This window comes from Devosia sp. (assembly GCF_028290625.1).
Lineage (GTDB): Bacteria > Pseudomonadota > Alphaproteobacteria > Rhizobiales > Devosiaceae > Devosia.
In genome coordinates this window covers 112,874-228,216 of sequence record NZ_JAQGJM010000034.1, presented here as the reverse complement: position 1 = coordinate 228,216, position 115,343 = coordinate 112,874, and the positions used below count along the sequence as shown (strand labels likewise).

Annotated in this window: 105 protein-coding genes and 1 pseudogene (2 of these 106 running past the window's edge); 58 read left to right on the top strand and 48 right to left on the bottom strand. The window is 63.0% G+C overall.

Annotated elements, in window-relative coordinates; all coding sequences use genetic code 11:
- Together JWR51_RS19180 and JWR51_RS19175 are read right to left on the bottom strand one after the other, a co-directional pair.
- On the bottom strand, window positions 1-125 hold the 5' portion of the coding sequence (locus tag JWR51_RS19180) for a hypothetical protein (protein ID WP_299751282.1). Its footprint begins 10 nt before the window's first position; the window shows 125 of its 135 coding nt (coding positions 1-125); the start codon lies at window positions 123-125; the stop codon falls past the left edge of the window.
- Window positions 126-133: 8 nt separating this feature from the next.
- Window positions 134-772: an MATE family efflux transporter gene (locus tag JWR51_RS19175; protein ID WP_299751279.1), complete on the bottom strand. Its 639-nt coding sequence runs from the start codon at window positions 770-772 to the stop codon at window positions 134-136.
- A gap of 203 nt (window positions 773-975) precedes the next feature.
- Here JWR51_RS19175 and JWR51_RS19170 point away from each other — a divergent pair, with 203 nt between their 5' ends.
- On the top strand, window positions 976-1,197 hold the full coding sequence (locus tag JWR51_RS19170; RefSeq protein ID WP_299751276.1) for a hypothetical protein: 222 nt from the start codon (window positions 976-978) through the stop codon (window positions 1,195-1,197).
- 177 nt (window positions 1,198-1,374) lie between these two features.
- On the opposite strand, the gene JWR51_RS19165 is transcribed toward JWR51_RS19170, so the two are convergent.
- Window positions 1,375-2,112, bottom strand: coding sequence for a DUF2807 domain-containing protein (locus JWR51_RS19165; RefSeq protein ID WP_299751273.1), 738 nt, complete (start codon window positions 2,110-2,112; stop codon window positions 1,375-1,377).
- 101 nt (window positions 2,113-2,213) lie between these two features.
- Between JWR51_RS19165 and JWR51_RS19160 the strand changes: the two genes are divergently transcribed.
- On the top strand, window positions 2,214-2,441 hold the full coding sequence (locus tag JWR51_RS19160; RefSeq protein WP_299751270.1) for a hypothetical protein: 228 nt from the start codon (window positions 2,214-2,216) through the stop codon (window positions 2,439-2,441).
- 577 nt (window positions 2,442-3,018) lie between these two features.
- Window positions 3,019-4,224: a hypothetical protein gene (locus JWR51_RS19155; RefSeq protein ID WP_299751267.1), complete on the top strand. Its 1,206-nt coding sequence runs from the start codon at window positions 3,019-3,021 to the stop codon at window positions 4,222-4,224.
- 465 nt (window positions 4,225-4,689) lie between these two features.
- Here the strand turns inward: JWR51_RS19155 and JWR51_RS19150 are convergent, their stop codons facing one another.
- Entirely contained in the window at window positions 4,690-5,895 is a 1,206-nt protein-coding gene (locus JWR51_RS19150; RefSeq protein ID WP_299751264.1) for a hypothetical protein, read from the bottom strand.
- 526 nt (window positions 5,896-6,421) lie between these two features.
- Here JWR51_RS19150 and JWR51_RS19145 point away from each other — a divergent pair.
- Window positions 6,422-6,568: a hypothetical protein gene (locus JWR51_RS19145; protein WP_299751261.1), complete on the top strand. Its 147-nt coding sequence runs from the start codon at window positions 6,422-6,424 to the stop codon at window positions 6,566-6,568.
- Between the two features lie 195 nt (window positions 6,569-6,763).
- On the opposite strand, the gene JWR51_RS19140 is transcribed toward JWR51_RS19145, so the two are convergent.
- Window positions 6,764-8,179: a hypothetical protein gene (locus tag JWR51_RS19140; RefSeq protein WP_299751258.1), complete on the bottom strand. Its 1,416-nt coding sequence runs from the start codon at window positions 8,177-8,179 to the stop codon at window positions 6,764-6,766.
- A 573-nt stretch (window positions 8,180-8,752) separates the two neighbouring features.
- Here JWR51_RS19140 and JWR51_RS19135 point away from each other — a divergent pair.
- The 17 genes from JWR51_RS19135 (at window position 8,753) to ugpC (ending at window position 26,916) form a co-directional block, all read left to right on the top strand.
- Window positions 8,753-9,133, top strand: a complete 381-nt coding sequence (locus JWR51_RS19135; RefSeq protein WP_299751255.1) for a hypothetical protein — start codon at window positions 8,753-8,755, stop codon at window positions 9,131-9,133.
- Window positions 9,134-9,189: 56 nt separating this feature from the next.
- Window positions 9,190-11,115, top strand: a complete 1,926-nt coding sequence (locus JWR51_RS19130) for an ABC transporter substrate-binding protein (RefSeq protein ID WP_299751252.1) — start codon at window positions 9,190-9,192, stop codon at window positions 11,113-11,115.
- Window positions 11,116-11,233: 118 nt separating this feature from the next.
- On the top strand, window positions 11,234-12,202 hold the full coding sequence (locus JWR51_RS19125; RefSeq protein WP_299751249.1) for a hypothetical protein: 969 nt from the start codon (window positions 11,234-11,236) through the stop codon (window positions 12,200-12,202).
- Window positions 12,203-12,211: 9 nt separating this feature from the next.
- Window positions 12,212-13,195, top strand: a complete 984-nt coding sequence (locus JWR51_RS19120; RefSeq protein ID WP_299751246.1) for an ABC transporter permease — start codon at window positions 12,212-12,214, stop codon at window positions 13,193-13,195.
- A gap of 41 nt (window positions 13,196-13,236) precedes the next feature.
- On the top strand, window positions 13,237-14,346 hold the full coding sequence (locus JWR51_RS19115) for an ABC transporter permease (protein WP_299751312.1): 1,110 nt from the start codon (window positions 13,237-13,239) through the stop codon (window positions 14,344-14,346).
- Between the two features lie 63 nt (window positions 14,347-14,409).
- Window positions 14,410-15,447, top strand: a complete 1,038-nt coding sequence (locus JWR51_RS19110; RefSeq protein ID WP_299751243.1) for an ABC transporter ATP-binding protein — start codon at window positions 14,410-14,412, stop codon at window positions 15,445-15,447.
- Window positions 15,444-16,496: an oligopeptide/dipeptide ABC transporter ATP-binding protein gene (locus tag JWR51_RS19105; RefSeq protein WP_299751240.1), complete on the top strand. Its 1,053-nt coding sequence runs from the start codon at window positions 15,444-15,446 to the stop codon at window positions 16,494-16,496. The genes JWR51_RS19110 and JWR51_RS19105 overlap by 4 nt, the downstream gene beginning before the upstream one ends.
- A 20-nt stretch (window positions 16,497-16,516) precedes the next feature.
- Entirely contained in the window at window positions 16,517-17,680 is a 1,164-nt protein-coding gene (locus JWR51_RS19100) for a mandelate racemase/muconate lactonizing enzyme family protein (protein ID WP_299751238.1), read from the top strand.
- An 80-nt stretch (window positions 17,681-17,760) separates the two neighbouring features.
- Window positions 17,761-18,486 (top strand): GntR family transcriptional regulator, encoded by a 726-nt coding sequence (locus tag JWR51_RS19095; protein ID WP_299751235.1) that lies wholly within the window; start codon window positions 17,761-17,763, stop codon window positions 18,484-18,486.
- A 96-nt stretch (window positions 18,487-18,582) separates the two neighbouring features.
- Window positions 18,583-19,065: a transcription elongation factor GreA gene (greA, locus tag JWR51_RS19090; protein ID WP_299751233.1), complete on the top strand. Its 483-nt coding sequence runs from the start codon at window positions 18,583-18,585 to the stop codon at window positions 19,063-19,065.
- A gap of 174 nt (window positions 19,066-19,239) precedes the next feature.
- Window positions 19,240-20,559 (top strand): ABC transporter substrate-binding protein, encoded by a 1,320-nt coding sequence (locus tag JWR51_RS19085; RefSeq protein ID WP_299751230.1) that lies wholly within the window; start codon window positions 19,240-19,242, stop codon window positions 20,557-20,559.
- Window positions 20,560-20,653: 94 nt separating this feature from the next.
- Window positions 20,654-21,625 (top strand): sugar ABC transporter permease, encoded by a 972-nt coding sequence (locus tag JWR51_RS19080; RefSeq protein WP_299751227.1) that lies wholly within the window; start codon window positions 20,654-20,656, stop codon window positions 21,623-21,625.
- A gap of 4 nt (window positions 21,626-21,629) precedes the next feature.
- A complete protein-coding gene (locus JWR51_RS19075; RefSeq protein WP_299751224.1) occupies window positions 21,630-22,490 on the top strand; it encodes a carbohydrate ABC transporter permease in 861 nt (286 codons plus the stop codon).
- A gap of 3 nt (window positions 22,491-22,493) precedes the next feature.
- A complete protein-coding gene (locus JWR51_RS19070) occupies window positions 22,494-23,960 on the top strand; it encodes a hypothetical protein (protein WP_299751221.1) in 1,467 nt (488 codons plus the stop codon).
- Between the two features lie 38 nt (window positions 23,961-23,998).
- A complete protein-coding gene (locus JWR51_RS19065) occupies window positions 23,999-24,874 on the top strand; it encodes an aldo/keto reductase (RefSeq protein WP_299751218.1) in 876 nt (291 codons plus the stop codon).
- Window positions 24,871-25,839 carry an amidohydrolase family protein gene (locus JWR51_RS19060; RefSeq protein WP_299751215.1) on the top strand — a complete coding sequence of 323 codons (969 nt, stop codon included), beginning with the start codon at window positions 24,871-24,873 and terminating at the stop codon, window positions 25,837-25,839. The genes JWR51_RS19065 and JWR51_RS19060 overlap by 4 nt, the downstream gene beginning before the upstream one ends.
- A 9-nt stretch (window positions 25,840-25,848) precedes the next feature.
- Window positions 25,849-26,916, top strand: coding sequence for a sn-glycerol-3-phosphate ABC transporter ATP-binding protein UgpC (ugpC, locus tag JWR51_RS19055; RefSeq protein WP_299751212.1), 1,068 nt, complete (start codon window positions 25,849-25,851; stop codon window positions 26,914-26,916).
- A 131-nt stretch (window positions 26,917-27,047) separates the two neighbouring features.
- Here ugpC and JWR51_RS19050 read toward each other — a convergent pair whose 3' ends face one another.
- On the bottom strand, window positions 27,048-29,237 hold the full coding sequence (locus JWR51_RS19050) for an alpha-amylase family protein (protein WP_299751210.1): 2,190 nt from the start codon (window positions 29,235-29,237) through the stop codon (window positions 27,048-27,050).
- Window positions 29,238-29,508: 271 nt separating this feature from the next.
- Between JWR51_RS19050 and JWR51_RS19045 the strand changes: the two genes are divergently transcribed.
- The 5 genes from JWR51_RS19045 to JWR51_RS19025 all read left to right on the top strand — a co-directional run bounded on the left by JWR51_RS19045 (window position 29,509) and on the right by JWR51_RS19025 (window position 37,535).
- Window positions 29,509-31,125: an ABC transporter substrate-binding protein gene (locus tag JWR51_RS19045; protein ID WP_299751207.1), complete on the top strand. Its 1,617-nt coding sequence runs from the start codon at window positions 29,509-29,511 to the stop codon at window positions 31,123-31,125.
- 74 nt (window positions 31,126-31,199) lie between these two features.
- Entirely contained in the window at window positions 31,200-33,782 is a 2,583-nt protein-coding gene (locus JWR51_RS19040) for a hypothetical protein (RefSeq protein ID WP_299751204.1), read from the top strand.
- Between the two features lie 47 nt (window positions 33,783-33,829).
- Window positions 33,830-34,768: an ABC transporter permease gene (locus JWR51_RS19035; RefSeq protein WP_299751201.1), complete on the top strand. Its 939-nt coding sequence runs from the start codon at window positions 33,830-33,832 to the stop codon at window positions 34,766-34,768.
- Window positions 34,765-35,646, top strand: a complete 882-nt coding sequence (locus JWR51_RS19030; protein ID WP_299751198.1) for an ABC transporter permease — start codon at window positions 34,765-34,767, stop codon at window positions 35,644-35,646. The genes JWR51_RS19035 and JWR51_RS19030 overlap by 4 nt, the downstream gene beginning before the upstream one ends.
- 20 nt (window positions 35,647-35,666) lie before the next feature.
- Entirely contained in the window at window positions 35,667-37,535 is a 1,869-nt protein-coding gene (locus tag JWR51_RS19025; protein ID WP_299751195.1) for an ABC transporter ATP-binding protein, read from the top strand.
- On the opposite strand, the gene JWR51_RS19020 is transcribed toward JWR51_RS19025, so the two are convergent.
- Complete coding sequence (locus JWR51_RS19020) at window positions 37,532-38,647, bottom strand: LacI family DNA-binding transcriptional regulator (RefSeq protein WP_299751193.1); 1,116 nt, start codon at window positions 38,645-38,647, stop codon at window positions 37,532-37,534. The genes JWR51_RS19025 and JWR51_RS19020 overlap by 4 nt on opposite strands.
- 295 nt (window positions 38,648-38,942) lie before the next feature.
- Between JWR51_RS19020 and JWR51_RS19015 the strand changes: the two genes are divergently transcribed.
- From JWR51_RS19015 to JWR51_RS19005, 3 genes are all read left to right on the top strand, one after another.
- Complete coding sequence (locus JWR51_RS19015) at window positions 38,943-39,737, top strand: IclR family transcriptional regulator (RefSeq protein WP_299751190.1); 795 nt, start codon at window positions 38,943-38,945, stop codon at window positions 39,735-39,737.
- 98 nt (window positions 39,738-39,835) lie between these two features.
- Window positions 39,836-42,001, top strand: a complete 2,166-nt coding sequence (locus tag JWR51_RS19010; RefSeq protein WP_299751187.1) for a malate synthase G — start codon at window positions 39,836-39,838, stop codon at window positions 41,999-42,001.
- A 20-nt stretch (window positions 42,002-42,021) separates the two neighbouring features.
- Window positions 42,022-42,447, top strand: a complete 426-nt coding sequence (locus JWR51_RS19005; RefSeq protein ID WP_299751184.1) for a heme-binding protein — start codon at window positions 42,022-42,024, stop codon at window positions 42,445-42,447.
- Between the two features lie 36 nt (window positions 42,448-42,483).
- Here JWR51_RS19005 and JWR51_RS19000 read toward each other — a convergent pair whose 3' ends face one another.
- The 4 genes from JWR51_RS19000 to JWR51_RS18985 all read right to left on the bottom strand — a co-directional run bounded on the left by JWR51_RS19000 (window position 42,484) and on the right by JWR51_RS18985 (window position 47,669).
- The gene (locus JWR51_RS19000; RefSeq protein ID WP_299751181.1) at window positions 42,484-45,030 is read right to left on the bottom strand and encodes an FtsX-like permease family protein; all 2,547 of its coding nucleotides are present in this window, start codon (window positions 45,028-45,030) and stop codon (window positions 42,484-42,486) included.
- Complete coding sequence (locus JWR51_RS18995) at window positions 45,030-45,737, bottom strand: ABC transporter ATP-binding protein (RefSeq protein ID WP_299751178.1); 708 nt, start codon at window positions 45,735-45,737, stop codon at window positions 45,030-45,032. The genes JWR51_RS19000 and JWR51_RS18995 overlap by 1 nt, the downstream gene beginning before the upstream one ends.
- A gap of 78 nt (window positions 45,738-45,815) precedes the next feature.
- Window positions 45,816-46,337, bottom strand: coding sequence for a heme-binding beta-barrel domain-containing protein (locus tag JWR51_RS18990; protein ID WP_299751175.1), 522 nt, complete (start codon window positions 46,335-46,337; stop codon window positions 45,816-45,818).
- Window positions 46,338-46,688: 351 nt separating this feature from the next.
- A complete protein-coding gene (locus JWR51_RS18985; protein ID WP_299751172.1) occupies window positions 46,689-47,669 on the bottom strand; it encodes an LLM class flavin-dependent oxidoreductase in 981 nt (326 codons plus the stop codon).
- Window positions 47,670-47,868: 199 nt separating this feature from the next.
- On the opposite strand from JWR51_RS18985, the gene JWR51_RS18980 reads away from it, so the two are divergent.
- On the top strand, window positions 47,869-49,497 hold the full coding sequence (locus JWR51_RS18980) for an MFS transporter (protein WP_299751170.1): 1,629 nt from the start codon (window positions 47,869-47,871) through the stop codon (window positions 49,495-49,497).
- Window positions 49,498-49,643: 146 nt separating this feature from the next.
- Here the strand turns inward: JWR51_RS18980 and JWR51_RS18975 are convergent, their stop codons facing one another.
- The 15 genes from JWR51_RS18975 to JWR51_RS18905 form a co-directional block, all read right to left on the bottom strand.
- Entirely contained in the window at window positions 49,644-50,363 is a 720-nt protein-coding gene (locus tag JWR51_RS18975; RefSeq protein WP_299751167.1) for an ABC transporter ATP-binding protein, read from the bottom strand.
- Window positions 50,360-51,208, bottom strand: coding sequence for an ABC transporter ATP-binding protein (locus JWR51_RS18970; protein WP_299751164.1), 849 nt, complete (start codon window positions 51,206-51,208; stop codon window positions 50,360-50,362). Before JWR51_RS18970 ends, JWR51_RS18975 begins: the two co-directional genes overlap by 4 nt.
- Window positions 51,205-52,107, bottom strand: a complete 903-nt coding sequence (locus tag JWR51_RS18965) for an ABC transporter permease (protein WP_299751161.1) — start codon at window positions 52,105-52,107, stop codon at window positions 51,205-51,207. Before JWR51_RS18965 ends, JWR51_RS18970 begins: the two co-directional genes overlap by 4 nt.
- Before the next feature lie 197 nt (window positions 52,108-52,304).
- Window positions 52,305-53,339: an ABC transporter permease gene (locus tag JWR51_RS18960; RefSeq protein ID WP_299751158.1), complete on the bottom strand. Its 1,035-nt coding sequence runs from the start codon at window positions 53,337-53,339 to the stop codon at window positions 52,305-52,307.
- A 189-nt stretch (window positions 53,340-53,528) separates the two neighbouring features.
- The gene (locus JWR51_RS18955; protein ID WP_299751155.1) at window positions 53,529-55,139 is read right to left on the bottom strand and encodes an ABC transporter substrate-binding protein; all 1,611 of its coding nucleotides are present in this window, start codon (window positions 55,137-55,139) and stop codon (window positions 53,529-53,531) included.
- A gap of 62 nt (window positions 55,140-55,201) precedes the next feature.
- On the bottom strand, window positions 55,202-55,696 hold the full coding sequence (locus JWR51_RS18950) for a hypothetical protein (RefSeq protein ID WP_299751152.1): 495 nt from the start codon (window positions 55,694-55,696) through the stop codon (window positions 55,202-55,204).
- Complete coding sequence (locus tag JWR51_RS18945) at window positions 55,693-56,241, bottom strand: cupin domain-containing protein (protein ID WP_299751149.1); 549 nt, start codon at window positions 56,239-56,241, stop codon at window positions 55,693-55,695. Before JWR51_RS18945 ends, JWR51_RS18950 begins: the two co-directional genes overlap by 4 nt.
- A gap of 130 nt (window positions 56,242-56,371) precedes the next feature.
- Window positions 56,372-57,340 carry an NAD-dependent epimerase/dehydratase family protein gene (locus tag JWR51_RS18940; protein ID WP_299751146.1) on the bottom strand — a complete coding sequence of 323 codons (969 nt, stop codon included), beginning with the start codon at window positions 57,338-57,340 and terminating at the stop codon, window positions 56,372-56,374.
- Between the two features lie 62 nt (window positions 57,341-57,402).
- A complete protein-coding gene (locus JWR51_RS18935; RefSeq protein WP_299751143.1) occupies window positions 57,403-58,983 on the bottom strand; it encodes a peptide ABC transporter substrate-binding protein in 1,581 nt (526 codons plus the stop codon).
- Between the two features lie 55 nt (window positions 58,984-59,038).
- Window positions 59,039-60,043, bottom strand: coding sequence for an ABC transporter ATP-binding protein (locus JWR51_RS18930; RefSeq protein ID WP_299751140.1), 1,005 nt, complete (start codon window positions 60,041-60,043; stop codon window positions 59,039-59,041).
- Between the two features lie 167 nt (window positions 60,044-60,210).
- Window positions 60,211-61,209 carry an ABC transporter ATP-binding protein gene (locus tag JWR51_RS18925; protein ID WP_299751136.1) on the bottom strand — a complete coding sequence of 333 codons (999 nt, stop codon included), beginning with the start codon at window positions 61,207-61,209 and terminating at the stop codon, window positions 60,211-60,213.
- On the bottom strand, window positions 61,206-62,387 hold the full coding sequence (locus JWR51_RS18920) for an ABC transporter permease (RefSeq protein WP_299751134.1): 1,182 nt from the start codon (window positions 62,385-62,387) through the stop codon (window positions 61,206-61,208). Before JWR51_RS18920 ends, JWR51_RS18925 begins: the two co-directional genes overlap by 4 nt.
- Window positions 62,384-63,313, bottom strand: coding sequence for an ABC transporter permease (locus tag JWR51_RS18915; RefSeq protein ID WP_299751131.1), 930 nt, complete (start codon window positions 63,311-63,313; stop codon window positions 62,384-62,386). The genes JWR51_RS18920 and JWR51_RS18915 overlap by 4 nt, the downstream gene beginning before the upstream one ends.
- A gap of 141 nt (window positions 63,314-63,454) precedes the next feature.
- Window positions 63,455-63,952 carry a GAF domain-containing protein gene (locus JWR51_RS18910; protein WP_299751128.1) on the bottom strand — a complete coding sequence of 166 codons (498 nt, stop codon included), beginning with the start codon at window positions 63,950-63,952 and terminating at the stop codon, window positions 63,455-63,457.
- Between the two features lie 62 nt (window positions 63,953-64,014).
- Window positions 64,015-65,622: a GGDEF domain-containing protein gene (locus JWR51_RS18905; RefSeq protein ID WP_299751125.1), complete on the bottom strand. Its 1,608-nt coding sequence runs from the start codon at window positions 65,620-65,622 to the stop codon at window positions 64,015-64,017.
- A gap of 183 nt (window positions 65,623-65,805) precedes the next feature.
- Between JWR51_RS18905 and JWR51_RS18900 the strand changes: the two genes are divergently transcribed.
- Window positions 65,806-66,771 (top strand): nucleoside hydrolase, encoded by a 966-nt coding sequence (locus JWR51_RS18900; protein WP_299751122.1) that lies wholly within the window; start codon window positions 65,806-65,808, stop codon window positions 66,769-66,771.
- Window positions 66,772-66,937: 166 nt separating this feature from the next.
- Here JWR51_RS18900 and cobM read toward each other — a convergent pair whose 3' ends face one another.
- The 10 genes from cobM to JWR51_RS18850 form a co-directional block, all read right to left on the bottom strand.
- Window positions 66,938-67,693: a precorrin-4 C(11)-methyltransferase gene (gene cobM, locus JWR51_RS18895; RefSeq protein ID WP_299751120.1), complete on the bottom strand. Its 756-nt coding sequence runs from the start codon at window positions 67,691-67,693 to the stop codon at window positions 66,938-66,940.
- Entirely contained in the window at window positions 67,690-68,895 is a 1,206-nt protein-coding gene (gene cbiE / locus JWR51_RS18890; RefSeq protein ID WP_299751117.1) for a precorrin-6y C5,15-methyltransferase (decarboxylating) subunit CbiE, read from the bottom strand. Before cbiE ends, cobM begins: the two co-directional genes overlap by 4 nt.
- Entirely contained in the window at window positions 68,892-69,653 is a 762-nt protein-coding gene (locus JWR51_RS18885) for a precorrin-3B C(17)-methyltransferase (RefSeq protein ID WP_299751115.1), read from the bottom strand. Before JWR51_RS18885 ends, cbiE begins: the two co-directional genes overlap by 4 nt.
- A complete protein-coding gene (locus JWR51_RS18880) occupies window positions 69,650-70,372 on the bottom strand; it encodes a precorrin-2 C(20)-methyltransferase (protein ID WP_299751112.1) in 723 nt (240 codons plus the stop codon). The genes JWR51_RS18885 and JWR51_RS18880 overlap by 4 nt, the downstream gene beginning before the upstream one ends.
- Entirely contained in the window at window positions 70,369-71,001 is a 633-nt protein-coding gene (locus JWR51_RS18875; RefSeq protein WP_299751110.1) for a precorrin-8X methylmutase, read from the bottom strand. The genes JWR51_RS18880 and JWR51_RS18875 overlap by 4 nt, the downstream gene beginning before the upstream one ends.
- Window positions 70,998-72,350, bottom strand: a complete 1,353-nt coding sequence (cobG, locus tag JWR51_RS18870; RefSeq protein WP_299751107.1) for a precorrin-3B synthase — start codon at window positions 72,348-72,350, stop codon at window positions 70,998-71,000. Before cobG ends, JWR51_RS18875 begins: the two co-directional genes overlap by 4 nt.
- Before the next feature lie 66 nt (window positions 72,351-72,416).
- Window positions 72,417-73,166 (bottom strand): precorrin-6A synthase (deacetylating), encoded by a 750-nt coding sequence (cobF, locus tag JWR51_RS18865; RefSeq protein WP_299751104.1) that lies wholly within the window; start codon window positions 73,164-73,166, stop codon window positions 72,417-72,419.
- A gap of 5 nt (window positions 73,167-73,171) precedes the next feature.
- Window positions 73,172-73,642, bottom strand: coding sequence for an SRPBCC family protein (locus JWR51_RS18860; RefSeq protein WP_299751101.1), 471 nt, complete (start codon window positions 73,640-73,642; stop codon window positions 73,172-73,174).
- Window positions 73,639-73,995 carry a metalloregulator ArsR/SmtB family transcription factor gene (locus JWR51_RS18855; RefSeq protein ID WP_299751098.1) on the bottom strand — a complete coding sequence of 119 codons (357 nt, stop codon included), beginning with the start codon at window positions 73,993-73,995 and terminating at the stop codon, window positions 73,639-73,641. The genes JWR51_RS18860 and JWR51_RS18855 overlap by 4 nt, the downstream gene beginning before the upstream one ends.
- 30 nt (window positions 73,996-74,025) lie before the next feature.
- Window positions 74,026-75,039, bottom strand: a complete 1,014-nt coding sequence (locus JWR51_RS18850; protein ID WP_299751096.1) for a cation diffusion facilitator family transporter — start codon at window positions 75,037-75,039, stop codon at window positions 74,026-74,028.
- Window positions 75,040-75,202: 163 nt separating this feature from the next.
- Between JWR51_RS18850 and JWR51_RS18845 the strand changes: the two genes are divergently transcribed.
- The gene (locus JWR51_RS18845) at window positions 75,203-75,559 is read left to right on the top strand and encodes a DUF305 domain-containing protein (RefSeq protein WP_299751093.1); all 357 of its coding nucleotides are present in this window, start codon (window positions 75,203-75,205) and stop codon (window positions 75,557-75,559) included.
- A 139-nt stretch (window positions 75,560-75,698) separates the two neighbouring features.
- Here the strand turns inward: JWR51_RS18845 and JWR51_RS18840 are convergent, their stop codons facing one another.
- Entirely contained in the window at window positions 75,699-76,727 is a 1,029-nt protein-coding gene (locus JWR51_RS18840; protein ID WP_299751090.1) for a LacI family DNA-binding transcriptional regulator, read from the bottom strand.
- 221 nt (window positions 76,728-76,948) lie between these two features.
- Here JWR51_RS18840 and JWR51_RS18835 point away from each other — a divergent pair, with 221 nt between their 5' ends.
- Genes JWR51_RS18835 through JWR51_RS18825 form a run of 3 tightly spaced genes read left to right on the top strand, consistent with a single transcriptional unit; the run spans window position 76,949 to window position 80,476 of the window.
- Window positions 76,949-78,490, top strand: a complete 1,542-nt coding sequence (locus JWR51_RS18835) for a sugar ABC transporter ATP-binding protein (RefSeq protein WP_299751087.1) — start codon at window positions 76,949-76,951, stop codon at window positions 78,488-78,490.
- Window positions 78,471-79,475 (top strand): ABC transporter permease, encoded by a 1,005-nt coding sequence (locus JWR51_RS18830; RefSeq protein ID WP_299751084.1) that lies wholly within the window; start codon window positions 78,471-78,473, stop codon window positions 79,473-79,475. The genes JWR51_RS18835 and JWR51_RS18830 overlap by 20 nt, the downstream gene beginning before the upstream one ends.
- A gap of 50 nt (window positions 79,476-79,525) precedes the next feature.
- Window positions 79,526-80,476: a substrate-binding domain-containing protein gene (locus tag JWR51_RS18825; protein WP_299751082.1), complete on the top strand. Its 951-nt coding sequence runs from the start codon at window positions 79,526-79,528 to the stop codon at window positions 80,474-80,476.
- Between the two features lie 212 nt (window positions 80,477-80,688).
- On the opposite strand, the gene JWR51_RS18820 is transcribed toward JWR51_RS18825, so the two are convergent.
- Genes JWR51_RS18820 through JWR51_RS18810 form a run of 3 tightly spaced genes read right to left on the bottom strand, consistent with a single transcriptional unit; the run spans window position 80,689 to window position 83,559 of the window.
- Entirely contained in the window at window positions 80,689-80,889 is a 201-nt protein-coding gene (locus JWR51_RS18820; protein ID WP_299751079.1) for a heavy-metal-associated domain-containing protein, read from the bottom strand.
- A gap of 1 nt (window position 80,890) precedes the next feature.
- Window positions 80,891-81,301, bottom strand: a complete 411-nt coding sequence (cueR, locus tag JWR51_RS18815) for a Cu(I)-responsive transcriptional regulator (protein ID WP_299751076.1) — start codon at window positions 81,299-81,301, stop codon at window positions 80,891-80,893.
- Entirely contained in the window at window positions 81,298-83,559 is a 2,262-nt protein-coding gene (locus tag JWR51_RS18810; protein WP_299751073.1) for a heavy metal translocating P-type ATPase, read from the bottom strand. The genes cueR and JWR51_RS18810 overlap by 4 nt, the downstream gene beginning before the upstream one ends.
- Before the next feature lie 195 nt (window positions 83,560-83,754).
- On the opposite strand from JWR51_RS18810, the gene JWR51_RS18805 reads away from it, so the two are divergent.
- Window positions 83,755-83,895, top strand: a complete 141-nt coding sequence (locus JWR51_RS18805) for a DUF1127 domain-containing protein (RefSeq protein ID WP_299751070.1) — start codon at window positions 83,755-83,757, stop codon at window positions 83,893-83,895.
- 204 nt (window positions 83,896-84,099) lie between these two features.
- Window positions 84,100-84,246 carry a DUF1127 domain-containing protein gene (locus JWR51_RS18800; RefSeq protein ID WP_299751067.1) on the top strand — a complete coding sequence of 49 codons (147 nt, stop codon included), beginning with the start codon at window positions 84,100-84,102 and terminating at the stop codon, window positions 84,244-84,246.
- Window positions 84,247-84,325: 79 nt separating this feature from the next.
- Here JWR51_RS18800 and ybaK read toward each other — a convergent pair whose 3' ends face one another.
- Both ybaK and JWR51_RS18790 read right to left on the bottom strand, forming a co-directional pair.
- Window positions 84,326-84,799 carry a Cys-tRNA(Pro) deacylase gene (gene ybaK / locus JWR51_RS18795; protein ID WP_299751064.1) on the bottom strand — a complete coding sequence of 158 codons (474 nt, stop codon included), beginning with the start codon at window positions 84,797-84,799 and terminating at the stop codon, window positions 84,326-84,328.
- A gap of 44 nt (window positions 84,800-84,843) precedes the next feature.
- A complete protein-coding gene (locus JWR51_RS18790; RefSeq protein WP_299751061.1) occupies window positions 84,844-85,026 on the bottom strand; it encodes a hypothetical protein in 183 nt (60 codons plus the stop codon).
- Between the two features lie 127 nt (window positions 85,027-85,153).
- Here JWR51_RS18790 and JWR51_RS18785 point away from each other — a divergent pair, with 127 nt between their 5' ends.
- Window positions 85,154-86,053, top strand: a complete 900-nt coding sequence (locus JWR51_RS18785; protein ID WP_299751058.1) for a LysR substrate-binding domain-containing protein — start codon at window positions 85,154-85,156, stop codon at window positions 86,051-86,053.
- Here the strand turns inward: JWR51_RS18785 and JWR51_RS18780 are convergent, their stop codons facing one another.
- Window positions 86,054-86,932 (bottom strand): LysR family transcriptional regulator, encoded by an 879-nt coding sequence (locus JWR51_RS18780; protein ID WP_299751055.1) that lies wholly within the window; start codon window positions 86,930-86,932, stop codon window positions 86,054-86,056. It lies immediately after the preceding gene.
- Between the two features lie 95 nt (window positions 86,933-87,027).
- Here JWR51_RS18780 and JWR51_RS18775 point away from each other — a divergent pair.
- Window positions 87,028-88,521, top strand: a pseudogene (locus JWR51_RS18775) (CoA-acylating methylmalonate-semialdehyde dehydrogenase); the annotation flags it as partial.
- 222 nt (window positions 88,522-88,743) lie between these two features.
- Here the strand turns inward: JWR51_RS18775 and rhaI are convergent.
- Both rhaI and JWR51_RS18765 read right to left on the bottom strand, forming a co-directional pair.
- Window positions 88,744-90,033: an L-rhamnose catabolism isomerase gene (gene rhaI / locus JWR51_RS18770; RefSeq protein WP_299751052.1), complete on the bottom strand. Its 1,290-nt coding sequence runs from the start codon at window positions 90,031-90,033 to the stop codon at window positions 88,744-88,746.
- A 163-nt stretch (window positions 90,034-90,196) separates the two neighbouring features.
- Window positions 90,197-92,296, bottom strand: a complete 2,100-nt coding sequence (locus JWR51_RS18765; protein ID WP_299751049.1) for a bifunctional rhamnulose-1-phosphate aldolase/short-chain dehydrogenase — start codon at window positions 92,294-92,296, stop codon at window positions 90,197-90,199.
- 180 nt (window positions 92,297-92,476) lie between these two features.
- Here JWR51_RS18765 and JWR51_RS18760 point away from each other — a divergent pair, with 180 nt between their 5' ends.
- From JWR51_RS18760 to JWR51_RS18740, 5 genes are all read left to right on the top strand, one after another.
- Window positions 92,477-93,280, top strand: coding sequence for a DeoR/GlpR family DNA-binding transcription regulator (locus JWR51_RS18760; RefSeq protein ID WP_299751046.1), 804 nt, complete (start codon window positions 92,477-92,479; stop codon window positions 93,278-93,280).
- Between the two features lie 40 nt (window positions 93,281-93,320).
- Window positions 93,321-94,307, top strand: a complete 987-nt coding sequence (rhaS, locus tag JWR51_RS18755; RefSeq protein ID WP_299751043.1) for a rhamnose ABC transporter substrate-binding protein — start codon at window positions 93,321-93,323, stop codon at window positions 94,305-94,307.
- A gap of 162 nt (window positions 94,308-94,469) precedes the next feature.
- Window positions 94,470-95,975, top strand: a complete 1,506-nt coding sequence (locus tag JWR51_RS18750; RefSeq protein ID WP_299751041.1) for a sugar ABC transporter ATP-binding protein — start codon at window positions 94,470-94,472, stop codon at window positions 95,973-95,975.
- On the top strand, window positions 95,972-96,943 hold the full coding sequence (locus tag JWR51_RS18745) for an ABC transporter permease (RefSeq protein WP_299751039.1): 972 nt from the start codon (window positions 95,972-95,974) through the stop codon (window positions 96,941-96,943). Before JWR51_RS18750 ends, JWR51_RS18745 begins: the two co-directional genes overlap by 4 nt.
- 154 nt (window positions 96,944-97,097) lie before the next feature.
- A complete protein-coding gene (locus JWR51_RS18740; protein ID WP_299751036.1) occupies window positions 97,098-98,099 on the top strand; it encodes an ABC transporter permease in 1,002 nt (333 codons plus the stop codon).
- A 154-nt stretch (window positions 98,100-98,253) separates the two neighbouring features.
- Here the strand turns inward: JWR51_RS18740 and JWR51_RS18735 are convergent, their stop codons facing one another.
- Together JWR51_RS18735 and JWR51_RS18730 are read right to left on the bottom strand one after the other, a co-directional pair.
- Window positions 98,254-99,525: a DUF3422 domain-containing protein gene (locus JWR51_RS18735; RefSeq protein WP_299751033.1), complete on the bottom strand. Its 1,272-nt coding sequence runs from the start codon at window positions 99,523-99,525 to the stop codon at window positions 98,254-98,256.
- Between the two features lie 110 nt (window positions 99,526-99,635).
- The gene (locus tag JWR51_RS18730; protein ID WP_299751031.1) at window positions 99,636-100,754 is read right to left on the bottom strand and encodes a LysR family transcriptional regulator; all 1,119 of its coding nucleotides are present in this window, start codon (window positions 100,752-100,754) and stop codon (window positions 99,636-99,638) included.
- 105 nt (window positions 100,755-100,859) lie between these two features.
- Here JWR51_RS18730 and JWR51_RS18725 point away from each other — a divergent pair, with 105 nt between their 5' ends.
- From JWR51_RS18725 to JWR51_RS18670, 12 genes are all read left to right on the top strand, one after another.
- A complete protein-coding gene (locus tag JWR51_RS18725) occupies window positions 100,860-102,419 on the top strand; it encodes an aromatic amino acid ammonia-lyase (protein ID WP_299751028.1) in 1,560 nt (519 codons plus the stop codon).
- A gap of 82 nt (window positions 102,420-102,501) precedes the next feature.
- The gene (locus JWR51_RS18720; protein WP_299751025.1) at window positions 102,502-103,422 is read left to right on the top strand and encodes an ABC transporter substrate-binding protein; all 921 of its coding nucleotides are present in this window, start codon (window positions 102,502-102,504) and stop codon (window positions 103,420-103,422) included.
- Window positions 103,423-103,595: 173 nt separating this feature from the next.
- Complete coding sequence (locus JWR51_RS18715) at window positions 103,596-104,783, top strand: ABC transporter permease (protein ID WP_299751022.1); 1,188 nt, start codon at window positions 103,596-103,598, stop codon at window positions 104,781-104,783.
- Window positions 104,780-105,715: an ABC transporter ATP-binding protein gene (locus JWR51_RS18710; protein WP_299751019.1), complete on the top strand. Its 936-nt coding sequence runs from the start codon at window positions 104,780-104,782 to the stop codon at window positions 105,713-105,715. The genes JWR51_RS18715 and JWR51_RS18710 overlap by 4 nt, the downstream gene beginning before the upstream one ends.
- Complete coding sequence (locus tag JWR51_RS18705; RefSeq protein ID WP_299751016.1) at window positions 105,712-106,464, top strand: ABC transporter permease; 753 nt, start codon at window positions 105,712-105,714, stop codon at window positions 106,462-106,464. The genes JWR51_RS18710 and JWR51_RS18705 overlap by 4 nt, the downstream gene beginning before the upstream one ends.
- A gap of 165 nt (window positions 106,465-106,629) precedes the next feature.
- Window positions 106,630-107,991 carry an amidohydrolase family protein gene (locus tag JWR51_RS18700; RefSeq protein ID WP_299751013.1) on the top strand — a complete coding sequence of 454 codons (1,362 nt, stop codon included), beginning with the start codon at window positions 106,630-106,632 and terminating at the stop codon, window positions 107,989-107,991.
- Window positions 107,988-109,241 carry a Zn-dependent hydrolase gene (locus JWR51_RS18695; RefSeq protein WP_299751010.1) on the top strand — a complete coding sequence of 418 codons (1,254 nt, stop codon included), beginning with the start codon at window positions 107,988-107,990 and terminating at the stop codon, window positions 109,239-109,241. Before JWR51_RS18700 ends, JWR51_RS18695 begins: the two co-directional genes overlap by 4 nt.
- A gap of 1 nt (window position 109,242) precedes the next feature.
- Window positions 109,243-110,343, top strand: a complete 1,101-nt coding sequence (locus JWR51_RS18690; protein WP_299751007.1) for a DUF917 domain-containing protein — start codon at window positions 109,243-109,245, stop codon at window positions 110,341-110,343.
- Window positions 110,344-110,676 (top strand): TfoX/Sxy family protein, encoded by a 333-nt coding sequence (locus JWR51_RS18685; RefSeq protein WP_299751004.1) that lies wholly within the window; start codon window positions 110,344-110,346, stop codon window positions 110,674-110,676. It abuts the gene before it with no gap.
- A 184-nt stretch (window positions 110,677-110,860) separates the two neighbouring features.
- Window positions 110,861-112,522: a urocanate hydratase gene (locus JWR51_RS18680; RefSeq protein WP_299751001.1), complete on the top strand. Its 1,662-nt coding sequence runs from the start codon at window positions 110,861-110,863 to the stop codon at window positions 112,520-112,522.
- A 181-nt stretch (window positions 112,523-112,703) separates the two neighbouring features.
- Entirely contained in the window at window positions 112,704-112,940 is a 237-nt protein-coding gene (locus JWR51_RS18675) for a type II toxin-antitoxin system Phd/YefM family antitoxin (RefSeq protein WP_299750998.1), read from the top strand.
- Between the two features lie 42 nt (window positions 112,941-112,982).
- Complete coding sequence (locus JWR51_RS18670; protein WP_299750995.1) at window positions 112,983-113,393, top strand: type II toxin-antitoxin system VapC family toxin; 411 nt, start codon at window positions 112,983-112,985, stop codon at window positions 113,391-113,393.
- Here the strand turns inward: JWR51_RS18670 and JWR51_RS18665 are convergent.
- Complete coding sequence (locus tag JWR51_RS18665; protein ID WP_299750992.1) at window positions 113,390-114,247, bottom strand: NAD(P)-dependent oxidoreductase; 858 nt, start codon at window positions 114,245-114,247, stop codon at window positions 113,390-113,392. The genes JWR51_RS18670 and JWR51_RS18665 overlap by 4 nt on opposite strands.
- A gap of 220 nt (window positions 114,248-114,467) precedes the next feature.
- Between JWR51_RS18665 and JWR51_RS18660 the strand changes: the two genes are divergently transcribed.
- Together JWR51_RS18660 and JWR51_RS18655 are read left to right on the top strand one after the other, a co-directional pair.
- Window positions 114,468-114,893 carry a hypothetical protein gene (locus tag JWR51_RS18660; RefSeq protein ID WP_299750989.1) on the top strand — a complete coding sequence of 142 codons (426 nt, stop codon included), beginning with the start codon at window positions 114,468-114,470 and terminating at the stop codon, window positions 114,891-114,893.
- Window positions 114,894-115,016: 123 nt separating this feature from the next.
- On the top strand, window positions 115,017-115,343 hold the 5' portion of the coding sequence (locus JWR51_RS18655) for a hypothetical protein (RefSeq protein WP_299750986.1). It continues 15 nt past the right edge of the window; the window shows 327 of its 342 coding nt (coding positions 1-327); the start codon lies at window positions 115,017-115,019; its stop codon lies beyond the right edge, outside the window.

Sequence of the window (115,343 nt, the reverse complement as noted above, 5' to 3'; positions counted from 1 at the left end):
TTGAACAGTCCCCAGGCCATGCCACGCGAATACCGCGCCAGGATCGCGGTGGTGACGAGCAGCAGCATCGCATCGGCAATCGGCGCCGCCAGCCAGATGCCGCTTTCTCCTAGTACCAGCGGCAAGGCGAAGGTCAGCGGAATGGCAAATAGGTAGGTGCGAGCCAGCGACAGCAGCGCCGAACGCTTGGCATCCCGGCCCAGACGATCAGACCGTAGTTGAATGCCATGTTGGCGAACGTGACCAGCAGGCCGGTGATGGCGAGGAAGCCGACGCGGCCTTCGCTGCGCAACGCGTCCGAGTGCAGCAGCAACAGGAACCCGATCGGCGTGGTGTAGATCGAGATGCTGATGAACAGATGGCCCATTTCGGCCAGCGATTGCGACCCGCCGGTTATCTGCACCACCAGCGGCCAGCCGAAGGCGGCAAACACCGCGATGAGGACAGCGCTGATGCCAAGCGCCAAGCCATGCGCGCCGGCAAAGACGCGCCTTGCCTCATCGAGCCGGCCGGCGCCGATCTGGCGGGCCAGAATGCTGGTCATGCCGGTAGAGACCATTGTGGCGAGCGCGATCAACAGCATCGAAACGGGAAATACCAGCGTCACCGCCGTCAGCGCGTCCGGCCCGACAAAGGCGCCGAGGAAGATAGCATCGACGACCGTGAGCAGGCCGTTGACGCTGGTCAGCAGCACAATGGGCAGCGCGGTCTTGAGAAAGGTTTGGGGGATCGGGTCCCGTAGATAGGGATTGGCGGGCGTGGCGGTTTGCATCGGTCATCTCCTGCGATGACCATACCCTGGCCGAGGAGCCGGCCCCGGTCCTGAGCGCACTCTGAAGGTTTTCCGATACGCCAGATTCTGCCATTCGTCACCTTCAGAAATCCTTCAGAACCGCCTCAGGACTGAAACCGTGTTCGGCTGTCTATTCCGATCAACGCTGGCCAATCGACCGGCACACTGAAGGGAATATCAGCATGAGCAGATTTGGCGCCTTGGCTTTCGCATCGACCGCCGCCCGCACCTTTAACCGGCCCGGCAGCGACGGACGCTCCGTCATGGGGCAGTACATCGTCGCGCAAATTTCCGACGACCATCGGGCCTGGAGCGAACCGCATCCAGCTGATGCTTCGGCGGATAGCTGCATCGAGCGGTTGCGGGTAGCGGGCGCCAGGAATGCCAGTGCCCGTCCACGATAGGGACGTGTCGGAGCCATGCGAGCCCGGAGACCGATGTCTCTGGGCATTTTCTTGTCCGGTCATGTGGCAGCCCAAAAGAAATCGGCCCGAACATTGCTGTCCGGGCCTTATCGCTGGCATCGGGATATGTGGCAGTCATTGCCGCGGTTCGCGCAGTGCGAGCTAACGCGCGATGGTTCAGTTCAGCACGGTGATATCGCCGCCGCTGTCCTCGTCGTCATCGACATGAACCGGATGCCCGGCCAGCACCACATCAGCGCCACTGAAGGCGATCGCGTTGACGTCGCCGCTGGCGAACAACAGCGCCGATGCGGAACTGGTCGCTTCAATATCCAGATCGGTACATTCAAACCCGCGGGCACCAACACTGGCACTGCTCGACAACTGATAGGTGGCATTGACGCAGGTCCCCGAGAGCCTGACAGCGGCCGAGCTTGATGCCTTGATCAGGGCGCTGGTGGCGTCGATGCCGACGATATCAACGCTGGCGGCACTAGCAGCTTCGATCTCGACCAGATTGCCGGTCATGCCCTGAACCTGCACGGCCGACGCCGAACCAGCGGTGATCTTGTGCAATGCCGGCACGGTGGCGGTAACGACGACCGTGTGATCGCGGAAAGAGACGAAATCCCAGAAGTCGCGCTGCATCCAGGCGTAGAGGCGGTCGCCGCGCACTTCCAGGCGGAGATCGTCGAGATCAGCCTGGTTGGCGGCGTCCACGGCGATAGACTGGGCACTGCCGACCGCGAACTTGACGGTCAGTTCGGTGGAGATCTCGGCCTCGGTGAAAGACGGCAGATCGAAAGAGCGGGCCGGTGCGGCGGCTGCCGGCACGGCAATCACCACTGCGACGGCGGTCGCGGCGAGAATGGCGCTGCAACCGGCGGCGAGGGCAAGCTTGGTAGCGGGAGTCATTGGAAATCCTTGAACGAGAGGGCACGCACTGCGGCGGCGTTGTCCCGATCTAGCTCGAACCCATCGCCGAACTCCTGAGCGCCTTCTGAAGGATTTCTGATTTGAACCGTGGGTTGGATGCCCTGATATTCCCCACCATCCGCTCTCCCGCTCCGATGCGCGGCGATGACGCCCAACCATCCAACGGCGAACTCGGCGCCTCGACCGGCATGCCCTCGATTGTCGTCCCATCCGACTGGACCGACGACACCCTGCCAATGCCCCTATCGCGCGAATGCTTCGGCCGCGCCTGGGACGAACAGCAACTGATCAGCCTTGCCTACGAGTAGACCACCAATCACCGCCGAGCGACAGTATTATGGAATAGATAGTCGCTTTTGGCACCCAAAATGTGCCTCTACCCGCTACGTTTGCAAGTCGTCGAACGACGGCTTTTCTTATCGGCTGGTGCAAAAGCTGCCAGTCAGCATCCCACCCGGTGCAGCCCGTCCGTAAACCGACCCAATTCCTGCCTATAAAGCAAGCTGCTTGAAGCTTGAAGTGGCCATTCTGATTGGAAACGTTCAGCGCTCGCTGCGGAATTGAACGTCCATATTGTCTCTATCCCAGTCTGCTCTGGAGGCGCAGAACAGGTGCGCGCGGACACCAGACCCAAGCGGAACATCCAGCGTTCTAGCGGTGACATACACCGCCTTTCCGTCCTCCTCCGCGGGAACAGGAGTGCCCCATGTCTTGCAGGTCCAGCTTTGCCCGAGCCGGCATTCAGCCCGCATTCACACGATGAGCGTGATGAGGTGAGCAACACCGCACCGGAACCGCCCCATGTCCAATCGTACTGCTCTCGACGCTCTCCTGCCGGCTACGGCATCACGCACGGTCCTCCCTGTTGCCCTCGCAGCCGCCCTGATGGCTCTCGTCTCGGTGCCAGCTTTTGCCCAGTTGCTGACCCCTGCCGAGGCGATAACTTATACCGGCACACTTGGCGGGCAGACCATTGTCCTCGAGCTGTCCGACCCCAGCGTTGGCCCGCTGGTCGGTCGCTACAGCTATCTAAACAAGGGCGCTGATATTCCGCTGCATCCACTCAGCGAGAGCCCGTCCGAGACCGTGCTTGCAGAGGAAGTGCCGTGCACGCCCGCGCTCTGCCAGCGGCCTGACGGCAACCTGGTGGTGGACCCGCCGGTTGGGGGGCAATTTAGACTGCACTATTCCGAGGACCACGCAAAACTGAGTGGCACCTGGCGCGCTTCGGCTTCTGCCCCTGTCGAGCTGCCCGTAGAATTGACCCGTTTCGGCGAACGCGCCTTTGACCAGGACGGACCCTTCTATCTTTCTTTTCTCTGGATGAACTATGGCAAGCAGATCACGCCAGAAACGTCGCCCTACGATTATGCCAAGATGCAGGTCGCGCTCACCGAAGGCCCATTGAAGACACTATACGGCGCCACCTATCGCGAGGTGATCGACCCGCGCACCAAGTTCGCCTTTCCGCGGATCGTCTCGCTTCCTGGTGGCGGCGATGTCGCGCCGATCAATGCTGTGCTCGACCAAAATCGCTGGGCCACCAACTTCGCCGGCTTTGACTGCCTGAGTAAGGATTATCTCAGCGCGGTTTGGTTGCCTCCCCCGTTCGGGACTGCCGGGAATTCGCTGGGCGGGATCGATCATGACAAGATCTCGATCGACTATCTCAGCGATACGGTCATCTCCATCCACCAAGCAGGCATCGGCTCCTGCGTCGGGGACCCGTACAACTTTGTAGATTACCAGACCTATGACGTCCGCGCCGGCCGCGTCCTCGATCCCAGCCAGATTTTCAAGCACTGGGACGCGACTAGCAACCGCGCCACCGCCCCCTTGATAGATTGGGTCATCGCGGTTTATCACGCGGCACACGCTGATGATCCCAAAGCTGACGTCTCCTGCGTCAACCACGACCGACTGGCCGATGGGCTCAAGGTCAGCTTTGCAGAGCATGACATCGTGGTCTTCCAGGTCGTCTCTATTGGCGCCGTCTCCTGCATGGGACCTATCATTGCCGGGCCATTAGCAGATATTAAGGACCTGCTGACCGCCAAAGCCGTCGACTACTTTCCGTCGCTGGGATCATGAAGAGCGATGATTTTGCCGCACATGTCCGTCCCGGTACGTATGGTCGGCAGACGGGCTCTAGGCAGAAAGCTGATTGCGATGGACTTGAGCCGTCCCCATTTAGTGGGCGTCCGTTTCCGAACGTTCGGCCCTATAAGCGGGCCGTCAGCGACCGACCCCATTCGTGCCGTTCAACTTGCTGCCGCCGATCTCGAAAGCCGGGCGGATGATGTTCATTGTCGAACGCTGCCGCGCGGTAGCGCAGTTGACGTGATCACTGCAAAGCGTCGAAAGCAGCCCATGTGGTGGGGGCTTTATGAAGTGAAATTTGGCGATTGGCTTGGTGAGCTGCAGTTTGCATAGGGCTGATAGGCAGTGCCTTCGGACGTTCTACAGGCGCATCCGACGCTGCTTCTGGCGCTATTGCGGGGGGAGAAGGGTCCCAGATACGGAGGGCTTGCTTTAACCACCGTTCGGCGTTCCCGTTCACTTAACTGGAACCGTTGGGGTCGGGAGCGCAGCATCGTATTGCCAGAAGGTCGGAAGCGGCGGCTCATAGGCGAACCGGCCATCCTGCATGGCCAGGGAGGCTACGTCGTAATCTGCGACATCTCGAAGCCCGACTTCAAGGAATAACTTGTTCCTTTGTTCTTTGAGCGGCTGGTTGAGCCAGTCCTTAATTGAGATCACATAACTCGCGTCGCTGCATGACGTGGACTGCCCGTACAGCCGTTCATCCCGCATTACATGAGTTTCGCAGAGCGCATCCAGTGGAGTCCATATCGGACTGTAGTTTGCCTGCTTCTTGAAGTCCTCGTAAGTTGTCTTCCAGAACTCTATGTCCTCGGAGGTAAATTCTTTTTCCTCCATATACCTTACGATGACCTCTGGGGTTATTTCTACATTCTCTCCCTTAAGGAGAACGTCTCTCAAGCGCGGCAGCCAATCTTCAATCACCACCGGGGACACGCCCTCGCCCTCAAGCTTGAACCGGGTTGCGGTCAGGTAGGCATCCACCCGTTGTCCCGGATCGTTGAGTGGTGGACCTACGACGGGGGTGCGCTGCCCTCTCCAGCGCTCAAACTCGGCTTTGTCCCTCCGGGTGCGATAGTAGTCGTAGGCCTCGGCGCTCGCGTCGATTGCAGCCTGATATGTCACCGGATCGAAAACGAAGACTACCTGTCCTTCCCCTCCCGCCCCGAGCGCTCCTCGAACCGCGTTCACCCAGTCGGAAAACGCGCCTTTTTGCGTAATGCCATCGTCCATATCCGCATCGGCCAGTGCCTGACCGCCCACCAGATCCAGCGGGCTGTGCTCCGCGGGTCGGTCGAGGCTGGTGCCAGTGAAGATGCCCGTCAGGGTATTGATGGCATTGTTTCTTTCGGCCGAGGCGAAGACGCCCTCTGTGACGGTCATGGACAAGAAATAGAGGTCCTTCGCCCGCAGGAGATCGCCGAAGGCCTGCTCTTCCGGAGATCCCAGGATACCCTGGTCCAACTGGCGATAGAATGCCGCTCGCGCATCGGCAAGTTCCTGGCTGGCCAGCACTTTATCCTGCGCCGCTTCGCTGACTTGACCAATGGCGTCAACAATATCACCCAGCGGGCTTTGTGAAATGTACACCTCGGAAGTGAAGGGTTCGGCATTTCCTTGGCTGATAAGCGAAAAAGCGCTGAACGTGGCGATGGCCACGCATATAGGGATTCCTGTAAGGCGCATGAAGCTCCTCCGAAGGGCTCGTCGACTTTGTTCATGTCACTGCCAAGCAGTCTAAATTTAGCCTATCATCCCGTCGATACTTACTTCGGCTGAGCTCTGTCGGACGGGCGCAGGCCCACAACGTCAGTTTTCCCCGAAGGCAAGCCGAAGGCGGACAGGCGGCTTCTCACCCCAAAGTGGCCCATCCGGAATCGGCACTCATTACGGTTAGTCGAGCAGACGCTCGAGTTATCAAAAGCGCACGGCCTCGAGACGGGAACGACAAGAAGTCGTTCCCGTCTCCAGACATATGGCACCAGCCGATCGGTTCGGTAGTCCGCGAAGTAGATTTTCTCGGTTGGGACGCCGTCGACATCCCTTGAATGCACGGCGACCGACCGGCATTCGCGTCTTGAGCGCTAGCGATCGACGGTGTCGCAATCCATGACCCCGCGTGCGCCCAACTGGCCGGACGCTTCGAAACGCCGCGCATGGTTACTCCGTTCAAAAGATAGATCGATTGCTGGAACTGCTGGTCAGCCTGCGTCACATCATGGCGGGGGAAGATGCGGCCGGGCGCATCAGCTTGGCCGGCAGGGTTGCCCTCATGTTGTTCCCGGTTCTCTTGGGAACTGCGGTCGCCGGCCATTCGCAAACCGGTGTGTGAAGGTCTATGACGGATTGGTCCATGGAGCCGATGAGCGTGTGTCACGCCCCCGTTTCGACGATCGTCTGTAGCGTATCGCATCGCGGCACGCCTAGGCGCTGGGGCTCAACACGCCGTCAGCCACCGCGCTGAACTCGCGGATGCGGGCCAGTGGGAGGACACGTGGGCTGGTCGTGACGATCGGAAACCTGGTGATCACGAACGGCTCCACCCGGTCCAGGCCAAGATGGTCCCTGAGGAGCTGCGCTCGCCAGCGCTCCTTGGCGATCGCCTTTGATAGTAGCGTTCCAGCGTCTGGTTGGTCCGGACAAATCGCGCCGGGTTCAGATCGATCCACGACGGATCCACCAAATTATTCTTACACTGGACGTTGAAGATCACGCCGCCACGCGTGGCGATGACGTCGAACTCCTTGCGGTCAATGCGCTTGACCGGCTGCACCGCGAAGCCCTGCCTGGCCAGCTCGTCCTTAACGCGTTGCTCGAAGATGAAGCCCGAGCGGATCTGAAACCGGCGGCTGCGGTAAAGACAGACGTTCTTGAAGTTGTAGAGGAAGCGACTGAGCAACGTGACAGTGCCGCGGAGCTCCCCGCCGACGGTAACGAAGGCAGGGTAGCTGTTCAGCGGCTCGACAAACGTCTTGCTCGAGGCGACCAGCGCTTGCCGGTGCGCTGTGGAAACGCCGTGACTGTCCGCCAGCGCCGAGAGTTCGGCGGGCGACAGGGTCACCCAGAAATCGTCTTCCGCACGGTACGAGAGTTCGCGGACCAGCGTCGCGGGGCCAGCGAATGCCGTCTTGTCGAGCTTGAACTCAGCAAAGGCCGCCTCGGTCAGGGCCACGCCGTTGCGCAGCTCCGCCGCACTGAACACCCGGTCGGGCCGCAGTGGCTCGAGCCCAATCGGTCGGGCATCGGCAGCCACCTCGATGATCGGCACCCTCTCGGCCTCGAGGAACATGTCGTCGAGCGTCGCGTAACTGTGCGAGGCGGTGAAACCGCGCGGGTCGAGAAAAAGAGCGAAATCGTCGTGGAGCTCGCTGACTGCCCGTTGCTGCAGCAAACCGGTCAACGTGGTGCCGCTTACCTCGGCTTGCGGCAGCATCCAGGTCAAAGCGTTGACGTTGGTCATTAGGATCGTTCCCCTGCAGGCTACCGGCAGGAGGTAGAGCAGGCTCACTAGATGTCGTCGCCGGGATTGCAGGTAGCCGACAGCGTGCCCCACGGTCGAGAGACCGATCGCCGCCGCCGGGAGTCCGTGCATAGTGAAGCTGAATTGCATCGCCGAGAGCTGGACAAGCAACCTGGCCTGACGCTGTGCGAAGGCGCTGCCATAAAGGTAACCGAGATGGTGTAAGATGAATTTCAGCTGGCGTGGCGCGATAGTCCCGTCGCGGAGGCTCAGTCCAAACAGCGCCAGTTCAAGCACGCTGTCGTCCAGTTCGCCGGGAAGGTTGATCAACTCCTCAATGGCGCGGAGGGTCTCGAGCCAGGCGCCGACAGCCGCCAACGGCCCGAACGGCGCCAACGCGTTTCTGATGCCGCTTGCGTGCTGGTCGAGCTGACTTTCGATCAGGTCGCGAGCATCCTGTCCGGTCAGCTTGGTTGACGTCATTTCGGTGTCATCTGCCATTCCGTGCGGCGCTGCAACGGCCCGATGCACTTCGGCGGATCAAACATCAGCCCGACGGGCAGGCCTCCCTGCAACGGCCCAGGCTGTCAAAGCAAAAGCCCCGGAGGTCCGGGGCTTTGTTCGTTAGGCCTATGGCTGAGCTAACTTTTGGCTTGCTATGAGGCAGCTTTTAGCGGGCATATGACCGATCAATGCGAGTGGCGATAACAACGCGGATGTTTTCTGATCGGCATTGTCTCTCTGCAATTCTCGCATACTCTGCAGGTTAGGGACACCTGGATGCAGGCCGAGTGGTCGGTGAGAAAATTCCAATAACGATCCTGCTCGATTGCACGAACAAGCTGATACTTCCTGGCCGCCATTGATTCAATCAACAACTCCGTCGGGGCCGTCATTGTGAGCACCGCAATTGATCTACCATCTTCATCGCTCAATGGAATTCTTTGGCACCTATGAACGGTTGAGTGGACATTGCTAACCAACAGAGAAACCTGAAGAAAATTTGGCGTCGCGGTCTTACCCGGGCGGGACAAGAAATCGCCTGCCAGGCCCTGAGTGCCGGGGCTGGCGCTTGCGCTTGATGGCTTTCGTGTAACACATGCCCAGCGCTGCATCACCCGCCTGGTAAGCCATGGCTGTCGGTTCCAATCTCGTGCGCCGCGGCGCCGCCTTACCACCGGACAGATGCATGCGCAGTCGGCCTGCGCCTTTCGTCTAAGGCTCGTCAATGGCGCAACCAGTGTCGCACCCCAGATGTTGACCTGCTCGAAAAAATCTGGCGGCAGATTTTTCATAAAAACACTGTTATTTCAGGTAGATAAAGTCATTTTAGCTCTGGATGAATTCCAGGGCCTTTCTGGCGATCTGGATTGGATTTATACATATTACACAATTATTGACATCGCCCGGACGCTTGTGCAAACATCCTTGAGCTAGCAGATGCCCCAAACCACAACAAAATGGCGGGTGCTCTAGTCCTGAGGAGACAATCCATGAATGTTCGCTTTCTGCCCCGCCCCCGGCGGGGACGGATGGTCGCGCTCGGCCTGTTCACGGCGGCGTCACTGTTCCTACCGACCTATGTTTTTGCCCAGTCCGCCAAGGCGGAGGCGCCCATGCTGGACCCGCTGGTCGCCGCCGGCACCTTGCCCCCGGTTGCCGAGCGCGTTGGCGAAGAGCCGCTGGTGATTACGCCGCTCGGCGATGCTCGTACCTATGGCGGCAGTCTGCGCGTGCCGCTCAGCGGCGCCAGCGACGGCTCGCATATGCGCAAGTTCCTCGGCTACGAGGGCGGTCTCGTGAGTTGGGATGTGATGGCGCAGAACGTCGTTCCCAATGTCGCCAAGAGCTGGGACGTCTCGCCGGACGGCACGACGTACACCTTCCATCTCCGCAAGGGCATGAAATGGTCCGACGGGGAGCCTTTCACCTCGGCCGACATCCTGTTCTGGTACGAAGACGTCTCGCAAAATCCTGATATCCTGCCCGAATTGCGCACCGACGCCTTCATGAAGGGCGGCAAGGTCGTCGCTCCAGACCCGGAAACCGTGCAATTCGTCTTCGAGCAGCCCAACGCCATGCTGCTCTACACGTTGGCCACGACCGGCCCCGACTGGGTGACCAATTTCCCGGCCCACTACCTCAAGCAGTTTCTGCCCAAGTATAATCCCGATGCGGACACGCAGGCCAAGGCCGAGGGCCTGGGTGGCTGGCCGGCCAAGTTCGAAAACATGGCGTTCTTCTACCAGAACCCGGAAAAGCCGACGATTTTCCCCTGGCAGGTCGTCCGCCCGATGACCGACCCGCAGCAGGTGACTTTCACCCGCAACCCCTATTTCTGGAAGGTCGATACCGACGGCAACCAGCTTCCCTATATGGATGGTGTCGATAACGAAGTCATCGGCGACTATGAGGTGATGCTGCTCAAGACCCTGAACGGCGAATTCGACTGGATCGGGCGTTACGTCAACACGCTCGAGAACAAGCCGGTGCTGGTCGAGGGTGAAGAACGCTCGGGCATGGAATTCTTCGACATCGTCGAAGCGGCTCCGACCTATGCGACGATCCATCTCAACCAGACCGACCGCAAGCCGGCGCTGCGCGAATTCTTCGCCAACAAGAATGTGCGTATTGCGCTCTCGCATGGCCTTGATCGTCAGAAGATCATCGATCTGGTCTTCGCCGGCCAGGGCGAACCCTACCAGGTGGCGCCGCGGCCTGAATCCGAGTTCTACGACGAGGAAATGGCAAAGCAGTACACCGAGTTCGATCCCGATCTCGCAAACAAGATGCTCGACGAGGCCGGCTACGACAAGAAGGACGCTGATGGCTGGCGCCTGGGCTCGGACGGACAGCCGATCAGCTTCGTGCTGACCGTGCGCGTCGATCGCAAGCCCTATGTCGATCTGGCTCCGCTCGTGGTGGAAGACTGGGCGGCGCTGGGCGTCAAGGCGGATTTCCGTACCCTCGAAAAGGCCGCCTATCTCAACCAGCGCGACAACAACGAGCATGACGGCATCATCGAAGATGGCGATGGCGGCATGATCGATGCGCTGATCTTCCCGCGGGCCTATGTGCCGATCCAGGGCGATGGCGCCTGGGGCACGGCCTGGATCGCCTGGTACAACAAGGTCGGTCCCGACCAGGAAGCTCCGCCGCCGGAATATCAGCGTGGCCTCGATCTCTGGGACAAGATGCGCGTCACCGGCGACACCGCAGCGCAGAAGGACCTGTTCCGCCAGTTGCTCGCCGTCTCCAAGGACAACTTCCAGTCCATGGGCATTGCCCTGCCGATCCCCGGCTACGGCATGCACTCCAAGCGCCTGCACAATGTTCCGGCGCAGACGATCATCAACTCGAACTCCTTCGGCTTCCCCGGCCCGATGCAGCTCTCGCAGTGGTCGATCGTGACGCCGTGAACCTCCCGGGGCGCCGGCCAATGGCTGGCGCCCAACCCTCCCGAATTCTCGACGCCGTCCGTCGCCTGCGATCCGCCGACTGACACGCGCAACGTGCTGCACAAAGGAAGAAGCACCTATGTCTGACATGCTCACCCACTGGGCCGTTTTCGACGACAGCCTGCGCCTGATGCGCCTTGACGACAGCATTGAGCGCGCCTTTGTCGAGGCCTGCGAAAACGAACCGCAGATCGCCCGCCTGGGCGCGCTCACCCGCGGCGGCGGCAAGTGGATGCATCCCTTGCTCGCCGAGGCCCGCGACAAATGGGCCAATCCCGACGAGCATCCGCTGATCGACCGGCGGCTCGCCTGGGTCGTTGGCGGCATCAGCCACCAGGCCTGCGATACGGTGGCAAAGGCGCTGCTGTCCAAGCATGCGGGCTCCGAATGGAACCTCACCCACGAGGTTTTGCAGCGTAATCCCGAGGTCAAGGGCCGCGAAGGCGAGGTCGATGTCGATCGCGTCCAGGAATGCTCGGCCTATTACGACGCCTATGTGTTCCGCAAAGTCTATCTCGACGGCAAGGAATCCCCTTTCACCCAGAATTTCCTGAAGGCCGATTGGGGCCCGGGCGCCGACGCGCTCGAGGAATATATGGGCGCGGTGTTCCAGCGCTCGCTGCTCTCGGCTCATACCTTGCGGCCGCCGGCGGCCAGCGACGGGCACGAGGCATTCATCGCCTGGCAGGACGAAGTGTTCAAGTTCATGCAGCCGCGCTACCTGTTCCCCAAGTGGTGGATCCAGGCGTACAACAATCCCGATCCAGCCAAGATGGCCGACTACGCCGTCGAGACCGAGTTCTATCTCGATAGCGATCCGATCATCGGCGTCGCCCGGCGTATCCATCGCGGCGAAGCCGTCTCGGCCAAGGAAATCCAGGCCGCCAGCGCCGACGACATGAACCAGTCGACCTACGGCCAGGCGCTCGAACTGTCGCTCCGCTATCTGCGGAACGGCACCGCCTACTGGCACCACCAGGCCGATAGCCTGGTTGCACCCAATGCCTACAAGCCCAAATGGGCCGTCTCCCAGCCTGCTGCGGAATAGGTATTTGTCATGTTGATGTTCGTCTTGCGGCGATTGCTGTCCTTTGCGGTCATGATGGTGCTGATCTCCATCGCGGCCTTTGCGATCATTCAATTGCCGCCGGGCGATTTCATCACCACGCTGGCCGCAGGCCTGGAGCGCAGCGGGGACGTCGATACCGCCCAGCTCGAGTTCCTGCGGCAGCGCTTCGGGCTGGACCAGCCCATCTGGGTCCAATACTGGCGCTGGATCTCGGCGATCGTGTTCCATGGCGACTTCGGCTATTCCTTCATGTGGAAGAAGCCGGTGGCCGACCTGATCTGGGACCAGCTCGGCTTCACCCTGATCATCTCGATCGCGACTCTGCTGTTCTCGTGGGTCATTTCCTTCCCGATCGGGGTCTATTCGGCGGTGCGCCAATATTCCTGGGGCGACTTCCTCTTCACCTTCATCGGTTTCATCGGCCTGGCGGTGCCCAATTTCCTGCTGGCGCTGATCCTGATGTATGTGGGCTTCCAGTATTTCGGCCAAAGCGTCGGCGGGCTTTATTCTCCAGAGTTCCAGGATGCGGCGTGGAGCTGGGGCAAGTTCATGGACCTGCTGGCGCATCTGTGGATCCCCATCATCGTCATCGGGGCCAGCAAGACGGCCGAACTGATCCGCATCATGCGGGCCAACCTGCTCGATGAGCTCAACAAACCCTATGTGACCACCGCTCGCGCCAAGGGCATGACCGAAGTGCGCATGCTGGTGAAATATCCGATCCGACTGGCGCTCAATCCGTTCGTGTCGACCGTCGGCTGGGTGCTTCCGAGCCTGATTTCGGGCGCGGTGATTGCCTCGGTGGTGCTGAACCTGCCCACCGTGGGGCCGATCCTGCTCAATTCGCTGCAAAGCCAGGACATGTATCTCGCAGGGGCCTTCATCCTGCTGCTGTCGCTGCTGACGCTGATCGGCACGCTGGTTTCCGACATCCTTCTCGCGTGGCTTGATCCGCGCATTCGCCTGGAGTAGCCGAAGTGAGCACACTCGCAAGTAGCGCCACTGCAGCGCCGATCGCCGTCTCACCGACGTCCTCCGACGACTCCTTCGAGGTCGCTTCGCAATGGCAGTTGATGTGGTGGAAGTTTACCCGCCACAAGATCGCCGTCGCGGCCGGCGTGGTGATCTTGCTGCTCTATTTCATCGCTATTTTCAGCGAAATCCTGGCGCCGACCGATCCAAACAAGAATGCCGCGGCGTTCAAATACATACCGCCCCAGGGCATCCATCTGTTCGAGGATGGCACCTGGAATTTCTCGCCGCACGTGCACGGGTTTTCGTTCAAGACCGACCCGCGCTCGTTCCGGCGCACCTATGTCGAGGACCCGGCCAAGATCGTGCCGATCGGGCTGTTCGTCGCTGGCGAAAAGTACAAGATGTGGGGCCTGTTCACTTGGGACGTTCACCTGCTCGCCGCCGTCAATAAGCGAGATCCGTTCTTCCTTTTGGGTTCGGACCGGCTGGGGCGCGATAACCTGTCGCGCATCATCCATGGTACGCGCGTTTCGATGTCGATCGGCCTTGTGGGCGTCAGCATCAGCCTGGTGCTCGGGCTGATCCTGGGCGGCATATCGGGCTATTATGGCGGGCGCATCGACTCCGCCATCCAGCGCCTGGTTGAATTCCTGCGCTCGATGCCGACGATCCCACTGTGGATGGGGCTTGCCGCCGCCATCCCGCTCGAATGGCCGCCGCTTTATGTCTACCTGATCATCACGGCACTGCTGTCGCTGATCGGGTGGACCTCGCTGGCCCGCGAAGTGCGCGGCAAGGTGATGGCGCTCAAGGGCGAGGATTTCGTCATCGCCGCCCGGTTGGACGGGGTGAAAGAGCGCAAGATCATCACCCGCCAGATCCTGCCGGCTTTTGCGTCGCACATCATCGCCGTGACGACGCTGGCCATTCCGGAAATGATCTTGGCGGAGACGGCCCTGTCCTTCCTCGGCATAGGCCTGCAGCCGCCGGTGGTGTCCTGGGGCGTGTTGCTGCGCGAGGCGCAGAACATCAATACGGTCGCTACGGCGCCGTGGCTGTTGTGGCCCGGCCTGTTCGTGGTCATTGCCGTGCTGGCTTTCAACTTCCTCGGCGATGGCCTGCGCGACGCAGCCGACCCCTATTCATGAGGCGGATCAAACACATGAACCTGCCCATCCCCACTGCCTGCCTGTTGTTAGTAGAGGCCCGTCATGCCTGATGTTCTGCTCGAGGTGCGCAATCTCAGCGTCCACTTTCCGACCCGCTCCGGCGTGGTCAAGGCCGTCGACGGGCTCGACCTGACGCTCTATCGCAACAAGACCATGTGCGTGGTCGGCGAGAGCGGATCGGGCAAGTCGATGACCGCGTCCGCCATCCTGCAATTGCTCAAGAAGCCGGGCCGTATCGCCGGCGGGGAAATCCTGTTCCACCACAAGAATGGCCGGGTTGTCGACCTAGCCAAGCTCAAGGCTAATTCCGAGGAGATGCGCCAGATCCGCGGCGGCCACATCGCCATGATCTTCCAGGAACCCATGACCTCGATGTCGCCGGTCCACACCATTGGCGACCAGGTGTCGGAGATGATCCTGCTGCATGAGAAGGTCAGCAAGGCGGAGGCCAAGGCCCGGACCATCAGGCTGTTCGGCCGCGTCGGCATTCCTGATCCGGAAGCGCGCTACGACATCTATCCCTTCATGCTGTCGGGCGGCATGCGCCAGCGCGTCATGATCGCCATGGCGCTGTCCTGCAATCCCGAACTGCTGATCGCCGACGAGCCAACCACCGCGCTCGACGTCACCATGCAGGCCAACGTGCTGGGGCTGATGCAGGAAGTGCAGAAGGAATTCGGCATCTCCATCATGCTGATCACCCATGATTTCGGCGTGGTCGCCGAGGTTGCCGACGATGTGTCGGTGATGTATCTGGGCCGCACGGTGGAGCAGGGGGAAGTGCACGATATCTTCCGCGCGCCCAAGCACCCCTATACGCGGGCGCTGCTCAATTCCATTCCCAAGCTCGATGCCATTCCGGGCCACCGCCTGACCCAGATCGAGGGCATGGTGCCAAGCCCTTTCAACCGACCCTCCGGCTGCCCGTTCCAGAGCCGCTGCCCGGACCGCATTGCCGATCCCTGCGCCCGCGAATGCCCCGAACTGCTCGATGCCGGCACCAGCCGGGCTCGTTGCTATCAATATGATCCGGCCTACGCCGCGCTCTGGCAGCCCGCTCTTGCCGAGGTGGCCAAATGACCGCGCAAATGCCTATCGCGGCCGATCCGGCCACACGCGACAATCTCTGCCTCGATATCCGCGACCTCAAGGTCCACTTCACGCCGCGCAAGCGCTTTGGCCACAAGCAGCAGAACACGGTCAAGGCGGTCGATGGGGTTAGCCTGGCTGTCCCCGATGGCGAGACCCTGGCGGTGGTTGGTGAATCGGGCTGTGGTAAATCTACGCTTGGCCGCGCCATCCTGCGCGTCAACGAGCCGACTGCCGGTGAGATCAACTACCGTCCGCGCGGCGGCGATTGGGTCGATCTGGCGACGCTGGGCAATGACGCGCTGGCCCAATATCGCCTCGACCTGCGGATGATCTTCCAGGACCCCTTCACGTCGCTCAATCCGCGCCAGACCGTGCTCGACGCCATCGGCCAGCCGCTGTTCGCGCACGGCGTCAACCGGCGCGAGGTGCGCGACCGGGTGGCCGATATCATGGGCAAGGTGGGCCTGCGCCCCGAATACATGTCACGCTATCCACATGCGTTTTCGGGGGGCGAGCGGCAACGCATCGTCATCGCCCGGGCGCTGGTGGTGCGCCCGCACGTTGTCGTTGCTGACGAGGCCGTCGCTGCCCTAGACGTGTCAGTGCGGGCGCAGACTCTCAACCTGCTGCAGGACCTGCAGGACGAGCTGAAGCTGACCTATCTGTTCATTTCCCACGACTTGTCGGTGGTGCGCCATATCTCCAGCCACGTCGCGGTCATGTATGTGGGGCGGCTGATCGAATATGGTCCGACCGAGACCGTGTTCCGCCAGCCCCTGCACCCCTATACGTCGGCTCTGCTGTCGGCCATTCCGATCAGTTCGCCCGATTTGCGCGGCAAGGTCTTGCGCCAGCCGCTGTCGGGGGAAGTTGCCGATCCGGCCAATCCACCGCCCGGCTGTCATTTCCATCCGCGCTGCCCCTTCGCCACCGAGGTGTGTCGTACCCAGACACCTGCGACCACGCCGGTGCCGGGCGGGGGCACCGTTGCCTGCCATCACTGGGCCGAGCTGTCCCTCAAGGGCATGCCGAGCTGAAGCATTTTCAAGACGACAATTTGATCAAAAACCAGGGTGAGACCATGGACATTGCCGAGCCGCAGGACCAATCACAAGCAGCGTCGCGTAGCGACATCAAGATCACGGCGGCCTATTCGGCCAATTACCAGTGGAAGCGCGACAAGCCGATCAGCAATGGCCTGCATACCTATGCGACCTCCGATCTGACCATCGTCACCATCGAAACCAATGTCGGCATTACCGGCTATGGCATCGGGCGGCCGCGTGCCGGTGAAGCCGATCTGCGCCAGCATTATCTTGAGCGCATCGTCGGCCAGGATCCCACCATGACCGAGGCGATCTGGTCCTCGCTGTGGAGCCCGAAAATGTCGGGCCGGCGCGGCAATGAGACCAGGGCGCTGTCCTCGATCGACCTGGCCTTGTGGGATATCAAGGCCAAGTTCGCCGGACTACCGCTGTACCGGCTGTTGGGCGGCTTCCGCAAGAAAATCCCGGTCTACATTGCGGGCGGCTATTACGCGCCGGACAAGGGCCTGAAGGAATTGCAGCAGGAAATGGCGTCCTACGTCGGCCTGGGCGCCAAGGCCGTCAAGATGAAGATCGGCGCGGTGCCGATCAAGGACGATATCGCCCGGGTCAAGGCGGTACGCGAAGCCATCGGCCCCGATATTCGCCTCTTGCTCGATGCCAATTGCGCCTATCGCGCCTATGAGGCGATCCAGTTTGCCAAGCGGGCCGAGGAGTTCGATCCGTTCTGGTTCGAAGAAGCCGTCCAGCCCGATGACTATGATGGCTTCGCCAAGATCGCCGCGCAGACCACCATCCCGCTGGCGACGGGCGAGAACGAATATACCAAGCATGGCTTCCGCGACCTGATCAACACCAAGGCCATCGCCATCCTGAACCCGGATGCACGCTATATGGGCGGCGTCACCGAATTCATGAAGGTCGCGGCGATGGCGCAGGCGCATGGACTGGACATCGCGCCCCATGGCGACCAGCAAGCGCATCTGCATCTGCTGGCGGCAATCCCCAATGCGCTGATGCTCGAATATTATCCACCCAAGGTCATGGCCAGTGCCGAGGGGGTGTACCTGCACACGCCTTCCCTCGAAAGCGATGGCACGGTGACAGTGTCTGAGCGGCCAGGGGTGGGCTTGGAGCCGCGTCCCGAGGCACTGGCCCCCTTCCGGATCAGCTAGAAGAGGCTTGTGGGCTATGGTAGACAAAGGTCGTAGCCGGAGGTGTGGCTACGACCTTTTAAGAACAATGGAGGCGCCGGTTGGGTAGTGTTTTGCTTGATGAGTTTGCGCATTCTGACACCAGCTATCGCCGCGTCGCGGACACGATTCGTGACCGTATCATCGCGGGCACCTACACGCCCGGTATGCGCCTCAAAGTGCCCACGCTCTGCATAGACCTGGCGGTGAGTTCCAATCCCGTCCGTGAGGCACTGCAGCAATTGCAGGGCGAGGGCCTTGTCGTCATCGCTCCCAACAAGGGGGCGACGGTCCGCCCCATCGACGCGCGCCTGATCCGGGAGATTTATGAGGTCAACGGCATCCTCGATGCCTTCTTTGCCGGGCGCGCGGCTCAGATTGCCACAGATGAGCAGATCATGGAGTTGATTGCCATTCATCGTAAGCTTGAGCAGGCGATGCTGAAGGGTGACGTCCCAAAACGTGCCGACAATAACCACCAATTTCATTCTTTGCTCGGCGAAATATCGGGCAATCGAGAGGCCCTGACCGTGCGCCTGCGGCACCGGAATTTGATGCGTGCCATGCGCATGAAGTACGGGTTTTCGGCAGATAGAGAGTCCATCGTGCTGGGCGAGCATGAGGAGATCATTTCGGCGATCTCGGCCCGCGACGTGGCCCGCGCGGAATATGCCGCCAAGATGCATTGCCTGCGTTCGTGCGATGACATCATCATCCAGGCGTCCATCGAGCCGAGGCCGAGCGCAACGCAGCAGCCGGCGAAGCGTCTTACCGCCACATCCAATTAGCCATTGCTGGGCATGACGATTGGGCGGCAGTCCTCGGCCATCGGCAGTATCCTGCCGATTGCCAGATGGACGCTGAAGGCCAACCGGAGTTTGAGATTGAGCGTTGCTTTCACCAAAGAGGACAGTGCCGAGACCGCTTCGGAAATCCTGCTGCCCGACCGCCCGATTTCTGCCGAGCCTAACCTGGTCACGGAAGCGGGATTGAAGGCGCTGGAGTTGCAGCTTGCTCAGGCGCGCGAGGCCGTCGACGCGGCAAGCGTGATCGAGGACGTGAATGAGCGCCGGCGGCAGTCGGCCAGCCCGTTGCGCGATCTGCGCTATTTTGCGGAACGCGTCCGCTCGGCGCAAATCGTGCCTGATCCGGCCTCGACCGGCACCGTGGCCTTTGGCAGCACGGTCAGCTTCAGCCGGGGCGACGGGCAGACACGGACCTACCGCATCGTCGGCGAGGACGAAGCCGATCCCAAGGCCGCGACGATCTCCTACGTCGCCCCCGTGGCTAAACTCCTGATGGGCAAAGCCATCGGGGATGTAGTGAGCGTCGGCGAGCAAGAACTCGAAATCATCGCTATCTCCTAGGCGATATGGTCTGCCCCCGCTGCACGTTGAGCCCGTCTCGATGGGTATTTCCACGATACGGAAAAGCGGGGGCAAACTCGTGGTTGGGGCGCGCGCCCTGTGGTCAGATCAATGGCAGCGAGGACGCACGGCACCGCAATGAGTGCCGGCCTCTGCGCCAGCGAGGAGACCATTGTGACCAAAATCGAACCCGGAACTTTGAGCCGCCGCACCCTGCTGATGGGCGCTACGGCGCTGGCTGGCCTGCCATTGCTCTCGAGCCTTGCCCATGGCCAGGACAAAATCGATATGCGTATCGCCTGGTGGGGTTCCGACGACCGGCACCAGAAAACCCTCAAGATGATCGACCTGTTCGAGGCCGAGCATCCCGGCCTGACCATGGAATCCCAATATGGCGGGCTGATTGGTTATCAGGACAAGCTGTCGACGGAATTTGCCGGCGGCAACGCGCCGGACATAATGCAGGTGTCCGATAGCCGCGAGGCGCTGATCAAGTCCGGGCGACTGCTGGAGCTGGATGAATACATCAATTCGGGCGAGCTCGACCTGTCGGACGCCAACAAGTCGGTGCTGGAAACCCTCAAGGTCGACGGCAAGCTCTATTCCATTCCGTGGGGCCTGGCCTCGGGCTGCTACTTTATCGACACCAAGGTGTTTGCCGACAGCAAGGTGGAAGAGCCCGGCCTCGACTGGAACTGGGATGGCTTCGCCGAAAAGGCCAAGGCGATCGCCGATGCCACCCCCGATGGGGTTTATGGCTCCGCCGATATCTGGGCACCCGCCGGCACGCGCTCGTTCTACCCCTTCGAATTCTTCCTGCGCGGTCGCGGCAAGACGGCCTATACGCCTGACGGCAAGCTCAATTTTACCGCCGACGAGCTGACCGAATGGTTCACCTTCTGGGATGAGCTGCGCAAGGCTGGCGTCGTGCCGCCGGCCGAGATCACCGCGCTCGAAACGGGCTTTGAGACCTCGCCCATCGTCACCGGACGGGCGGCGATGTACCCGATTAACAGCTCCATCGCCTCGTCCCTGCAGGCGCTGGCACCCAATCCGCTCAAGGTATTGTCCTTCCCCAGCGGCATTGGCAGCACGGCGCTGTCCGGCGATAAATACGGCGCCTTCATCAATTCGAGCATGCAGGTTTATGTAAACGCGGCGTCCGAGCACAAGGATGTGGCGATCCAGTTCCTGAACTTCGTCACCAACAGCCCCGACGCGGCCAAGATTCACCTGATGGCGCGCGGCGTGCCGCTCTCAAGCAAGATCGCCGCGCTGGTCTCCCCGGACGTGTCGCCGATCGAGCAGAGCATGGTCGACATGATCCAGTATGTGCAGGAGCATGCCGTGCCCGAAGTCGTGTCCTGGCCAGTCCAGGGCGGGCAGATCCAGGACCTGATGCAGCGTTCGCACCAGGAGATCGCCTTCGGCCAGAGCGACATAGCGGGCACGGTTTCCAAGTTCTTCGACGAGGCAGAGTTCATCCTCGAATAAGCTCCCCCGCGTGCCGGGGACTGCGCCTTGCAGTTCCCGGCATGCGTGGGGGTGCCAGGTTGCAGCCGGTTCCCGCAGACAAATTGATTGGCCGATGACGCTTTCCCCCACGCCCACCAGCATCGAGGCATTGCCGCAGCCGACGACCAGCTCGGTCAAGGCGCGGCCGCGCGGCCGCAATATCCTGTCGGACAATGCCTGGGGCTACCTGTTCCTGGCGCCCTGGATCATCGGCATGGTCTTTTTTATGGCGGGGCCGACGCTGGTATCGTTCTACCTGTCCTTCACCAGCTTCAACCTACTGGAGCCGCCCGAATGGATCGCGGCCAAGAACTACGTTCGCCTGTTTACCCAGGATGGCCGCTATCTCAATGCCTTGCGGGTGACGTTTACCTACGTGGCGCTGGCGGTGCCCCTCAACCTCGCCTTCGCGCTGGCGCTGGCCATGGTGCTCAATGCCAAGATCAAGGGATTGGGGATTTATCGCGCCACCTATTACATCCCGTCCTTGCTGGGCGGCAGCGTCGCCATCGCCATCCTGTGGCGGCAGGTGTTTGGCTTTGACGGCATTGTCAGCCAGGCGCTGGCCGTGTTCGGTATCGAGGGTTCGAGCTGGGTGTCATCGCCATCGCAGGCGCTGTGGACACTGATCATCCTGCATGTGTGGCAGTTCGGCTCGCCAATGATCATTTTCCTGGCCGGCCTCAAGCAAATTCCGGTGGAGCTATACGAGGCCGCATCGGTCGACGGGGCCGGGCCCTGGCGCAAGTTCTGGATGATCACGGTGCCGATGCTGACCCCGGTGATTTTCTTCAACCTGATCCTGCAGATCATCAACTCGTTCCAGGCCTTTACGCCGGCCTTCATCGTCAGCGGCGGCAGCGGTGGGCCGTTGGATTCAACGCTGTTCTACACGCTCTACCTCTACCTGCAGGGCTTCGCGAATTTCCGCATGGGCTATGCCTCGGCCATGGCGTGGGTGCTGCTGGTGATCATCGGCGTGCTCACGGCCCTGGCCTTCCTCAGTAGCCGATATTGGGTCCACTATGACGACAGCGCGAAGTAATCCCATGGTCACCGCAGCCCGCCCGCGCACCAAAAAGCCGAACTACCGCTGGATGCTGCATGCCGGCCTGATCGCGGGCGCGGTGCTGATGCTCTACCCGCTGTTGTGGATGATCGGCAGCTCTTTCAAGCCGGAAGGTCAGATTTTCTCCGATCTCAATCCCATTCCCACGAGCCTGGATTTTTCCAACTACATCAAGGGCTGGACGCTGGGCACGGGCGTGTCGTTCACGACCTTTTATTTGAACTCGTTCATGATCTGCGCCGGCGCCATCGTGGGCAATCTGTTCTCCTGCTCGCTGGCCGCCTATGCGTTTGCGCGTATCAATTTCAAGTTCAAGCCGGTGCTGTTCGCGCTGATGCTGGGCACGCTGATGCTGCCCTTCCACGTCATCGTGGTGCCGCAATACATCATCTTCAACACGCTGGGCTGGACTAATTCCTTCCTGCCACTGATCGTGCCAAAATTCTTCGCCGTCGATGCCTTCTTCATTTTCCTGATGGTGCAGTTCATCCGCGGCATTCCGGTGGAGCTGGAGCAGGCGGCAATGGTGGATGGCTGCAATCGCGGACAGACGTTTCTACTGATCATCCTGCCGCTGCTGACCCCGGCTCTGGTGACGACCACGATCTTCACCTTCATCTGGACCTATAACGACTTTTTCGGCCAGCTTCTGTATCTCAACAATGAGCGAAAATACACGGTGGCCCTGGGCTTGCGCCAGTTCCTCGATGCGTCGGGGCAGTCCTCGTGGGGCGCGATGTTCGCCATGACGACCTTGTCGCTGCTGCCGGTCTTCGTGATCTTTCTGTTCTTCCAGAAGCGGCTGGTCGATGGCATCGCCACCACCGGCCTCAAGGGTTGAGCCATGGCTGACAAGCTCATCGGCATCCAGATCGGCGCCGTCTCGTTCCAGGACGAAGGCGTGGGCGCGGTACTCGACACCGTGCAGCAGCGCGCCGGCGTCAACGCGGTGTTCCTTGCGACGCCGACCTGGAGCCGCGCCACCGGCGGGCGTGCCGGGCCGGGCTTTCCCCCGCCGGACCATGGCGGCGCGCAGCCCGACCTCGAATGGCTCGGCGGCAACTACGCGACCGTTCATCCCGAATTTTACGGTAATACCGTTTTGGGCGGGGCCGGGCGGGCACCGGAATATCCCGATTGGGACATGCTGGCCGATGTCATTCCCGAGGCCAAGGCGCGGGGCATCAAGGCATTCGCCTATTTCGACGAGAGCAGCCATGCGCGCCACCTGCGCAGCTATCCCAATTTCCTCAAATGCCTTGAGGTCGATATCTGGAACAAGCCGGCGCGCCGGCCTTGCTTCAGCAATCCCGACTACCGCAACTGGGTGCTGGGACTGGTCGAGGACTACGTGAAGAGCTATCCGCTCGATGGGCTGATGTTCTCGTCGGCTCGTCCCGGTCCGCTCGATCGGCTGATCCAGGAGCCGACGCGGCAGGGGCTTGGCCTCGCCGTATGTTACTGCGAGCATTGCAAGGCCAAGGCCGCCGAGCGCGGCGTGGACTGGCGCCGCGCGCAGGAGGGTTATCGCAAGCTGGTGCTGTGGAACGCGGCGATTTCGGAGGGCAAGCGGTCGGCCGACGGCGCCTTCGTCACCTTCTGGCGCCTGTTGCTGACCTATCCCGAGCTGCTGTCCTGGCAGTCGCTGTGGGCTGACGGGCAGCATCAATTATACCGCGACATGATCGGCACGGTGCGGGCATACAGGCCGGACATGAAGGTGGGCTGGGACCTCTATCACAACCTGTCGTTCAGTCCGTTCTACCGCGCCGGGCAGAACTTCGCCGATCTCAGCCATATCGCCGATTTCATCAAGGTCTCGACCTACCACACCAGCGCCGGGCCGCGGTTTTTCACCTTCGTCAACGCCATCAGCAAAGCCATTTTCGGCGATGCCGAACCGGCACTGGTCTATCCGCTCCTGCTCAAGATGCTGGGACTGGAGGAGGGGCCTTTGGCGGACCTACCCAGCACGGGTTTTTCGGCCGATTCCGTGCGTCGCGAGGTGCAGCGCGCTGTCGTCGGCAGCGAGGGACGTGGGATGGTCTATGCCGGTATCGATGTCGATATTCCGGTGGGCCAGGCGGCCGAAACCGGATTGCCGCCGACCAATCCGGGCGATTTGCCGATGATCGACGGCGACACCACGAGCGGTCCGGACTTGATCAAGACCACGCCCGAGCGGGTGACGGCAGCGGTGCTCGCGGCGTTCGAAGGCGGGGCGCAAGGTATCGTGCTCAGCCGGAAATACGCGGAGATGCGGCTCGACAACCTTTCGGGCGTCGGCGCCGCGCTGGCGCAAATGGCCTAACCGGCAGGCCTTGGCCGCCGACAGAATTGGAAACGCAGATGCAAAAAATCGAATTGGGCCGCACCGGACTGAACGTGTCGAGGATCGCCCTGGGCGGCTATCCATTTGGCGGCGTCAACAAGGCCAATGACTGGGACCCCTGGTCGGAAGCCGGCAAACGGACCGCCATCGGCACCGTCAACCACGCCATCGATCGTGGCATCAACTATGTCGATACCGCGCCCGGCTATGGCGAAGGCAATAGCGAGCGAATCATCGGCGAGGTGATGAAAACCCGGCGTGACGAGGTGGTGCTGGCCACCAAGGTACGCTGGGAGAAGATGAGCAAGCAGGCCGTCATCGACAGCGTCCATGAAAGCCTGTCGCGCCTGCAAACCGACCACCTCGATATCGTCCAGTTCCACGGCGGCATGTTCACCGCGGCCGATTATGCCCAGGTTGTCGATGGCGGCCCGCTCGAAGCGCTGGTCGAACTTAAGGCCCAGGGCAAGATCGGCTTTATCGGGCTGACCGCAGAGGAGCCGTGGACTGCGATTCAGTTCCTCGCGCGCCCGGAAATCGACGTCTACCAACTGGCCTATAATTTCATTTATCAGCACGCCGCCAAGCATATGCTGATCGACGCCCATAAGGCCGATGTCGGCGTTGTCACCATGCGCACCATGACGTCGGGTATCCTGCAGCGGGCGGCAAAGTATCTGGCCCCGGAATGGCAATCGGCCAGGGACCTGTTCCAGGTGTCGCTGGAATTCGTGCTGTCCGATAGTCGGGTGCACTCGGCGATCGTGGGCATGCGCTGGCCATCCGAGGTCGATCTCAATGTCGATCTGGTCGAGAACTTCAAGCCGCAATTCGACTTTGCCGACCTGCCGCGCATGACCGCGCATGTCTATCAGGCGGAGGACGCCGAGTGAGCGACACGCTGCCGATCATTGATGCCTACGCCCATGTGGGCCTGCCGCGCTTCCAGAGCGTCGAGCACTATCAGGGGGTGATGCAGCGCAACGGCATCGGCCAGGCCGTGCTGTGTTCGTTCGATAGCTCGCCCGATTTCGCGCCGATCCACGCGGCGTTCAGCACCGACCCGCAGCGGTTTCGGGGCATCGGCGTGCCGCTCGGCAATGATCGGGCTGAAATGGAGACGGCGGCGCGGGCGCAACTGGAGGCTGGTTTCAGCGCCCTGCGGCTGACGGAAAGCGACCTCACCGAACGGCCTTGGCTGCTGGAAATGCTGGCACAGCATAAGCGCATCGCGGTTGTTGTCGGCGCGGTATCGTCCGAAACCTGCGCCCGCATTCTGGTGGACAGCCTCGAGCGTCATCCGGAGCTGACAGTCATTGGCGGGCACTTCGCCGGCATGGGCAGCAGCCCGTCGCTATTGGCGTCCGGTCCGGCGTCCGCATTGTTCGCCCATCCGCGCTTCAATGTCGTGTTCTCCCGCCATGGCGGGTTTGAGCCCTCCGCGCTCAAGGCCTGGAGTGAAGCGGTGCTGGCCAAGACCGGCTGGTCGCGGCTGCTCTGGGGTTCGGAAGCGCCGGTGATGTTCTGGCGCAACGAGACTATGGCTTCGGCCATCGCCTGGATCGATTGGCTGGGGCCGAGCGCGCAGGAGCGGGACCAGTTCCTTTCCGGCAATACGCAGCGCCTGTATTTCGCCGCGCCGCTGGCGGTGGCGCTATTGCACCTGCCGTTCGATCCGGCCGAGCGGGCGCGGCGAATTCCAGCGGGACTTTGGGCCAATGGCCTGCCGGTCGATCAGGAATTGGCGGGCCGTCTTGTGGCCGATTGGCTGGCTGCGGGCGGCGAAGGCCGGCTGGGCGATCATCTGCAAACCGTGCTGGCGCGGGCCTTGCCGCCGCTGCCCACCACAAAGCCTTAGGAGACGCACATGGCCACCGTCCAAATCCGCGACGTGCTCAAAAGCTACGGCACGCTGCAAGTCATCCATGGGATTTCCCTCGACATTGCCGACGGGCAGTTCGTGGCGCTGGTGGGCCCGTCCGGCTGTGGCAAGTCGACCCTGCTGCGGATGATCGCCGGGCTTGAGGAAATCAGCGGCGGCGATGTCGAGATTGGCGACGTGATCGTCAACGATCTGCCGCCCAAGGATCGCGACATCGCCATGGTGTTCCAGAACTACGCGCTCTATCCCCACATGACGGTGGCCCAGAATATGGGCTTTTCCCTGCGAATGCAGGGTGTATCGAAGGCCGAAATTCGGGCCAAGGTGGAGCGGGCGGCCGAGATCCTGGGCCTGCAGCAATTGCTCGATCGCCACCCCCGGCATCTGTCCGGCGGGCAGCGCCAGCGTGTTGCCATGGGCCGCGCCATCGTGCGGGCACCGCAGGTGTTTTTGTTCGACGAACCGCTCAGCAACCTGGATGCCAAGCTGCGGGTGCAAATGCGCGGCGAGATCAAGGAACTGCACCAGCGGCTGCAGACGACGACCGTCTATGTCACCCACGACCAGATCGAGGCCATGACGCTGGCCGATCGCATCGTGGTGCTCAATGCCGGCCGCATCGAACAGGTCGGCTCGCCGCTTGAGCTCTACGACACTCCCGAGACGCTGTTCGTTGCCGGCTTCATCGGCTCGCCCGCCATGAACCTGATCAAGGGCACGGTCGCCCTTGGCGATGGCCCCAGCATCGTGACGGCTGACGGCGCCAGCCTGCCATTGCCGTCCGTGCCTGGCCTGGAAGCGGGCCGCGAGGTCACCTACGGATTTCGCCCCGAACATCTGAGCATCGATCCCGCGGGCATGCCGGCCAAAGTGGTGGTGATCGAGCCGACCGGGTCCGAGACCCAGGTCAATGCGCGGCTCGGCGCCACCGCCATCACCGCGATTTTCCGCGATCGCGTCAACTTCCGGCCGGGCGACAGCATCCCGCTGCTGCCCGACAACAAGCGGGCCCATGTTTTTGACACCCAGACCGGTCAGCGGCTGCACGCCTAGCTCGTTCTCCTGAGCCGACCAAAGCTGCCGGAAACGGTGGCGGTGGCTTCGCTTGTACTGGCGCAACACCCCGCCAAAACGAACGAACCCGCCACAAGGGCGGGTTCGTAAAGCGCAACGCTCTTCGTGGCTTAGTTGACTTCGACCACAACGACTTCGTGATCCAAAATCTGATCCACCACGAACGCCAGTTCATCGCCCTGCGCCGTGGCGGGGATCGATTTGCCGGCCACGCGGAGCTTGACCGATTGCGCCATCGTGCCCTCGACCCGCAGCCGCACTTCCACCGGACCGATCGGCACCAGGTCATATTGCCGCCCAGGAACACGCGACAGCAGCAGGCGGTTGTTGAGGTGTAGGATGCGCTTGCCGGCCTGCTCGTAGAGGTCGGCGGTGATCACACCATGACCGCCTGCGATCGTAACCTGCGAGCGGTTGCCCAAGGCCCAGCGGACGGCGTTGGAAAACAGCAGCGCGTGCTCGAACTGCTCGTCCCGGGCAAAGCAGCGATCGAGGTCGGCCACGAACCACACCAGCTTGCCACCCGATGGGGCCTGCTTGACGGTGATGGCCGGCAGGTCGGTCCTGGGATTGCGCATCCACGAAGTTTCCGGTGGATAGATCGGAAAGTCGGGAATGAACGTCGCCAAAACTTCGACATCGGCATCCACTGAAACCACCGGCAGGTAGCCGCCGAAAGGGATGGTGTCGGCCGCCTCCAGGCCCTTCAGGATCGCATGGCGCTGACCGGTCGCGGCCGGAGCAGTGTCATCCTTGGGCCCGTAGACGCCGCTGCGCAGTTCGGGCGCCAGCCGCAGATAGGTGTGGCGGGCATGGGTTTCGAGATTGTTGTTGATGTTGTCCTGCGCGCCATGGCTGCCGGTTTGGCGGTGTACGCCAAACAGATCGGCCAAAGCGAAATCGGCGCGGGCTTCGCCATCGACGTCGAACAGCGTCGATTCCGAGGTAGCGATGACCGAGCCGCCGCCATCGACGAAGCTGCGGACGTGAGCCAGTTGCTCATCCGACAAGGTGCCGAAATTGGGCAGCACCAGGACGCCGAAACGCTCGCCGGCGGTGGCGATGTCGTCGGCATGCAGCGGCATATAGGTGATGCCGGAGCGATCGAGCGCCTTGACCACGCCGCGATAGGGCGCCAGCGTCTTGTCGCGGGCCTGATCGCGGCCGAAATAGTCGTGGTTCTGCTGCGACCAGACAACGCCGACATCGGCCTTGGGGCGGCGATTGACCAGGATATCCTGGTTGGCCTCGTGCCAGCGTAAGATCGGCTCGGCCGTCCTATACTGGCGGCGGTCTTCATGGGAGGAACCGATATGGTGCCACCACGGCTGGATGCCGCCGGCAAAGCCGGAGCTTGACCACAGCCGCACTTCGGACGACGGCATGCTGGCGAGCCGGAAGGCGGGAGCGCCCAACTGGTATTGCGGCATGGATTCGGGGATCAGCGTGTCCCAGCCCGCCAGTTCGTGCAGGCGTTTGCCTGCTTCGGTGTTCTGCTCGAACCCGTCGATGGCGTTGCGGCGCTGATGGTCGAGCATGACGATGGCGCCGCGCTTGAGGATGGCCTGCAGGTCGATGAAGCGGCTCGAATTGTTGAGCACTTCGCCACTGATCATGCCCATCCAGGCGCAATCGGGACCGCCGGCCTTGTTGGTCACCCGGTTGTTGAGTTCCCAGATGTCGGTGCGGCGCTGGAAATTCCATTTGATCCAGTCGCGATAGGCGGCGTCCGACCAATCATGGGCACGGGGCAGGGCCTTGCCGGCATAGTCGGAGAACTGGGTTTTGCAGTGCTCGCAATAGCAGATATTGGCGCGCGGCAACCCGGCCCAGCTATTGTCGGCAAAGCCGACCGGCTGGCTGCGCTCGATGATCTCTTCCATCACGGAGGGCAGGTATTCGGTGTAATAGGGCGAGCCGATGCAGGTGACGTATTTGTCGGCCTGGCGATAGGGCTTGCCATCGATATCGAGGCAGATCCAGTCGGGATGGGCTTCGTAGAAGTCTTGCGCGACCCGGTTAGAGTCCATGCGCGCGATCACCTTGATACCCTCTTCGCGGGCGACCTTGACGATCTCGCCATAGAGATCGCGGTCGCCGAGCTTTTCGGCGCGGTGATGCAGCGGGAACTTGGAGGGGTAGTAGGCGACGATGCCGCCGGCATTGACGATGATGCCCTGGACGCGTGTCGCGCGCCAATGCTCACGCCAGAATTCCACGTCATACCGGGCCGGGTCGCACTCGACCAGATTGGTCTGGCCCCACCGCAGGGTGGTCCGGTACCAGGGTTCCTCGCTCATAGCTGTCCTCCGCTTTCACTTGCGCTTTGTTCGTCACGCTTAGCGGAATCAAAAGCGGCTGTGCGGCCTCTTCGCTTGCACTTTCCACGATACGGAAGAGGCGCGTGCGCTTTGTGAACGTCCTTCCACCATACGGAAAACCACGGGCGTCTCGCCTTGACGGTCTTTTTTTGTCGGCGCTACAGCTCATCGAATATGCCGCATCCCGTTTATTTGATCGCGCAATAATGACGCGAAAAACGGTCGCCGGCTTGTAACGGGAGGACAGAAAATGAACGTCAACAGACGCACGTTTATCGCCGGATCGACCGCAGCCATGGCGAGTGCCAGCCTGCTGTCGGCTATGACCGGCAAGGCTTTTGCGCAAGGTACCGACACGATCAAGATTGCTTTCGGCGCCCGCGGCCTGCGGACCATTGATCCGCACAAGTCGATCCAGGGCGTCGATAACTGGGCCATCATCGCCATCTATGACAAGCTGGTGGACCTGCCGCGCTGGCAGTTCCCCGCGACCGTCAACGAACTGGTGCCGCGCCTGGCGCTGAGCTGGGAAGGCTCGCCCGATTCCAAGACCTGGACCATCAAGCTGCGCGAAGGCGTGAAGTGGCACAAGGGCTATGGCGTGATGACGTCCGAAGACGTCAAGTTCACCTTTGATCGTGTTATCGATGCCGTCCGCGTCGGCGGTGTGCGGGCCAAGTTCACCAATATCGCCAGCACTGACGCCCCCGATCCCGCCACCGTCGTGTTCAACCTCAAGCAGCCAGATCCGCTGTTCATGCTGGGCGTGCTCAGCGACTATGACGGCGCCATCATGTGCAAGAAGGCGATCGAGGAAAAGGGCGAGGAGCCGATCGGCATCGATCCCATCGGCACCGGCGTCTACCAGCTCGAGAGCGTGGCGCCGGACCCGTCGCAGGGTGTCACATTGACCGCCAATACCGAATATTGGGACACGCCGGCCGCCACGCCCAAGCTGCAATGCGTTTACATCGCCGATACCACTGCACGCACTTTGGCCATCCTGTCGGGCGACGTGCATATGATAGAAGGTGTGCGGGCGCCGGGCTGGGCAGACTCGATGACCCAGCGCGATCCCGGCCTGATCTTCGACGTGGTCAGCCCTGGCAGCTTCTTCACAGTGCAGTTTAACCTGACGGTCAAGCCGTTCGACGATATTCGCGTCCGCCAGGCGCTGTTCTACGCCATCGATCGGGACGAAATCACCACGGCCATTGCCCCAATCAGCAAGCGTACCTACGGCCTCAACCCGCCGTCATTTCCCGGCGGCTTCACCGCAGAGACCATCCCACCGGAGATTGCCTACAAGTACGATCCGGAGAAAGCCAAGGCGCTGCTGGCCGAAGCCGGCATGCCCGATGGCTTCAAGTTCAAGAACGATACCAGCCAGCGCGAGGACTTTTCGGCGATCATGTTGATGATCCAGGACCAGTTGCGCCGTGTCGGTATCAACATGGACCTCAACATCAAGGACCATACCGCCTTCCACGCCGACCAGAACATCGGCACCAATACGCTGAGCCAGCAGTCGTCCGCGATGCCGCCGGTCCCCACCCAGGTGATCCTGACCTATCTGGCCAAGGGCGCCGAGGTGACGGCAGACGGCAATGGCGGCGCCAATATGAGCCACTACGGCGTTACCATTCCGGGCATCGACGACCTGCTGGACAAGGCCCTAGCCGAACCGGACCTCACCAAGCGCATCGAGATCGTCCAGCAGATCGAGGTCAAGGCGCTGACCGATGCGGTGATCCTGCCAGTCTCCGACAATGGCTTCCTGATCGTGCGGTCGCCCAAGGTCGACCTCGGCTTCGACGTCGTGTCGGGCTACGTGAACTGGCCGCTGTCGCAAGCCAAGTTCGTCTAACGCAAAGGCATAATCCGGTTCCGGGCATCCTGCCCGGGACCGCTTCTATTGCGGCTCGAATAAGGACTAATTCCATGACTGTAGCCGCCTCGGTCAGCATTGTGCTGCCAGCAGCTTTCGCCACTGATTCAACAGGCTCCGTGGCCTGGGGTGCCAGCGAATTGCAGCGCGCTTTGGCGCAGCGCGATGTTGCGGCCGATATCGGGCCAAACGCCGGGCAGGGGCTCGTCATCGAGATTGCCGGTGCGGGCGTTCAGCCCACTCTTGCGGCGCCCGCTGCGCTGCCCGCCGTTGCCGAAGGCATGGCGCTTTATCGGCAGGGCGATCACATCATCGCCTGGGGCCACGACACGCGCGGCATCGTCTATGCGCTGACCGAACTTGCCGACCGCGTCCGCAATGCGTTGGGCGATGACCTGTTCGCCGGCACGTTCCCACTGATCGAGCAGCCGACCGCGCGCGTCCGCTCGATGGCGCGCCTGTTTTGTGCCGAGGAAGAAGACAAGGTCTGGTTCTACGACAAGCAGCAATGGCGCGATTACCTGACCATGCTGGTGTCCAACCGCTTCAACCGGTTCGCCCTGACCTTGGGCATGGGCTACAATTATCCCTATCATAATCCCTGGATTTCGGACGTCTATTTCTACTTCCCCTATCCGTTCCTGCTCCAGCTTCCCGGCTACGCGATCGACGTCAAGGAGCTCTCCGAGGAGGAGCGTGACGCCAATCTCGAAATGCTCAAATTCATCGGCCGCGAGGCAGCCAAGCGCGGACTGGAGTTCCAACTGGCACTGTGGACGCAGCGCTACGATTTCGACGATGTCCCCAATGCCAACTACACCGTGCGCGGGGTTACGGCGGACAATCTGGCGCCCTATTGCCGCGATGCCATCACAAGGCTCCTGCTCGAAGTCCCCGAAATCACCGGCATGACCTTCCGCGTCCATGTCGAGGGCGGCATTGCCGAGGGCGATTACGGGTTTTGGGAACAGGCGTTTGCCGGCGTCGCCGCGGCTGGTCGCCCGATTGAGATCGACATGCACGGCAAGGGGCTCGATCACAAGATGATCGCAGTGGCCCGCGCCTCGGGCATGCCCATCGCGGCGTCGCCAAAATACCTGGCCGAACATATGGGCCCGCCCTACCACCAGTCGGCAATCCGCAACAAGGAATACCCGCCGGAGGTGGCGCGCAGCGAGCGCGAACAGCTCAGCGAAGGCTCGCGCAAATTCCTGCGCTATTCCTATGGTGACCTGCTGACCAAGACCAAGGACTACAAGGTCATCTACCGCATCTGGGCCGGTACGCAGCGCGTCCTGCTGTGGGGCGATCCGGTGTTTGCCGCCGGCTATGGCCGCAGTTCGATGTTTGCGGGTTCGGATGGGGTGGAATGGTGCGAGCCGCAAAGCTTCAAGGGCCGCATGGGCACCGGCATTCCGGGCCAGCGCTTCACCTATCAAAAGCATGGCATGCCCACCAAGCAGGACTGGCGCAAGTATGATTATCAGTACCGGGTCTGGGGCCGGCTGCTCTACAATCCGGAGGCGCCGCGCGATAGCTGGATGCGCTGGCTGGAGCATGAATGCGGCGACGTGGCCGAGCAGTGCGAGCAGGGTCTGTCGTGGGCCAGCCGCGTGCTGCCGCTGATCACCCTGGCGCATGGGCCATCGGCGTCCAACAATCACTACTGGCCCGAGGTCTACACCAACCTTGGCTTCATCGACGGCTCGGGCAAGCGTGCCTATGGCTCTGACATGGAAGGCCCGGTTCGCTTCGGCAATGCACCGACATTCGATTCTGCGCTGTTTGCCAGCGCTCGCGAATATGCCGAGCTGCTGCTCGCCGGCCAGAAGTCGCACCGCTATACGCCGCTCGACGTGGCGGACTGGCTCGATGACATGGCCGAGGGCTGCGAAACGGCCTTGACCCAGGCACGCCGCTCCGCCGATTTCGGCCGGGCCGAGGTGCAGCGTATCCTGACCGATGTGCAAATCCTGGGTGGGATTGCCCGGCATTTCGCCGAGAAATTCCGTGCGGCCTGCTGGGCGGAACTGTTCGTCGCCACCAAGGTGTCGTCCCTGATCGAGCCCGTGCTGGATCACGCCCGGCGCTCCGTGCTGGCCTGGGAGGGCCTCGCGGCGGTGTCGCGCGATCTCTATCATGACGACATGACCTATGGTCCGCAGAGCTGGCTGCGCGGCTCATGGCATTCGCGACTGCCGGAAATGCAGGCCGAGTTGCTCGATCTCGAAGCCATGCGCGGCGGCGGCAAAACCGAGTCGGTACAGCCGGATGCCGCAACCCTCCGCGCCATTGCGGCGTTGAAAGGACGACGCAAGACCCTGGCCGATCCGATCGAAGTTCGCTCGGACAAGAGCTTTGTCGGCGGACAGCCATTCGCCGTGTCGGTGCAGACCGATGCCGACGCGGCGCCAGTCCTACACTACCGCCACATCAATCAGGCGGAGCGCTGGATGGCTGTGCCGATGGAGCCTCGGGAGGGCGGCTATGGTGCCGAAATTCCCTCGGCTTACACCGAAGGCGACTTCCATCTGCAGTACTTCATCAGCCTGACCCGGCAGGGTCAGTCGGTGCTGGTGCCAGGGCTGGAGCGCAATCTGGCCAACGAACCCTATTACACCGCGCTGCAGACCTAGCTGCGCGTTCGAGAATGCCGCCGCATGGCGGCGCGGGAGGCAGAACCATGGCACGCTATCTCTTACTTCGTCTGTTGGATGCGATACCGACCGTTTTCCTGGTTTTGCTGCTGGTGTTCATCGCCATGCGCATCTTGCCGGGTGATCCCGCGATTGCGGCGCTGGGAGACATGGCGACTGCCGAGCAATTGCAGCTCTTCCGCGAAAAGATGGGCCTCAACGCGCCGCTCTGGATGCAGTTTTTTAGCTTCGTCTGGGGCGTGCTGACGCTCAACATGGGCACATCCATGATGAGCAATCAGAGCGTTGTCGGGCTGGTGCTCTACAACCTGCCCTATACGATCGAGCTCACGCTCGTGGCTATGGTCATGGGTGTGGCGGCCGGGGTGCCGCTGGGGGTGCTGGCCGCCACCCACCGCAATAAATTGCCCGACAGCGGGGTACGGCTGTTCTCGCTGATCGGCTATGCGGTTCCCGATTTCTATCTCGGGGCGCTGCTGCTGATCGTTTTTGCGCTCAACCTGCACTGGTTCCCGATCAATGGCGGCGGGGAGGGCTTCGTCGACCGGATGTACCATGTGTTCCTGCCGGCGCTGACCCTGGCGCTGGTCAAGGCCGCCTTTATCGGCCGGTTGACCCGCACCTCGCTATTGGAGGTCCTCAGCAAGGATTATATCCGCACCGCCCGCGCCAAGGGTGCCAAGGAGAACCGGGTGATCTACCGGCACGGCCTGCGCAATGCGCTGCTGCCGCTGACCACCGGCATGGGCCTGAGCCTTTTGGCGACGCTGTCGGGTTCGGTGGCGATCGAGCTGGTGTTCAACCGCCCGGGCATCGGCAAGCTGCTGATCGGGGCGATCGCGGAGCGCGACTATGCGGTGATCCAGGGTGGCGTCGTGGTGTTCGCCATGTTCGTGGTGGTGATCAACCTGCTGATGGACCTGCTCTACATCGTCGTCGACCCACGCATCCGGGTGAACTCATGACCATCATTGCAGATCCCGTTCCGGAGCTTGTCGACGGCGGTCCCGGCCGCTTCGATTTCCTGCGCCGCGCGCTGTTCGGCCGTCCGGCCACCATTGTTGCCGTGGTCATCATCGCCGCCTTCGTCGTAGTGGCCGCGCTGGCCCCGATCCTGGCGCCCTATGATCCGCTGACCCAGTCCATGCTGCGGATCAACAAATCGCCGAGCTGGGAGAACTGGCTGGGCACCGACCAATTCGGCCGCGACGTGTTGAGCCGCATGATCTACGGCTCGCGCAATTCGCTGCTATTCGGCCTGATCTCGCCGTTCCTGGCGGCGATCTTCGGCACCACGCTGGGGGTTATCGCCGGCTATTTCGGCGGCGTTGTCGACCGCATCATCTCGCGTGTCATCGATCTCCTGCTGGCCTTCCCTGAACTACTGCTGGCGATCATGATTGCCGCGGTGCTGGGCGGCGGGTTCTGGAACGTGATCGTCGTGATCACCGTGGCCTTCATCCCCGGCTTCGCCCGCGTGGCCCGTGCCCAGACCCTGTCGGTCAAGCAGGACCCCTATGTCGAGGCTGCCATCGCTATCGGCGTGCGCACGCCAGTGATCATCTTCCGCCACATCATCCCCAATATCATGGCCCCCATCATCGTGCTGATGATGCTGTGGGTGGCCTCGGCCATCCGGCTCGAAGCCTCGTTGAGCTTCCTGGGCATCGGCACCCAGCCGCCCAATCCGAGCTGGGGCAATATCATCCGCGACGGGCTCAACAACCTGTTCGGTTCGCCCTGGCCGATCATCGGAGCCGGCGCCGCCATTACCCTGGTCGTGCTGGCCTTCAACCTAGTCGGCGACGCCGTGCGCGATGCGCTCGATCCGTCCACAGTTTAGCAAGAAGCGGGAAGACACACATGAGCGACGTCATTGCCGCCCCTGCCATCGCTCCCCTCGACAAGACCGGCCTGGCCCTGTCGGTGCGGGACCTGCGCACCTCTTTCCTGACCAAGACGGGCTGGATCGAGATCGTCAAAGGCATCTCATTCGACGTGGCCCCGCGCGAGACCGTGGCCGTCGTCGGCGAATCCGGTTCCGGCAAGAGCGTCACCGCCTTGTCCATCATGCGCCTGCTCGACCCCGAGCAAAGCCGGATTACCGGCTCAGTAACGCTAGGTGGCCGCGAACTGCTGACCCTGCCGGAAAGCGAGATGCGCCAGGTCCGCGGGCGCCAGATCGGCATGGTGTTCCAGGAGGCCATGACCAGCCTCAACCCGCTGGCCACGGTCGGCAATCAGATCGCCGAAGTGCTGACTATCCACGGGCGCCTATCGGGTGCCGCCGCCGATGCCGAGGCTCTGCGCCTGCTGGGGCGCGTCCGCATCCCGGCCGCCAGCCAGCGCGCCAAGGACTTTCCACACAATATGAGCGGCGGCATGCGCCAGCGCGTCATGATCGCCATGGCGCTGGCCTGCAAGCCGCAATTGCTGATTGCCGACGAGCCTACCACGGCGCTCGACGTCACCATCCAGGCGCAAATCCTGCAACTGATCAAGGAGCTGCAGCGCGAGGAGGGGATGGGTGTGCTGTTCATCACCCACGACATGGGCGTGGTCGCCGAGATCGCCGACCGCACCGTGGTGATGCTGGCTGGCCAGACCATCGAGCAGGGCGACACGGCGGCCATCTTCGCCACCGCCCAGAATGCCTATACGCGCGCGCTGATTGCGGCGGTGCCACGGCTCGGCTCGATGAAGGGCGACGGCCAGCCCGAGCATTTTCCGGTCATCGACAAGACCACCGGCGTGCTGACCAATCCGCCGGCCCGCCCCGACACTGTCGACCACAAGGTTGCGCCGGTGCTGTCGGTCAAGAACCTGGTCAAGCGTTTCGACCTTGGCCACGGATTTTTTGGCGGCACGCACGGCCGGGTCCATGCGGTGGAAAATGTCTCGTTCGACCTGCAGCCGGGCGAAACGCTGTCTCTGGTGGGCGAAAGCGGCTGCGGCAAGTCAACGACGGGGCGCGCCATCATGCGCCTGATCGAGCCGCAGAGCGGCCAGGTCACCATCGATGGCACCGATATCATCGGCCTCGACAAGGCACGCATGCGTGACATGCGGCGCCATATCCAGATGATCTTCCAGGACCCCTTTGCCAGTCTCAATCCCCGCATCCGGGTTGGCGATGCGGTCGCCGAACCCTATCTAACCCATAAGCTGGGAACCAAGGAGCAGGCCCGCGCCAAGGTGGCGGAACTGCTGATGCAAGTGGGGCTCGATCCGGCGGTGGCATCGCGCTATCCGCAGCAATTTTCCGGCGGACAGCGCCAGCGCATCTGTATCGCCCGCGCGCTGGCGCTCGAGCCCAAGGTCATCGTCGCCGATGAATCGGTGTCCGGCCTCGACGTCTCGATCAAGGCGCAGGTGGTCAATCTGCTGCTCGATCTGCAGCAGAAGTTCGCCTTGTCCTACCTGTTCATTTCCCACGACATGGCCGTGGTCGAACGCATCAGCCACAAGGTGGCGGTGATGTATCTGGGTGAGATCGTTGAAATGGGCCCTGCTGCCGCCGTCTTCAAAAGCCCGCAGCATCCCTATACCAAGCGCCTGATCGCGGCGGTGCCGGTCCCCGATCCGGCGCGGCGCAACGAGGTTCGCGCGGTGCCCAACGAGGAAATAAAAAGCCCGATCCGTGCCGCCGACTACGTGCCGCCCCAGCGCGAATACCGCACCGTTTCGCCGGGCCATATCGTGCAGCAATGGGGCGAGGACTGGAAAGTCTAGCTCAGCGTAAACGGAATTTCGCTGAGCGGGGCGGCCTCAAGCGTGCCTTCCCGATCGGTGCTGCCGCGCTTCATGACTTCGAAGCCGAGATCGATGATCCGCTCGCCCACCGGCTCGCCGTTGAGTTCGCTGCGAACCGCCTGCATGGCCTGATAGCCGCACTGCCAGCGATGAATGCGCACCGATGACATCGCCGGCTGGGCGGCCTCCATGTAGTCGAAGTCATTGAAGCCTGCGATGCCCACTTGGCGGGGGACGTCGACCTGCCGGGACATGCAGGCGAACAGCGCCCCAAGCGCCAGAACGTCGTTATTGCAGAACACGGCGTCGATACCGGTACCACGGTCCAGCGCGCGCAGCATTAGCTCACGCCCCATCCCGGCGGCGGAGAACTGGTGGTAATCCTTGATCGAGCCCTGGCTGGCCGATGGCTTTTCATTGCCCATCTCGCAGATCAGTTCCGGATCGTACACGCCCGCTTCTTCAAGCGCCTCGATATAGCCGCCCAGCCGGTTCTTGGAGCGCGAATTCATCCAGCCGCTGAAAAAGGCAACGCGCTGGTAGCCCGCCTCCAGCAGGTGCTGCGTCATCGCCTTGCCAGCGTGAAAATGGGAAAACCCGATGACCTTGTGGATCGGATCGTCGGTCATATCCATGATCTGGATCACCGGACATCCGGCTTTTTCCAGCATCTTGCGCGAGGCAGCGGTCTGCTCGGTGCCCGATACGATGATGGCCGAGGGCTCATGGAGCAGGATTTCAAAAATCTGCCGCTCTTCGATCTCCACATTGTAGCGCGTATTGGCAATCTCGATGCGCAGCCCGCTGTTTTCGACCCCGTCATAGACGCCGCGCAGCACGTCCGAAAAGATGTTCTGGGTCAGCGATGGCACCAGCACAGCGACGACATTGCTGTGGCTCGATGCCAAGGCCCGCGCATTGAGGTTGGGCACGTAGTCGAGCTCGCGAACCGCGTCGGTAATGCTCTTGCGCAGGGCCTCGGAAACCTGGTCCGGATGGCGCAGCGCCCGCGATACCGTAATGGCGCCGACGCCCGCGCGAAACGCTACGTCGGCGATGGTTGGGCGCCCATTGGATCTACGCTTGCGCATCGGCCTTATTATCTTTCTCGGCTCGCGTGTTCGCCGCGCGCCTTGCAGCGCTATATGCCGGGGCTGTGACGGTCAAGCCCGCTTTGCCTCAATTTTCATCGCGTTGCGACTCGCGAATTCATACATTGACGATCAATTTTGGTAGCGCTACCATTCAACATTGGTAGCGCTACCATATTGGCACAACGGTGCTAGCATAAGGTCAATCGTGGGCCAGCGCAGAGCCAAAGCTACTGGGCGAGAGGACAATTCCGCGATGCGGAAGTTGGCCCGGCCCAATGCGGGAGGAACAGAAATGGCCAGCGACGAGCTTCATGGACGCGTGCAGTCCGTCGATCGGGCAATGGTGCTGCTCGAAGCGCTTGGCAACAATGAGCAGGGGCACCGGCTGACCGATCTTTCGCGGCAGACCGGACTGTCCCTGACCACCGTGCATCGGTTGCTGACGACGCTGGAGCAGCGCCGTTTCGTGCAATTCACCAACTCGGACAATTTGTGGCATATTGGCCGGCAGGCCTTTTCGGTCGGTTCTGCCTATGTGCGCGACCGCAATTTCTCCGCCCCCGCTTTGCCCTTCCTGCGACGCCTGCGCGACCAGACGCGCGAGACCGCCAATCTGGGCATTGTCGAAGACGGCGAGATCGTCATCATCAACCAGATCGAAAGCCGCGAGATCATGCGCGCCATTTCGCGCATCGGCGGCCGCACGCCGATGGTCGCCTCCGGCATGGGCAAGGCGGTGCTGGCCAGCTATACGGATGCCGACGTTACCTCGGTGGTCAACCGCTGCAGCCTGCGCAAGATCACCAGGACGACGCTGACCTGCCGCGACGCGCTGGACGCGCAGTTGAAGGCGGCGCGGCTCAACCACTACACGGTCGATGACGAGGAATTCGTGCAGGGCCTGCGCTGTGTCGCGGCGGCTGTCTACAACAACCAGTCCGAAGTGGTATGTGCCATTTCCATCTCCGGATTACTCGCGCGCATGAACTGGGACCGCATCCCGGCGCTGGGGCGCCTGCTGGCCGACACGGCTGCGGAACTGACGCAGGCGCTGGGCGGAACCGCACCGAGCTTCGCCACGGACTAACCGGCTCTGGCTTTCCACATCGCGGAATAGTTTGCCGCAGCGGTCGACCGTGACGGGGCGAGCCGGTAGCGGTGGGTGGAATGACGATGGAGCCACCCATGACCCAATATGTTCAGCGGCACGGCCTGCAGGTCGCCACGGTGCTGGCCGATTTGGTGGAGCAGGACATCACGCCGGGCACGGGCGTCGAGGCGGATCGGTTCTGGAGCCACTACGCGCTCCTGCTTGAGGACCTGGGTCCCATCAACAAGACGCTGCTTGCCGAACGCGACGCGTTCCAGGCCAAGATCGACGCTTGGCACAGCGAGCGGCGTGGGCGGACGATCGACCCGCTCGAATACCGCTCGTTCCTCGAACAGATCGGCTACATCGTCCCCGAAGGCCCGGCATTCGAGATTGATACCACCAATGTGGACCCCGAAATTGCCAGCATGGCTGGCCCACAACTGGTCGTGCCGGTCAACAATGCCCGCTTTGCGCTGAACGCCGCCAATGCCCGATGGGGCAGCCTTTACGACGCGCTATACGGCACCGACGCCATCGATCAGGCCGGCGATCTGGCGCCGGGCAAAACCTACAATACCAGGCGCGGCGCGCTGGTGGTCAAACAGGCGGCGGCGTTCCTCGACAGCGCCGTGCCCCTGGCGCGCGGCCAGCACGCCGAGGTTTTGGCCTACCGTGTGACTGCCGGCGGGCTGGAATTGCAGCTTGCGGACGGGACAACGACCTTGGCCGATCCCGGCCAATTCGTCGGCCATTCGGGCGCTGCCGAGCGCGGAAGCCTGCTATTCGTCCACCACGGGCTGCATGTCGAAATCCAGATCGACCGCGCCAACTCGATCGGGGCGCAGAGCGCCGCCGGCGTCAAGGATGTCGTGCTCGAAGCGGCGCTGACCACAATCCAGGACTGCGAGGATTCCGTCGCCGCGGTCGACGCCGAGGACAAGGTCGCCGTCTATCGCAACTGGCTTGGCCTGATGAAAGGTGATCTCGCCGAGAGCTTCACCAAGAACGGCCAAAGCGTGACCCGCACCTTGGCGCCGGATCGTACCTATACCGGCCCTGACGGACAGCCCTTCACGCTCCCCGGCCGCAGCGTCATGCTGGTGCGCAATGTGGGGCATCTCATGACCACCGAAGCGGTCCTCGACGCCGCCGGCAACGAGACGCCGGAGGGCTTTCTCGACGCCATGGTGACCACGCTATGCGCCCTCCACGATCTGCAAAAGACCGGCGGCCTGCGCAATAGCCGCGCTGGCAGCATCTATATCGTCAAACCCAAAATGCACGGCCCAGCCGAAGTGGCGCTGACCAACACCCTGTTCGACCGGGTCGAGGATGCGCTCAGCCTGGCGCGCCATACACTCAAGGTTGGCGTCATGGACGAGGAGCGCCGCACCAGCGTCAATCTGGGCGAGTGCATCCGCGCGGTGCGGCACCGGCTGGTGTTCATCAATACCGGCTTCCTCGACCGCACCGGCGATGAAATTCATACCTCGATGCTGGCCGGTCCCGTCCTGCCCAAGGACGAGATCAAGGATGCGGTCTGGCTCGGCGCCTACGAAAACAACAATGTCGATCAGGGCCTCAAGGCCGGTCTGCAGGGCAGGGCGCAGATCGGCAAGGGCATGTGGGCCAAGCCCGATAACATGGCCGAAATGCTCCGGGCCAAGCTAGGCCATCCCAAGGCCGGCGCCAATACGGCATGGGTGCCCTCGCCAACCGCTGCCGTGCTGCACGCAACGCATTACCATCTGGTCGATGTCGCCGCGGTCCAGCAGGCGCTGAAAACCCGCACCAGGGCCTCACTCGGCGCCATTCTGACGCCGCCTCTCCTCGCTGGGCGCAATCTGTCAACCGAGGGCGTGCAGCGCGAGCTGGACAACAATGCCCAGGGCATTCTGGGCTATGTGGTGCGCTGGATCGACCAGGGCATCGGCTGTTCCAAGGTTCCCGATATCAACGATGTGGCGCTGATGGAGGACCGCGCAACGCTGCGCATTTCCTCTCAACACATCGCCAACTGGCTCCAGCATGGCTTGATCGACGCCGCGCAAGTCACTCAATCGTTGCAACGCATGGCCATAGTCGTCGACACCCAGAATAAAGACGATCCGCTTTACCGGCCGATGGCCCTGGACTATGACGCCAGCATTGCCTTTCAGGCGGCGCTGGAGCTTGTCCTCAAGGGCGCCAGCCAACCCAATGGCTATACCGAACCGGTGCTGCACCATTTCCGCCGGCTTGCCAAAGCCGCCGCCTGATTGCCCAAGGAGAAATTGCCATGTTGACCATTCAGCGTCTCGATATTGCCGACGCACGACTATTGCTCGCGGGTGCCCGCGCCCGGTCCGAAGCCATCGGCGTGCCGATGTGCATCGCCATCACCGATGAAAGCGGCAACCTTGTCGCATTCGAGCGCATGGATGGCGGCAAGGTAACGAGCACGACCATTGCCATCGACAAATCCTACACAGCATCAGCCGCCAAGCGAGCGACCCACGAATATGGCGCCGTCAGCCAGCCGGGCGGGCCGGCCTACGGTATCAACAGCGCCATCGGTGGCCGATTGATGGTGGTGGGCGGCGGTCTTCCGGTTGCCGTCGACGGCGTCGTGGTCGGCGGCATCGGCGTCAGTTCCGGCACGCCGGCGCAGGACCAGGACGTCGCCCAAGCCGGCATCGACCACTTTCTCGCCTCGCGGAAATAGTCACACTAGGCTCTCTTTCGACGTCGGCTATAGCCGCTACAGATCACGCAACAAGCGCGCTGGTCGCGCCGACGCAGCACGCAGGATCGTCATGGACCCTAGCAGGGCCGTGATGATCGCCGCGATCGCCAGAACCGCCACCAGGGCGTCGGTCGCGAGCGTGAAATCGACTTCCAGCATGACCAGTCCAACCAGCCAGGCCAGCCCAATGCCAAGGGCAGCGGCGGGGATGGCGGCCAGCAGCGCCAGGATGAAATACTGCACGAAGGCCGTCGCCAACAGCTCGAAGCGAGTGGTGCCCAGCACTTTGCCAATCACTGCATCAGCCTCGCGTTGGCGGCGGCCGGTTGCGAGGCTCCCGATCAGCACCAGCAGGCCATTGCCTACGGCGAGGCCGCCGACCAGGGTTGCGGCGAATGACAACTGGCCGAGCGCATTGGTGATCTGCTCCAGCGTATCGCCGATAGCGACAAAGCGAATATCGGGCAGGGCGGTGGCCAGTGAGCGCTTGACCGTCTCGTCGCGCCCCGGCACGGCCGTCACCGCGGCAAACAGCGTGGTGGGGTACGCATCGAGCACGCCCGGCGAGAAGGTCGCGAGGAAATCAATGCCGCCCTGCCACGAATAATCGCGGAAGCTGGCGACCTTGACCGTGATGGTGTCGCCGAAAATGGCGAAAGTTAGCGTGTCGCCGAGATTGACGCCGAGCCCCGAGCGCAGGCTCTGGTGCAGCGATACGAGGCCGGGACCGGTATAGTCGGCGGACCACCACTGCCCATCCACCAGCTTGGACGATGCCGGCATCTCCTGGCGGAAGGTCAGCGGCACTTCGCCCGATAGCAGGAACGTGGCTTCGGGGCCGCGCGTGCGGATTGTGTCGACAGCCACGCCATTGATCTGCGTGAGCGCGCCGCGCAGCATTGGGGTGGCGACGAACTTGCTGATGTCGGTGCCCCGGCCCGACATGGCGGCGAGCGTATCGACTTCGTCCGGGAACAGGTCGGAGGCCACGAAGGTGGGCACGTCGAACGATGACGCGCCCAGGAATTCCTGGCGCAGATTACCCTGCAACACCAGCACGACCGTGAGCATGGTCAGCGCCATGCCGGCCGCCACCACGACCGCTGCGGTATTGGAGCCGGTGTTGGCAATTCTGCGCAAGGCGTGGCGCAGAATACGGTTGGACGGCGCCGGCACGCGGCGCAGGGCCCATTGGGCGACGCCGACGAAAAGCTGAAACACCAGCACGGCGACGGCGCTGGCCGCGGCGAATGCGCCGACCAGCAGGAGGTCGCCCGTCATGGCAAACGCCAGCAGCAGGAACGCCACAAGGGCCGCCACCATGGGTAGGATTTGCCAGGAGGTCAGCAGGCTGCGCCACTCGACAGGCGGAGCCGAGAGCCCCTTGGAGCGGAACAGATGCACCGGCCGGATCGCCTGCGCCTGTTGCAGCGGCAAATAGGCGAACCCGAAAGCGGTGACGAAACCGGCCGCGGCGGCAACCACCAAAGGCTGCAGGTGCAGTGCGGGCTGCAGGCTGATGCCGACGGCCTGTCCGACCAGCGGCAGGATGCCATAGGCAATGCCGCCGCCAACCAATAGCCCAATGCCCACCCCGACGGCCGCCAGCATGGCAACCTGAGCAAAGAAGTGCACGAACACCCGCCAGCGATCGGCGCCCATGCTGCGCAGGATGGCGATCACCGTAGCGCGCTCGGCGATATAGGCCTGCATGCCGGCCCAGACGCTCACGCCGCCGATCAGCAGCGAACCCAGGCCAACGATCAGCAGGAAGCGCATGAACAGATCGTAGTAGCGCACCATCGGCCCCAGGGCGTCGCGCGCCGAGCGCACAGTCCAGCCGCTATCGGCAAATTGCGCCTCGAGGGCCGCCTTGGCCTCCTCACTGTCGCGCCCGTCGAGCAGGATCTTGTAGCGGAACCAACTCCCCAGGCCGGGCAGGGGCGAGGTGCGATCCGACACCATCGAAAAGCCTTCGGCGGTGATCAGCGTGGTGAGGCCGAGGCGGAAGCCGCGCACCGGCGCATCGGGCAATTTGGCCAGGGTGCCGCGCGCCTGGAAGGTCGTGCCGCCAAGCTGGAATTCGTCGCCAACCGCAATGCCAAGCTGGTCCAGCATCAGCGGATCGACCAGCGCCCCGGGAACCTCGTCGCGCAGGCCGAGAAGTTCGGCAACCGACGTGCCGGCCGGCAATTCCGCGCTTTGCACGTGGCCGACCAGCGGATAGGTATCGCCCGCCGCCGCCAGATCGACGAAGGCGTCGCCCTTGTCCGTCTGCGCGCGCAGGTTGGTATCGACCACCGAGGCGACGGAACCGAAGCTCGCCATGGCCTGCAATTCGTCGCCATTGGCAGGCCGATCCGCACGGGACAGTTCCAGATCGCCGCCCATCAGTTCGGCAGCGCTGGCATCGACGGCCTGCGCAATGCTGGTGCCCACGGAGTTGACGCCGGCGATCAGGGCCGTGCCCACCGCCAGGCAAACCACCAGCAGCACGAAACGCCGCAGATCGCCGCGCAGGTCCAGCAGGCCGACGCGAATGGCAGCCCAAACGGTGCGCATCAATGCGCCGCCGTGGTTTCGGTCAATTCGCCACTGGTCATGGTGAAGACCCGGTCGGCCCGCGCCGCGAGCCCCGGATCATGGGTGATCAGCACCACTGCGGTTTTTTGCTTTCGCGCCAGGTCGAACATCAAGTCCACCACCACGGCTCCGGTTTGCTGATCGAGGTTCCCGGTCGGCTCATCAGCCAACAACAATGGCGGACTGGTGACCATGGCCCGGGCCAAGCCCACGCGCTGCTGCTCACCACCCGACAATGCGGTCGGGCGATGGTCAAGGCGCTCGCCCAGCCCCACGGCGCGCAGCGCTTCGGCGGCCGCCTCATGGGTCTGCTTCAGGCTCAATTCGGGGGAAGCGATCTCCAGCGCCAGCGCGACATTGTCGAGCGCCGTCAGCGAGGGGATCAGGTGGAAACTTTGAAACACGATGCCGAGCGACTTGCGGCGGAAGCGGGCGAGATCGTCCTCGCCGAGCTTCGACAGGTTCTGGCCACGAACCATGACCGTGCCGGAGGAGGCGCGCTCCAGCCCCGCCAGCAGCATCAGCAGCGAGGTCTTGCCGCTGCCCGAAGGGCCGACGATCGCTACCACCTCGGAGGGCGCCACGCGCAGCGATACGCCCTTGAGAATATGCAGCGGCCGCCCGCCGACCTCGAGGCTATAGGTTACGTCTGCGGCGTCGATGATCGGCGCATCATTCTCGTTCACGGCAAGCAAACCCCTCATGCCTCAGTGCCACCCCAGATTTTCTGGTGACGACAACCGGCGCATGCGCACTATGATCGGTTATCGGGCAAAGGGAACAGAGGCACGCAGCACATCCCCGGAATTGTTGAATTCGACCTCGAAATTGACCGTAATGTTGCCGTCGATCAGCATGATCTGCGAGCCGATCCGTACATCGCTGCCACTGCGATCCCGCTGCCGCTCTTTCAGGTCGAAGGTAATGTCGTCGCCCCGCAGCCTGCCAACCGCGAGGCCGGTAAAGCCGGCATTGGAACTCATCGCCGCTTCGTATTGTCCGCGCTCGTCATTAAAGGCGATGGTGCCGCTGATGGATAGGTTGGCACTGACCAGGCTGCAACGCCCCGTATAGGTCACCTTCGACTGATTGCCTTTGGCGATGGCCATGCGGCAACGGAACGGTTCCGGCTTGTCGCCGCCCACCAGCGCGCCTTCACCCTGCCAGTTGCCCACATAGGAGGTCAGGACCGCCAGCTCGGTCTCACCGGCCGCAACCTGCGAGGCACCCAGCGTCGCTAACTGCAACAACAGAGCGACCCCGACTACCTTGAAAAAAGCATTCATTACTATCCGCCTCGTCTGTTTGATTGATACCAGCTTCGTGTTTGGAATCGTAGCGGCCGACCTAGAACCTATGAATCAACTCTTACACGTCAGCGGCCGGCGGTTTCTACTGCGAACTTGCGCCAATCCACTCAAGAAGCGCGCACTCGTCAGTCGAGGCCGCCAGGCGGGGCGAAGACCATTGAAATTGCAATATTGTGGGTCACTCCGTAATTGTCGGTCGCGCTCTGTCCGTTGCTGCTGCGGTCGCCGCCGATGCAGTGAGGGTAACCCGATTGCAGCCAACCCGGCGAGATAGCGATGCGCTGGATAGTTCCTGACACGTTCCGGCAAGCACATCCAATCACGGGTCTATTCTTGGGCCGCGGCAATCAGCTCGAAGGAGTGCAGGCGCGCCGCATGGTCGTAAACGTCCGAGACGATGATCAGTTCATCGATGCCGGTTTCGGCCACGAACGCCGCCATTCCCGCGCGCACTGTGTCGGGTGCTCCGACAATCCGGCGCGACAGCATCTGGGACGCTTGCGCCTTTTCCTGCGGCGTCCAATAGGTCTCGATATCGTCGATGGGCGGCTGGCTCAGCCCGCGCGCGCCGCGAAAAATATCGGCAAACGACATCAATTGCGTGGTGGCCAACCGGTGCGCCTCGGCATCGGTTTCGGCAGCAACGATATTGAGGCCGGCCATCACATAGGGCTCCGCCAATTGTTCGGAGGGCTTAAACCGCTCGCGGTAAAGCGCGAGCGCGGGCATCAATTGCGCCGGTGCGAAATGGGACGCGAACGCATAGGGCAGGCCGAGTTCCGCCGCCAGCACCGCGCCGAACGTGCTAGATCCCAGGATCCACAGCGGCATCTCCGTGCCCGCCGCCGGGACCGCCTGCAGCCGCTGGCCGGGCACCGCTGGCGCGAAATACGCCTGCAACTCCAGCACGTCATTGGGAAAGTTCTCGGCATTCTCCGGCGAGCGGCGCAGTGCGCGCACGGTCATCTGGTCGGTGCCTGGCGCGCGGCCCAGCCCCAGGTCGATCCGCCCCGGAAACAGCCGCGCCAGCGTGCCGAACTGCTCGGCGATAATATAGGGCGCATGGTTGGGCAGCATGATGCCGCCCGAGCCAACGCGGATGGTCTTCGTGCCGGCGGCGATATGGGCGATGACCAGCGAGGTCGCGGCGCTGGCAATGCCGGGCGCGTTATGATGTTCGGCAACCCAGAAGCGGCGATAGCCCCAGCCTTCGGCGTGGGCCGCGAGATCGCGGGCATTATCGAGCGCGCCGCGCGCATCGGTGGTCTCGCTGACGCGCACCAGATCGAGGATGGACAAGGCAGTCATGGGAAATTCTCCGAGGTCTGAATGCTTATATCGGTAAGCGACGATGCGTCCACGTAAACCTCTGGCGCATATGGGGCGCAGCCCAGCCATTTGCCACCGCAGGCGCTAAATTACCTGCTCGGCAGGCACATTTTCGGCATGCCCAGGTTGCGGCACCGGCGCGCTTGGGCCATTCTGCAACTTCACTCTGAGTATCCCGGTGACAGAACGCGCTTCGGCTCTCGCCCCTTTCGCCCATCCGACCTTCCGCAGCATCTGGCTGGCCAATCTGGCGTCCAGTTTCGGCGGGCTGATCCAGAGCGTCGGCGCCGCCTGGCTGATGACCTCGATCGCCTCCTCGGTCGATATGGTGGCGCTGGTCCAGGCCTCGATTTCCCTGCCGATCATGCTGTTTTCGCTCGTGGGCGGGGCCATCGCCGATAGCTTCAACCGCCGCCGGGTCATGCTCGCCGCCCAATGCTTCATGCTGGCCGTGTCCGCCACCCTGATGGTGCTGACCTATCTGGGCATGATGTCGCCGTGGCTGCTGCTGGCGTTCACCTTCCTGCTCGGCTGCGGCACCGCAATCAACAATCCATCCTGGCAAGCATCGGTCGGCGATCTGGTACCGCGCGATCACCTGCCCTCGGCAGTGGCGCTCAATTCCATCGGCTTCAACCTGTCGCGCAGTGTCGGCCCGGCCGTCGGCGGCATTGTGGTGGCAGCGGCTGGCGCGGCCGCAGCCTTTGCCATCAATACGCTGAGCTATCTGGCGCTGATCGTGGTGCTGTTTCGCTGGAAACCGGGTAACGCCGTGGCCCTGCTGCCGCGCGAATCCATGGGCGCGGCCATGTTGTCGGGCATCCGCTACGTGGCCATGTCGCCCAATATCTACCAGGTGATGCTACGCAGCTTGATCTTCGGCTTTACAGCCATCACCGTGATGGCGCTGCTGCCGGTTGTGTCCGGAACCCTGCTCGGCGGCGGGCCGCTGACCTACGGCCTGATGCTTGGCGCGTTCGGACTGGGCGCCGTCGGCGGCGCCTTGCTGGGCAATCGGCTGCATCAGCACTTCAGCAGCGAAGCCGTGGTGCGGATGGCCTTTATCGGCTTCGCCATCTGCGCCGCCATCACCGGCACCAGCACCTCACCCTGGCTAACCGGTGCGTCACTGCTCATCGGGGGCGCCGGCTGGGTGCTGGCCTTGTCGCTCTTTAACGTCTCTGTCCAACTGGCGTCGCCGCGCTGGGTCGTGGGCCGAGCTCTATCGCTCTACCAGACGGCGACCTTTGGTGGCATGGCGCTGGGCAGTTGGCTTTGGGGCCTCGCCGCCGAGCTTTATGGCCTGCAACTCGCCTTGGCCGGGGCAGGGGGGCTGATGCTGGCTGGGGCCGCGCTTGGCTTGGTCCTGCCATTGCCGCAACGTTCGACCCTCGATCTCGACCCGCTCAACCGCTGGAAAGAGCCGGCGCTTGAACTAGACCTCGAAGCGCGCAGCGGCCCGATCGTGATCCAGATCGCCTACATCATCAAGCCACACCACCTGGCTGAATTCCTCCGCGTCATGGCCGACCGCAAACGCATCCGCCGCCGCGACGGTGCCCGCCACTGGACCCTGCTGCGCGATCTTGGCCATCCGGACGTGTGGGTGGAACGCTACCAAACCCCGACCTGGACCGAATATGTGCGCCATAACCTGCGCATGACCAAGGCCGATGCCGAGGTCGGCGACCATGTTCGGGCTTTGCATGAGGGGCCTGATGCGCCGGTGGTAACGCGCTTTGTCGAGCGTCCGACCGATTGGCTGACCGCCATCGCCGAGCCGCGCAGCACTATCGATCCGCCGTGAATATGGAGGCCTCGCCCTGGACTTGAACCAAGGGTGTGGGGAGTTGCAATCCCCCGCGTAACGCTCCGCCACGAGGCCATGGCGCACACTAGTCCCGCGTGTGTTATTTAAGTCTTTACAGTTTAGCAGCAGATCATGACTTGGCGCTAACTTGCGGCGATCAGTTCGCGTGTGTAGCTCTGGGCAATATCGCGGCTGCGCAATTGGCTGCGGCTCAGCGTTTCCACCGCCTCCGCGTTGCGCATCACCATCAGGCGATCGCACATGTAGGAAATCACCGCCAGATCGTGACTGACGATGACGAAGGTCAGGTTCAGCTCCTTGCGCAACTGATTGAGCAGGTTGAGGATTTCCGCCTGGATCGACACATCCAGCGCCGAGGTCGGCTCGTCCAGCAGCAGGATTTTGGGGTTCAGCGCGAGGGCGCGGGCGATGGCGACGCGCTGGCGCTGGCCTCCCGAAAGCTCGTGCGGAAAGCGGAACCGGAACTGTCCGCCTAGCCCGATCAGGTCCAGCAATTCGAGTGTACGTTTCTCCGGATTGGGCATCTTATTGATACGCATTGGTTCAGCAATTGCATGACCGATGACGTAGCGCGGATGCAGCGATGCGTAGGGGTCCTGGAACACCATCTGCACCCGTCGCGCCAGGTCGGTGCGGCTAGTCGACTTGGTGTCCTGTCCGTCGATCTTGATCGAACCCGACCAATCGGGATTGAGCCCCATGACGGTGCGCAAAATGGTGGACTTGCCCGACCCGCTCTCGCCCACCAGCCCAAAGCTCTCGCCTTGTGCCACTGAGAAGCTGACATCGCGCACGGCGACCGACGGTCCGAAATTGACTGTGAGATGATCGACCTTGATCATGGTCGGGCCTCCAGCCAGCTTGCCTGGCGTTGCAGCACGGGCAGGGGATCGAGCGGCCCGTCGATCGTCGGCAGGCACGCGAGCAGACCCCGCGTGTAGGGATGTGTCGCCTCGTTCAGTCGATCGGCACGAATGGTTTCGACGATCTGGCCGGCATACATGACGATGACCCGGTCGCAGAACCGTGACACCAGCCGCAGGTCGTGGCTAATGAAAATCAACCCCATGCCGCGACGCGTGACCAGCTCATCGAGGATCGACAGCACCTGCGTCTGCACGGTGACATCGAGCGCCGACGTCGGCTCGTCGGCGATCAGCAGGTCGGGCTCGCGCACAACCATCATGGCGATCATGACGCGCTGGCCCATGCCGCCGGAAAGCTCATGCGGATAGAGCGAAAAAACGCGTTCGGGATCGCGGATATGGACGGCCTCGAGGATGGCGAGCGCTTGGCTGTAGGCCTCGCGCTTGGGCAGCTTCTTGTCACCGATGCGGATCGCCTCGACGATTTGCAAGCCCACCCGCATCACCGGGTTGAGCGAGAATTTTGGGTCCTGCAGGATCATCCCCATGCGCCCGCCCCGCAGCGAGCGGCGAAGCTTGGGGGAGGCGGTGGTCAGGTCGATGCCATCGAACATCATCTTGTCAACGCTCACGCGGGCATACGAAGGCAATACGCCGAGCAGGGCACGGCCGGTCAGGCTTTTGCCAGATCCGCTCTCGCCCACGATGCCCAGCTTTTCGCGGCCGAGCGACAGCGAGACGCCACGCACGGCATCGGTCATGCCGCCTTCGCGCGGGAAGGCGATGCGCAGGTCTTCGATTTCGACCAGATTGTCGCTCATCGGCGCTGCCTCAGATGCGGGTCGAGTAGATCGCGCATGGCATCACCCAGGAGGTTAAAGCCCAGGCTGACGATGAAAATCGCAAAGCCAGGCACGGTCGCCACCCACCATTGATCGAAGATGAACTTGCGCCCGGTCGAGATCATCGCGCCCCATTCGGGCAAAGGCGGCTGGGCGCCGAGGCCGATAAAGCCGAGGCCTGCCGCGGTCAGGATAATGCCAGCCATGTCGAAGGTCATGCGCACGATGACCGAGGACAGGCACATCGGCATGATGTGGTAGACGATGATGTGGAAATCCGATGCGCCGGCGAGCCGGATCGCGTTCACATAGTCCGAATTGCGCACGATCAGCGCCTCGGCCCGCGCCAGTCGCGCATAAGGCGGCCAGGCTGTGAGCGTGATCGCCAGCGCGGCATTGACGATGCCGGGCCCGAGCGCCGCCACGAAAGCCAGCGCCAGCAGCAGCTTCGGAATGGCCAGGAATACGTCGGTGATGCGCATGAAGATGCGGTCGACCCAGCCACCGTAATTGCCGGCGATGGCGCCGATGACGAGGCCCACCGGGGCGGAGGTGACGATCACCAGCGCCACGATCAGCAGCGTCAGGCGCGAGCCATAGATGATGCGCGAGTAGATATCGCGGCCCAGTTCATCCGCCCCGAACCAGTATTCGGCGCCCGGCGCAGCCAGGCGATCGCTCAGTGCGGGGAGATAGGGATCGTGCGTCGCCAGGATCGGCGCCAGCGCCGCGCAGACCAGTAGCGCAATGACGATCACCAGCCCGACCATGCCGAGCGGATTGCGCATGAAGCGACGGGCGAAACTCTTGAATTCGGCAATCCGCGCGGCGCGGAGGGCGCGCTTCGGATCGATGATGGGATCGGCAATAACGCTCATGAGCATAGCTCCCCGCGTTGCACTGAGACACCGCATACGCCGAACAGCTCCTCCCCCTTGACGGGGGAGGTAGGGTGGGGGTGTGCGGAGCCACAATGTTGGGTGGGGGCTAAACGTCCCCCCACCCTTGATCCCTCCCCGCGAAGGGGGAGGGTGTCGACTGCAATATTCAGGGTTATGCTCGTCATGGTTCCCTCCTATCGCGAACGCGGGTCGAGCGTGCGATACAGCACGTCGCTCAGCATGTTGAGGAACACGAAGACTACCCCGACCAGCAGAGTACCACCCAGCACGGCATTCATGTCGGCGGCGAACAGCGACGAATAGATGTAATTGCCGATGCCGGGCCAGGAGAAGATCGTCTCGATCAGCACCGAGCCTTCGAGCAGGCCGCCATAGCTGAGCGCGATAACGGTAACCAGCGGAATGGCCGCGTTGCGTAGGGCATGGCCCATGACCACGCGGAATTCGCTGGCGCCCTTGAGGCGCGCGGTCAGCACATATTCGCGGGTGAGCTGGTCGAGCATCACCGAGCGGGTCATGCGCGAAATATAGGCCAGGCTGTAATAGCCGAGCAAAATTGTCGGCAGCGTCATGTGGCTGATGGCGTTGAAGAAGATTTCCCACTCGCCCTGCAGCGCGCTGTCGATGAGGATCGAGCCGGTCCAGCGATCGACCACGCCGACAAAGAACACATCGAGCTGGCCCGGGCCGGAGACCCAGCCGAGGCGGTAATAGAATACGAACAACCCAACCAGCCCGAGCCAGAAGATCGGCACAGAATAGCCGATCAGGCCGACAATGCGGATCAGATGGTCCGGCCATTTCTCGTGCCAATAGGCCGAGGCGACACCCATGGGCACGCCGAGCACGACGCCAAGCACGAGGCCGAGTGTCGATAGCTCCAGTGTCGCCGGAAAGAAATTGAGCAGGTCGGTCAGCACCGGGCGAGTGGTGGAGAACGATGTGCCGAAGTCGCCGCGCAGGATCTTGATGATGTATTCCCAGAACTGCTGCCAGACGGGTTTGTCGAGCCCCAGTTCAAGGAATACGCGCTGATAGACTTCCGGCGCTGCCTTCTCGCCGACAATCTTGAGCACCGGATCGATCGGCAGTACGCGGCCGATAAAGAAGGTCAGCGCCGCCAGCCCCAGCAGCGTGATGGCCACGGTGAGCAGCCAGGAGGCGATGCCGAAAATGATGCGGACTGCGGGCGGTCTGGGTGCGGTCAAGCGGTGTGGCCTAGCTGCGTTGGGACTGATTGCATTGGCTTTTCCACGGAGTCATCCCCGCGAAGGCGGGGACCTCTGTTGGCGATCTTCGGTAGTAAACGGAGGTTCCCGCCTTCGCGGGAATGACCCGGTGAAGGGAGCATAGTAGAGGTCGGCGGCCGCCGTTTCGGTTGGCCGCCGACCTGCTTATTATTCCTTCGTCACGCCACCATAGCGGTCGTCCGAGAAGGTGATGCCGAGCACGACACCCTTGACGTTGGAGCGCATGGCAACCTTGCGGCTGTCCTGGAACATGTAGACGAACGGCGAGCTATCGGTGTGGGCGCGCTGGATGGTGTCGTACATCGCCTTGCGCTTTTCGACGTCCTGCTCCTGTACGGCGGCGAGCACTTCGTCAGACAGCGGGCCCGAATCCCAGCCGAAGCGGTCGGCGAGGTTGCCATGCTGGCCATCGGGATTGGCCTTGTCGTTGACCGTGAACGCCTTGGCGTTGGAATGCGGATCGGGATAATCCGGACCCCAGAGGCCGAACCAGATATCCAGGTCATGCGAGCGGTAGCGGTCGAGCCACTGGCCGCCGTCGACAACCTGCAGGTCCAGCTCGATACCGGCCTGCGCCATGGTGGCCTGAACGGCCTGGGCATATTCGGTATAGGGCGAGGTGTTCCACACCACCGTCGCCAGCTTGATCGGCAGTGCAACGCCGCTCTCGGCGATCAGCGCCTTGGCCTTCTCGACGTTGAGCGAGTAGGGGTTGTAGTTGATATTACCGCCCAGGAACCCGTCGGGGATCATGGTCTGGTGCACCTTGACGGTGCCGCGGCCGATGCTGTCGGCAATGCCCTGGTAATCCACCAGGTACTTCATGGCTTCCACGACCTTGGGATTGCTCAAGGCTTCGTTACGGACGTTCAGGCCGAAATAATAGATCGTGGAGGAATTGCCTTCCATGATCGACACATCGGGATTGGCCGAAACGGCGCCGATATCATCGGGGCCAAGCTTGTTGGCGATGTCGATATCGCCCTTTTCCAGTGCCAGGCGCTGCGTCGCGCTTTCCGGCATGTGCTGCAGGAAAATGCGCTCGACGCCCGGAGGGGTCTGCCAGAAATTGTCGTTGCGCGACAACAGGATCGAAACCTTCGGATCCCACTTGGTCAGCACATAGGGGCCCGAGCCAGCCGAATTTTCGCTCTTCAGCCAGGCATTGCCATAGTCGTTGCCGCCAGCGGCCAGCACGCCTTCATGCTGCTTCACCAGCACGGAGTCGACGATGCCGCCGGTGAAGGACGACAGCACGTAGAGCACGAAGCTCGGCGCGTATTTCTGGTCGACCTTGAGCACCAGGGTCTGGTCATCGACCGCCTTGATATTCTCTGCGACGTTTTCCTTGGTCAGGCCGAACTGGGTCAGGATGAACGAGATGCGGCTATCGATCAGGATGACGCGCTGCAGCGAATATTCGGCGTCGTGCGCGGTCACTGGATTGCCCGAGGCGAACTTGGCGGCCGGGTTCATCTTGAAGGTGAAGGTCTTGCCGTCTTCCGAAACGGTCCAGCTTTCGGCCAGAACGCCGAAAATCTTGGTCGCGTCGGCGGGGTCGAAGCTCACCAGCGGCTGATAAATCTGCTGGCTGGCGAGCACGCCGCCAACTTCGCTGACTTCACCCGGATCGAGGGTAATGATGTCGTCGATCGCGTCCGCGATGACGAGGGTATTCTTGGGCGTCTCGGCTATTGCTCCGGAAACGGTCATCACCGCTCCGAAGGCGACAGCCGCGAGCGTCTTGAACAGGCGCATGGCAGTCTCCCTGGTTGAAGGATTGTCGATCCGGCGCGAACGGCCGGTTGCAGGCGCATACATCATCGCTCGCTGATCCCCCCGAAGGTGAAGATCAGCGCGGCAATGGGCAGAATTGTATTGATTTCGGCAAGGGCGCCGGGGGTGAAAACGCCCGCATCGCCCAGCAGCGCCACCACGCCGCGTGTCTCCGCGGCGATGACGATGGGAAAGCACGAGCAGGCCCCATAGCCCATGGCGGCCAATTGGTCGACCTCGGGAATAAACGCCGCCACGCCGGGCACGTCGTTCCCGATCACGGGCTTCATCTCACCCAGGATGCGCCGGTTCCAGGCGCTGTCGTCCACGGGATCGACATTGCCGATCGGGAAATCAACTGGATTGGACGTGCCGATCCGGTGGGTCACCGATCGGTCCGGCGCGGTGGCGATGAAGGTCGCAGTGCGAATGCCTGGCACGGCGGTGAACAGCTCCGACAGCACGGCAAACAGGGCCTGCGGCCCAGCAGCGAGCGCTTCGGATAGCTTCGCGGCCATGGCGGGATTGAGCATGCTCATTCCGGAAACAACCTCATCGTGCCGACCCAAAGTTCGACCGCGGTCTCGGTGCCGATATTCTCACCCCGATGCGGCTTGTGCGAGTCGAAATGCAGCGTATCGCCGGGTCCGAGCAGATAGGTTTGGCCATCGACCTCGTAGCGCATCGTGCCGGAGACAAGGTAGACGATCTCCTCGCCCTCGTGGCTCATCATTTCGGTCAGATGGCCGGGCGGACAATGCGACAGGCAGGCATTGAGCTTGGCCTCGGGAAAGCCGCGCTCGAGGAATTCATAGAACCGCGCCGTGCCGCCGACCTTGTAGGTCTGGCGCTGGCCCGAATGGCTGACCACGCTGTGGCTGCGGGCCGGGGCTTTCGAGACGAAATGGTCGACAGTGGTTTCGAGGGCCTTGGCGACATTGTAGAGCGAGGCCAGCGACGGGGTGGAAATGCCGCGTTCGATCTGGGAGATGAACCCCACGGTCAGCGACGATTCCGTGGCCACCTGCTGCAAGGTCTTGCCGATGGCCTTGCGGCGGGCGCGCAGCCGCTGACCGAGAGTCATGTCGACGGCAGACTCGGCTGGTTCGGCTTTCGCTCCACGCTCGGCAGTCAACTCCGACAATACATAACCCCAGGCGACCAAAGATTTTAGCCAGACTAAATTATGGCGAGACTTTGTCAACGTCCGTGAGTCAGTTTTGCGACAGCTCCCACGCTATGGTGCGCTCCAGCGCCTCGCGCTCGCTGATCGTTTCGGCATAACCCAGCTCGGTCCGGATGCGCGTGCTGTCCAGGGTCAGGGGGTAGTCCATGTTGGAGGCCTCGGCCCGCTCGAACATGATGCCCTTGGCCTCGGATGGAACCGCGACGATCTCGGCCTCCACACCCATGGCATCCAGGATGGTTTCGGCCCATTGCCGCACCGTGCGAACCTCGCGTTGCGCGGCATTATAGGTCCGCCCCGCTGCTGCAGGGTGGGTGGCCCCCAGCACCAGCGCCTCGGCCATATCATCGATATAGCCATAGGAATTGCGCGCCTTCGCCGCCCGCGCATCGATGGTGAATGGCTGGCCCGCAGTCGCATTCTTGATCGCCCAGGCGAAGCGATGCTGCTTGTCCTCGGGGCCAAAAATCATCGGCAGGCGCAGGATCGTCGTTTCGAACCGCGTGTCGGCCCGAGCCGCTTCCTCGATGGGGATCTTATCATAGTCCTCGAACAGCCCATCCTCGACGCCCTTCGGCCGACGCGAATTGCCGCGATAGGGAAACCGCAATGTGCGCAGCGGCGAATCCTCGGTCGCCGGCTCCAGGCGAACCGCCGGATTTTCCTTCTTCAGCAGCCCGCCGTAGTTCGAATAGACGTCCGTCGAACTGACCAGCACGTAGCGCCCGCCGACCGTGCCAACTGCGTCAAGCACCGGCTGGGTATTGCGCAGGCTGAGCGTGAAAATATCGATGATGGCAGTCACGCCGTTGGCCTTGAGCAGAGCGGCAATGGCCCCGCTATCCATCCGGTCGGCCGCTTCGAACTTCACACCGGGCGGCAGCGCTACCGGCTCACGGCCCCTCGCGATCACCAAAACATCCTGGCCGCCTGCCAGCAGGCGCCTTGCCACCGCCTTGCCCAGAAAACCCGTGCCGCCAATAACCGCAACCGTCATGCTCTTACTCCTCGATAAAGTGCCGCCGCGATTGCCCGCGGCGGCATCGTCATTTCAGTCGTTTATTCCGTGATCTGCGCGTCGCGGAAATACGGCACGTTCAGCGTCGAGCGCCAGAAGCCGGTCACCTTGGGGCTCATCATCATGTAGTTGTTGCGGTGGTACTGCGGCAGGATGATATGCTCGTTCATCATGATCGCCTCGGCGGCGCGCATGTCCTTGAGCGACTCCGCCTCGTCGCCCGTGGCCTTGGCGGCGGCGATATCGGCGTCGTATTCGGCATTGGACCAGCCGGCGAGATTGTTCGGGCTGCCGGTGACGAAATTGTCGAGGAAGGTCATTGGGTGCGGATAATCGGCGCCCCAGCCCATCTGCGCGATCTGGTACTGCACCTTCTGCACTTCGGGATAGAACACTTGCCACTCGCTGGCCTGGATTTTTACGTCGATATTGAGATTCTTCTTCCACATCTGCTGAATGGCTTCGAGCAGCTTTTCGATCGGTGGGGACGAATAGGTCACGAACACCGTATCGGGGAACCCCTTGCCATCCGGATAGCCGGCTTCGGCCAGCAACGCCTTGGCACCCTCGACTTCGGCGGTGGGGGCCAGGCCGAAGGTATCGCGACCCTCGGTGAATTCCTGACCGTCCACGATCATTCCCGGCGGCACCACGCCCATGGCCGGGATATCGGCCGATTGCAGCACGAACTCGACGATTTCCTCGCGATCGATCGCCATCGACAGCGCCTTGCGGACACGGACGTCATCGAGCGGCTTCTGCGCCGGGTTGAAGAATGCATAGGTGGTGCCGAGTGCCGGCACGACCATGAAGGCGTCGCTCTCGACCGACAGACGCGGAATTTCCGGCGCCGGCACCGCTTCGATGCCATCGACATCGCCGGCTTCCATGGCCGCCAGCGCCGTCGCGGGATCGGGGATGAGCCGGAAGGTGAGCTTGTCGAGGCTCACCGCCGCGGCGTCGTAATAGTTCGGGTTCTTTTCGAACACCACGGATTCGCCGGCATTGAACTCGGTGACGCGGAATGGCCCGGTGCCGATAAAGGTGGCGGGATTGCGGGTCCAACCTTCGGGATCGGCCGCCACCACGTCTTCGCGCACCGGGAAGAAGGTCGTGTAGGTCAACAACTGCATCATGTAGGGGACGCGCGCCTTGAGCGTGAAGGTCAGCGTCTTGTCGTCGGGGGCGGAGACGGAAATATCGCCCTTGCCGGCAGCATTGTAATGCTCCTCGGCGCCCACGATGGGGTAGAGCATGGCCGAATTCATCGCGCCGGTCGCGGGATCGAGCACGCGGGTCCAAGCATAAACGAAATCGCCGGCCACCACGGGCTTGCCGTCGCTCCACTTGGCGTCGCGCAGGTGGAACGTATAGGTCAGTCCGTCCTCGGACACTTCCCACTTTTCGGCGAGGGCAGGGACGATCTCGCCCGCCTTGTCGAACCGCACCAAGCCCTCGAAAGTATTGCCGATGATCGGCGCCGCAAAGGTCTCGGCCGTGGTGCCGGGATCGTATTTGGCGCTCTCGTTGTTGACCACATAGGTCAATTCGCCGGCGGCCATCGCCCAGGCGGTGCTGGCGAGCAGGGCGGCTGTCACCAGTGGCAGTATCAGCTTGTGCATGTTTCTCTCCTGTTACGGGCCGGTTCGATCCGGCCTGGTTGATGGCGGGCTGCGATCACGCAGCCTGTCCCGTTTGCATGGCCGTGTCACCGGCATAGTGGCAGGCGGCGAGGTGCCCCCCGCCGATATCGCGAAGCGGCGGCTCTTGCGCCGCGCAGAGTTCGGTGGCCAGCGGACACCGCGTCCGAAACCGGCACCCGCTGGGAATATCGATCGGGCTGGGGATTTCCCCACGCATCGGCTCGCTCTCGCGACGCACCGTCGGATCGGGCACCGGAATGGAGGCCAGCAGCGCTCGCGTGTAGGGGTGGCTGGGCCGGACATAGAGGTCGTGATTGCTCGCCAGCTCGACGATACGACCCAGATACATCACCCCGATCCGATCCGAGATATGCCGCACCATCGACAGGTCATGGGTGATGAACAGATAGGTCAGCCCCAATTCGTCCTGCAGATCCTCCAGCATATTGACCACCTGCGCCTGGATCGACACGTCCAGCGCCGAAATTGGCTCGTCGCAGATCACCAGGTCCGGATTGAGCGCGATGGCCCGGGCAATGCCGATGCGCTGCCGCTGCCCGCCGGAAAATTCATGCGCAAACCGCGTTGCGTGATCGGGGTTGAGCCCGACGCGCTTGAGAAGTTCGAAGACGCGCTCCGTCCGGGTCTGCGGCGTGCCTATCCGCGCAATTTCCAGCGGCTCCGCGATCAGGTCGCGCACCGTCATGCGCCCGTTCAGCGATGCATAGGGGTCCTGGAAAATCATCTGCATCCGGCTGCGGAACGGCGCCAGCGTCCGCTCGCTCAGCGGCGCGATGTCGGTGCCGTCGAATAGCATTTCGCCCGATGTCGGCTGATAGAGCCGGATCAGTGTCCGTGCCAAGGTCGACTTGCCGCACCCGCTCTCCCCCACCAGCCCTAGCGTCTCGCCACGGCGGATATCCAGATCGACGCCGTCCACAGCACGCAGCACGGCCCTGTTGCGGCCGAGCAGGTTGCCGCCAAGGTGGAAATGCTTGTGCAGGTTGCGGAGGGAGACGAGCGGAGCGGTATCGGTCACGGGTACACAGCCAAACTGGAGGCGGCACCCTCCCCCTTGCGGAGAGAGGTGGGGAGGGGGGTGGTTTGTACCGGTAGCATCGGGGCTCCGAACACCCTCTCCCAACCTCCCCGCGTCAAGGGGGAGGTGTCCGCCGGTGGATGCGGCTCGATTGGCGATGGAATGGTTCACGCTGGCTCCAACTCATTGACCCCAGCCACGCGCGGCGCCTCCGGATGCTGCAGCCAACACCGTGCCCCATCGAACAGCGGCGGCATCGCCGCGACGCACTGCTGCATCGTATGCGGGCAGCGTGGCGCGAACGGACACCCCTCCGGTGGATGCGCCATATCCGGCGGCGATCCGGGGATCGGCGTTAGCCGATGATGCGTGTCATCCCGCAAATCCGGCACCGCTGCGAGCAGCCCCTGCGTATAGGGATGGCGCGGGCGGGCGAACAGGTCGCGCACATTGCCCTGCTCCATCACCATGCCGCCATACATCACCACGATGTGGTCGGTGACCTCGGCAATCACCCCCAGGTCATGCGTGATCAAAATCACCGCCATGCCCAGCCGCGTCTGCAATTCCTTCAGCAACATCAGGATTTGCCGCTGGATAGTCACGTCGAGCGCCGTCGTCGGCTCATCGGCAATCAGCAGTTTTGGATCGCAACTCAGCGCCATCGCGATCATCACCCGCTGCCGCATCCCGCCGGAAAACTCATGCGGATACGACTTGAGTCGCGCCGTCGCCGAGGGAATCCGCACCAGTTCGAACAGCTCGATCGCCCGCTGCCGCGCCTGTGCCCGCGTCAGGCGCCGATGCCGCAAAATGGTCTCGATGACCTGCTCGCCCACCGTCAGCGTGGGGTTCAGGCTCGTCATCGGGTCCTGGAAAATCACCGCAATATCGTTGCCGCGCAGGTCGCGCATCTCGTCTTCATCGAGCTTGAACAGATCGCGCCCGTCGAACAGTGCCTCGCCGCTCTTAATCCGCCCATTGGCCTTGAGCAGCCGCAGGATCGACATGCAGGTAATCGACTTGCCTGAGCCGCTTTCCCCCACAATGCCCAGCATTTCGGCCGGCGCCACATCAAAGCTGACGCCCCGCACCGCCTGCACTTCGCCGCGCTGTGAAAAGAAGCTGGTGCGCAGGTCGCGCACGGACAGGATCGGACCGATCATTTGCGCAGCCTCGGATCGAGCGCATCGCGCAGCCCATCGCCCAGGAAATTGAACGCAAACATGGTCAGGCTGATCGCCGCCGCCGGGAAAAACAGTTGGTGCGGATACGCCCGCAGCGTCTCCACCGCCTCCGAGGTCAGCGTGCCCCAGCTTGCCAGCGGCGGCGTCACGCCCAGCCCGATGAAGCTCATGAAGCTCTCGATGAAAATCGCGCTCGGGATCAGCATGGTCAGCGTCACTAGGATCGGCCCCACCGAATTGGGCAGCAGATGCTTGGTCAATATCCGGCCGGTCCCCGCGCCCATGGTCCGCGCCGCCGCCACGTAATCCTGGCTCTTGAGCATCAGGATTTGTCCACGCACCATCCGCGCCATATCCACCCAGAACACCGAGCCGATGGCGACGACGATGGAAATCAGTCCGCTATCCAGCACCACCATCAAGAGGATCACATAGAGCGTGAGCGGAATGGTCGAGATGATCTCGACAATGCGCATCATCACCGCGTCGGTCTTGCCGCCCATATAGCCGGCGATCCCGCCATAGAAGATGCCGATGAAAAAGTTCACCAGCGTCGCCACGAATGCCACGGTCAGCGAAATCCGTGCCCCGATCATCTGCCGCACCAGCACGTCGCGCCCGAGCTGATCGGTGCCGAACAGGTAAGTCATGTTCCACTGCAGCCCCTCGGGACGCAGCACCGAACCATCGGCATTGAGCAGCTTAGCCGGCAAGCTGGAATAGTCGAGCGTCACCGCCTGATCGCCAAACTTGAACCCCTGCCGCTTCTTGAGCATGTCCTTGCGCTCGCCGCGGATGATCTCCTCCACTTGGCCGCCTTCGGACACCTGATAGAGGTTGAAATTGGACGCGTTGAGGAAAAACCGCGTCGACGTGCCAGAGCTATCGGTGACGCGGTACGGCTCGAACACCGGCGGCAAGTTCGCCAGCTTGAGGTTCTGGTCGGAATAGGAAAACGGGCTGAAGATCGGCCCGAAAATCGCCGCCAGGATCAGCAGCACGATAAACCCGATGCTGACCACGGCCGGCTTGTTGGCCCACAGCCGCTTCCGCACATCCTGCCAATAGGTCAGGCTTGGCGTGGCGATGACCTCGGTCTCGGCCGCCGAACGATCCAGCTTTTCCCACATGGCGGGAGCAATCGTTTCCTCGCTCATGCCGATTGCCTCGACAGCTTGATGCGCGGATCGAGCCACAGATAGAGCAGGTCGACGATCAGGATCATCACCATCAACAGCGCCGCATAGAAAATGGTGATGCCCATGATCGCTGTATAATCGCGATTGGTGATCGATAGCACGAAGTGCCGCCCAATGCCGGGCAGGGCGAAAATCTGCTCGATCACGAACGAGCCGGTGACCAGGTTGGCCACCACCGGCCCCAACACCGTCACCACCGGGATCAGCGAATTGCGCAGGCCATGCTTGAATAGCACCTGTCCGGGCCTCAGGCCCTTGGCCCGCGCCGTGGTCATATAATCCTGCTCGAACGTCTCCAGTAGACTCGACCGTGACAGCCGCGCCACAAATGAAATCCAGAACCCCGCCAGCGCCAGCACCGGCAATATATAGCCGCGCCAGTCGTCCAGCCCGAAGGTCGGCACCCAGCCGAGCTTGAGTGCAAACACATAAAGCAGCACCGTGGCGATCACATAGGACGGAATGGCGACGCCCATCGTCGCCAGCAGCATGACGCCGGTGTCTGGCCATTTATTGCGGTTCAGTGCCGCAACAATCCCCATCGGCACGCCCAGCGCGATCACGCAAATCACCGCCAGCAGGCCCAGCCGCAGCGTCACTGGCAGGCCATCGGCGATCATCTGATTGACCGAAACGCCGGGATATTTGAACGACGGGCCAAGATCGAACATCGCAATGCCGCGCAGGTAATGCAGATATTGCAGCCAGATCGGATCGCTGAGGCCAAACTTGGCATTCAGCGCTGCCTCGATTTCCGGCGCCAGCATGCGTTCTGACACGAAGGGCCCGCCCGGCACGGCATGCATCAGGAAAAACGTCAGCGTGACGATCGCGAACAGGGTCAGCAGCATCAGCCCCAGCCGCTGGATGACATAAGTCGCCATCTAGTGCGCCTGGCCGATTGCCCACGCGGCAATCGCGTCAGGCGGCAGTGGTCGGGGCTGGGGCGGCGGGCTGATCATGCCGCTATACCAGCACCTTAGGCCCTCCGGTTCAATAGACCGCAGTACTAAATTTTAGTGTGCCTAAAGCGCAAAATGACCGCGCAGAATCAGAAACGTGGCAATCGCAGGCACGATCAGCGCCTGAGCGGCCTCGACCTTGTCCGCCGTGTAGCGCCCCTCGGCATCCAGCGCATTGATGGTCCCGAGCAGCTCGTTGCCTGCCATCACCGGCACGCTGATCGAGGCATTGCAGCCCAGCGCACGGATCAAGTCCAGATCGCCGAAATTGCCCTCCATCCCGGCGGCCGTATTGATGACATCGATCGCCCGCTCGGTGCGCATCCGTTCGAACCAGTCGTCGATCACCAGCGGCTTGGTGCCGAGCAGGGGATACACATCCTCATGGCTGGAATAAACCCGCCGCACATGACCCGCGTCCATATTGATCGCCGTCAGCGTGAACAGCTTGACCCCGATGACCGCCTCGGTCAGTCGATGCAGCGCTGCGCCAACTTCGGAAGGGTCAGTGTATCGCGCCAGCGTTTCTTCAAAGGCGCGAAACGCCGGGGCGGTGGTCATAGCGATGTCTCGACGGTTCGATTCGACAGGGGCGATATCCCTATGGCAACTGGCGCAATCGCTCAACCGGCCATGACAAGCGCATCTGCGTCGAACGCCACCAAGCGGTCGCGGCCCTGCGTTTTGGCGGCGTAGAGGCGTCGGTCGGCAGCGGCAATCAGGTCGTCGCCGCCCTCTCCGCCGGTTCCGGCGGCCAGCCCAATGCTGGCTGTGACTCGCAGGTCGGCGGCTATGTCGGACCAGTCCGCATCCGCAATGGCAAGACGGACCGTGTCGCAGAACACCGAGGCATTGGCGGTGACGGCGCCGGGAAATATCAGCGCGAATTCCTCACCGCCAAGGCGGACCGCGTGGCCATGCACACCGATCTGCTCCACCATGATGCGCGCTACCCGCCGCAGCACCGTGTCGCCCACCTGGTGCGAGAAGCGGTCGTTGACCGACTTGAAATGGTCCAGGTCCAGCATGCCCACCGCATAGGGCGAGCCATCCAGCCGGCCCAGGATTTGATCGAAACTACGGCGATTGGCGATGCCGGTCAGCGGGTCAAGCATGACTTGCATGGTCAATTCCTGGGCCCGCGCCCGCAATTGTTCGCTCTCCAACTGGATTTCGGCGATCTTGGCGCGGCGCCGCGTGGTTTCCCCCGATTGCCGCACATAGAGGGCATGAAAGCGCCGGTGCAGCGCCAGCGCCGTCTCGAATTGCCCCAGTGCCTCGTGCACGTCGCAAAGCCGCTGGACCGCGTTGAGCTGATGGTCGATCTGGTTGCCCATTTCGGCCTGCGCCAGCGCTTCGGCACAGGTGTTCCTCGCGTCTTCAAGCCGACCGGCCCGCAATTGAACGTCACCCAGCGTATACAGATAGTGGATGCGCAGGCTCACCCCGGGATCGCCCGGCAGCGCCGCAGAGGCGTCCAGATAGGCCATGGCCTGGTCCAGATTGCCACAGCGGGCCTGGTATTCGGCGCCGTTGGCCAGCGCAGTGCGCAATGTCCAGGCATCGCCACATAGCCGGGCGGTGGCGATGGCGGCGCCATTGGTTTCAATTGCCAGGTCCAGCCAATGCCGGCCCTCCGAGGGACGCTCGCTCATCTCGGCATCGTCGGCGAGCTGGATCTGGCAGAAGCCCAGATTGAGCAGATGGAAGGCGCGGTCGCTTTCCTCTTTGGCACCCTGCGTCAGCGCAACGGCGCGCGCCAGCAGTTTGGTGCCCAGTTCCGGCTGTCGGCACAAGGCAAGGATTACGCCCTTGACGTTGTAGGTGAAGGCCGTGACGGCGTCCTCGCCGGCCGCTTCTGCGGTGATAACAGCCAGTTCGGCGGCCGCGAAGGCTTCGTCGCTCAAGCCCAGGTCCAGCAGCAGGAAGGCTTCGATCGCGCTGGTCCGGGCGTCCTCGGCACTGTCGGCGCTGCGCTGCTCCAGCCGCCTGGAACCGAGCAGGCAATCCAGCCCCGTCTCGGGATCGCCAAGCTTCATGCAACACCAGGCGATCTGCACCAGGGCGCGTGACATTAGCGCTTTGTCGCGGCGGCCTTCGGCTTGCGCAAAGACCTGCTTGGTAGCCGCCAGCGCCTCCACGCATTGCCCGCGGGCCAGCAAATGCCGGCCCAAGATGAGTCCATCATGGTGCGGGTCGGAGGCGATGGGCAAGGGCGGTACTCTGGTCATTTCGAGCACAAGTCTAGAGCGATTCTATCGACTAATTCCTAATGCCTGGACGGTTTCAGGCCTGCAAAATGGCGTCGACGCTGGCGGCCCGGCCAAATTTGTAGGTCAGACTGCGCGACGCGGTTTGCAGTCGGCGGCCATCACTGATAGGCACGCGCACCCACCAGAACCAGGAGCAGCGCCGTGTCCCCCACCAAGGTTATTTTCGATACCGACCCCGGCATCGATGACGCAATGGCGCTGCTGTTCCTCAAGTCCTCGCCGGCGTTGGACCTGTTGGGTATCACCACCGTGCTGGGCAATGCCTCGATCGAGACCACCACCCGCAACGCCCTGTTCCTGCGCCAGCATTTCGATATCACGGCGCCCGTCGCGCGCGGAGCCGCAGCCGCGCTGAATGGCGTGATCGCCGCGGTGCCCGAAATGGTGCATGGCGAAAACGGGCTCGGCGATATCCCGCTCCCCGAAGTGGACACTTCAGGCCTGCATGCCCTCGACGCCGCCCACTTCCTCATCGAGACGGTGCGCGCCAATCCGGGCGAAGTGACCATCATTGCCGTCGGCCGCATGACCAACCTGGCGCTGGCCCTGCGGCTCGATCCCGATTTTGCCCCGCTGGTCAAATCCGTGGTCATCATGGGCGGCGCCTTCGGCTTCAATGGCCATAGCGGCAACGTAACCCCGGTTGCCGAAGCCAATATTCACGGCGATCCGCTGGCCGCCGACGAGATCTTTGCCGGCAACTGGAAGGTGACAGTCATTGGCCTCGACGTCACCCAGGAAGCCCTGATGACCAACGCCTACCTGGCCCAATTGCGCGACGGTGCCGGCGCCAATGGCCAATTGATCTGGGACATGACCCGGCTCTACGCCAAGTTCTACAACGACGTCACCGGCGTCGATGGCGTCTTCGGCCATGACTCGCTGGCCGTCGCCTATGTGATCGCGCCCGAGCTGTTCACCACTCGCTCCGGCCCGATCCGCGTCGTTACCGAAGGCCTCGCCGAGGGCCAGACCATCCAGCAGCCCGATATCCGCAAGTTCCCACCCAGCCCGTGGAGCGGCCTGCCGTCACACGATGTCTGCGTCGCTTGCGACACGCCAGCCATCCTCGATCTCTACATGAAGACCATCGTCGACGCGGCTTAGGGGCTAGTGGCTGCGGCGGCAAACCCCTCACCCTGCTTGCTCCGCTGAACGCGTCGCAAGCTGTCCCTCTCCCGCAAGGGGCGAGGGGTGGCTCCACTCTTAGCTCATCCACCGTGTCCCCCTTCTCCCCTCGTGGGAGAAGGTGCGCGAAGGGTGGATGAGGGGCCTACACCCCCCGAAATCGCCTCGGATAATCAGCGCTGTAAAGCGCACTTTCGCGAAAGTCCTCGGCCCCCAGGCCGGGGCCGACAAAGATGATCGCGGTGCGCTCGATCGGATCGCTGGCGACCTGCGCCTCGATATCCCCCAGCGTGCCGCGCACGACCCGCTCCTCCGGCCACGACGCCCGCACAACAATTGCCACCGGGCAATCGGCCCCATAGATCGGCGTCAATTCCGCCACCACGCGATCCAGCGCATGGATCGCCAGGTGGATCGCCAGCGTCGCCCCGGTCGCGCCGAACCCCGCCAGCGTCTCATCCACGGGCATCGGTGATGCCCGTCCCGAAACCCGCGTCAGCACCAGGCTTTGTGCCACGCCCGGTATGGTCAGCTCCCGCCCCAGCGCTGCCGCTGCTGCCGCAAAAGCCGGTACGCCCGGCGTCAGCGTATAGCCAATCGCCAGCCGCTCCAGCCGCCGGATCTGCTCGGCCACTGCGCTCCACACCGAGAGGTCGCCCGAATGCAACCGCGCTACATCCTGCCCAGCCGCCTCCGCCGCCGCATACTCCGCCTCGATATCATCCAGCGACAACGACGCCGTATCGACGATCCGTGCATCTAGCGGGCAATAGGCCAGCAGTTCCTTCGGCACGATCGAGCCGGCATAGAGGCACACCGGGCACCGCGCTAACAGGTCGCGCCCGCGCACGGTGATCAAATCGGCCGCGCCGGGGCCGGCGCCGATGAAATGCACGGTCATGGCTTAATCCAGCTCCATTGCGTGATCGGCATGTGCGGCCGCCACCCCGTCATGCCGCCAATTGGCGCCGCACGGTCGATGGCAATGCGCGTGAGCTGCCCGCCCAGTTCCACATGCCGGGCCAGTAGTAAGGCCTCCAACTGCGTGGTCACCGCGTTGGCGACCAGCCGTCCGCCTGAGGGCAGCGCCGCCACGGCCGCGTCCATCACACCCCGCTCCGTACCGCCACCGCCAATAAAAATCGCATCAGGCCGGGGCAGGTCGCCCAAAGCTATCGGTGCCGCCCCATGCACAACCCGCAAATCCGGCACTCCAAAAGCCGCCGCATTGCGCCCGATCCGCACCACCCGCTCGGCGTCCGCTTCAATGGCGATAACGCGCAGGCTCACATCCGCCAGCATCCACTCGATACCCACCGAGCCCGAACCCGCGCCGATATCCCACAACAATTCCCCCCGCCTCGGCGCCAGCGCAGCCAGCGTCAGCGCCCGGACCTCGCGCTTGGTGATCTGCCCGTCATGCTCAAACAACGCATCGTCGCGACCGGCCGTGAACGGCAAAATGCGCGCCCCAGGCGCAGCGGCAACCTCGATGGCGCAGATATTGAGCGGGTTGATGTGGGGCAGGGCAAACCGGGCGGCGGTTGCCACCCGCACCTTTTCCTCAGGTCCGCCCAGTGCCTCCAGCACGGTGATGGTCGTTTCCCCAAACCCCGTGGCATCGAGCGACTGCGCCAGCGTCGCCGGTCCTGCCTCATCCGACGTCAGCGCCAGAATACGCGCGCCGGGATGCAGATGCGGTCGGATCAGGTCCAGCGCGCGCCCATGCAGCGACAGGCAGATGACATCCTGCAACGGCCAACCCATGCGCCCTGCGGCAAGACTGAACGATGAGGGATGCGGCAACACCTCCATTTCGGCGGCGTCGACATGGCGCGACAGCGTGGCGCCGACGCCATAGTGGAATGGATCGCCCGAAGCCAGCACGCAGACCGCGCGGCCGCGTTCGGCCAGCACCGCTTCGATCGAGCGGATGAACGGGCTATCCCATGCGCGTCGCTCACCGGTGATGATAGCGCCCGCCAATTCGAGATGCCGCGCGCCGCCAAAGACGATATCGGCCTGCGCGATCCGCCGCCTGGCGGTCTCACCAAGCCCGGCAATCCCGTCCTCGCCAATCCCCACAATGGCCAGCCATCTCACGGCATCACCCCACTCGAGCGCGGCGAATAGACCAGCGGCTGCCGTCCTGGCCGCTCGATGAGGCGGGTCTCGGCCGAGCCGATGATGACACAGGTCGCCATGTCGGCGCGCGTTGCGTCGGCGTCCGCCAGCGTAGTGACGGCGATGGCCTCGTCCGGCCGTCCGGCGGCCCGCCCGAAGATCACTGGCGTAGTCCAGGGCAGCACCTCGCGCAGGATGGCGAAAGCGGAGCCAAGCTGCCAGGGCCGCGCGCGACTGATGGGATTGTAGAGCGCGATCACCAGCCCGACAGTGGCGACGGCGCGCAAGCGCTGCTCGATCACCGCCCACGGCTTGAGATTATCGGACAGCGAAATGGCGCAGAAATCATGCCCTAGCGGCGCCCCCGCCCGTGCCGCCACTGCCAGCATTGCGGTCACGCCGGGAACAATTTCGAGGTCGATTTCACGCCAGGATTCCACATCCTCCTCGATTGCCTCGCACACGGCGGCTGCCATGGCGAAAACCCCAGGATCGCCCCCCGAAACGACGCAGACATGCGCCCCGCCCGCCGCCGCATGCAGCGCGGCCTTGGCGCGGCTGAGTTCCTCGCGATTGTCGGAAGCCACGCGCCTCTGGTCAGGCCGCAGCGCCAGCCGGTCGAGATAAGGCCCATAGCCGAAAAACACCTCCGCCGCCGCGACGGCGGCGCTGGCCTGCGGCGTGACCTGCTCGGCGCTACCCGGCCCGAGGCCGACAATGACCAGCTTGCCGCTCATGGCCGCCCCGTCCAGCCCGGCACCAGGATCAGCGCAAAGTAGGGCGCCTCGTCGTCCGGCTTGTCGGCCAGCCGGATCGAGTGGCCATTGGCCATCGTGCCGCGCTCGACATAGATCGCCGTGGCCAGCTTCCCGGCCTCGGCGATGGCGCGGCGAATTTTTGGCAGGTTGCGGCCCACCTTCATGATCACGGCGCCGCCGGTATCGCCCAGTCGACGGGTGAGTTCGGCTTCGCCCAGCGTGCCGGGCAGCACGCTCAATACATCGTCACCCTGCACCAGCGGTAAGCCCGCATGCGACCAGCAGCCCGACATGGCGGTGATGCCGGGAATGACCTCGGTATCGAACCGCGTCGCAAGCCGCACATGCAGATGCATATAGGAGCCGTAGAACAGCGGATCGCCCTCGCTCAGCACGACGACGTTGCGGCCGGCGGCCAAGTGCCCCGCCACCCGCTCCGCCGCTTCGACATAGAACCCATCGATGGCCGAACTGTAGTCCGCATGGTCCCGTGCGATTTCGGTGGTCACCGGATAGTGCAGGGGCTCTTCAATCTGCCCGGTGAGCAGATCCGCGACGATGGCCCGCGCGTTGCTGGCATTGCCGCGCTTGGCGAAGTAGGCCACCACATCGGCGCTTGCGATCGCGCGAACCGCCTTGAGTGTCAGCAATTCCGGATCGCCCGGCCCGGTGCCAACCCCGATCAACTTGCCGCTCATAGTCCCGGCCTCGCCAGCGCATTGAGCGCCGCGGCGGTGATCGCACTACCCCCCAGCCGCCCGCGCACAATGGCGAACGGCACGCCATAGGAATTCTCCGCCAGCGCATCCTTGGACTCGGTCGCGCCGACAAAGCCGACCGGCATTCCAAGAATTGCCGCGGGCTTCGGCGCGCCGTCGCGCAGCAGCTCAAGCAGGTGGAACAGTGCCGTTGGTGCATTGCCGATGGCGACGATTGAGCCGGCCATGCGCTCGGTCCACAGGCGCAACGCCGCCGCCGAACGGGTATTGCCGATCTCGGCGGCAATACCGGGCGTGCGCGGGTCGCGCAGGGTGCAGATGACCTCGTTATTCGCCGGCAACCGGGCCGCCGTCACGCCCCGCGCCACCATTTCGGCATCGCATAGGATCGGCGCGCCGCCCTGTAGCGCGGCACGAGCCGCTGCCACAAATCCCGCGCCGAACACGAACTGCCGCGCCGCCTCTACCAATCCCGCGGCATGCACCATGCGGACGGCAACGTCGGTTTCCTCCGGCGAAAAACCCGAGAAATCAGCTTCCGCCCGGATGATGGCGAACGATGCCCGATAGATGGCGTCCCCATCCTTGATGTAGTCGTATTCTGTCATTGCCAGCCTTGCCGAACCGCAGCGGCGATCGAAGCCGCGCCGAGCCGCTTGAAGCACGCCGCGACGGATTCTCCCAGCTTTCGTTCGCCCCGCCACAACGCCGCCAGCCGTCGCACCCCAGTTGGCACGGCGTCGCTCGCCAGATGCAATGTTGGCGCGCTTTTGGCGCTGCCATCGACCACCAGGTCCACACCGGCCTCATTGCCCACCAGCGTCAGTAGCGCCGGACTCGGATGCGCGCAGCCCTTGGCGCACCCCGACACATGCAGCGCAAACGAGCCATCGAAAAACTCCGCCTCCGCCTGTGCCAGCGTTTCCGCCACGGGCCGCGCCGCGATGGTGCCCGATGCGCAGCCCTCACTGCCAATGCAGGCGCTGATCGCACGGCGTGGATCGGCGGCGGAAATGATGAAGCCCAATGCCCCCGCCGCCTGCTGAAAGCGCGCCGCATCCGCCTCCGTTGCACAGATGCCGATCAACCGATGCTGCGGCGCCAGATGAAACTCAGCAATGCCGGCGTGTTGCGCCGCGTCCGCAAGCCCGGTCAGCGCCGCAGCACTTGCCGCGCCAAAGGCAAGACCGACAATCGCCCCTACGCGCCCATTGGTCAGTTCAATCCTATCTGGCTCCGGCCGGACAGGGGCGGGCGGAATTGACGCCGCAGCGACCAACGGCGCGAGCGCCTGCCGCATTGCAGCCACATTCAGATTGCGTCCTCGGCCACGCGGCCCGAGTTCGGCGATCAGGCTCAACATCGCCCAGACCGCCCCGGCAGCGTCTTGCGTCCGAAGCAGGCCGATTGCGTTCCCGCCCACCTCAAGCGCCCACATCGGCGCATCCGTAGAGCCCCCCGCCGTCAGCCGAATGTCGGCCGAAAGCCCATAGCGCCCAACACGCCCGCCACCATCGACTACCACCGTCACTTTCGGCCCCAGCGCCGCCTCCAGCGCGCCATCCGCCACCGCTTTACGGATCGCCTCCGCCAGCGGCCGTGGATCGGCAATTTCATGCAGATCAAGCCCTGCCAGCGGTGAGACCTCGATCACCAGTCCGGTTTCAATCGCGACGACCGTCTCGATGCCCTGCGCGAATGCCGCGACCGCGTCGGCGCGCAATCCCCGCACCTGCACATTGCCGCGCGCGGTAATCTCAATCTGGCCGTTGCCGAACCGCTCGGCCGAGCCCGCCACGGCGCGCAGCTGATCTGGCGAGATCACGCCCCCCACCGGCCGCAACCGCACCAATAGTCCGTCGCCAGTCTGCATCGGCTCGCGCAGCGTCGGGCAGGCGCCGCGACGCTGGTCGCGGGCAGGGCTCGACGCCGATGGTGCAAGGTTAAGCTGGGTCAAAAGACAGGTCCAACAGGCATGGGGCCTGATCTTTATATGATCATGCCGCCGAGACAAAGCCGCCTGTCAGTCCCGCTCGCGTAGTAAATACGTATCCATGATCCAGCCATGCTTTTCGCGCGCCAGTCGCCTTGCCTCGACGATCTGGTTGGCGACGTCGCGCAGGCGCCCGCTGATCAGCAGTTCATCCGCCGTCCCCAGATACGCCCCCCAGAAGATATCGAGGTCGGCATCGACGCTGGCAAACGCCATCTGTCCATCGAGCATCACCAGCGTATCGCCACGCCGGTCGCCCTGCGCCAGCCGCCGCCCGGTGGTGATATGCACCGGCTCGCCAATCCGATTGAGCGCAATGCCATGGGCGGCCGTCAGCGCCTGGATACTGCTGATGCCGGGGATAATCTCGAGGCCGTAAGCGCCCGGCGCAGCGGCCCGCAACCGCTCGAAAATCCGGATCGTGCTGTCATAAAGCCCCGGATCGCCCCATACCAGAAACGCCGCGATCCCGCCGTCGCCCACATGCTGATCCAGCAATTGCCCGAACTGCCGCGCCAATTCGCCATGCCAATCGGCCACCCGCTCGGCATAATCGGGCGTGCCCGCATCACGCACCGGCGGCGCAAACTCCACCGACCGGGTCGCCGGATTGGTCACGTACCGCCGCACGATATCGCGGCGCAGCTCGGCCAGCTCGCTCTTGCTTTCGCCCTTGTCGGGGATCAGCAGCACATCGGCGCGGTTGAGCGCGTTGATGGCCTGAATGGTCACATGCTCCGGATTTCCGGTGCCGACGCCCACGAGCAGAATGGTTTTCATGCCGGCTAGTTCGCCATTTCGCGGGCGAGATAGGCGCCCAGCTTGTCGAGCAATCCGCCGGTGCCGCGCTTGCGCTCGCTGCCGTCGTCGGAGCCATCGAGATAGCAACCGTGCTCGGTCAGCACCAGCCGCGTCGCGTCGCCCTCCGATTTCAATTCGAACGCGGCCAGCGACACCGAAATACGCTTGTCGCCCACCAGCATGTCATAGCTGTAAACGATGCGCTCATTGACCACGATGTCGTAGTACAGCGCCTCGAACGTGATCACCGGCCCGCCTGGCGGACCGCCGACGCTGGTCTCGCGGCCGCCAACCCGGAAGTCCATCTGGTGGACATCTTTCTCCCAGGTCTCGGGCGCCTCGAACCATTTTTTCTTGGACACCGGGTCCGACAGCGCCTTCCATACCCGCGCCAGGCCGGCCGGATAGTGCCGCTCCAGCGTGAACATAGCGTGCGTGATCGTCCGTTCGGTCATGCCTTGCTCTCGGGCTCGTCATCGGCGGTGGCAGCGAGAAAGTCGCCCAGCCGGTCCAGCCGCTTGACCCAATTGGTGCGGCGTTCGTTGATCCATTGTTCGGCCTGGCTCAGCGCCTCCGCCTCGATGCGCACCGTGCGCACGCGACCAACCTTCTCCGAGCTGACCAGCCCGCTGGCCTCCAGCATCTGCAGATGCTGCACCACGGCTGGCAGGCTCATCGCAAACGGCTTGGCCAGTTCACTCACCGAAACCGGGCCGCGGCTCAGCCGCTCCACCATGCCCCGTCGCGTCGGATCGGCCAGGGCCTGGAACATGAGATCGAGATTCGGGTGCGACTGTTGGTTAAGCATAACCTTAACTAACAATTTCGCCCGCCGATGTCAATGCGAATGCGCGTGAACCGGTGCTGTCGACTGGGGCAGGGGACAGGTGCCAACCGAGCCGCGCCAGTCGATTTCCACCGTCGCGTGGCCGATGGCGTAGCGCTCGGCCAACACCGCCTTGACCCGCTCGGTGGTGGCCGCCGCGTCGGCACCGTCGGCCAGTGACAGCTCCAGCGTCGCCGCCGGTTTGCCCGACGTGATCGACCAGATATGCATGTGGGAAATGGCCTTGACGCCCTCGACCGATGACAGCGCACCGCGCACCTCATCGATCACCACATTGCCCGGCACGCCCTCCATCAGGATATTGAGCGAGCTCTTGAGCAGCGACCAACCGCTGCGCAGGATCAGCGCCGAGAGCAGCACCGACAGGATCGGGTCGATCGGCGTCCAGCCGGTGAACCAGATCACGATCGCCGCGCCGATCGCCGCCACCGAACCCAGTAGATCGCCCATGACGTGCAGCATGGCGCCCTTGATGTTGATGTGCTCCTTGTCGCCCCGCGTCAGGATGAAAAACACCAGCCCGTTGACGACCAGCCCCGCCACCGCGACCGCCAGCATCGGGCCGGCCAGGATATGGCCTTCCCCCGACAGCAGCCGCATCACCGCCTCGTAAAGAATCCACACCGTCAGTCCGAGCAGGGCCAGCGCGTTGACGAAGCCGGCCACCACTTCGAATCGCAAATAGCCGAAGGTGCGCTTGCCGTCCGAGGCGCGTCGGCCGAGCCGGAAACCCGTCCAGGCCAGCGCCAGCGCCGCGGCATCGGTCAGCATATGCCCGGCGTCGGCGATCAGCGCCAGCGAGCCCGACATGGCGCCGCCGATGATCTCGACCACCATGAACCCCGCCGTCAGCATCAGCCCCGCCAGCACTACCTTCTCATTGGTACTGCTGACCTCGGGCGCGTGACTGTGACCCTCGTGGCCATGCTCGTGCCCACCATGATCATGATCGTGGTCATGCTCGGCATGGTCGTGCTCGTGGGCGCTATGGTCGTGAGCGGTCATCGTCGGCGGTCCGGGTTGAAATTCTAACATATGAATGCACGTTCATATGATTTGTGCAACCCACGCCGTGTTTTCCGCGTCAGAAACTACTGCGCAGACGGGCTTGACCTTCCCACGGGTCAACATTGCACAACCGCCACACAGTCGTAAAAGGAGACCACCTATGAAACCCCTGCTGCTTGCATCTGCCCTCATCCTGGCCCTCGTTCTGTCCACCGCAGCGCAAGAGATGCACATGGATCATGGTGCCACGGCCACCGACACTGCCGCGACCACGGCCTACAAGGCCGCTAACATGGATATGCATTCCGCCATGGAAATCGACTATTCCGGCGATGCGGATATCGACTTCGTCCGCGGTATGATTCCGCATCACCAGGGCGCCATCGCTATGGCTAAAGTGGTGCTGGAGCACGGCACCGATCCCGAGATCAAGAAGCTGGCGCAGGACGTCATCACCGCGCAGGAGGGCGAGATCGCCTGGATGCAGGACTGGCTGGCCAAACATCCGGCGCCGTGAAGTGTGCCACGCCCTCGTGGTTCGAGGGTCGCTGCGCTCCCGCCTCACCCTGAGGTCTAGTGGGATCGCGATTTACCGGTAGCCCTCATGGTGAGGCGCGAGCACTTGCGAGCCTCGAACCACGAGGGCGTGGCGACGCCTACCGCTCGTGCCCCGGCCGGCTCACTGAGTTCCGCACGATCAGTTCCGCCCGCAGCAGCACTTCGGGCTGTGCGGGCCTCTTGCCCTCCAGTAGCGCCAATAGCAGGTCCATGGCCTTTTCGCCGATCTTGAGGCGGGGCTGCTTCATCGTCGTCAGCGCCGGGGTCACGAAGCTGGCGAAGGAAATATCGTCGAAGCCCATGATCGAGAAATCGCGTGGCAGGTCGTATTTGCGGGTATTGAGCGAGATGATCACGCCCAAAGCCGTCGCATCGTTCACACAGAGGAAAGCGCTCGGCAGCACATCGCGCACGAACATATGCTCGGCCGCCGCCCGTCCGCTCTCGGTGGTGCCGTCGCCAGCGAGGATCATGCGCGGATCGACCTCGATCCTGGCCGCCTGCAGCGCCGCGCGATAACCCTTCTCGCGCAGCATATTGATCGCCTTGCTGGTCGAATGCCCGATAAAGGCGATGCGGCGGTGCCCCTGCGAAATCAGGTGTTCGGTGGCCACCCGCGAACCCTCGAAATTATCCACGCCGACGAACGGCACCTCGGCATTGGCGACCGGTTCGTTGACCGCCACCATCGGCGGCAGCCGCGCTTCGCCGCCTTCGTGGCCGAAGCCATAGGGCAGATGGCCGGTGAACAGGATCAGGCCATCGGCCTGGTTGGAGCTGATGAAACGCAGATAGTCGGTCTCGCGGGCCGGATCGTTCTGCGTATTGCCGATCAGCACGCCGTAGCCGCGCTTGCTGGCCTCGGTTTCGAGTCCGACGAGGATATTGGAAAAGTTCGGATCGCCCACGTCGGGGGCAAGAATCAGGATCATGTTGCTGCGGCGCATCCGCAGCGAGCGCGCCATGGCATTGGTGGTGTAGCCGGTCTTGGCGACGGCCTCGGTCACCTTGCGTCGCGTTTCGTCAGCGACCTTGGTGGGCTCGTTAATGGCCCGGCTGACCGTGGCGATCGACACGCCGGCCAGTGCCGCGACATCTTCGATGGTGGCCAGTTTCTGGTGCTGCACGCTGCGCTCCGCCCCGCGCGGTCTCGTGTCGGGCTTGGATACCCATCGCGGCGCGAGCCTCTTAGCAGACCCTTTGAACCGCGCGACACCAATCGCGTGAACGTTATACATATTTGCCTCTATGTAAACCTTTACATGATTCTTGAAAACCTTTACATCGATGATCACGGGACGAATGAGCGGGCGTCAAGCCAGCCGCGTCAGGGGAGGGGTTCAGGTCAATGGCGAGCAGTGTCGGCGAAACCGCGCCCATCATTTTGGCCGCCAGCCGCGTCAGCAAATCCTTCGGCGAAATCCCGGTGCTGTTCAGCATCGATTTTGATATTCGCCCCGGCGAAGTCCATGCCGTCATTGGTGAAAATGGCGCCGGCAAGTCGACGCTGATCAAGATCCTATCCGGCCTCGAACAACCCACGTCCGGCTCCATCAGCTTTGATGGCCAGACCGTGGTGCTGCCGCCAAACGGCGCCGCCGAAGCCATGGGTATCGTCCTCATCCACCAGGAAATGAACCTGGCCGAGCACCTGACGGTGGCGGACTCGATTTTTCTCGGTCGTGAACTCAAGAAATTCGGTTTCCTCGACGTCCGCGAGATGCGCAAGCGCGCCGCCGCCGTGATGGAAACGCTGCATGTCCATGTCGATCCCGATGCGCGCATCAATACGCTGTCGGTTGCCGACAAGCAGATGGTGGAAATCGCCAAGGCCATCAGCCGCGATGCCCGCGTGCTGATCATGGACGAGCCGACCGCCGTGCTGTCCGTCGGCGAAACGCAAACCCTATTCGAGCAGATCCGCCGCCTCACCGCGCGCGGCGTCGCGGTCATCTTCATCTCCCACAAGCTCGACGAAATCATGGAACTGGCCCAGCGCGTCACCGTGTTGCGCGACGGCCAACTGATCGCCACCGTGGGCACCGAAGCGCTGACGCCTGACTCCATCGCCCAGATGATGGTCGGGCGCGAGCTCTCCAATCTCTATCCGCCCAAGCACGAGCCCGACGTCGATGCACCGGCCGTCCTGAGCGTGCGCAATCTCAGCGCGCTGGGCGTTGCGGACGTTTCCTTCGACCTGCGCCGCGGTGAAATCCTCGGCTTTGCCGGCCTGATCGGCTCTGGCCGCACGGCGGTAGCAGAGGCCATCGTCGGCCTGACTCATCGCAGCAGCGGCCAGATCACGCTGGACGGCAAACCGGTCGATTTCACCCGTGTCTCCCAGTCGGTCGATGCCGGCCTCGCCTATATGACCAAGGACCGCAAGGGCAAGGGCCTGCTGCTCAATATGGGCCTGCGCCCCAATCTGACCCTGCTGACGGTCAAAAAGCACCTCCGCGCCGGCTTCCTCGATAGCGCCAGTGAGACGCGCGCGCTGGAACGCGCCGTCCGCCGCTTCGATATCCGCGCCCGTGATGCCTCCGTCGCCGTCGGCCGCCTGTCGGGTGGTAACCAGCAGAAGCTGATGCTGGGCAAGACCATGGAGAGCGAGCCCGACATCATCATCATGGATGAGCCGACGCGCGGCATCGATGTTGGCACCAAGCAGCAGATTTATCACATCATCGCGGCGCTGGCCGCCGAGGGCAAATCCATCATCCTGATCTCCTCGGAGCTGCAGGAGGTGATCGGCCTCAGTCATCGCGTGGTGGTCATGCGCAACGGACGCCTCGCCGGCGTTCTTGAAGGCGCCGAGATCACCGAGTCCGAAATCATGCGGTACGCCGCGGGCATCAAGCAGAGTGGAAACGATGAGCGCATCAGCGCCTGATACAGCGGCCAAGCCCGCACGCGGCTTCCGCATCGATCTCAAGACCGCCGGCCCCTTGCTGGCGCTTGCCTTGCTGGTGCTGCTCGGCATCACGCTCAACGAGAATTTCCTGAGCTACAGCAACCTCACTAACGTGCTGGCGCGCTCGTCCTTCATCGGCATCATCGCCATCGGCGCCACTTTCGTCATCACCGCCGGTGGGCTCGACCTGTCCGTCGGCTCAATGGCGGCCGTCATTGCCGGCGTCATGATCATGGTGATGAACTGGCTGATCCCCTCCTTCGGCATCGGCTGGAGCGTGGTGCTGGCCGGCATGGCCTCCGGCATCCTGCTCGGCGGCGTCGCGGGCGTCTTCAACGGCCTGATGATCACCCGCGGACGCATCGAAGCCTTCATCGTCACCCTGGGCACCATGGGCATTTTCCGCTCGCTGGTGACCTTCCTCGCCAATGGCGGCACACTGTCGCTCAATTTCAACGTCGCCGACGTCTACCGCCCGGTCTATTACGACGGCATCCTGGGTGTGCCATGGCCGATCCTCGTCTTTGCCCTGGTGGCGATTGCCGGTGAGATCCTGATGCGCCGCACCGCCTTCGGCCGTTATTGCGCCGCCATCGGCTCCAATGAGCAGGTCGCCCGCTATTCGTCGATCAATGTCGATAACGTCCGGCTGCTGACCTACATCCTGCAGGGCGTGCTGGTCGGCGTCGCCGTGCTGCTTTATGTGCCGCGCCTCGGCTCGGCCTCCAGCACCACCGGCGTGCTCTGGGAACTCGAGGCCATTGCCGGCGTGATCATCGGCGGCACCACACTCAAGGGCGGCTATGGCCGCATCTGGGGCACGGTGGTTGGCGTCGTCATCCTCGGCCTCATCGGCAATATCCTCAACCTGCAAAGCCTGATCAGCCCCTACCTCAATGGGGCGTTCCAGGGCGTCATCATCATTCTCGCCGTGCTGCTGCAGCGCGAACGCCGCACCAGCTAAGCGAACAAAGTTTACATCGCCCAACAATGGGCACTTACGGGAGGACTGCAATGAAACTGGCAAAAACTCTATTGGCGGCGGCGGTTGTCGTCGGCAGCCTCGGCGGCATCGCCGTGGCGCAGGACAAGGTGACGATCGGCGTCTCCGTGCCGGCGGCCGATCACGGCTGGACTGGTGGCGTCAACTACTTCGCCCAGCAGGCTATCGATCGCCTCAAGGTGACCTATCCGAACGTCGAGTTCGTTTTCGCTTCGGCCCCTGATGCGCCCAAGCAGATCGCCGACATCGAAGACATGGTCGCCACCCGCGGTATCGATGCGCTCGTCATCCTGCCCGGCGATCCGGACGCGATGACCTCGGCCATCAAGCAGGTCAAGGACGCCGGCAAGTTCGTCACCGTCGTCGATCGCCAGCTGTCGATCAACGGCGTCGAAAACCTCTACGTTGCCGGTGACAATCCGGGCCTCGGCGCCAATGCCGCTGCCTACTTCAAGGAAGCACTTCCTGAGGGCGGCAATATCGTCATCCTGCGCGGCCTGCCGATCCCGATCGACCAGCAGCGTTTCGACGGCTTCATGGCCGGCATCGAAGGCACCAATCTCAAGGTGCTGGATGACGAATTCGCCAACTGGAACCGCGATGACGGCTTCAAGGTGATGCAGGACTTCCTGACCCGCTTCCCCGATATCAAGGGCGTGTGGACCCAGGACGACGATATCTCCCTGGGCGCCATCGAAGCCATCAAGCAGGCTGGCCGCGATAAGGACATGTTCATCGTTGGTGGCGCCGGCATGCAGCAGATCATCCAGGCCGTCGCCGACGGTAGCGCTTTGACCCCGGTCGACGTCAGCTACAGCCCGGCGATGATCGCCACTGCCATCGAGCTGACTACCGCTCACCTCGTCAGCGGCGTCCAGGTCTCTGGCCGTTACGTGCTCGACTCGACCTTGATCACCAAGGACAATGCGGCTGGGTTCCTCGACCCCGCCAGCCCATTCTGATCGGGCAGGATCAGAGTACGGAAAGGGCGCCTTGGGGCGCCCTTTCTTTTTGTGGGCACGGGTGTGCGGAGGGTGCCAACATAGTAGCCCCCTCATCCGGCGCTGCGCGCCACCTTCTCCCACGAGGGGAGAAGGGTGACGACTGAGAGCTTTCGGTTCCATCCCCTTCTCCCCTCGTGAGAGAAGGTGCCCGAAGGGCGGATGAGGGGGCCCTACACCGTCTCCGGCGTATATCCCGCCTCGCGAATGGCCTCCGCGCCCTTGGCCGCATCGCCGACGAATTCCGCCCGGTGCGTCGCCAGGTCCACCGAAACCGTCGCCCCCGGAAACGCCTCTTCCAGCGCCCGCTTCACCGTCCCGACGCAATGGCTGCAGGTCATGTCGTTGACCGCAAAAACCGTCTTCTCGCTCATCTCAATGTCCTTTCGTCTTGATTGTTTCGCCCGCCAGATCGTCCAGGATCGGGCAATTCGGCCGATCGTCACCGCCGCAGCAATTGGCCAGGTGTTTCAGCGTTTTCACCATGCTCTGCAGCTCGGCAATCTTGGTTTCCAGCGCCGCGATATGGCCGGTGGCGATGGATTTGACCTCGGCGCTGGCGCGCTCCTTGTCCTGCCACAGCCCCAGCAACGTCGCCGTCTCCTCCACCGAAAAGCCCAGCGTTCTTGCGCGCTTGACGAAGCGCAACGTGTGCACCTCGTCGCTGCTATAGACCCGGTAATTGCTCTCGGTCCGCAACGGCGCCCGGATCAGGCCGATGGATTCGTAGTAGCGGATCATCTTGGCCGACACGCCCGTGGCGTTGGAGGCTTGCCCGATATTCATAGTTTTGCTCCTTTCACGCCGCGCAGGCGTTGCGCATTGCCGACCACGAAGACGCTCGATAGCGCCATCGCTCCCGCCCCGATCATCGGCGACAGCAGGATACCGAAAGCCGGGAACAGCACGCCCGCCGCCACCGGGATCAGCACCACATTGTAGCCAAAGGCCCAGAACAGGTTTTCCCAGATGTTCTTCATGGTGGACCGGCTGACTTCGATTGCGTCGAGAACGCCCTTGAGGTCGCCGCCGAGCAGCACCACGTCGGCGCTCTCGATGGCGGCATCGGTGCCGGTACCCACCGCGATGCCGATATCGGCAGAGGCCAGGGCAGGCGCATCGTTGATGCCGTCGCCCACATAGGCAACCTTGCGGCCACCCTCGCGCAGTGAGGCCAGCGCCTCGATCTTGCCCGCCGGCAACACCTCCGCCCGCACTTCATCGATGCCCAATAGTCGCGCGATGGCTTCGGCGGTGCGGCGATTGTCGCCCGAGATCATCGCCGTCTTGATGCCCTTGGCATGCAGCGCCGCGATCACCGCCTTGCTGGTCGGCTTGATGGTATCGGCCACTACAATTGCGGCCGCCAGCTTGTCGTCGATCACCGCGAACACCGGCGTCTTGCCCTCATCGGCCAGCTTCTGCGTCGCCGCATCGAAATCGGCAAAATCGAGATGCGCGAACTGCCGCTGCGCCCCGATGGCCACTAGCCTGCCATCGACGCGGGCTCGCACACCCTGCCCAGGCAGGGAATCGAACTCGGTCACCTCGCCCAGCGCCAGCCCGGCCTTCTCCGCCGCCGCCACGATGGCCGCGCCGATCGGATGCTCGGAGCGCGCTTCCACCGCGGCCATCAGCGCCAGCACTTCGTCATGATCGAAATCATCATCGAGAATGAAGTCGGTCAGTTCCGGCTTGCCCTTGGTCAGCGTGCCGGTCTTGTCGAACGCCACCACTGTAACGTCGCGCAATTGCTGCAGCGCCTCGCTCTTGCGGAACAGCACGCCCAGCTCGGCGGCGCGACCCGTCCCGACCATGATCGAGGTCGGCGTCGCCAACCCCATGGCACACGGGCAGGCGATGATCAGCACCGCGACCGCGTTGACCATCCCGAACACATAGGCCGGCTCCGGCCCCCATATGGCCCACACGCCAAACGTCACAACCGCCAGAGCGATCACCGCCGGCACGAACCATGCCGTGATCTGGTCGACCGTGGCCTGGATCGGCAGCTTGCCGCCCTGGGCTTCCTCGACCATGCGGATGATCTGCGCCAGCATGGTATCGCCGCCCACCTTGGTGGCCCGGAAATTAAAGCTGCCTGATGTATTGAGCGTGCCGCCGACCACCAGCGCGCCGACGCCCTTGGAGACGGGCAGGGGCTCCCCCGATATCATCGATTCATCGACATTGCTCTGCCCGTCGACAATCTCGCCATCGGTGGCGATCTTTTCGCCCGGCCGCACCACGATGATATCGCCGGCCACTACCTGCTCGATCGGCAGTTCAACCACCTGGCCATCCCGCTGCACCCGCGCCGTCTTGGCCTGCTCGCGCACCAGCCGCTGGATGGCTTCGCCCGTGCGCCCCTTGGCGAGTGCCTCCAGCAACCGCCCCACCAGGATCAGCGTGACGATCACCGCCGCCGATTCGTAATAGACATATTGTGTCTGCGCCGGCAGCCATTGCGGCGCGAAGGTCACCACCACCGAGAACAGGTAAGCCGCGCCGGCGCCCAGCGCGACCAGCGAGTTCATCTCCGGCGCCCCGCGCAGCAGCGCTGGAATGCCGATTTTGAAAAAGCGCCAGCCGGGCACGAACAGCACAATGCTGGCCACCACGAAATAGGCGATATAGAGCGCCTGCTGCGGCACCAGGCTCAGCAGCGCCATGTGGAAGTCCATGAAGAAGTGGCTGCCCATTTCCAGCACGAACAGCGGCAATGTCAGCGCGGCGGCGATGGCGACATCGCGCTTGAGCACGCCCGCATCTTCGTCATGGTGCTGGTGGCCGCCGTGCCCATGCTGGCTATGGTCGGTCTGCTTGCCGGTATAACCAGCCTTCTCGATCGCCTTGAGCAGCGCGTCCACATTGCTGGTATCGGCGAGCCGGACGGTAGCCCGCTCGGTCGCCAGATTGACCGATGCGGATGTCACGGAGGGCACCTTGAGCAGCGCCTTCTCCACCCGCGAAACGCAGGAGGCGCAGGTCATGCCCTCGATATCAATGGAAACGGGTCGGGTTTGTAGCTCAGTATCAGTCATGATTTCACCTCGTCCCACAGCATATAAGGGTTCCCATCATGGGAAGGTCAAGGGCTGGAGCGAGGATGGGTGGATTAACCGGATTAAGGGTGCGTTAACCTTCGAATAGTGCATAGCTGGGGTGACATAACTCTATCTACTCGGTCGGCAATAACAGCCCTAGATATAAGTCACCAAACAGAAGGGGAATTTGAAATGAACATCCGCCAGAAACTTGCTCAGTTCGCTCAGTATCAGCAGACCGTTCGTGAGCTCAGCGCTCTCGACAACCGCCAGCTCAACGATCTCGGCATCAGCCGCTTCGATATCAAGGCCGTTGCGCGCGCTGCTCGCTAAGCCTTAAACTTACTACCAGAGCTGAAGATGAAGGCGTCCATTCGGGCGCCTTTTGTCTTTTCCGGGACTCCAAATCCTGAATCCAGTGTGAACGGCCTGCCTCATTCGTGTGCACCAAATGCATAATAGATGTGCATAGAGTCCATCTTCTAATCACGACCCCGCGGCCATACATAAAGGCCATCAACCGAAGGGGAAATGAAAATGACCATCCGCCAACGCCTTGCACAATTCGCCCAGTATCAGCGCACGATGCGTGAGCTCAGCAATCTCGACACCCGCCAGCTTACCGACCTGGGTATCACCCGCGCCGACTTCAAGGCGATCGCTACTGGCAAGCTTGCTCAGTAATCATCGCCGAATTTCAGTGCTGTAGATGAAGGCGTCCATGCGGGCGCCTTTTGTCTTTTATGGGGTCTTGATACAGGACCTACCGGATCACATCCGCCGGCTTCGCTTCCAGCGCCGCGATGGCGTCATCGGGCTTCATGCGCACCTGCAAGCCGCGCTGCCCGCCATTCATGAATATCTCATCGAGCAGCACCACGGTCTCTTCGATCACCGTAGGCACCTTGCGCTTCTGCCCGAACGGGCTGATGCCGCCCACTTTGTAACCGGTCAGCCGCTCGGCATCGACGGGCTTCATCATCGCCGCATGCTTGCCGCCAACGGCGGCAGCGAGCTTCTTCATGTTCACTTCTTCGTCCGACGGCACCACGACGCAGACCGGCTTGCCGTCGACTTCCGCCATCAGTGTCTTGAAAACGATACCGGGTTCCACCCCCATCGCCTCGGCCGCCTGCAATCCGACGCGGTCGGCGTCCGGGTCGTAATCATAATTGGCCAGCGCGAAGGGCAGGCCAGTCTTGGCGATAGCGATGGTGGCGGGCGTTGTCTTGGACATGCCCCATTTCTAGCCGATTGGGCCACCCGATCAAGCGGCGCGCACTACCAGCGGCGCTCGGTAAACGTCAGCCGGTCGACGCCGATGTCACGCTGCAATTTGTCCGAAGCAAACCGCAGGTCGACTGTGGTCTGGCGCTGGCGGCGGGTTGGGCGCGCACCCAGCCAAGCTCTAACGCGAGCGAACAGGGCGGGCTTGCACGGCTGGGCATGAGATGTTGCGATCAAGGTCATAGCTCTAACGGCCCTTATGCCGGGCCGCCTCCTATCCATTCCGATGCACCAGATTTAGGCCTTTGCAGGCTGGTTATCCAATCGAAGCTCGGCTACCATGCATAAGGAGAGGTTATGCATCATGAGCCAGTCGCTGCCGCCCTTGACCGCCATCCGCGCCTTCGAGGCGACGGCGCGTCACCTCAGTTTCACCCAGGCCGCGGCCGAACTGGGCATGACCCAGGCCGCCGTCAGCTACCAGATCAAGCTGCTCGAGGAGCGGGTGGGCGCTCCGCTGTTCTTGCGCAAACCGCGCCAGATCGCACTCAGCGAGTTGGGGGCAAAGCTGGCCCCCGAAGTCACCAGGGCCTTCGATACAATGCGCGAGGCCTTCGCCGATACGCGCGGTCGTGCCGATGGCACGCTCGCCATTTCTTCGGTGCCCATCTTTGCCAGCCACTGGCTGGCGCAGAATGTCGGCCTGTTCCAGGTCGATCATCCTGACATTGCGGTTCGTATCGAGAGCGATGTGCGGCTGACCGATTTTACTGCCGATGAGATCGACGTGGTCATTCGTGGCACCCGCAAGATCCTGCCCGGTCTGGTCGGCCATCTGCTGATCAAGGCGGATTTTACCCCGATGCTCAGCCCCGGCCTAGCCGCGACCATCGGCGGCATTCGCGAGCCCGCGGACCTGCTGAAACTGCCCTTCGTCAACAGCGAGGACGACTGGTTCGAACTGTGGTTCGAACAGGCCGGCGTCAAGGATCGCACGGTGCCGCAACGGCCGATCAGCCTCTTGGGATCGCAGAACCTGGAGGCGGCGGCAGCGGTTGCGGGGCGCGGTATCGCGATGCTGTCGGCCGGATTTTACGGCGATGAGCTTGCATCCGGGCGCCTGATCCAACCCTTCGACCTGCTGGCCTCCGATGGCCATGGCTATTATCTCGTCTACCCCGAGACGCGTCGCAACTCCCCCAAGATCCGCGCGTTTCGCGATTGGATCGTGGAGGCCACTGCGCCGCTTCGCGGCGAGGGCTGATCAAGCGAAAATCGCCCGCTCCCGCGCCACCACTTCGCTCAGGAATTCGGCCACGACCGCAACCCGGCGGATCATCCGCAGGTCTTCGTGCACCACCGTCCAATAGCTTCGCTTGAGCGTATGCGCGGGTAGCACCGGCACCAGCGCGCTATCACCCCGCGCCATGAACCCGTGCAGGATACCAATGCCCGCGCCCGCCCGAACCGCCTCCGTCTGCCCCATGGCGGACGACACGGCAATGCTTGAGCGCCAGTCCTTGAGGAACTCGGCCGTATAATCGAGCGATGCAGTGAACAGCAGGTCTTCCACATACCCCACCAACCGATGCTGCCCCAGGTCCGTCACCGTTTCCGGCGCCCCATGCCGCGCCAGGTAATCCGCCGAAGCATACAGCCCCAGCCGATAATCGGTCAGCTTGAGCGCCACCAGCCGCCCCTCGCTCGGCCGCTCCAGCGTCACCGCGATATCCGCCTCCCGCCGCGACAGCGAGAATGTGCGCGGCACCGGCACCAGCTCGATCCGCAACCCCTGATGCCGCTCCACCAGTTCCCCAATGCGCGGCGCGAGGAAGGCGACCCCGAACCCGTCCGGCGCGCCGACGCGGACCGTCCCCGCAATGCCGCTATCGGCGCCGGCCGCCTCGCGCGCCGCTAGCATTTCGCTTTCGATACGCTCGGCATGGACGAGGAACTTTTCCCCCTCCGACGACAGGTCGCTGCCATTGGTCTTGCGCACGAACAGCCGCGCGCCCAGCGCTTCCTCCAGCGCGGTCAGCCGTCGGGCGACCGTGGCGTGGTTGAGCGCCAAGGCCTTGGCGGCTCCCAGAATCTGCCCCCGCCGCGCCACGGCCAGGAAAATCCGCACATCGTCCCAATTCATCGTGCTACACTTTCTGCACAACCGATGGAAAATCTATCGTGTTGCTCCGCAGAATTTATAGCGGCATGACTGCTCCCCAACAAGAGGAGAGCATCATGCGCACCATCGGCCATTTCATCGACGGCATCGAAACCACCGGCAACAGCGCCGAATACCAGGACGTGTTCAACCCCGCGACCGGCGAAGTTCAGGCGCGCTTGGCCCTCGCCACCCAAGCCGATCTCGACGCAGCCGTCGCCTCGGCTCTCGCCGCGCAACCCGGCTGGGCCGCGACCAATCCCCAGCGCCGCGCCCGCGTCTTCTTCAACTTCGTGGCGCTGATCAATCGCGACATGGACGCCCTGGCCGAATTGCTCAGCCGCGAACACGGCAAGACTTTCGACGACGCCAAGGGCGACGTGATGCGCGGGCTGGAAGTGGCCGAATTCGTCACCGGCGGCCCGCATCTGCTCAAGGGCGAATTCACCGAAGGGGCCGGGCCCGGGATCGACATGTATTCCATGCGCCAGCCAGTCGGCGTTGGCGCCGGCATCACGCCGTTCAATTTCCCCGCGATGATCCCGCTCTGGATGCTGTCGCCTGCCATCATGGCCGGCAACGCGTTCATCCTGAAGCCGTCCGAGCGCGATCCGTCCGTGCCGGTCAAGCTGGCCGAACTCATGCTCGAAGCCGGCCTGCCCAAGGGCATCCTCAACGTCGTGCAGGGCGGCAAGCCCACCGTGGACGGTATCCTCGCCCATGACGGCATCGCCGCCGTATCCTTCGTCGGCTCGACCCCGATCGCCCGCTACGTCTACGCAACCGCGGCCGCCCACGGCAAGCGCGTGCAGGCCTTTGGCGGCGCCAAGAACCACATGATCATCATGCCCGATGCCGACATGGAAAAAGCCGCCGACGCCCTGATGGGTGCCGGCTACGGCGCCGCCGGCGAGCGCTGCATGGCGGTCTCGGTTGCGGTCCCTGTAGGCGATGCCACCGCCGACAAGATCATCGCCGCCCTGCGTCCGCGCATCGAAAAGCTCAAGGTGGGCCCAGCGACCGATAGGGCCACCGAAATGGGTCCCCTGATCACCGCTGCCGCCAAGGAACGCGTCCTCGGCCTCATCGACAAGGGCGTGGAGCAGGGCGCAACCCTGGCCGTCGACGGGCGCGGCCTATCGCTGCAGGGCTACGAAGGCGGCTATTTCGTCGGCGCGACGCTGTTCGACAACGTCACCGCCGACATGGATATCTACAAGGAAGAAATCTTCGGCCCGGTGCTGTCGGTCGTGCGGGCCAAAACCTATGAGGAAGCGCTCAAGCTGACCATGGACAACCCCTATGGCAATGGCACGGCAATTTTCACGCGGGATGGTGACGCGGCGCGTGACTTTGCCACGCGGGTCAATGTCGGCATGGTGGGGATCAACGTGCCCGTGCCGGTGCCGGTGGCCTATCACAGCTTTGGCGGCTGGAAGGCCAGCTCGTTCGGGGATTTGAACCAGTACGGTACCGACTCGATCCGGTTCTGGACGCAGATCAAAACCGTCACGGCGCGGTGGCCCAGCGGCATCAAGGATGGCGAGGAGTTCCAGTTCCCGGTGATGAAGTCGGGGGCACGCCCTCGTGGTTCGAGGCTCGTAAAGAACTCGCACCTCACCATGAGGGCTACTTTGAAACCGAGCTTCCGTATCGAGCTCTCATGTAAGGCCCCCAGTAGTCCTCATGGTGAGGTGCGAGCGCTTGCGAGCCTCGAACCACGAGGACGTGGCACAAACGCAAAGGCCCGGTGATCGCTCACCAGGCCTTTGCCTATTCGTATTGCAAACGGGTCAAACGATCCCGCTCGACCCCGCCTCAATCGCTGGCCGAATAGCCCCGACCTTCGCCCGATAGCCCGCCGCCCGATATGCCGCGACCGGATCGATCGCCCCGCCGGCTCCCAGCCGTGCCATCGCCAAGATCGGCTCGACATCAGTCTGGAACGCCTGCTTCAGCGTCTGCGTCGCTGCCAGCGCGTCGTTGTCCTGCTGATAGCCTTCCAGAGCCTTGCGATCCACGATCAGCGATTGTGCATAAGCGCGCTGCACTTCGGTGGCGCTCAGCATCAGCGACTCGATGGGGTCGGTCACATTGTGCGACTGGTCTAGCATGTGCGCCGGATTGAAATCCTCATAGCGGTTCTCGGCATCCACTAGCTCGTTGAACACCAGGAACAGGCGATACGGATCGATCGAGCCCGCATCCAGATCGTCGTCGCCGTACTTGCTGTCATTGAAATGGAACCCGCCGAGCTTGCCGAACTGGGCAAGGCGAGCGACGATCATTTCGATGTTTACGTTGGGCGCATGGTGTCCCAGATCGACCAGGCAGAACGCCTTGTCGCCCAGTTCCTTGGCGATCAGGTAATTGGTGCCCCAATCCTGCACCACCGTTGAATAGAACGCGGGCTCGTACATCTTGTGTTCGGTGTAGAGGCGCCAGTCATCCGGCAGTTCGGCATAGATCGACTTCATCGCCTCGAGATAGAACTCGAACTGCTTGGTGAAATTGACCTGACCGGGGAAGTTGGAGCCGTCCCCGATCCACACCGTCAACGCCTTGGAGCCGATGGTCTGGCCGATCTCGATGCATTCGAGGTTATGCTCGATGGCCTGACTACGCGTCTCCTTCTGGTAGGCGGCCAGCGAGCCGAACTTGTAGCTCTGCAACTGCCCCTTGGCGTCGGCAAAAGTGTTGGAATTCATCGCATCGAAGCCTAGGCCGAAACGGCTGGCGGCCTGCTTGAGGCGATTGGGATCGGCCTTATCCCACGGAATATGCAGCGAAACGGTTTTCGTGGCGCGGGTCAGCTGGGCGATGACGGCGCAATCTTCGATCTTGTCGAAAATATCGCGTGGCTCGCCAATGCCGGGGAACCGCGCAAAGCGCGTCCCGCCGGTGCCGACGCCCCATGAGGGCACGGCCACCGAAAAAGCGGCGATCTTGGCCTTGATCTCGTCGATGGCAACACCGCGGCGGTCGAGGCGTTCGCCCAGCGTGTCGTAATCGACATTGAGGTCGGCCAAGCGCTCGGCGTTGTTGGCTTCGACGATGGTTTGGTCGATAATGGTATCGGTCATGGTGTTTCCTCCCTTGAAACCCCCCGAGAAAGGCCCCCTCACCCGACCCAAGAGGGTCGACCTCTCCCCCAAAGGGAGAGGTGAAGAGGAGCGCCGATCCCCACCTCTCCCTTCCGGGGAGAGGTCGCCGCATAGCGGCGGGTGAGGGGGCCTTGCTTTCTACTTACCGCGTGAAACTCTGCGCGTTGCCCGCGTCCACATTGATGATATTGCCCGTCGACTTCGCCGACATGTCCGACGCCAGGAAGTAAATCGCCTCGGCGATATCTTCCGGGAACACCGAGCGCTTCAGCAGCGAGCGCTGGCGATACATGTCCTCCAAGCCCTCCTTGTCGGTCTTGTAGGTCGATGCTCGCTGCTCAAGCCATTCACCTGCCCAAATCTTGGAGCCACGCAGCACCGCATCCGGGTTCACCGTATTGACGCGGATCTGCGCTTCCGCGCCTTCCAGCGCTAGGCAACGGGCGAGGTGGATTTCGGCGGCCTTGGCGGTGCAGTAGGCAGCAGCGTTCGGCGAAGCGGCAAGGCCGTTCTTGGACGCCACGAACACCACATTGCCGCCGATCTTCTGCTTGCGGAACAGGCGGAAGGCTTCGCGGCTGACCAGGAAATAGCCCGTGGACAGGATGTCCATGTTCTTGTTCCACAGCTCCAGCGTCGTCTCCTCGATCGGGGCCGACGAGGCGAGGCCGGCATTGGACACCAGAATATCCAGCCCGCCGAACTCAACCACCGCATGGGCGAAGCCGGAGATAACCGCGTCTTCCTTGGTCACGTTGATATTGACCGGCCGGACGAAATCCTTGCCGAAAGCGGCGCTGAGTTCGTCATTCGCGGCGGCCAGCGCCGTCTCGTCGATATCGGCGAGGACGACGCAGGCGCCTTCGCGGAGGAGGCGGGCAGCCGTGGCTTTGCCGATGCCGCCGGCGCCACCGGTAACGAGAGCGATCTGCCCGGCCAGCGATTTCGGCTTGGGCATGCGGGAGAGCTTTGCTTCTTCAAGCAGCCAATATTCGATATCGAAGGCTTCCTGCTCGGGCAGGCCCTGATAGGTTGAGACGGTCGAGGCGCCGCGCATCACATTGATGGCGTTGACATAGAACTCGCCGGAAATGCGGGCGGTGGCCTTGTCCTTGGCAAAGGTGAACATGCCGACGCCCGGCATCAGGTACACCACGGCATTCGGATCGCGTACTGCGGGCGAATTGTCGTGCTTGCAGCGGTCGTAATAGGCCTGGTAGTCCACGCGGTAGGCTGCGACGTCATCAGCCAGCTTAGCGATCACCGCGTCTACATCGGGAGTGGCCGGGTTGAACTCGATCACCAGTGGACGGATTTTGGTGCGCAGGAAGTGGTCGGGACAGGAGGTGCCCAGCGCCGCCAGCGGGCGCAGGTTGTTGGAGTTGACGAATTCCAACACCGCCGCCGAGTCATCGAAATGCCCCAGCTTGTGGCTGTCTTCCGAGATCAGGCCGCGAATTTTCGGCATCAGTTTAGCCGCGATGGCGCGGCGCGCATCGGCATCTAGCGACTTGACGGCTTCGCCGCCAAAAATCGTCTTGCCCTCGGTCTGCTGCTCAAACCATTCGATCGCCTGATTGATGATGGCGATCGTGGTTTCGTAGCATTCCTTGGGCGTGTCGCCCCAGGTGAAGAGGCCATGGCTCTCGAGGATCAGGCCCTTGGAATTCGGGTTCTCTTCGCAATACTTGCCCAGCCAAAGGCCCAGTTCGAAGCCCGGCTTCTTCCACGGCAACCAGCCAATGCTGTCGCCGAAAATCTGCTGGGTCAGCTCGCGCGAATTGACCGAAGCGGCGATGGCGATGATCGCGTCGGGGTGCATGTGGTCCACATAAGGGTGGTTCACATAGGCATGCAGGGGCGTGTCGATCGAGGCGGCGCGCGGGTTCAGGTTGAACGTGGCATGGGGCAGGTAGCCCACCATTTCGTCTTCATGATCGAGGCCGCGATAGAGGCCCTTCAGCGCCCGCAGCTTGTCCATGTAGAGCGTCGAAAAGCCATCGAGCTTGATCGAGGCGCTATCGCCGCCCGAGCCTTTGACCCACAGCACTTCGACGGTCTCGCCGGTCAGCGGGTCCTTCTGCATGATCTTGGACGAGGTATTGCCGCCACCGTAATTGGTGACGCGCTTGTCGCTGCCGAGCAGGTTGGAGCGATAGACGAGGCGTTCGGGCTCGCTCATGGCGGCGGCTTTGGCGTCGTCCCAGAGGTTGGCGAGGCGCTTGGGCGCGGTGGTGGACATGGGGGCTCCTCCAAGAGATTGGCAGCGAAATTGTTGGCGGGACATGGCCACAGATCGTCGCGGACTGTCAATCACAAACGATCAGGTTCAGTCATGACGTTAGTATAACAATCAGGAACGCCAAAATCATGATTGACACTGATTGGAATTGATGGGAGCAAATGGCCAGGGAGAACGCCTTTGCACGAAACCGAGCGCCACAGGGTCATTCTGGCTGCCGTCCAATCGCGGCCGGTCGCCACCGTGACCGATCTGGTCGACATGACCGGAACGTCCGAGGCGACGATCCGTCGTGACATCGCGGCTCTGCACGTGCAGGGCCAGTTGCGCCGGGTGCGTGGCGGGGCCGAAGCGGTCAATCCGCCGGAGCAGGGCGGGCTGATGGGCCGGCCATTCTCGGTCAACGAAACCATCAACATGACCGCCAAGCGCGCCATCGCCCGTGAAGCCGCTGCCCTCTGCAAGGACGGCGAGCCGATCATCATCAATGGCGGCACCACCACCTATCAGATGGTGCATCACCTGGCGTCGCGCCGGTTGAGCGTCTTCACCAACAGCTTCGCCATCGCCGAGCACTTGATCCACAATTCGCGCAATTCCGTCGTCATCCCTGGCGGCACCGTCTATCGCGAGCAGAACGTCATCCTGTCGCCCTTCGGCGGCGTCGTCGCCAGCCACTTCTACGCGCGCAAAATGTTCATCGGCTGCCAGGGCATCGGCCAGCACGGGTTGATGGAGGCCGACCCCATGGTCGTGCAGTCCGAACTCGGGCTGATCGGGCAGGCGGACGAGCTGATCGTGCTCGCTGACTCATCCAAATTCACTTCTCATTCGAGCCTCATCCTGTGTGGGCTCGACCGAATAGCCACCGTCATCACCGACGGCGGCATACGCGACGAAGACCGCCAAATGCTGGAAACGGCAGGCGTGCGGCTCATCGTGGCGGAGACCAGCGCCCAGAGCGATCGCCAAGCCATCGCCTGAGCCAACTAAAACCAAAACTATCCCAGGGAGGGATCCACCTATGAAACTGCTCAAGACTCTGGCCATCACCACCGCGCTCGCCGCGCTGTTCGCCAGCCCCGCCTTCGCCCAGACCCGCATCGCGCTGGTCGTCAAGTCGCTCGGTAACGGCTTCTTCGACGCGGCCAACAAGGGCGCCCAGGAAGCTGCCGCCGAACTCGGCGATGTCGAAGTCATCTATACCGGCCCGACCGCTGCCACTGCCGAAGCCCAGATCGAAGTCATCAACTCGCTGATCGCCCAGCAGGTCGACGCCATCGCCATCTCGGCCAACGATCCCGACGCGCTGGTTCCGGCCCTCAAGAAGGCCATGGAACGCGGCATCAAGGTGATTTCGTTCGACTCGGGCGTTGCTCCCGAAGGCCGCCAGGTTCACCTCAACCCATCCGAAACCAGCCTGATCGGTTCCACCATCATCAAGCTGGCTGCCGACTACCTGCCGGATGGCGGCGACGTTGCCATCCTGTCGGCCTCCTCGACCGCGACCAACCAGAATGCTTGGATCGAAGCCGCCAAGGCTGCACTCCCCAAGGACTTCCCCAATATCAACCTCGTCGCCACCGTTTATGGCGATGACGACTCGGTCAAGTCGACCGACGAAGCCAAGGGCCTGATCGCCTCCTACCCGAACCTCAAGGCCATCATTGCCCCGACCACCGTCGGCGTCGTGGCGGCAGCCCAGGTTGTCACCGACATGGGCCTGATCGGCAAGGTCAATGTGACCGGCCTCGCGCTCCCCTCCGAGTTCAAGCAGTTCATCGACAATGGCGCGAGCCAGGCCGTTGCGCTGTGGAACCCGATCGATCTGGGCTATTCGGCCGTGATGATTGCCAATGACCTGGTCAAGGGCGGCGAGGCCAAGCCAGGCGCAACCCTGGCGATCGGCCGCATGGGCTCGATCACGCTGGACGACACCAACTCCGCAGCGATGGCTCCTCCCTTCACCTTCGACAAGTCCAACATCGAAGAATTCTCGAAGATCTATTGATCTTTCTTCACCTCTCCCTTTGGGGGAGAGGTCGACGTGAAACGTCGGGTGAGGGGGCCTTTCCAAGTGTAGGAAGGCCCCCTCACCCTAACCCTCTCCCCCAAAGGGAGAGGGGACCAGATCGAGCGCGTGGCTGGTTTCGTGCACGCGAAGGAAATGCATATGACCCCACCCGTCCTCACCCTCTCCGGCATCACCAAAACCTTCCCTGGCGTGCGTGCTTTGCACAACGTCTCGCTGGAACTCTTCGCCGGCCAGGTGACCGCCCTGATCGGCGAAAACGGCGCGGGAAAATCCACCCTGGTCAAGGTCATGACCGGCATCTACCAACCTGACGCGGGCGAAATCACCATCGCCGGCAAGCCCGTCACCCTGCCCACCGCCCACGCCGCCTTCGAGGCCGGCGTTACCGCGATCCATCAGGAAACCGTGCTGTTCGACGAGCTGACGGTGGCCGAAAACATCTATCTCGGCCATGCGCCGCGCAATCGTTTCGGGATGATCGATTGGCGCAAGATGCGCGCCGAGGCCAAGGAAACCCTCGATTCCATGGCCGCCGGCATCGATGCGGACATCAAGCTCAAGGAACTCGGCATCGCCAAGAAGCACCTCGTCGCTGTGGCGCGGGCGCTCAGCATCGACGCCCAGATCGTCATCATGGATGAGCCGACCGCGGCGCTGAGCCAGAAGGAAATCGAAGAGCTCTACGTCCTCATCGAACTGCTCAAGCAGGACGGCAAGGCGATCCTGTTCATCTCCCACAAGTTCGACGAAATCTACCGCATCGCCGACCGCTTCACCGTCTTCCGCGATGGCGAAATGGTGGGGACGGGGCTGATCAAGGACACCACCCAAAACCAGATCGTCCAGATGATGGTCGGCCGCTCCGTCGATCACATCTTCCCCGCCCGCAATGCGGTGATCGGCGACACCGTGTTCGAAGCCAAGGGCCTCAGCCACCCCACCGAATTCGACGACATCTCCTTCGCCGTCCGCAAGGGCGAAATCCTCGGCTTCTACGGCCTCGTCGGTGCCGGCCGCAGCGAAGTCATGCAGGCGGTGTTCGGCATGACGCAACCGTCATCCGGAACCATGAGCCTCGATGGACAGACTATCGCGCCGAAATCGGCCGCCGACGCGGTAGAGGCCGGCATCGTCTATGTGCCCGAGGAACGCGGCAAGCAGGGCGTCATCACCGGCCAGCCGATCTTCCAGAACGTCTCGCTGCCCTCGCTAAAAAAGACATCGAGCAACGGCTTCCTCCGCGCCGCCCAGGAATTCGATCTCGCCCGCACCTACACCGAGCGGCTCGACCTGCGCGCCTCCTCGCTCAGCCAGAACGTCTCGACCCTGTCGGGCGGCAATCAGCAGAAGGTGGTGATCGCCAAGTGGCTGGCCACTCATCCCAAGGTCATCATCCTTGATGAGCCCACCAAGGGCATCGATATCGGCTCCAAGGCCGCCGTGCATGGCTTCATGGGTGAACTGGTGGAGCAGGGGCTGTCGGTGATCATGGTGACGTCTGAACTGCCCGAAGTGCTCGGCATGGCCGACCGCATTGTCGTCATGCGCGAGGGGCGCATCATCGCCACCTTGGACAACAAGGGCCTCAAGCCCGAAACGCTTGTGCGTCTTGCGGCCGGTATCGCCGAGGAAGAAGCCGCATGAACCGCCTGCTGAAACATCGCGAAATCTTTCTTGCCATGGCCATCTTGCTGGTTTTGGTGCTGGTCACCGCGCGTTTCCCACGCTTCGCGGCGCCCGGGAACCTGCTGACCATTTTCAACGACACCTCGATCCTGATGATGCTGGCGCTCGGCCAGATGACCGTGATCCTGACCCGCTCCATCGACCTCAGCATGGCTGCCAATCTGGCGCTGACCGGCATGATCGTCGCCATGGTCAATGCCGCTTTCCCCGGCGTGCCAATTCCGCTGCTCATCGGCGGCTGCGTCGTCGTTGGCGGCGCCCTCGGCGCGTTCAACGGCATCCTGGTCTGGAAGCTGAACATTCCGCCCATCGTCGTAACGCTGGGCACCCTCACCATCTATCGCGGCCTGATCTTCGTCATTTCCGGCGGCGCCTGGGTCAATGCCGACCAGATGAGCCCCGATTTCGTCGCCCTGCAGCGTGGCGTGTTCCTCGGCCTGCCGGTGCTGAGCTGGTTCGCCATCGTCGTGGCAATGCTGTTCTGGCTGCTGATGACCCGCACACCCTTGGGCCGCTCGCTCTACGCCATCGGCGTCAATCCGACCGCGTCGGTCTATACCGGCATCGATGTCGGCCGCACCAAGTTCCTCGCCTTCACCATTGCCGGCGCCGTCTCGGGCCTTGCCGGTTACCTCTGGATTTCCCGCTACGTCATCGCCTCCACCGAGGTCGCCAGCGGCTATGAGCTCACCATCATCGCGGCCTGCGTCATCGGCGGGGTCTCCATCGCCGGCGGCATCGGCACCGTCGCCGGGGCATTGCTCGGCGCCATCTTCCTCGGCGTCATCAACAATGCGCTGCCGGTCATCAACATTTCGCCCTTCTGGCAAATGGCCATCTCCGGCGCGGCGATTTTGCTGGCCGTGGTGCTGAATGCGCGTGGCGAACGCCGGCATGGCCGGGTGATTTTGCGGGCGGGGGTGTGATGACGATGAGTTTTCCGAGCGCCGTTTGCGAGTCTTATCACCGGGTCATCCCCGCGAAGGCGGGGACCTCCGTTTCAGGTGCAGGCAAGGATAACAGAGGTTCCCGCCTGCGCGGGAATGACACAGTGGTTGGGACTTATTTCGAGATATGGCAATGACCGATACACCCGCACCCCGCCATCTCCCCAATCGCCTCGACAATCCCCTCCGCTCCACCATCCTGAGCTGGGAGAGCCTGCTCATCATCGTCGCGGTGGTGATCTTCATCATCAACTCGTTCGCGTCGCCCTATTTCCTCAACGCCTATTCCCTCAGCGACCTGACCTTCAACTTCACCGAAAAGGCGCTGATCGCCCTCGCCATGGCGCTGCTCATCATCGCCGGCGAAATCGACCTCTCGGTGGCCGCCATCATCGCGCTGGCCTCCACCCTCATGGGCTTCGCGCTGCAATTCGGTGCCGATACCCCCATGCTGGTCGCCATCGGCGTCGGCACCGGCATCGTCTGCGGCGCTTTCAACGGTTTCCTCGTGACCGGGCTGAAACTGCCCTCCATCGTCGTCACCATCGGCACCATGAGCCTGTTCCGCGGCATTTCCTTCATCATCCTGGGCGACCAGAGCTACAAGGGTTACCCCGCCAGCTTCGCCTGGTTCGGGCAGGGCTATGTCTATTGGGTCATCTCGTTCGAGCTGGTGCTCTTCCTTGTCATGGCGGTGCTCTATTACGTGCTGCTGCACCGCACCAATTTCGGCCGCCGCGTCTACGCCATCGGCAATAATGACATCGCCGCGCAATTCTCCGGCGTCCGCGTCGCGCGCACCAAGTTCATCCTGTTCTGCCTGACCGGCGTCATGAGCGGCATCGCCGCCGTGCTGCTGACCGCGCGGCTGGGCTCCACGCGCCCCTCGATTGCCGAAGGCTTCGAACTCGAAGCCATCACCATGGTCGTCCTCGGCGGCGTGTCGATCCTGGGCGGGGCAGGGTCCATTCTCGGCGTCGTGCTGGCCGCGCTGATCGTCGGCCTCGTCACCTTCGGCCTTGGCCTGCTCAACGTGCCCGGCATTGTCATGACCATCTTCACCGGCTCGCTGCTGATCGTCGTCATCGCCCTGCCGATCCTGTTCCGGCAGTGGCGCAACCGTCGCCCGGCTTAGAGCTTGCCAGCGAGGAAAGCACCCAGCCGATCCAGCCGCGCGATCCATTCGGCCCTGCGCCGCTGGATGATCTGATGCAAAAGTGCGGCCATGGTGTCACCTCCTGATCGTTTAAGCATACGCTTAAGCGAAAAAGCCTTCAACGCTTAAATCATCACTTAAGCGTTGGCGGCGTGTGCGAATTGCGCACTGCGCGAGCCATCAGCCACACTGCCAGCACCACAAACGGCGCGGCGATCGACAGCGTCATGGTCTTTTCGAAGTGCCAGTCCTCCAGCGGCCCCGCCAGCAGATAGCTCAATATCCCCAGTAGGTAATAACTGATGGCGATGGTCGACAGACCCTCGACCGTGCGCTGCAGGTGGAACTGGCTGTTGGCCGTCTGGGCGATATTGTCGAGCACCGACTTGTTCTGGATCTGCATATCCAGCCCGATGCGCACATTGAGCAGCCCGATGGCCCGCTCGATCTTGTCGGACAGCACGCTGAGGCGCTTCTCCATCGCCGCGCAGGTCGCCAGCCCCGGATCGACCCGGTTGCCGATATAATGCGTCAGGCTGGAGCCTGCGCTGGTCGCGCTTTCGCGCAGGCCCGCCAGCCGCGTCCGCAAGATATCCCCATAAGCATGGCTGGCCGCAAAACGATAACCCAGCCGCTCCGACAATTGCCCGGTGCGTACCGATAGCGCATGCAGCGCCGCCAGCGCCGTCTGCACCGTTTCCGGCGTGGTGGCGGTCGATAGCGTTTCGATCAGCGCCGTCAGTTCGATTTCGGTGGCGCGCAGGGCGGGCGATTGCTCGCGCGCCAGCGGCAGGCCGAGCAGCGCCATGGTGCGATAGGTCTCCACCTCCAGCAGCCGCCGCACGATGATCGATCGGCGCAGCACGCTCAATTGCCCGGCGGCCAGCTCGAACCGCGTGAAGTTTTCGGCGTCCGGCACGAAGTCGGTCGCCACCTGGGCGCGGCCGGTATCGAGATCGGAGACGCAGAGGCTGGCCAGCGAAAAGCCGGGCAGAAGGCGTTCGGGCACCTGTGCGTCATCGATTACGTCTATACGCATGGCGCCGATCAGCAGGCTGTCGCCCAGCGCCTGTAGGCCGATATCCTCTGGCCAGTTCTCCATGTCATGCAAATCCGCGCGCCAGGTGACGGTGACGAATTCGGTATGGAATTCCCAAGTGACGTGGCGCGGGCCAATATCGAAGCCATACTGCCGGCTGGCCACGGCGGGCGTCGGCACACCGGCCTCGTGGCAAAACTGCTCGAAGCGGGCGAACACGCGCGTCATCGCCCCGGCCTCGGGCGGCATCACGAAAACCAGCCGGCGAATACGCCCCGCGCCGGACACGATTTCCACCGGGCGCGCATGCACCTCGTCCATGATGGCATGGCGATAGGGATGATCGATCGGGCGCGGCAAGGCCATTTGAGTCTCCGAAAGCCAGAGCGGAACGGCTGTCACATATGACAAGAGCGATGATCGTCCGGTTTGGCAATGCGACCTTCGCGCAGGCGAGACAAGGCGTCGCAGGCGGCCTAGGCGCCCTCGATCATCGACGCTATTGCTTGCGCGATGCCCTTGCCGCCCTTGGGCCAACACAGCCAGAAATTCATGTCATAACGCTCAGGCAGGGCCACCTGCAGCAAGCCCCCAGCAATACGGGCCACCGAGGCCTGCGGCAGCACCGAGACGAAGCCGTGATGCAGCACCATGTTGAGGATGACGGGAATCGAGTCGATTTCCACCAGCTGCACCTTTGCGCGTTCGGTCGGAGTCATGGTTTCCTCAATGATGCGGTTGATGCGCTGCCGCAGGCCGCTGCGCGAACTCGGCACGGCCAGCGGCGCCGAGAGCAGGGCGGTCGTTGCATCTCCGGCTACCGCGCCGACAATAGCCAGCGACGTCCGCGTGATGATGCGGCCATCGAGATCGGGCGGCAGTTCCTCGGTGTCGAGCAATGCCGCGTCGAACTGCCCATTCTTGAGCCCCCGCAACAGGTCCTCGGCGGTGGTCGAACTGACGAACAGCGGAATCCGCGGCCGCTCACGATGCCAGCGGGCCACCAGACTGGCGAGCAGCCGCGCGATCTCGCTTTCGTAACCCAGCGGTATGACCGACCCCAATCGCGCCGTGGCCGCAGTCTTGCGAAACCGATCGTCCGACGCCAGCGACAGCCTCCGCCACGCATCCAGCAAGGTCGTGGCCCGCTCCGCCAGCGCCATCCCGTCGGCCGTCAGCGACGAGCCATCCCGGCTGCGCTCGAGCAGCACCGCCCCAAACGCCAGTTCCAACTGCGCCAACTGCCGCGTCAACTGCGGCTGCCCCAACCCCATCACCCGCGCCGCCCGCCTGATGCTGCCCTGCGCCGCCACCTGAGTAAACCGCTCCAGCGTCTCCAGCTTGATCGTGCCACTCGCCCCAAGCTGGCGCGCCAACGCCGCAGTCGCAGTAATCTCCGGCCCCAGCCGCACCGCCTCCAGCGTCGTCACCAATCCAGCGCCGGCCCGTTCCACCAGCGTGACCGAGATTTCACCCTCCAGCCGGGCTATGGACGCCGCAATGCTGGAGACCGGACGACCGAGTGCCCGTGCCGCCCCGCGCACACTGCGCTCGCGCAGCACCACATCCATGGCGATCAGGGTCGCGGTATCCATTGTCCACCCTTTGGGCAGGCACCGCGGTTGCCTAAGAAACCCGCATAGGCCTGTTCAACAATTGGGATATCCCATGAACCAGAACTATCCAATAGCGTGCTGCGTATGAACCACGTTGCCATCACGTCGACCGGTCCCGCCATTCGCCTCAACGGCAAGCCGTTGAGCTTTTCCGACATTGCCCGCATTGGCGCCCGCCGCGCCCGCCTCGTGGCCGACGAAGCCGCCTTGCAGCGCGTCGCCGAAGCCCGGATCGTGGTCGAGGACGCCATCGCCGCCGGCCAGCCGGTTTACGGCTCCACCACCGGCGTCGGCGCCATGAAGGATGTCGAGTGGTCGGCCGACGAGCTCGACGCCTTCAATCTCGGCCTGGTCCGCGCCCATCATTTCGGCACCGGCGATGCCTTCCCCGCCGACGTCATCCGCACCGCCATGGCCATCCGCGTCAACATGGCGCTGACCGGCCGCGTCGGCTGCACGGTCGAACTGGTCGAGGCCTATCTGGCCCTGCTGTCCAATGACGTGGTGCCCGTCGTGCGCCGCACCGGCTCCATCGGCTGCGCCGATATCGGCCTCATGGGCCAGATCGGCGCCGTGCTGACCGGCGCCGGCGAAGCGCAGTTCAAGGGCATTCGCATGCCGGCCGAAGAGGCTCTGGCCGGCGCCGGGCTCAGGCCCTTCAAGCTCGCCCCGCGCGATAGCCTCGCCTCCATTTCCACCAATGCGGTGGGCTATGCCGCCGCCGCCAACGCGCTGCGTGGCGCCGCCGACGTCACTCGCGTGCTGCTCGCCACCGGCCTCACAACTGCCGGCGCGCTTGGCGCCTCGCGCGATCCGTGGAAGGCCGTCGCTCATGTGGGCACCGACCGCGAAGCGGGCATCGGCGCCTGGCTCTATTTCAACGCCAAGGGCTGGGACTGGCCCAACGCTACGCACATTCAGGACCCGCTCAGCCTGCGCATGATGAGCCAGGTCTTCGCCACCGGGTTCGAAACCCTCGTGGTCGCCGGCAAGACCCTGCTCGCCGCCACCGGCCGCACCGACGACAACCCGGTTGTTGCAGGGGGGCAGGTGCTCACCTCCGGCGGTTCACTCCCCCTGGACGTCAGCGTCTTCATGCAGACGGCGCAACTGGGCCTCACCCATATCGCCCGCAATTCCTTCAACCGCTGCGTTCTCCTGGGCAATGGCGGCCGCCGCGAGCTGCCGGTCAACCTGGTTCCCCCCGGCACTATCGCCACGGGTTTCGGCCCCATCATCAAGCTGGCCGGCGAGCTCTACACCCGCGTGCTGACCCTCACCAATCCGATCTCCGCCAATTCGCTCGTCGTCGCCGGCGGCATCGAGGACGAGGCCACCTTCCTGCCGTTGATCGTCGAACGGCTGGAGCGCCAGGTGCTCGCGCTGCGCCGCCTCGCCGCCATCGAAGGCATTCTCTCCGCCCAGGCCATGGACATCTCCCATGACCGTCCGGGCAACGTGCCGGGCATCATCTACAACCTCGTCCGCCAGCATGCTGACACCTATTGGCAGGATCGCCCGCTATCCGCCGAAGTCGAGGCGGTTGAACTCGCTCTGGGCTCCGATGAACTGATGAGCGAACTTATTTCCCACTCGAAGATTATGGAGTTGGACGAGTTTTTCGCCCTGGGGCCGGTTGCGTAGTTTTTTCCGCCCTAGCTGAATGCCGACAAGACGATAGGCTAAGGACAGACCGGGTGGGAATCCGGACAACAAGGAGATTTCAATGCGCCTCTCTACCAAAATCCTGAGCGCCGCTCTCGCGCTCGCCATGACGGTGACCGCCGCGCAGGCCCAGGTCGTCGTTTCCTCCAAGATCGACACCGAGGGCGGGGTGCTGGGCAACATCATCAAGCAGGTGCTGGAAGCCAACGATATCGCCGTCACCGACAAGATCCAGCTTGGCGCCACCCCGATCGTGCGCGAAGCCATCATTGCCGGCGAAATCGACATCTATCCCGAATATACCGGCAATGGCGCGTTCTTTCTGACCCAGGAAGAGGGTGCCGATCCGCTGCTGTGGAACGACGCCACCAAGGCCTATGAGGAGGTCAAGAAGCTCGACTACGCACAGAACAAGATCGTCTGGCTGCAGCCGTCGCCAGCCAACAACACCTGGGCCGTCGCCATCCGCAACGATGTCGCCACCGCCAACAATATCAAGACCTTCTCCGAATTCGGCGCCTGGGTTGCGGGCGGCGGTGAAGTCAAACTCGCCGCATCGTCCGAGTTCGTGAACTCGCCCGGCGCGCTGCCCAAGTTCCAGGAAGTCTATGGTTTCACCCTGAAGCCAGACCAGTTGGTGACCTTGTCGGGTGGTGATACCGCCGCCACCATCGCCGCGGCTGCCCAGCAGACCAACGGCGTCAACGCCGCCATGGTCTACGGCACCGACGGCGGCATCGCTCCCTCGGGCCTGACCGTGCTGGAAGACGACAAGGGCGTGCAGCCCGTCTACCAGCCCGCGCCGATCATCCGCGAAGCAGTGCTGAAGGAACACCCGGAAATCGAAACCCTGCTTGCACCCGTCTTCGCCAAGCTCGATCTCGTGACCCTGCAGACCCTCAACGGCCGCGTCCAGGTCGGCGGCGAAGCCGCTGCTGCCGTGGCGACCGACTTCCTGACCACCAATGGTTTCTTGAAGTAGGTTTTGAACTTGGGGTGGGGATCGCAAGACCCCCACCCTAACCCTCCCCCTTCAGGGGAGGAGACAGATCGCGCCTCGCCATCATCGAGCCTCTTGCCGAACTCGATGTCACTCCTCCCCCTCCTAGGGGGAGGTCAGGGTGGGGGTAGTCTCCACAAAGCCAAAGGGGCCGCATGAGCATCGCCATTACCGCCGCTCCGTCCCGCCCCGCCTGGTTGTCCCTCGACAAGCTTGGCGTCCTCATCGCCCTGATCGCCGCCTTCGCCGCGACCCAGCCCTTCGCTCTGTTCCGCGCCAACCGCATCGTGCTCGGTGAACCGCGCACGCCGCTCACCGCCCTGCCGGAATCGGCCGCGATCTTCGTTGCCGCCGTCCTCGTCATCGGCTTCATCATCGCCCTGCTGCGCTTCCCCACCCTCGTCAAGCTGATCGCCGGCTTCCTCGTGCTCGCCGTCCTCTTCATCTCCGTCGGCTGGTCCGGCCAATATCTCACCCCCGAAGGCGACACTTTCGCCCGCATTTCCCCCGGCTCCGGCTTCTGGCTCTTCGTCTTCGCTTTCGCGCTGTTGGTTACCGACGTGCTGACCCGGCTGCGCCTAAAACCCTGGCCGCGCATCGCCATCCTCGTCGGCGTCGGCCTCGCGCTCGCCGCGCTATTGCTGAGTGGCGCCTGGAACGACCTGTCCATTCTCAAGGAATACTCGACCCGCGCCGCCCCATTCTGGCAGGAAGCGCGCACTCACCTGATCCTGGCCTTCGGATCCGTTGCCGTGGCTACCATTATCGGCGTGCCGGTCGGCATTCTCTGCTACCGCGTCAAGCCGGTGCGGGCTGCGGTGCTCAACGTGCTCAACATCGTCCAGACCATTCCCTCGATCGCGCTATTCGGCCTGCTAATCGCCCCGCTGGCCTGGGTCGCCGCCACCGTGCCCGGTGCCAAATCCATCGGCATTTCGGGCATCGGCATCGCCCCGGCCTTGGTTGCGCTATTCGCCTATTCGCTGCTGCCCATCGTCTCCAACACGGTGGTGGGCCTGCAAAGCGTATCGCCCGCAGCGATCGATGCGGCCAAGGGCATGGGCATGACAGGCCGCCAGCGCCTGTTCGGCGTCGAACTGCCGCTGGCCTTCCCGGTCATCCTCACCGGCATCCGCATCGTGCTGGTGCAGAATATCGGCCTCGCCACCATTGCCGCCCTGATTGGGGGCGGCGGCTTCGGCGTCTTCGTGTTCCAGGGCATCGGCCAAACGGCGATGGACCTCGTCCTGCTCGGTGCGGTGCCCACCGTGGCGCTGGCCTTTGCCGCCGCCGTGGTGCTGGACGCAGCAGTTGAAATGACTTCGACGGGGATGCGCGCATGATCGAAATCGATGACATCACCAAAACCTATGGCGAAAACACCGTCGTCGACCGCGTCTCGCTGGTCATCGATCCTGGCACCATTTGCGTCATCGTCGGCACCTCAGGCTCCGGCAAGACCACGCTGATGCGCATGATCAACAAGCTGGTCGATCAAACCTCCGGCGCCATCCGCATCGATGGCGAGGACATTGCCGGCATCCCCGCCTATGAACTGCGCCGCCGCATCGGCTACGCCATCCAGGGCCATGGCCTCTTCCCCCACCGCACCGTGGGCCAGAACATCGCCACCGTCCCCAAACTGCTCGGCTGGGACAAGAAGCGCATCGCCGACCGCGTCGAGGAGCTGCTCACCCTGTTCCAGCTCGATCCGGCCCAGTATCGCGATCGCCTGCCCAATGAGCTCTCCGGCGGCCAGCAACAGCGCGTCGGCGTTGCCCGCGCGCTGGCGGCCAAGCCCAACATCCTCCTCATGGACGAGCCCTATGGCGCGCTCGACCCGGTCATCCGCGCCAAGGCGCAGGAAGACCTGCTCGCCGTCCAGCGCCAGTTCGAAACCACCATCGTGCTGGTCACCCACGACATGGAAGAGGCCATCCACCTCGGCACCAAGATCGCCGTCATGGACAAGGGCCAGCTGCTGCAACACGACGTGCCGCAACAGATCATCGCCAACCCCGCGACCCCCTTCGTCGCCGAACTCATCGGCAGCGCCGAGCGCCCGTTCCGCCTGCTGTCGCTCGGCAAGGTCGCCGATCACATCGAGCCCGGTGAAGTCGCCGGCACCCCGCTCGATGCAGGCGTCACCCTGCGCGATGCCTACGCCGAACTGCTCTGGTCCGGCCGTCCGGCTTTGCCGGTCACGCGCGACGGCAAGGTCATCGGGCAGGTGACCCTGGCCCAGCTGGCCCGTCTGGCGGCGCGTCCACAATGAGGATCGGCCTGCTCATCCGGCTGATCGTGCTGGCCGTGCTGCTGGTGTTCCTGATCCATCCGGACACTTTCGCCGGTTTCTTCAGCCTGTTCACCAAGCCCAATCAGCCGCCGATCTACAATCAGGGCAGCCTGCTCGATATCACGCTGAACCACCTGGCCATCGTGCTAACGGCGACCGTGGCCTCCACCCTCATCGCCGTGGGCCTCGCCATTCTGGTCACCCGCCCCTTCGGCGCCGAATTCCTGCCCTTGTCGCGCTCGCTCGCCAATGTCGGCCAAACCTTCCCGCCCGTCGCCGTGCTGGCGCTCGCCGTCCCCATGCTCGGCTTCGGCACCGCGCCAACGCTGGTGGCGCTATTCCTCTATGGCCTGCTGCCCATTTTCGAAAATACCCTGACCGGCCTCACCAATCTGCCCCCCGCCGTCACCGATGCCGCCAAGGGTGTCGGCATGACCGGCTGGCAACGCCTGCTCAAGGTTGAACTGCCGCTAGCCTTGCCGGTCATCCTCGCCGGCATCCGCCTCTCGACGGTGATTTCCCTCGCCACCGCCACCATCGGCTCCACCGTCGCCGCCCGCACCCTTGGCGAAGTCATCATCGCCGGCCTCACCGCCAATAACACCGCCTTCGTCCTGCAGGGCGGCCTCATCGTCGGCGTCCTCGCCGTCCTCATCTACGATGCGCTCTCCGCCCTCGAACGCTTCCTCATGGCAAGAACCGGCCAATTGGGGAGGGCCGCAGCATGAGCCTGGCATTCCCGCCCTCGTGGTTCGAGGCTCGCAAGAGCTCGCACCTCACCATGAGGCCTCAAAGCGATCGCGAAACTCTCGATAGCCCTCATGGTGAGGTGGGAGCGGAGCGACCCTCGAACCACGAGGGCGATGCGCACCAAACCTTGCGGAAGTCCTGAAATGTCCGATTTCGATCTCGTCCTCTCCGGCACCATCGTGCTGCCCACCACCATTATCGAGAACGGCTATGTCGCCGTCCGCGAGGGCAAGGTCATTCACGTCGGCGAGGGCACCCCGCCATCCGCTCGCGAGCGCCACATCCTCGGCAATGCAATGATCCTGCCCGGCGCCATCGATGCGCAGACCCACTCGCTGAGCCAGAAAAACCAGGAAGATTTCATCTGGTCCACCCGCTCGGCCGCCGCTGGCGGCGTCACCACCATCGTCGACATGCCCTATGATGAGGGCAACCTGGTGTGCTCAGCCGAAGCCGTGCGCATCAAGGTCGCCCACGCTTCACCGCAAGCTCGCGTCGATTTCGCCCTCTACGGCACAGTCAACCCGGAGGAGGGCGCCGCCCGCATTCTCGAGCAAGTCGAGGCCGGCGTCGCCGCCTTCAAGTTCTCCACCTTCGGCACCGACCCGATCCGCTTCCCCCGCATTCCCCCCGCACTGCTCGAAGAATGCTTCGCCGCCATCGCCCCCACCGGCCTCACTGCCGGCGTCCACAATGAAGACGATGAAGCCGTCCGCGCCGCCATGGCGAAGGTCAAGGCGCTCGGCATCACCGACTACCGCGCCCACGCTCTCAGCCGCCCGCCGCTGACCGAACTGCTCGCGAGCCTGCAAATCTACGAAACCGGCGCCGCCACCGGCTGCCCCGCCCATGTCGTCCATTGCTCCCTCGGCCGCGGTTACGACATCGCCAAAAGCTACCGCGACCAAGGCTTTGCCGCGACCATCGAGTGTTGCATCCACTACCTCATCCTCGATGAAGAGCACCACGTTGCCCGCCTTGGCGGCAAGGCCAAGATCAATCCACCGATCCGCCCCCGTGCCGAAGTCGAAAAGCTCTGGGAACACGTCCGCGCCGGCAACGTCACCCTGGTCTCCACTGACCACGTCTCGTGGTCGGAAAACCGCAAGACCAATCCCGACATGCTCGCCAACGCCTCCGGCGTCCCCGGCCTAGAGGCCATGGTGCCCCTCTTCGTTAAGGGAGCCCTCGAGCGCAACATCCCCCTGACCTGGGCCGCAAAACTCATGGCCGAAAACCCCGCCAAGCACTTCCGCCTCGATCACGTCAAAGGCGCCCTAACCGCCGGCAAGGACGCCGACATCACCGTCCTCTTCGACCGCCCCAAAACCTACGACGCCGCCGCCAGCGGCAACAACGTCGTCGGCTGGTCACCATACAACGGCATCAACCTCCCCTGGACCGTCGGCATGACCTATCTGCGCGGTCAGTTGGCCTTCGACGGAACAACCGTTCTGAGCCAGCCCGGCACTGGTCGGTTCATTCGGCCGGAGATCCGGTCTTGATCCCCAACTCACCCATCCGCGCCGACCGCATCGGCGCCGATATCGACGCCCTCGCGGCGATCACCGAACCGGGTCGTCCCTACACCCGTCGCGCCTTCACACCGAAATTCCTTGAAGGTCGCGCTTGGCTGCAGCAAGAAATCCAGCGTGCTGGATTTTTAAGCCACATCGACGCCGCCGGAAACCTCATCGCCACCATCCCCGGCACCCGTCCGGAACTGGGCACAATCATGCTCGGCTCGCACTCCGATACCGTCCCCGATGGCGGCCGCTTCGACGGCATTGCTGGCGTCGTTGCCGCGCTGGAAGTGGCCAGAGCCCTGAAAGATCAAGGTATTAACCTAGATCACACGCTGGAAATCGTCGATTTCCTGGCCGAGGAAGTCTCCATCTTCGGCGTCTCCTGCATCGGCAGCCGGGGGATATCCGGCACACGCCCGCCCGAATGGCTCGCTCGCAGCAGCGATGACCTGACCCTGGAAGCCAGCATCACCCAGGTCGGCGGAAACCCCGCGGTTGACGCAAAGCGTAACGATATCAAGGCCTTCCTCGAACTGCACATCGAGCAGGGCCCGGTCTTGCAGGACGAATATCTCGACATCGGCGTCGTCACCGCCATTGCGGGGATAACGCGCATAGAAATTATCGTCACCGGCCGCGCTGACCATGCTGGCACAACCCCCATGGGTTCGCGCCAGGATGCCCTGACCACCGCCGCCTGGATCGCGCTGGGTGTCGAGGAACTCGGTAAGGCCTTGGCGCAAAACGAGTTTCACTTCGCCGCCACCGTCGGCGAGTTCGTTATGGAGCCCAACGCCGCCAACGTCGTGCCGGCCAAAGTCCGCATGCTGATCGATGCCCGCGCCGAATCGCGGCCGGACATGGAGCGCTTCATCGAAGAACTCGGCCGCGGTATCGCTACCATCGGGGATAAGACGGGGGTCACCGTCTCCGAACCCCGCATCGTCTCCGACAATCACCCCACGCCCTGCGACGAAGACCTACTCGATGTCCTTGATATTGCTTGCGATACCACCGGTGCCACACATCGGCGCATGGCCTCGGGCGCCGGTCACGACACCGCCTGGATGGCGAGGATAACGCGAGCAGCGATGATCTTCATTCCGTGCCGCGACGGCCGCAGCCACTCGCCGGACGAATTCACCACCACCGAAGCGATCGCCCAAGGCGCTGCCGTCCTGCTGGACGCTGTCATCGCGCTCGATAAAAATCTACAAGAGGATCAATAGCATGGGTCGTATTCTGACCGAAAAGGACGTCGAACCCGCAGTCAAGGGCGGCTCCGTCTACGCCGCCGGCGGTGGCGGCTGGGCTGATCATGGGCGCATGCTGGGTTATGCGGCCGTGGGTATCGGCAAGCCGGAATTGGTGAGCATCGACGAGCTTAATGACAGTGATTGGGTAGCAACGGCCGCAGCAATTGGCGCCCCCGCGTCCACCACGCCGTGGGAAATGCAGGGCGTCGATTATATCAAGGCGGTCTCGCTGTTGCAGGACACGCTGGGCGAGAAACTCAGCGGGCTGATGGTGGGACAGAACGGCAAGTCATCGACGCTGAACGGTTGGTTGCCCTCGGCCATGTTGGGCACCAAGGTGGTCGACGCCGTCGGCGACATGCGGGCGCATCCCACCGGGGACATGGGCAGCATTGGGCTGGCCGGTTCGCCGCTCCAGATGATCCAGACTGCCGTCGGCGGCAACCGCAGCGAGAATCGCTATATCGAGCTGGTGGTCAAGGGCGCGACGGCCAAGGTTTCGCCGGTGCTGCGTACGGCGGCCGACCAGTCCGGCGGCTTCATCGCCTCCTGCCGCAACCCGGTCCGCGCCAGCTACGTGCGCGACAATGCGGCGCTGGGTGGCATTTCGTTGGCATTGGCGCTGGGCGAGGCGATCATCGCGGCAGAAGGCAAGGGGCCGGGCTCGGTGATCGACGCCATCGTCAAGACTACCGGCGGCACGATTTTGACCCGCGGCACGGTGCAGGCCAAGGACGTGGTCTACACCAAGGACGCTTTCGATATCGGCACCATCACGCTGGGTGAAGGCGACAGCGCGTCGACGCTGCATCTGATGAACGAATACATGGCGGTCGAGGATGCGGGCGGGACGCGGCTGGCGACGTTTCCCGATGTGATCACGACGCTCGATGCTTCCGGCACTCCGTTGTCGGTGGGGCAGGTGCGGGTCGGCATGTATCTGTTCGTGCTGCATGTGCCCAAGACGATTATTCCGTTGGCGTCGAGCGTGCTTGATCCGAGCGTTTATCCCTATGTGGAGAAATCGATGGGGATCGAATTGGCGAAGTATGCGCTGGACGGCGCGACACGATAGATGGCGCGTGATCGTGGGCTGGAGGAATTGATCCTCGATGACCTGGGGGATCTGCCGGGACTGACGAGCAAGCCGATGTTCGGGGGGCTGGCATGGATGCTGGATGGGCACCTGTTGTGCGGCGCCCGCGATGTCGGGCTGATGGTGCGGCTGGGCAAGGGCAATGACGGTTGGGCGGTGGCGCTGGACGATGTCGGGCCGATGGTCATGGCGGGTCGGGAGATGTCCGGCTGGGTTCGGGCGGGACTTGATGCCTGTGCTGATGATGATGTGCGCAAGCGGCTGCTGGACGCGGCACTGGCCTTTGTCAGGACGTTGCCGCCGAAGGTTTAGTTCCCTGCGCCTACCCCTTCGCCCTTTGTGGGAGAAGGTGCCCGAAGGGCGGATGAGGGTTTTGCTAAAACCATCGAAGCGATGGGGGGTGCCGAACCCCTCACCCTGGATTTCTGCTGAACGCAGTAATCCTGTCCCTCTCCCACAAGGGGCGAGGGAAGGAAGAAAAGGACTTGGAGAAGAAATGCCCACACCCAATCCCCTCCACCCCAATTTCCCCATTCCCGGTGGCTCCGAACTGCGCGCCAAGGGCTGGCGGCAGGAGGCGCTGCTGCGGCTGCTGGAGAATGTGCTGGCGGTGGGGGAAAACCCCGACCAGCTCATCGTTTATGCGGCTTTGGGCAAGGCCGCGCGCAACTGGGCGAGCCACAAGGCCATCGTCGAAACCCTGCTGCGCATGGACGAGGACCAGACGCTGATCATCCAGTCGGGCAAGCCGATTGGGTTGCTCAAGACCCATGCCAAGGCGCCGCTGGTGATCATGGCCAATTGCAACATTGTCGGGCAATGGGCCAAGGCTGAAATATTCTACGAACTGGAGAAAAAAGGCCTGATCTGCTGGGGCGGACTGACGGCAGGGGCGTGGCAGTACATCGGCAGCCAGGGCGTGATCCAGGGCACTTATGAGATTTTCATGCGTATCGCTGAAAACCGCTTCAACGGTTCGCTGGCTGGGCGCTTCATCCTGACTGCCGGGCTTGGCGGCATGGGCGGGGCGCAGCCGCTGGCCGGGCGGATGGCCGGCGCGGCGATCCTCTGCGTCGATATCGATGCGGAGCGGGCGGAAAAGCGCAAGCAGATTGGCTATCTGGAGGAGATCGCGCCGGACCTGGATACGGCGCTGGCGATGATCGACAAGGCAGTAGCGGAAAAGCGGGCGACCTCGATCGGGTTGGTGGGTAACGCCGCCGAGATCTATCCCGAGATTTACCGCCGCGGCATCGTGCCCGATATCGTCACCGACCAGACCTCGGCGCATGACTTGGTCTATGGCTATGTGCCCAAGGGGATGAGCCTGGCCGAAGTGCGGCGACTGCGCGAGGAAGGGCCGGCGCAATTGATGGCGGCGAGCCGCGCCTCGATTGTCGATCACGTCCGCGCCATGCTGGCCTTCCAGCAAGCGGGCAGCGAAGTGTTCGACAACGGCAACCTGATCCGCACCCACGCCAAGGCCGGCGGGGTCAAAAATGCCTTCGATATCAAGATCTTCACCGAGGCCTATCTGCGGCCGCTGTTCGCCAAGGCGATCGGGCCGTTCCGCTGGATGGCCCTGTCTGGCGACCCCACCGATATTGCCAAGATCGACGACAAGCTGCTGGAGATGTTCCCCGACAACAAGATTGTCACTAACTGGATCGCCCTGGCGCGTAAGCACGTGCCGTTCGAAGGCCTGCCGGCGCGGATCGCCTGGCTGGGGCACGGCGAGCGCACCGCATTGGCGCGGGCGGTCAACGCCATGGTGGCGGATGGCACACTGGCGGGGCCAGTGGCGTTCAGCCGCGACCATCTCGATGCCGGTGCCATGGCGCATCCCAATATCATGACCGAACGGATGAAGGACGGCTCCGACGCCATCGCCGATTGGCCGCTGCTCGACGCCATGCTGCTGTGCTCATCGATGGCCGACCTGGTGGTGGTCCACTCCGGCGGCGGCGGCTATGCCGGATATATGACGTCGGCAGGCGTCACTGTGGTCGCCGACGGCACCGAGGCCGCCGACGAGCGGCTGGAGCGGGCACTGACCAACGATACCGCGCTAGGCGTGATGCGCTACGCGGATGCGGGGTATGAGGAGAGTTTCGAGGAGATCGAGGCGAAGGGGATTCGGCATATCAAAGTTGGATAGCGCGGTACCCCTCACCCTGATTTTCTGCTGAACGCAGAAAATCTGTCCCTCTCCCACAAGGGGCGAGGGGGTTATCCGGTTTGCCGCAATCCCGTGAGAGTGGGGCCAGAGGGGCGGATGAGGCTCGTGTAGGTTGAAATTCTGGTCAGACTGACCTAATTTGATCGCATAGGAGGCCGTGATGGCAAATTGGCAGGTGCAGCAGGCAAAGAGTCACTTCAGCGAGGTGATCGAGAGGGCTCAGAAGGAGGGCCCGCAGACGATCACCAAACATGGGGTGGATACCGCGGTCGTGTTGTCGGTGGAGGAGTATCGGCGGTTGAAGGGTCCCGAGCGAACTCTCATCGACCTGCTTCTGGGCGGGCCAAAATTCGATGACTTCGAACTGCCACCACGTGAAATCGACCCCCCCACGTGAGTTCAATTGGGATGAGGACGAAGACGTGGCTCCCGCCAAAAAGTGAGCTACCTGTTTGACACCAATGTTGTGTCCGAGACGCGCAAGCGGCGGCCGCCGCCGCAAATCGTTGCGGTGCTCAATGCCATACCGCTGAGCGCAGCGCATATCAGTGTGTTGACGTTGGGGGAGATGCGGCGTGGCGCGGTTATGAAGGCCGCCTCCGATCCCGGTTCGGCAGCCGAATTCGAGCTTTGGCTTGCAGACATCGAAACGACGTTGGCGGGCCGCATACTTCCGATCACACCTGGTATTGCTTCCCGTTGGGGAGAAATGAGCGCCGGGCGTACGCGCCCGGTGATCGACACGCTGCTGGCCGCGACGGCCTCGGTACACGGGCTGACAGTGGTTACGCGCAACATCCGAGATTTCCGTGATCTGGGTGTATCGGTGCTCAATCCCTGGAGCAGCTAAACCTCGTTGCGCCAGCTATATTGCGGCGAATAGCCGAGCATCTTCTTGGCCTTTTCGATCGAGAGTAGGGTGCCGTTCTGGGTGAGGTTGCCCTTGGTGGGCACGCCGGGGAACACCTCGGCCAGCAGCGACATGTTGGAGCGGCTCATCACCGTATCGGCGTTGGCGATGATGAAGGCCTCAAAGCCGGTGAAATCGGCCTGGATCGAGCGGCGGACGGCCTGGGCGCCATCGCGGGCATCGATATAGCCCCACAGGTTCCATTTGCGGCCGCGCGGATCGGCGTCGAATTTGGGGAAGGCAGCGTAGTCTTCGGGGTTCATCACATTGGAGAAGCGTAGGCCGACGATGCGCAATGACGGGTCCCAGCGGCAGAACTGGGCCGCCATGGTTTCGTCGAGCAGCTTGCCAAGCGAATAGGCACTTTCGGGGCGGGGAAAGTATTCTTCGTCCACCGGGGCGTAAGGCGGCGGGGTGTCGAAGGGCAGGCCGAGCACGGTTTCGCTGGAGGCGAAGACGATGTTCTTGATGCCGGCGAGGCGGCTGGCCTCGAACACATTGTAGGTGGTCGGCACATTGTTGGCGAAGGTCTTGGCATTGGGGGCGAGGCCCGGCGCCGGAATGGCGGCCAGATGCACCACGGCTTCGAACGGCCCGCCGCGCTCATCGACGCCGCCCAGGATGGCGCTGGCGACCTGGCCGAAATCGGTCAGATCCACGCGCACGCTTTTGCAGATCGGCTCGCTCAAAGCCTGCTGATCGATGTTCAACACATCATAGCCATGGGCGACGAGGTCGCGCAGAACCGCACGTCCAAGCTTGCCGCTACCGCCCGTCACCAGAACCTTGGCCATCGTTTCCTCCAGTTTTTTGAAGCACTTGGCTCCGAGTCTTGGCATCAGCTTAGGCCCGAACGCCGGTGCTGCCAACCCGGCTCAACGGTAAACGAGGTATGAACGGCCTCCTCAGAAGGGGTTCAATGCCGGGGGCGCTTTATGGCGGTCAAGGGCAGCCAGACGGCGGCCAGAACCGGACGAGGCTCCAAGCGAGCGTCGCCTACCACAGGAGCCTCAAATGCAAAAGTTCGCAATCATCACCACTATCGCCACCCTGACCATGGTCGTCACCACGATCGCCAGCTCGGCGGCTTTCGTCGCCGCCCCCCGTACGCCCCGCAACACACCAGCCGTCAGCCACACCGAGTGCGGCGATAGCCTGGGCCATTTTCGCAGCGTAAACCGCGCCGACATCGAGTCGATCGACGGCCAGAACGTTATGCTGATCCGTGTCTGCGACGACGGCAGCCTTGCAAGCAACGACTCGTACGGCTCGCTGTTCATCAACGGCAATGTCGAGACCTTGCGCATGCCGATCGCCCGCAACTACACGCTGATGAGCGCCCTCGACGAAGAAGGCCTCGATCAGAACGACGTCGTCTCGCTGCAATTCGGCGCCAATGACAGCGTGGTCCTCTACGTCTACGACCGCTTCATGCGCTAAACAGCCGCCCGAGAGTTTGCCGCCCGGATGAACGCTTTCTGAACATCGATTTCAGCATGGGTTCAAGGCGGATGCGGCAAACTCCAATCATCGAAACCACCAAGCCGTTGAGGGAGACATGAAATGAACAAGCATCAGGAAAAAGTTTTAGTCGCCACGCTCTGCGGCCTGGTTATCACCGCCGCTGCCGCTTTCGCCGTGCAGCCAGCCATGGCCGCCGGATATGGCGTCGACCAGTTGGCGCAGGTCAGCGGCGTTGCCGATTGGGATCATCTCAACGTGCGCAAGTGGCCCGCTGCCTATTCGCAGAAGGTCGGCGCTTTCGCCTCGCAGACCCATGTCTGGGTCGATCGCTGCATCGAAGTTCCCAACAGCGCCGATTGGTGCCTGGTCGATCGGGCCGGGCTCAAGGGCTGGGTCAATTCCAAATTCCTGACCCTGGCCGGCGAC

What these genes read in the sequence shown, in the direction of transcription:
- JWR51_RS18685 (WP_299751004.1), top strand. Translation starts at nt 110,344, where the DNA reads ATGGCGCGTGATCGTGGGCTGGAGGAATTGATCCTCGATGACCTGGGG.
- JWR51_RS18925 (WP_299751136.1), bottom strand. Translation starts at nt 61,209, where the DNA reads ATGATCGGTCCGATCCTGTCCGTGCGCGACCTGCGCACCAGCTTCTTT.
- JWR51_RS19110 (WP_299751243.1), top strand. Translation starts at nt 14,410, where the DNA reads ATGCCTGATGTTCTGCTCGAGGTGCGCAATCTCAGCGTCCACTTTCCG.
- JWR51_RS18665 (WP_299750992.1), bottom strand. Translation starts at nt 114,247, where the DNA reads ATGGCCAAGGTTCTGGTGACGGGCGGTAGCGGCAAGCTTGGACGTGCG.
- JWR51_RS19035 (WP_299751201.1), top strand. Translation starts at nt 33,830, where the DNA reads ATGGCACGCTATCTCTTACTTCGTCTGTTGGATGCGATACCGACCGTT.
- JWR51_RS18965 (WP_299751161.1), bottom strand. Translation starts at nt 52,107, where the DNA reads ATGAGCGTTATTGCCGATCCCATCATCGATCCGAAGCGCGCCCTCCGC.
- JWR51_RS18810 (WP_299751073.1), bottom strand. Translation starts at nt 83,559, where the DNA reads ATGACTGATACTGAGCTACAAACCCGACCCGTTTCCATTGATATCGAG.
- JWR51_RS18975 (WP_299751167.1), bottom strand. Translation starts at nt 50,363, where the DNA reads ATGATCAAGGTCGATCATCTCACAGTCAATTTCGGACCGTCGGTCGCC.
- JWR51_RS19015 (WP_299751190.1), top strand. Translation starts at nt 38,943, where the DNA reads ATGGCCAGCGACGAGCTTCATGGACGCGTGCAGTCCGTCGATCGGGCA.
- cobM (WP_299751120.1), bottom strand. Translation starts at nt 67,693, where the DNA reads ATGACCGTGCATTTCATCGGCGCCGGCCCCGGCGCGGCCGATTTGATC.
- JWR51_RS19125 (WP_299751249.1), top strand. Translation starts at nt 11,234, where the DNA reads ATGTCTGACATGCTCACCCACTGGGCCGTTTTCGACGACAGCCTGCGC.
- JWR51_RS18970 (WP_299751164.1), bottom strand. Translation starts at nt 51,208, where the DNA reads ATGAGCGACAATCTGGTCGAAATCGAAGACCTGCGCATCGCCTTCCCG.
- JWR51_RS19025 (WP_299751195.1), top strand. Translation starts at nt 35,667, where the DNA reads ATGAGCGACGTCATTGCCGCCCCTGCCATCGCTCCCCTCGACAAGACC.
- JWR51_RS19050 (WP_299751210.1), bottom strand. Translation starts at nt 29,237, where the DNA reads ATGAGCGAGGAACCCTGGTACCGGACCACCCTGCGGTGGGGCCAGACC.
- JWR51_RS19065 (WP_299751218.1), top strand. Translation starts at nt 23,999, where the DNA reads ATGCAAAAAATCGAATTGGGCCGCACCGGACTGAACGTGTCGAGGATC.
- JWR51_RS19075 (WP_299751224.1), top strand. Translation starts at nt 21,630, where the DNA reads ATGGTCACCGCAGCCCGCCCGCGCACCAAAAAGCCGAACTACCGCTGG.
- JWR51_RS19030 (WP_299751198.1), top strand. Translation starts at nt 34,765, where the DNA reads ATGACCATCATTGCAGATCCCGTTCCGGAGCTTGTCGACGGCGGTCCC.
- JWR51_RS18785 (WP_299751058.1), top strand. Translation starts at nt 85,154, where the DNA reads ATGAGCCAGTCGCTGCCGCCCTTGACCGCCATCCGCGCCTTCGAGGCG.
- cueR (WP_299751076.1), bottom strand. Translation starts at nt 81,301, where the DNA reads ATGAATATCGGGCAAGCCTCCAACGCCACGGGCGTGTCGGCCAAGATG.
- JWR51_RS18830 (WP_299751084.1), top strand. Translation starts at nt 78,471, where the DNA reads ATGAGCGCATCAGCGCCTGATACAGCGGCCAAGCCCGCACGCGGCTTC.
- JWR51_RS18720 (WP_299751025.1), top strand. Translation starts at nt 102,502, where the DNA reads ATGCGCCTCTCTACCAAAATCCTGAGCGCCGCTCTCGCGCTCGCCATG.
- JWR51_RS18725 (WP_299751028.1), top strand. Translation starts at nt 100,860, where the DNA reads ATGAACCACGTTGCCATCACGTCGACCGGTCCCGCCATTCGCCTCAAC.
- rhaS (WP_299751043.1), top strand. Translation starts at nt 93,321, where the DNA reads ATGAAACTGCTCAAGACTCTGGCCATCACCACCGCGCTCGCCGCGCTG.
- JWR51_RS19010 (WP_299751187.1), top strand. Translation starts at nt 39,836, where the DNA reads ATGACCCAATATGTTCAGCGGCACGGCCTGCAGGTCGCCACGGTGCTG.
- JWR51_RS19130 (WP_299751252.1), top strand. Translation starts at nt 9,190, where the DNA reads ATGAATGTTCGCTTTCTGCCCCGCCCCCGGCGGGGACGGATGGTCGCG.
- JWR51_RS18700 (WP_299751013.1), top strand. Translation starts at nt 106,630, where the DNA reads ATGTCCGATTTCGATCTCGTCCTCTCCGGCACCATCGTGCTGCCCACC.
- JWR51_RS18855 (WP_299751098.1), bottom strand. Translation starts at nt 73,995, where the DNA reads ATGCTTAACCAACAGTCGCACCCGAATCTCGATCTCATGTTCCAGGCC.
- JWR51_RS18885 (WP_299751115.1), bottom strand. Translation starts at nt 69,653, where the DNA reads ATGAGCGGCAAGCTGGTCATTGTCGGCCTCGGGCCGGGTAGCGCCGAG.
- JWR51_RS18750 (WP_299751041.1), top strand. Translation starts at nt 94,470, where the DNA reads ATGACCCCACCCGTCCTCACCCTCTCCGGCATCACCAAAACCTTCCCT.
- ugpC (WP_299751212.1), top strand. Translation starts at nt 25,849, where the DNA reads ATGGCCACCGTCCAAATCCGCGACGTGCTCAAAAGCTACGGCACGCTG.
- JWR51_RS19080 (WP_299751227.1), top strand. Translation starts at nt 20,654, where the DNA reads ATGACGCTTTCCCCCACGCCCACCAGCATCGAGGCATTGCCGCAGCCG.
- JWR51_RS19175 (WP_299751279.1), bottom strand. Translation starts at nt 772, where the DNA reads ATGCAAACCGCCACGCCCGCCAATCCCTATCTACGGGACCCGATCCCC.
- JWR51_RS19170 (WP_299751276.1), top strand. Translation starts at nt 976, where the DNA reads ATGAGCAGATTTGGCGCCTTGGCTTTCGCATCGACCGCCGCCCGCACC.
- JWR51_RS18710 (WP_299751019.1), top strand. Translation starts at nt 104,780, where the DNA reads ATGATCGAAATCGATGACATCACCAAAACCTATGGCGAAAACACCGTC.
- JWR51_RS18800 (WP_299751067.1), top strand. Translation starts at nt 84,100, where the DNA reads ATGACCATCCGCCAACGCCTTGCACAATTCGCCCAGTATCAGCGCACG.
- JWR51_RS18915 (WP_299751131.1), bottom strand. Translation starts at nt 63,313, where the DNA reads ATGGCGACTTATGTCATCCAGCGGCTGGGGCTGATGCTGCTGACCCTG.
- JWR51_RS18905 (WP_299751125.1), bottom strand. Translation starts at nt 65,622, where the DNA reads ATGACCAGAGTACCGCCCTTGCCCATCGCCTCCGACCCGCACCATGAT.
- JWR51_RS19070 (WP_299751221.1), top strand. Translation starts at nt 22,494, where the DNA reads ATGGCTGACAAGCTCATCGGCATCCAGATCGGCGCCGTCTCGTTCCAG.
- JWR51_RS18955 (WP_299751155.1), bottom strand. Translation starts at nt 55,139, where the DNA reads ATGCGCCTGTTCAAGACGCTCGCGGCTGTCGCCTTCGGAGCGGTGATG.
- JWR51_RS18705 (WP_299751016.1), top strand. Translation starts at nt 105,712, where the DNA reads ATGAGGATCGGCCTGCTCATCCGGCTGATCGTGCTGGCCGTGCTGCTG.
- JWR51_RS18730 (WP_299751031.1), bottom strand. Translation starts at nt 100,754, where the DNA reads ATGGATACCGCGACCCTGATCGCCATGGATGTGGTGCTGCGCGAGCGC.
- JWR51_RS18945 (WP_299751149.1), bottom strand. Translation starts at nt 56,241, where the DNA reads ATGACTCTCGGTCAGCGGCTGCGCGCCCGCCGCAAGGCCATCGGCAAG.
- JWR51_RS18875 (WP_299751110.1), bottom strand. Translation starts at nt 71,001, where the DNA reads ATGACAGAATACGACTACATCAAGGATGGGGACGCCATCTATCGGGCA.
- JWR51_RS19005 (WP_299751184.1), top strand. Translation starts at nt 42,022, where the DNA reads ATGTTGACCATTCAGCGTCTCGATATTGCCGACGCACGACTATTGCTC.
- JWR51_RS18820 (WP_299751079.1), bottom strand. Translation starts at nt 80,889, where the DNA reads ATGAGCGAGAAGACGGTTTTTGCGGTCAACGACATGACCTGCAGCCAT.
- JWR51_RS18990 (WP_299751175.1), bottom strand. Translation starts at nt 46,337, where the DNA reads ATGAATGCTTTTTTCAAGGTAGTCGGGGTCGCTCTGTTGTTGCAGTTA.
- JWR51_RS18835 (WP_299751087.1), top strand. Translation starts at nt 76,949, where the DNA reads ATGGCGAGCAGTGTCGGCGAAACCGCGCCCATCATTTTGGCCGCCAGC.
- JWR51_RS18845 (WP_299751093.1), top strand. Translation starts at nt 75,203, where the DNA reads ATGAAACCCCTGCTGCTTGCATCTGCCCTCATCCTGGCCCTCGTTCTG.
- JWR51_RS18745 (WP_299751039.1), top strand. Translation starts at nt 95,972, where the DNA reads ATGAACCGCCTGCTGAAACATCGCGAAATCTTTCTTGCCATGGCCATC.
- JWR51_RS18805 (WP_299751070.1), top strand. Translation starts at nt 83,755, where the DNA reads ATGAACATCCGCCAGAAACTTGCTCAGTTCGCTCAGTATCAGCAGACC.
- JWR51_RS18715 (WP_299751022.1), top strand. Translation starts at nt 103,596, where the DNA reads ATGAGCATCGCCATTACCGCCGCTCCGTCCCGCCCCGCCTGGTTGTCC.
- JWR51_RS19105 (WP_299751240.1), top strand. Translation starts at nt 15,444, where the DNA reads ATGACCGCGCAAATGCCTATCGCGGCCGATCCGGCCACACGCGACAAT.
- JWR51_RS18860 (WP_299751101.1), bottom strand. Translation starts at nt 73,642, where the DNA reads ATGACCGAACGGACGATCACGCACGCTATGTTCACGCTGGAGCGGCAC.
- JWR51_RS18940 (WP_299751146.1), bottom strand. Translation starts at nt 57,340, where the DNA reads ATGACGGTTGCGGTTATTGGCGGCACGGGTTTTCTGGGCAAGGCGGTG.
- JWR51_RS19000 (WP_299751181.1), bottom strand. Translation starts at nt 45,030, where the DNA reads ATGCGCACCGTTTGGGCTGCCATTCGCGTCGGCCTGCTGGACCTGCGC.
- JWR51_RS18910 (WP_299751128.1), bottom strand. Translation starts at nt 63,952, where the DNA reads ATGACCACCGCCCCGGCGTTTCGCGCCTTTGAAGAAACGCTGGCGCGA.
- JWR51_RS19165 (WP_299751273.1), bottom strand. Translation starts at nt 2,112, where the DNA reads ATGACTCCCGCTACCAAGCTTGCCCTCGCCGCCGGTTGCAGCGCCATT.
- ybaK (WP_299751064.1), bottom strand. Translation starts at nt 84,799, where the DNA reads ATGTCCAAGACAACGCCCGCCACCATCGCTATCGCCAAGACTGGCCTG.
- JWR51_RS19155 (WP_299751267.1), top strand. Translation starts at nt 3,019, where the DNA reads ATGGCTCTCGTCTCGGTGCCAGCTTTTGCCCAGTTGCTGACCCCTGCC.
- JWR51_RS19120 (WP_299751246.1), top strand. Translation starts at nt 12,212, where the DNA reads ATGTTGATGTTCGTCTTGCGGCGATTGCTGTCCTTTGCGGTCATGATG.
- JWR51_RS18935 (WP_299751143.1), bottom strand. Translation starts at nt 58,983, where the DNA reads ATGCACAAGCTGATACTGCCACTGGTGACAGCCGCCCTGCTCGCCAGC.
- rhaI (WP_299751052.1), bottom strand. Translation starts at nt 90,033, where the DNA reads ATGACCGATACCATTATCGACCAAACCATCGTCGAAGCCAACAACGCC.
- JWR51_RS18735 (WP_299751033.1), bottom strand. Translation starts at nt 99,525, where the DNA reads ATGGCCTTGCCGCGCCCGATCGATCATCCCTATCGCCATGCCATCATG.
- JWR51_RS18680 (WP_299751001.1), top strand. Translation starts at nt 110,861, where the DNA reads ATGCCCACACCCAATCCCCTCCACCCCAATTTCCCCATTCCCGGTGGC.
- JWR51_RS18765 (WP_299751049.1), bottom strand. Translation starts at nt 92,296, where the DNA reads ATGTCCACCACCGCGCCCAAGCGCCTCGCCAACCTCTGGGACGACGCC.
- JWR51_RS18780 (WP_299751055.1), bottom strand. Translation starts at nt 86,932, where the DNA reads ATGAATTGGGACGATGTGCGGATTTTCCTGGCCGTGGCGCGGCGGGGG.
- JWR51_RS19140 (WP_299751258.1), bottom strand. Translation starts at nt 8,179, where the DNA reads ATGACGTCAACCAAGCTGACCGGACAGGATGCTCGCGACCTGATCGAA.
- JWR51_RS18675 (WP_299750998.1), top strand. Translation starts at nt 112,704, where the DNA reads ATGGCAAATTGGCAGGTGCAGCAGGCAAAGAGTCACTTCAGCGAGGTG.
- JWR51_RS18880 (WP_299751112.1), bottom strand. Translation starts at nt 70,372, where the DNA reads ATGAGCGGCAAGTTGATCGGGGTTGGCACCGGGCCGGGCGATCCGGAA.
- cobF (WP_299751104.1), bottom strand. Translation starts at nt 73,166, where the DNA reads ATGAAAACCATTCTGCTCGTGGGCGTCGGCACCGGAAATCCGGAGCAT.
- JWR51_RS19040 (WP_299751204.1), top strand. Translation starts at nt 31,200, where the DNA reads ATGACTGTAGCCGCCTCGGTCAGCATTGTGCTGCCAGCAGCTTTCGCC.
- JWR51_RS18950 (WP_299751152.1), bottom strand. Translation starts at nt 55,696, where the DNA reads ATGAGCATGCTCAATCCCGCCATGGCCGCGAAGCTATCCGAAGCGCTC.
- JWR51_RS18850 (WP_299751096.1), bottom strand. Translation starts at nt 75,039, where the DNA reads ATGACCGCTCACGACCATAGCGCCCACGAGCACGACCATGCCGAGCAT.
- JWR51_RS18825 (WP_299751082.1), top strand. Translation starts at nt 79,526, where the DNA reads ATGAAACTGGCAAAAACTCTATTGGCGGCGGCGGTTGTCGTCGGCAGC.
- JWR51_RS19045 (WP_299751207.1), top strand. Translation starts at nt 29,509, where the DNA reads ATGAACGTCAACAGACGCACGTTTATCGCCGGATCGACCGCAGCCATG.
- JWR51_RS18920 (WP_299751134.1), bottom strand. Translation starts at nt 62,387, where the DNA reads ATGAGCGAGGAAACGATTGCTCCCGCCATGTGGGAAAAGCTGGATCGT.
- JWR51_RS18740 (WP_299751036.1), top strand. Translation starts at nt 97,098, where the DNA reads ATGACCGATACACCCGCACCCCGCCATCTCCCCAATCGCCTCGACAAT.
- JWR51_RS19020 (WP_299751193.1), bottom strand. Translation starts at nt 38,647, where the DNA reads ATGCGCAAGCGTAGATCCAATGGGCGCCCAACCATCGCCGACGTAGCG.
- JWR51_RS18985 (WP_299751172.1), bottom strand. Translation starts at nt 47,669, where the DNA reads ATGACTGCCTTGTCCATCCTCGATCTGGTGCGCGTCAGCGAGACCACC.
- JWR51_RS18690 (WP_299751007.1), top strand. Translation starts at nt 109,243, where the DNA reads ATGGGTCGTATTCTGACCGAAAAGGACGTCGAACCCGCAGTCAAGGGC.
- JWR51_RS18660 (WP_299750989.1), top strand. Translation starts at nt 114,468, where the DNA reads ATGCAAAAGTTCGCAATCATCACCACTATCGCCACCCTGACCATGGTC.